Source organism: Actinomycetospora sp. CA-101289 (genome assembly GCF_050955895.1).
Classification (GTDB): domain Bacteria; phylum Actinomycetota; class Actinomycetes; order Mycobacteriales; family Pseudonocardiaceae; genus Actinomycetospora.
In genome coordinates, this window is sequence record NZ_CP192093.1 from 618,686 (window position 1) to 729,303 (window position 110,618).

At 74.6% G+C, this 110,618-nt stretch carries 106 protein-coding genes and 1 pseudogene (2 of these 107 running past the window's edge); 45 read left to right on the plus strand and 62 right to left on the minus strand.

Annotated features, from left to right (window positions below):
• A protein-coding gene (locus ACQPX6_RS03055; protein WP_433785338.1) for a hypothetical protein crosses the window boundary here: on the plus strand, window positions 1–189 show its final stretch. Its footprint begins 210 nt before the window's first position; only the last 189 of its 399 coding nucleotides appear in the window; the start codon falls outside the window, past its left edge; the stop codon is at window positions 187–189.
• 327 nt (window positions 190–516) lie between these two features.
• Here ACQPX6_RS03055 and ACQPX6_RS03060 read toward each other — a convergent pair whose 3' ends face one another.
• From ACQPX6_RS03060 to ACQPX6_RS03090, 7 genes are read right to left on the minus strand one after another with little or no spacing between them, the layout of a single operon-like run.
• Window positions 517–1,953, minus strand: coding sequence for a M20/M25/M40 family metallo-hydrolase (locus ACQPX6_RS03060; protein ID WP_433785340.1), 1,437 nt, complete (start codon window positions 1,951–1,953; stop codon window positions 517–519).
• A 1-nt stretch (window position 1,954) separates the two neighbouring features.
• Window positions 1,955–3,187 carry a hypothetical protein gene (locus ACQPX6_RS03065; protein WP_433785342.1) on the minus strand — a complete coding sequence of 411 codons (1,233 nt, stop codon included), beginning with the start codon at window positions 3,185–3,187 and terminating at the stop codon, window positions 1,955–1,957.
• Complete coding sequence (locus ACQPX6_RS03070; protein ID WP_433785343.1) at window positions 3,184–5,133, minus strand: hypothetical protein; 1,950 nt, start codon at window positions 5,131–5,133, stop codon at window positions 3,184–3,186. The genes ACQPX6_RS03065 and ACQPX6_RS03070 overlap by 4 nt, the downstream gene beginning before the upstream one ends.
• A gap of 8 nt (window positions 5,134–5,141) precedes the next feature.
• Entirely contained in the window at window positions 5,142–5,603 is a 462-nt protein-coding gene (locus ACQPX6_RS03075; protein ID WP_433785344.1) for a hypothetical protein, read from the minus strand.
• Between the two features lie 4 nt (window positions 5,604–5,607).
• Window positions 5,608–6,837, minus strand: a complete 1,230-nt coding sequence (locus tag ACQPX6_RS03080; RefSeq protein WP_433785346.1) for a hypothetical protein — start codon at window positions 6,835–6,837, stop codon at window positions 5,608–5,610.
• A 31-nt stretch (window positions 6,838–6,868) separates the two neighbouring features.
• Window positions 6,869–7,762 carry a hypothetical protein gene (locus ACQPX6_RS03085; protein WP_433785347.1) on the minus strand — a complete coding sequence of 298 codons (894 nt, stop codon included), beginning with the start codon at window positions 7,760–7,762 and terminating at the stop codon, window positions 6,869–6,871.
• 15 nt (window positions 7,763–7,777) lie between these two features.
• Entirely contained in the window at window positions 7,778–8,950 is a 1,173-nt protein-coding gene (locus tag ACQPX6_RS03090; RefSeq protein WP_433785348.1) for a hypothetical protein, read from the minus strand.
• Window positions 8,951–9,467: 517 nt separating this feature from the next.
• Here ACQPX6_RS03090 and ACQPX6_RS03095 point away from each other — a divergent pair.
• A complete protein-coding gene (locus tag ACQPX6_RS03095; RefSeq protein WP_433785349.1) occupies window positions 9,468–9,788 on the plus strand; it encodes a helix-turn-helix domain-containing protein in 321 nt (106 codons plus the stop codon).
• Here ACQPX6_RS03095 and ACQPX6_RS03100 read toward each other — a convergent pair.
• The gene (locus ACQPX6_RS03100; protein WP_433785350.1) at window positions 9,770–10,534 is read right to left on the minus strand and encodes a LamB/YcsF family protein; all 765 of its coding nucleotides are present in this window, start codon (window positions 10,532–10,534) and stop codon (window positions 9,770–9,772) included. The two genes, ACQPX6_RS03095 and ACQPX6_RS03100, sit on opposite strands and share 19 nt — an antisense overlap.
• Before the next feature lie 89 nt (window positions 10,535–10,623).
• Between ACQPX6_RS03100 and ACQPX6_RS03105 the strand changes: the two genes are divergently transcribed.
• Complete coding sequence (locus ACQPX6_RS03105; RefSeq protein ID WP_433785352.1) at window positions 10,624–11,094, plus strand: SCP2 sterol-binding domain-containing protein; 471 nt, start codon at window positions 10,624–10,626, stop codon at window positions 11,092–11,094.
• Here ACQPX6_RS03105 and ACQPX6_RS03110 read toward each other — a convergent pair.
• From ACQPX6_RS03110 to ACQPX6_RS03120, 3 genes are all read right to left on the minus strand, one after another.
• Window positions 11,076–11,900, minus strand: a complete 825-nt coding sequence (locus tag ACQPX6_RS03110) for an SDR family oxidoreductase (protein WP_433785353.1) — start codon at window positions 11,898–11,900, stop codon at window positions 11,076–11,078. The two genes, ACQPX6_RS03105 and ACQPX6_RS03110, sit on opposite strands and share 19 nt — an antisense overlap.
• Before the next feature lie 84 nt (window positions 11,901–11,984).
• Window positions 11,985–12,236 (minus strand): winged helix-turn-helix transcriptional regulator, encoded by a 252-nt coding sequence (locus tag ACQPX6_RS03115; protein WP_433785355.1) that lies wholly within the window; start codon window positions 12,234–12,236, stop codon window positions 11,985–11,987.
• The gene (locus ACQPX6_RS03120; RefSeq protein WP_433785356.1) at window positions 12,237–13,520 is read right to left on the minus strand and encodes an aspartate aminotransferase family protein; all 1,284 of its coding nucleotides are present in this window, start codon (window positions 13,518–13,520) and stop codon (window positions 12,237–12,239) included.
• A 95-nt stretch (window positions 13,521–13,615) separates the two neighbouring features.
• Here ACQPX6_RS03120 and ACQPX6_RS03125 point away from each other — a divergent pair, with 95 nt between their 5' ends.
• A complete protein-coding gene (locus ACQPX6_RS03125; RefSeq protein ID WP_433785358.1) occupies window positions 13,616–13,891 on the plus strand; it encodes a DUF6247 family protein in 276 nt (91 codons plus the stop codon).
• Between the two features lie 98 nt (window positions 13,892–13,989).
• On the opposite strand, the gene ACQPX6_RS03130 is transcribed toward ACQPX6_RS03125, so the two are convergent.
• On the minus strand, window positions 13,990–14,733 hold the full coding sequence (locus ACQPX6_RS03130) for an SDR family oxidoreductase (RefSeq protein WP_433785360.1): 744 nt from the start codon (window positions 14,731–14,733) through the stop codon (window positions 13,990–13,992).
• 51 nt (window positions 14,734–14,784) lie between these two features.
• On the opposite strand from ACQPX6_RS03130, the gene ACQPX6_RS03135 reads away from it, so the two are divergent.
• Window positions 14,785–16,437, plus strand: a complete 1,653-nt coding sequence (locus ACQPX6_RS03135) for a phytoene desaturase family protein (RefSeq protein ID WP_433785361.1) — start codon at window positions 14,785–14,787, stop codon at window positions 16,435–16,437.
• Here the strand turns inward: ACQPX6_RS03135 and ACQPX6_RS03140 are convergent.
• Together ACQPX6_RS03140 and ACQPX6_RS03145 are read right to left on the minus strand one after the other, a co-directional pair.
• The gene (locus ACQPX6_RS03140) at window positions 16,392–17,834 is read right to left on the minus strand and encodes a lipase maturation factor family protein (RefSeq protein WP_433785363.1); all 1,443 of its coding nucleotides are present in this window, start codon (window positions 17,832–17,834) and stop codon (window positions 16,392–16,394) included. The genes ACQPX6_RS03135 and ACQPX6_RS03140 overlap by 46 nt on opposite strands.
• A gap of 141 nt (window positions 17,835–17,975) precedes the next feature.
• On the minus strand, window positions 17,976–20,312 hold the full coding sequence (locus ACQPX6_RS03145; protein ID WP_433785365.1) for a transketolase-like TK C-terminal-containing protein: 2,337 nt from the start codon (window positions 20,310–20,312) through the stop codon (window positions 17,976–17,978).
• Between the two features lie 128 nt (window positions 20,313–20,440).
• Between ACQPX6_RS03145 and ACQPX6_RS03150 the strand changes: the two genes are divergently transcribed.
• Window positions 20,441–20,914 (plus strand): Lrp/AsnC family transcriptional regulator, encoded by a 474-nt coding sequence (locus ACQPX6_RS03150; RefSeq protein ID WP_433785366.1) that lies wholly within the window; start codon window positions 20,441–20,443, stop codon window positions 20,912–20,914.
• A 58-nt stretch (window positions 20,915–20,972) separates the two neighbouring features.
• Here the strand turns inward: ACQPX6_RS03150 and ACQPX6_RS03155 are convergent, their stop codons facing one another.
• Window positions 20,973–21,857 carry a hydroxymethylglutaryl-CoA lyase gene (locus tag ACQPX6_RS03155; RefSeq protein ID WP_433785368.1) on the minus strand — a complete coding sequence of 295 codons (885 nt, stop codon included), beginning with the start codon at window positions 21,855–21,857 and terminating at the stop codon, window positions 20,973–20,975.
• A gap of 173 nt (window positions 21,858–22,030) precedes the next feature.
• Between ACQPX6_RS03155 and ACQPX6_RS03160 the strand changes: the two genes are divergently transcribed.
• Window positions 22,031–23,182, plus strand: a complete 1,152-nt coding sequence (locus ACQPX6_RS03160; RefSeq protein WP_433785369.1) for a lysylphosphatidylglycerol synthase transmembrane domain-containing protein — start codon at window positions 22,031–22,033, stop codon at window positions 23,180–23,182.
• A 14-nt stretch (window positions 23,183–23,196) separates the two neighbouring features.
• Here the strand turns inward: ACQPX6_RS03160 and ACQPX6_RS03165 are convergent, their stop codons facing one another.
• The 6 genes from ACQPX6_RS03165 to ACQPX6_RS03190 all read right to left on the minus strand — a co-directional run bounded on the left by ACQPX6_RS03165 (window position 23,197) and on the right by ACQPX6_RS03190 (window position 37,688).
• Complete coding sequence (locus tag ACQPX6_RS03165) at window positions 23,197–25,023, minus strand: Hsp70 family protein (protein ID WP_433785371.1); 1,827 nt, start codon at window positions 25,021–25,023, stop codon at window positions 23,197–23,199.
• Window positions 25,024–25,049: 26 nt separating this feature from the next.
• Window positions 25,050–26,852, minus strand: coding sequence for a hypothetical protein (locus ACQPX6_RS03170; protein ID WP_433785372.1), 1,803 nt, complete (start codon window positions 26,850–26,852; stop codon window positions 25,050–25,052).
• Between the two features lie 31 nt (window positions 26,853–26,883).
• Window positions 26,884–28,530 carry a dynamin family protein gene (locus tag ACQPX6_RS03175; RefSeq protein ID WP_433785373.1) on the minus strand — a complete coding sequence of 549 codons (1,647 nt, stop codon included), beginning with the start codon at window positions 28,528–28,530 and terminating at the stop codon, window positions 26,884–26,886.
• Window positions 28,530–30,437, minus strand: a complete 1,908-nt coding sequence (locus tag ACQPX6_RS03180) for a dynamin family protein (RefSeq protein WP_433785374.1) — start codon at window positions 30,435–30,437, stop codon at window positions 28,530–28,532. Before ACQPX6_RS03180 ends, ACQPX6_RS03175 begins: the two co-directional genes overlap by 1 nt.
• Before the next feature lie 38 nt (window positions 30,438–30,475).
• On the minus strand, window positions 30,476–34,762 hold the full coding sequence (locus tag ACQPX6_RS03185; protein WP_433785376.1) for a beta strand repeat-containing protein: 4,287 nt from the start codon (window positions 34,760–34,762) through the stop codon (window positions 30,476–30,478).
• A 211-nt stretch (window positions 34,763–34,973) separates the two neighbouring features.
• Entirely contained in the window at window positions 34,974–37,688 is a 2,715-nt protein-coding gene (locus ACQPX6_RS03190) for a helix-turn-helix transcriptional regulator (RefSeq protein ID WP_433785377.1), read from the minus strand.
• 328 nt (window positions 37,689–38,016) lie between these two features.
• Between ACQPX6_RS03190 and ACQPX6_RS03195 the strand changes: the two genes are divergently transcribed.
• From ACQPX6_RS03195 to ACQPX6_RS03205, 3 genes are read left to right on the plus strand one after another with little or no spacing between them, the layout of a single operon-like run.
• Window positions 38,017–38,817 carry a (Fe-S)-binding protein gene (locus tag ACQPX6_RS03195; RefSeq protein WP_433785378.1) on the plus strand — a complete coding sequence of 267 codons (801 nt, stop codon included), beginning with the start codon at window positions 38,017–38,019 and terminating at the stop codon, window positions 38,815–38,817.
• 14 nt (window positions 38,818–38,831) lie between these two features.
• A complete protein-coding gene (locus ACQPX6_RS03200; RefSeq protein ID WP_433788178.1) occupies window positions 38,832–40,277 on the plus strand; it encodes a LutB/LldF family L-lactate oxidation iron-sulfur protein in 1,446 nt (481 codons plus the stop codon).
• The gene (locus ACQPX6_RS03205) at window positions 40,274–40,921 is read left to right on the plus strand and encodes a LutC/YkgG family protein (protein ID WP_433785379.1); all 648 of its coding nucleotides are present in this window, start codon (window positions 40,274–40,276) and stop codon (window positions 40,919–40,921) included. Before ACQPX6_RS03200 ends, ACQPX6_RS03205 begins: the two co-directional genes overlap by 4 nt.
• A 43-nt stretch (window positions 40,922–40,964) precedes the next feature.
• On the opposite strand, the gene ACQPX6_RS03210 is transcribed toward ACQPX6_RS03205, so the two are convergent.
• The gene (locus tag ACQPX6_RS03210) at window positions 40,965–42,491 is read right to left on the minus strand and encodes a class I adenylate-forming enzyme family protein (protein ID WP_433785380.1); all 1,527 of its coding nucleotides are present in this window, start codon (window positions 42,489–42,491) and stop codon (window positions 40,965–40,967) included.
• 5 nt (window positions 42,492–42,496) lie between these two features.
• Window positions 42,497–43,477 (minus strand): phosphotriesterase family protein, encoded by a 981-nt coding sequence (locus ACQPX6_RS03215; protein ID WP_433785381.1) that lies wholly within the window; start codon window positions 43,475–43,477, stop codon window positions 42,497–42,499.
• A 108-nt stretch (window positions 43,478–43,585) separates the two neighbouring features.
• Between ACQPX6_RS03215 and ACQPX6_RS03220 the strand changes: the two genes are divergently transcribed.
• On the plus strand, window positions 43,586–44,122 hold the full coding sequence (locus tag ACQPX6_RS03220; RefSeq protein ID WP_433785382.1) for a class I SAM-dependent methyltransferase: 537 nt from the start codon (window positions 43,586–43,588) through the stop codon (window positions 44,120–44,122).
• A gap of 106 nt (window positions 44,123–44,228) precedes the next feature.
• A complete protein-coding gene (locus ACQPX6_RS03225) occupies window positions 44,229–45,338 on the plus strand; it encodes an SPL family radical SAM protein (protein ID WP_433785383.1) in 1,110 nt (369 codons plus the stop codon).
• Between the two features lie 3 nt (window positions 45,339–45,341).
• Here ACQPX6_RS03225 and ACQPX6_RS03230 read toward each other — a convergent pair whose 3' ends face one another.
• The gene (locus tag ACQPX6_RS03230; RefSeq protein ID WP_433785384.1) at window positions 45,342–45,788 is read right to left on the minus strand and encodes a winged helix-turn-helix transcriptional regulator; all 447 of its coding nucleotides are present in this window, start codon (window positions 45,786–45,788) and stop codon (window positions 45,342–45,344) included.
• Window positions 45,789–45,861: 73 nt separating this feature from the next.
• Here ACQPX6_RS03230 and ACQPX6_RS03235 point away from each other — a divergent pair, with 73 nt between their 5' ends.
• Complete coding sequence (locus ACQPX6_RS03235; protein WP_433785385.1) at window positions 45,862–46,251, plus strand: tautomerase family protein; 390 nt, start codon at window positions 45,862–45,864, stop codon at window positions 46,249–46,251.
• 9 nt (window positions 46,252–46,260) lie between these two features.
• On the opposite strand, the gene ACQPX6_RS03240 is transcribed toward ACQPX6_RS03235, so the two are convergent.
• Window positions 46,261–47,064 carry a thioesterase family protein gene (locus ACQPX6_RS03240; RefSeq protein ID WP_433785387.1) on the minus strand — a complete coding sequence of 268 codons (804 nt, stop codon included), beginning with the start codon at window positions 47,062–47,064 and terminating at the stop codon, window positions 46,261–46,263.
• A 61-nt stretch (window positions 47,065–47,125) separates the two neighbouring features.
• Window positions 47,126–47,608: an Lrp/AsnC family transcriptional regulator gene (locus ACQPX6_RS03245; protein ID WP_433785388.1), complete on the minus strand. Its 483-nt coding sequence runs from the start codon at window positions 47,606–47,608 to the stop codon at window positions 47,126–47,128.
• Window positions 47,609–47,795: 187 nt separating this feature from the next.
• Here ACQPX6_RS03245 and ACQPX6_RS03250 point away from each other — a divergent pair, with 187 nt between their 5' ends.
• Window positions 47,796–51,344, plus strand: coding sequence for an indolepyruvate ferredoxin oxidoreductase family protein (locus ACQPX6_RS03250; protein ID WP_433785389.1), 3,549 nt, complete (start codon window positions 47,796–47,798; stop codon window positions 51,342–51,344).
• Between the two features lie 32 nt (window positions 51,345–51,376).
• Here ACQPX6_RS03250 and ACQPX6_RS03255 read toward each other — a convergent pair whose 3' ends face one another.
• From ACQPX6_RS03255 to ACQPX6_RS03295, 9 genes are all read right to left on the minus strand, one after another.
• Window positions 51,377–51,859: an OsmC family protein gene (locus ACQPX6_RS03255; RefSeq protein WP_433785391.1), complete on the minus strand. Its 483-nt coding sequence runs from the start codon at window positions 51,857–51,859 to the stop codon at window positions 51,377–51,379.
• Window positions 51,860–51,870: 11 nt separating this feature from the next.
• Window positions 51,871–52,266, minus strand: a complete 396-nt coding sequence (locus ACQPX6_RS03260) for a DUF3224 domain-containing protein (RefSeq protein WP_433785392.1) — start codon at window positions 52,264–52,266, stop codon at window positions 51,871–51,873.
• A 36-nt stretch (window positions 52,267–52,302) separates the two neighbouring features.
• Window positions 52,303–53,124, minus strand: coding sequence for an SDR family NAD(P)-dependent oxidoreductase (locus ACQPX6_RS03265; RefSeq protein ID WP_433785393.1), 822 nt, complete (start codon window positions 53,122–53,124; stop codon window positions 52,303–52,305).
• A 181-nt stretch (window positions 53,125–53,305) separates the two neighbouring features.
• Window positions 53,306–53,587 (minus strand): antitoxin, encoded by a 282-nt coding sequence (locus tag ACQPX6_RS03270; RefSeq protein WP_433785394.1) that lies wholly within the window; start codon window positions 53,585–53,587, stop codon window positions 53,306–53,308.
• Between the two features lie 25 nt (window positions 53,588–53,612).
• Window positions 53,613–55,019, minus strand: coding sequence for a carboxylesterase/lipase family protein (locus ACQPX6_RS03275; RefSeq protein ID WP_433785396.1), 1,407 nt, complete (start codon window positions 55,017–55,019; stop codon window positions 53,613–53,615).
• Window positions 55,016–56,158 (minus strand): DUF3500 domain-containing protein, encoded by a 1,143-nt coding sequence (locus tag ACQPX6_RS03280; RefSeq protein ID WP_433785398.1) that lies wholly within the window; start codon window positions 56,156–56,158, stop codon window positions 55,016–55,018. Before ACQPX6_RS03280 ends, ACQPX6_RS03275 begins: the two co-directional genes overlap by 4 nt.
• On the minus strand, window positions 56,155–56,481 hold the full coding sequence (locus tag ACQPX6_RS03285; RefSeq protein WP_433785399.1) for a putative quinol monooxygenase: 327 nt from the start codon (window positions 56,479–56,481) through the stop codon (window positions 56,155–56,157). The genes ACQPX6_RS03280 and ACQPX6_RS03285 overlap by 4 nt, the downstream gene beginning before the upstream one ends.
• A 73-nt stretch (window positions 56,482–56,554) precedes the next feature.
• The gene (locus ACQPX6_RS03290) at window positions 56,555–57,013 is read right to left on the minus strand and encodes a hypothetical protein (protein WP_433785400.1); all 459 of its coding nucleotides are present in this window, start codon (window positions 57,011–57,013) and stop codon (window positions 56,555–56,557) included.
• Between the two features lie 25 nt (window positions 57,014–57,038).
• Window positions 57,039–57,533 (minus strand): inorganic diphosphatase, encoded by a 495-nt coding sequence (locus tag ACQPX6_RS03295; RefSeq protein WP_433785402.1) that lies wholly within the window; start codon window positions 57,531–57,533, stop codon window positions 57,039–57,041.
• Window positions 57,534–57,676: 143 nt separating this feature from the next.
• Here ACQPX6_RS03295 and ACQPX6_RS03300 point away from each other — a divergent pair, with 143 nt between their 5' ends.
• Complete coding sequence (locus ACQPX6_RS03300) at window positions 57,677–58,681, plus strand: YihY/virulence factor BrkB family protein (protein WP_433785403.1); 1,005 nt, start codon at window positions 57,677–57,679, stop codon at window positions 58,679–58,681.
• On the opposite strand, the gene ACQPX6_RS03305 is transcribed toward ACQPX6_RS03300, so the two are convergent.
• Complete coding sequence (locus ACQPX6_RS03305; protein WP_433785404.1) at window positions 58,635–59,294, minus strand: hypothetical protein; 660 nt, start codon at window positions 59,292–59,294, stop codon at window positions 58,635–58,637. The two genes, ACQPX6_RS03300 and ACQPX6_RS03305, sit on opposite strands and share 47 nt — an antisense overlap.
• A gap of 215 nt (window positions 59,295–59,509) precedes the next feature.
• Between ACQPX6_RS03305 and ACQPX6_RS03310 the strand changes: the two genes are divergently transcribed.
• On the plus strand, window positions 59,510–60,880 hold the full coding sequence (locus ACQPX6_RS03310) for a hypothetical protein (protein WP_433785405.1): 1,371 nt from the start codon (window positions 59,510–59,512) through the stop codon (window positions 60,878–60,880).
• Window positions 60,881–60,950: 70 nt separating this feature from the next.
• Here ACQPX6_RS03310 and ACQPX6_RS03315 read toward each other — a convergent pair whose 3' ends face one another.
• Window positions 60,951–61,508: a YceI family protein gene (locus tag ACQPX6_RS03315; RefSeq protein WP_433785406.1), complete on the minus strand. Its 558-nt coding sequence runs from the start codon at window positions 61,506–61,508 to the stop codon at window positions 60,951–60,953.
• 115 nt (window positions 61,509–61,623) lie between these two features.
• Complete coding sequence (locus ACQPX6_RS03320; protein ID WP_433785407.1) at window positions 61,624–62,058, minus strand: hypothetical protein; 435 nt, start codon at window positions 62,056–62,058, stop codon at window positions 61,624–61,626.
• A 216-nt stretch (window positions 62,059–62,274) separates the two neighbouring features.
• Between ACQPX6_RS03320 and ilvD the strand changes: the two genes are divergently transcribed.
• From ilvD to ACQPX6_RS03335, 3 genes are read left to right on the plus strand one after another with little or no spacing between them, the layout of a single operon-like run.
• A complete protein-coding gene (ilvD, locus tag ACQPX6_RS03325; protein ID WP_433785408.1) occupies window positions 62,275–63,969 on the plus strand; it encodes a dihydroxy-acid dehydratase in 1,695 nt (564 codons plus the stop codon).
• A gap of 25 nt (window positions 63,970–63,994) precedes the next feature.
• Window positions 63,995–64,426 carry a GNAT family N-acetyltransferase gene (locus ACQPX6_RS03330; RefSeq protein ID WP_433785409.1) on the plus strand — a complete coding sequence of 144 codons (432 nt, stop codon included), beginning with the start codon at window positions 63,995–63,997 and terminating at the stop codon, window positions 64,424–64,426.
• 48 nt (window positions 64,427–64,474) lie between these two features.
• Window positions 64,475–65,182 carry a hypothetical protein gene (locus ACQPX6_RS03335; protein WP_433785410.1) on the plus strand — a complete coding sequence of 236 codons (708 nt, stop codon included), beginning with the start codon at window positions 64,475–64,477 and terminating at the stop codon, window positions 65,180–65,182.
• A 37-nt stretch (window positions 65,183–65,219) separates the two neighbouring features.
• On the opposite strand, the gene ACQPX6_RS03340 is transcribed toward ACQPX6_RS03335, so the two are convergent.
• Together ACQPX6_RS03340 and ACQPX6_RS03345 are read right to left on the minus strand one after the other, a co-directional pair.
• Window positions 65,220–65,522 (minus strand): protealysin inhibitor emfourin, encoded by a 303-nt coding sequence (locus tag ACQPX6_RS03340; protein ID WP_433785411.1) that lies wholly within the window; start codon window positions 65,520–65,522, stop codon window positions 65,220–65,222.
• On the minus strand, window positions 65,519–66,619 hold the full coding sequence (locus ACQPX6_RS03345) for a M4 family metallopeptidase (protein WP_433785412.1): 1,101 nt from the start codon (window positions 66,617–66,619) through the stop codon (window positions 65,519–65,521). Before ACQPX6_RS03345 ends, ACQPX6_RS03340 begins: the two co-directional genes overlap by 4 nt.
• A gap of 209 nt (window positions 66,620–66,828) precedes the next feature.
• Between ACQPX6_RS03345 and ACQPX6_RS03350 the strand changes: the two genes are divergently transcribed.
• From ACQPX6_RS03350 to ACQPX6_RS03365, 4 genes are all read left to right on the plus strand, one after another.
• Window positions 66,829–68,355 carry a DEAD/DEAH box helicase gene (locus ACQPX6_RS03350; protein ID WP_433785413.1) on the plus strand — a complete coding sequence of 509 codons (1,527 nt, stop codon included), beginning with the start codon at window positions 66,829–66,831 and terminating at the stop codon, window positions 68,353–68,355.
• Between the two features lie 128 nt (window positions 68,356–68,483).
• On the plus strand, window positions 68,484–69,380 hold the full coding sequence (locus tag ACQPX6_RS03355; protein ID WP_433785415.1) for a TIGR04222 domain-containing membrane protein: 897 nt from the start codon (window positions 68,484–68,486) through the stop codon (window positions 69,378–69,380).
• Window positions 69,377–70,201, plus strand: coding sequence for a DUF692 domain-containing protein (locus ACQPX6_RS03360; RefSeq protein ID WP_433785416.1), 825 nt, complete (start codon window positions 69,377–69,379; stop codon window positions 70,199–70,201). Before ACQPX6_RS03355 ends, ACQPX6_RS03360 begins: the two co-directional genes overlap by 4 nt.
• A complete protein-coding gene (locus tag ACQPX6_RS03365) occupies window positions 70,198–70,554 on the plus strand; it encodes a hypothetical protein (RefSeq protein WP_433785417.1) in 357 nt (118 codons plus the stop codon). The genes ACQPX6_RS03360 and ACQPX6_RS03365 overlap by 4 nt, the downstream gene beginning before the upstream one ends.
• A 214-nt stretch (window positions 70,555–70,768) precedes the next feature.
• Here ACQPX6_RS03365 and xylB read toward each other — a convergent pair whose 3' ends face one another.
• Window positions 70,769–72,166 carry a xylulokinase gene (xylB, locus tag ACQPX6_RS03370; RefSeq protein ID WP_433785418.1) on the minus strand — a complete coding sequence of 466 codons (1,398 nt, stop codon included), beginning with the start codon at window positions 72,164–72,166 and terminating at the stop codon, window positions 70,769–70,771.
• A gap of 34 nt (window positions 72,167–72,200) precedes the next feature.
• Here xylB and ACQPX6_RS03375 point away from each other — a divergent pair, with 34 nt between their 5' ends.
• Both ACQPX6_RS03375 and ACQPX6_RS03380 read left to right on the plus strand, forming a co-directional pair.
• Window positions 72,201–73,877, plus strand: a complete 1,677-nt coding sequence (locus ACQPX6_RS03375; RefSeq protein ID WP_433785419.1) for an NAD-binding protein — start codon at window positions 72,201–72,203, stop codon at window positions 73,875–73,877.
• A gap of 65 nt (window positions 73,878–73,942) precedes the next feature.
• Complete coding sequence (locus ACQPX6_RS03380) at window positions 73,943–74,431, plus strand: SRPBCC family protein (RefSeq protein WP_433785420.1); 489 nt, start codon at window positions 73,943–73,945, stop codon at window positions 74,429–74,431.
• Here ACQPX6_RS03380 and ACQPX6_RS03385 read toward each other — a convergent pair.
• Window positions 74,428–75,420 carry a LacI family DNA-binding transcriptional regulator gene (locus ACQPX6_RS03385; protein WP_433785421.1) on the minus strand — a complete coding sequence of 331 codons (993 nt, stop codon included), beginning with the start codon at window positions 75,418–75,420 and terminating at the stop codon, window positions 74,428–74,430. The genes ACQPX6_RS03380 and ACQPX6_RS03385 overlap by 4 nt on opposite strands.
• A 197-nt stretch (window positions 75,421–75,617) precedes the next feature.
• On the opposite strand from ACQPX6_RS03385, the gene ACQPX6_RS03390 reads away from it, so the two are divergent.
• From ACQPX6_RS03390 to ACQPX6_RS03405, 4 genes are read left to right on the plus strand one after another with little or no spacing between them, the layout of a single operon-like run.
• Entirely contained in the window at window positions 75,618–76,991 is a 1,374-nt protein-coding gene (locus tag ACQPX6_RS03390; protein WP_433785422.1) for an ABC transporter substrate-binding protein, read from the plus strand.
• A complete protein-coding gene (locus ACQPX6_RS03395; protein WP_433785424.1) occupies window positions 76,988–77,932 on the plus strand; it encodes a carbohydrate ABC transporter permease in 945 nt (314 codons plus the stop codon). The genes ACQPX6_RS03390 and ACQPX6_RS03395 overlap by 4 nt, the downstream gene beginning before the upstream one ends.
• Window positions 77,932–78,819: a carbohydrate ABC transporter permease gene (locus tag ACQPX6_RS03400; RefSeq protein WP_433785426.1), complete on the plus strand. Its 888-nt coding sequence runs from the start codon at window positions 77,932–77,934 to the stop codon at window positions 78,817–78,819. The genes ACQPX6_RS03395 and ACQPX6_RS03400 overlap by 1 nt, the downstream gene beginning before the upstream one ends.
• 13 nt (window positions 78,820–78,832) lie before the next feature.
• Window positions 78,833–79,924, plus strand: coding sequence for an ABC transporter ATP-binding protein (locus tag ACQPX6_RS03405; protein ID WP_433785427.1), 1,092 nt, complete (start codon window positions 78,833–78,835; stop codon window positions 79,922–79,924).
• A 52-nt stretch (window positions 79,925–79,976) separates the two neighbouring features.
• Here the strand turns inward: ACQPX6_RS03405 and ACQPX6_RS03410 are convergent, their stop codons facing one another.
• A complete protein-coding gene (locus ACQPX6_RS03410; protein ID WP_433785429.1) occupies window positions 79,977–81,128 on the minus strand; it encodes an FAD-dependent monooxygenase in 1,152 nt (383 codons plus the stop codon).
• Window positions 81,129–81,227: 99 nt separating this feature from the next.
• On the opposite strand from ACQPX6_RS03410, the gene ACQPX6_RS03415 reads away from it, so the two are divergent.
• Both ACQPX6_RS03415 and ACQPX6_RS03420 read left to right on the plus strand, forming a co-directional pair.
• Window positions 81,228–82,112: a GntR family transcriptional regulator gene (locus ACQPX6_RS03415; RefSeq protein WP_433785430.1), complete on the plus strand. Its 885-nt coding sequence runs from the start codon at window positions 81,228–81,230 to the stop codon at window positions 82,110–82,112.
• Between the two features lie 182 nt (window positions 82,113–82,294).
• Entirely contained in the window at window positions 82,295–83,494 is a 1,200-nt protein-coding gene (locus ACQPX6_RS03420; RefSeq protein ID WP_433785431.1) for a macrolide family glycosyltransferase, read from the plus strand.
• A 32-nt stretch (window positions 83,495–83,526) separates the two neighbouring features.
• On the opposite strand, the gene ACQPX6_RS03425 is transcribed toward ACQPX6_RS03420, so the two are convergent.
• A complete protein-coding gene (locus tag ACQPX6_RS03425; protein WP_433785432.1) occupies window positions 83,527–84,495 on the minus strand; it encodes an aldo/keto reductase in 969 nt (322 codons plus the stop codon).
• Between the two features lie 51 nt (window positions 84,496–84,546).
• Between ACQPX6_RS03425 and ACQPX6_RS03430 the strand changes: the two genes are divergently transcribed.
• On the plus strand, window positions 84,547–85,746 hold the full coding sequence (locus ACQPX6_RS03430) for a glycosyltransferase (RefSeq protein WP_433785433.1): 1,200 nt from the start codon (window positions 84,547–84,549) through the stop codon (window positions 85,744–85,746).
• Here ACQPX6_RS03430 and ACQPX6_RS03435 read toward each other — a convergent pair.
• Complete coding sequence (locus ACQPX6_RS03435; protein ID WP_433785435.1) at window positions 85,731–86,159, minus strand: CBS domain-containing protein; 429 nt, start codon at window positions 86,157–86,159, stop codon at window positions 85,731–85,733. The genes ACQPX6_RS03430 and ACQPX6_RS03435 overlap by 16 nt on opposite strands.
• A gap of 79 nt (window positions 86,160–86,238) precedes the next feature.
• On the minus strand, window positions 86,239–87,354 hold the full coding sequence (locus ACQPX6_RS03440) for an MFS transporter (RefSeq protein WP_433785437.1): 1,116 nt from the start codon (window positions 87,352–87,354) through the stop codon (window positions 86,239–86,241).
• A 176-nt stretch (window positions 87,355–87,530) separates the two neighbouring features.
• On the opposite strand from ACQPX6_RS03440, the gene ACQPX6_RS03445 reads away from it, so the two are divergent.
• From ACQPX6_RS03445 to ACQPX6_RS03455, 3 genes are read left to right on the plus strand one after another with little or no spacing between them, the layout of a single operon-like run.
• A complete protein-coding gene (locus ACQPX6_RS03445; protein WP_433785439.1) occupies window positions 87,531–88,175 on the plus strand; it encodes a class I SAM-dependent DNA methyltransferase in 645 nt (214 codons plus the stop codon).
• A gap of 16 nt (window positions 88,176–88,191) precedes the next feature.
• Complete coding sequence (locus tag ACQPX6_RS03450; RefSeq protein WP_433785441.1) at window positions 88,192–90,183, plus strand: acetoacetate--CoA ligase; 1,992 nt, start codon at window positions 88,192–88,194, stop codon at window positions 90,181–90,183.
• 11 nt (window positions 90,184–90,194) lie between these two features.
• Window positions 90,195–90,389: a hypothetical protein gene (locus ACQPX6_RS03455; RefSeq protein WP_433785443.1), complete on the plus strand. Its 195-nt coding sequence runs from the start codon at window positions 90,195–90,197 to the stop codon at window positions 90,387–90,389.
• Here ACQPX6_RS03455 and ACQPX6_RS03460 read toward each other — a convergent pair.
• The 9 genes from ACQPX6_RS03460 to ACQPX6_RS03500 all read right to left on the minus strand — a co-directional run bounded on the left by ACQPX6_RS03460 (window position 90,364) and on the right by ACQPX6_RS03500 (window position 97,703).
• Window positions 90,364–90,849, minus strand: coding sequence for a PAS domain-containing protein (locus tag ACQPX6_RS03460; RefSeq protein ID WP_433785444.1), 486 nt, complete (start codon window positions 90,847–90,849; stop codon window positions 90,364–90,366). The genes ACQPX6_RS03455 and ACQPX6_RS03460 overlap by 26 nt on opposite strands.
• Window positions 90,850–91,017: 168 nt before the next feature.
• Entirely contained in the window at window positions 91,018–91,659 is a 642-nt protein-coding gene (locus ACQPX6_RS03465) for a 3-oxoacid CoA-transferase subunit B (RefSeq protein WP_433788179.1), read from the minus strand.
• Between the two features lie 17 nt (window positions 91,660–91,676).
• Complete coding sequence (locus tag ACQPX6_RS03470; protein WP_433788180.1) at window positions 91,677–92,450, minus strand: CoA transferase subunit A; 774 nt, start codon at window positions 92,448–92,450, stop codon at window positions 91,677–91,679.
• Between the two features lie 2 nt (window positions 92,451–92,452).
• Window positions 92,453–93,217, minus strand: a complete 765-nt coding sequence (pcaD, locus tag ACQPX6_RS03475) for a 3-oxoadipate enol-lactonase (protein ID WP_433785445.1) — start codon at window positions 93,215–93,217, stop codon at window positions 92,453–92,455.
• A gap of 49 nt (window positions 93,218–93,266) precedes the next feature.
• On the minus strand, window positions 93,267–93,551 hold the full coding sequence (gene catC / locus ACQPX6_RS03480) for a muconolactone Delta-isomerase (RefSeq protein WP_433785446.1): 285 nt from the start codon (window positions 93,549–93,551) through the stop codon (window positions 93,267–93,269).
• Window positions 93,552–93,560: 9 nt separating this feature from the next.
• Entirely contained in the window at window positions 93,561–94,661 is a 1,101-nt protein-coding gene (locus ACQPX6_RS03485) for a mandelate racemase/muconate lactonizing enzyme family protein (protein ID WP_433785447.1), read from the minus strand.
• On the minus strand, window positions 94,658–95,608 hold the full coding sequence (locus ACQPX6_RS03490) for a LysR substrate-binding domain-containing protein (protein WP_433785448.1): 951 nt from the start codon (window positions 95,606–95,608) through the stop codon (window positions 94,658–94,660). The genes ACQPX6_RS03485 and ACQPX6_RS03490 overlap by 4 nt, the downstream gene beginning before the upstream one ends.
• Window positions 95,608–96,519: a dioxygenase gene (locus tag ACQPX6_RS03495; protein WP_433785450.1), complete on the minus strand. Its 912-nt coding sequence runs from the start codon at window positions 96,517–96,519 to the stop codon at window positions 95,608–95,610. The genes ACQPX6_RS03490 and ACQPX6_RS03495 overlap by 1 nt, the downstream gene beginning before the upstream one ends.
• Entirely contained in the window at window positions 96,516–97,703 is a 1,188-nt protein-coding gene (locus ACQPX6_RS03500; RefSeq protein WP_433785451.1) for an FAD-dependent monooxygenase, read from the minus strand. Before ACQPX6_RS03500 ends, ACQPX6_RS03495 begins: the two co-directional genes overlap by 4 nt.
• Before the next feature lie 211 nt (window positions 97,704–97,914).
• Between ACQPX6_RS03500 and ACQPX6_RS03505 the strand changes: the two genes are divergently transcribed.
• Both ACQPX6_RS03505 and ACQPX6_RS03510 read left to right on the plus strand, forming a co-directional pair.
• Window positions 97,915–98,403 (plus strand): flavin reductase family protein, encoded by a 489-nt coding sequence (locus tag ACQPX6_RS03505; protein WP_433785452.1) that lies wholly within the window; start codon window positions 97,915–97,917, stop codon window positions 98,401–98,403.
• Entirely contained in the window at window positions 98,400–99,596 is a 1,197-nt protein-coding gene (locus ACQPX6_RS03510) for a CaiB/BaiF CoA transferase family protein (protein WP_433785453.1), read from the plus strand. The genes ACQPX6_RS03505 and ACQPX6_RS03510 overlap by 4 nt, the downstream gene beginning before the upstream one ends.
• Here ACQPX6_RS03510 and ACQPX6_RS03515 read toward each other — a convergent pair.
• The gene (locus ACQPX6_RS03515) at window positions 99,589–100,065 is read right to left on the minus strand and encodes a MarR family winged helix-turn-helix transcriptional regulator (protein ID WP_433785454.1); all 477 of its coding nucleotides are present in this window, start codon (window positions 100,063–100,065) and stop codon (window positions 99,589–99,591) included. The two genes, ACQPX6_RS03510 and ACQPX6_RS03515, sit on opposite strands and share 8 nt — an antisense overlap.
• A 29-nt stretch (window positions 100,066–100,094) precedes the next feature.
• Here ACQPX6_RS03515 and ACQPX6_RS03520 point away from each other — a divergent pair, with 29 nt between their 5' ends.
• From ACQPX6_RS03520 to ACQPX6_RS03530, 3 genes and pseudogenes are all read left to right on the plus strand, one after another.
• Complete coding sequence (locus ACQPX6_RS03520; RefSeq protein WP_433785455.1) at window positions 100,095–100,580, plus strand: cupin domain-containing protein; 486 nt, start codon at window positions 100,095–100,097, stop codon at window positions 100,578–100,580.
• Between the two features lie 75 nt (window positions 100,581–100,655).
• The gene (locus ACQPX6_RS03525; protein WP_433785457.1) at window positions 100,656–100,856 is read left to right on the plus strand and encodes a hypothetical protein; all 201 of its coding nucleotides are present in this window, start codon (window positions 100,656–100,658) and stop codon (window positions 100,854–100,856) included.
• Between the two features lie 30 nt (window positions 100,857–100,886).
• Window positions 100,887–101,180 (plus strand): annotated as a pseudogene (locus ACQPX6_RS03530) (nitroreductase/quinone reductase family protein); the annotation flags it as partial.
• Here the strand turns inward: ACQPX6_RS03530 and ACQPX6_RS03535 are convergent.
• Window positions 101,177–101,608, minus strand: coding sequence for an SRPBCC family protein (locus ACQPX6_RS03535; RefSeq protein WP_433785459.1), 432 nt, complete (start codon window positions 101,606–101,608; stop codon window positions 101,177–101,179). The pseudogene ACQPX6_RS03530 and the gene ACQPX6_RS03535 overlap by 4 nt on opposite strands.
• Before the next feature lie 64 nt (window positions 101,609–101,672).
• Here ACQPX6_RS03535 and ACQPX6_RS03540 point away from each other — a divergent pair, with 64 nt between their 5' ends.
• Complete coding sequence (locus ACQPX6_RS03540; protein WP_433785461.1) at window positions 101,673–101,927, plus strand: DUF3253 domain-containing protein; 255 nt, start codon at window positions 101,673–101,675, stop codon at window positions 101,925–101,927.
• A 39-nt stretch (window positions 101,928–101,966) separates the two neighbouring features.
• Window positions 101,967–103,034 carry an alpha/beta hydrolase gene (locus tag ACQPX6_RS03545; protein ID WP_433785463.1) on the plus strand — a complete coding sequence of 356 codons (1,068 nt, stop codon included), beginning with the start codon at window positions 101,967–101,969 and terminating at the stop codon, window positions 103,032–103,034.
• Window positions 103,035–103,074: 40 nt separating this feature from the next.
• On the opposite strand, the gene ACQPX6_RS03550 is transcribed toward ACQPX6_RS03545, so the two are convergent.
• Window positions 103,075–104,067 (minus strand): aldo/keto reductase, encoded by a 993-nt coding sequence (locus ACQPX6_RS03550; protein ID WP_433785465.1) that lies wholly within the window; start codon window positions 104,065–104,067, stop codon window positions 103,075–103,077.
• A gap of 88 nt (window positions 104,068–104,155) precedes the next feature.
• On the opposite strand from ACQPX6_RS03550, the gene ACQPX6_RS03555 reads away from it, so the two are divergent.
• Window positions 104,156–104,596: a hypothetical protein gene (locus ACQPX6_RS03555; RefSeq protein WP_433785467.1), complete on the plus strand. Its 441-nt coding sequence runs from the start codon at window positions 104,156–104,158 to the stop codon at window positions 104,594–104,596.
• Window positions 104,597–104,710: 114 nt separating this feature from the next.
• Here the strand turns inward: ACQPX6_RS03555 and ACQPX6_RS03560 are convergent, their stop codons facing one another.
• From ACQPX6_RS03560 to ACQPX6_RS03575, 4 genes are all read right to left on the minus strand, one after another.
• The gene (locus ACQPX6_RS03560; RefSeq protein WP_433785469.1) at window positions 104,711–105,502 is read right to left on the minus strand and encodes a DUF559 domain-containing protein; all 792 of its coding nucleotides are present in this window, start codon (window positions 105,500–105,502) and stop codon (window positions 104,711–104,713) included.
• A 96-nt stretch (window positions 105,503–105,598) separates the two neighbouring features.
• Window positions 105,599–107,242 carry an FAD-binding dehydrogenase gene (locus tag ACQPX6_RS03565; protein WP_433785471.1) on the minus strand — a complete coding sequence of 548 codons (1,644 nt, stop codon included), beginning with the start codon at window positions 107,240–107,242 and terminating at the stop codon, window positions 105,599–105,601.
• A 75-nt stretch (window positions 107,243–107,317) separates the two neighbouring features.
• Window positions 107,318–107,692, minus strand: a complete 375-nt coding sequence (locus tag ACQPX6_RS03570) for a transglycosylase family protein (RefSeq protein WP_433785473.1) — start codon at window positions 107,690–107,692, stop codon at window positions 107,318–107,320.
• Between the two features lie 250 nt (window positions 107,693–107,942).
• Window positions 107,943–108,785 carry an SAM-dependent methyltransferase gene (locus tag ACQPX6_RS03575; RefSeq protein ID WP_433785475.1) on the minus strand — a complete coding sequence of 281 codons (843 nt, stop codon included), beginning with the start codon at window positions 108,783–108,785 and terminating at the stop codon, window positions 107,943–107,945.
• 327 nt (window positions 108,786–109,112) lie between these two features.
• On the opposite strand from ACQPX6_RS03575, the gene ACQPX6_RS03580 reads away from it, so the two are divergent.
• Both ACQPX6_RS03580 and ACQPX6_RS03585 read left to right on the plus strand, forming a co-directional pair.
• A complete protein-coding gene (locus ACQPX6_RS03580) occupies window positions 109,113–110,255 on the plus strand; it encodes a glycosyltransferase family 4 protein (protein ID WP_433785476.1) in 1,143 nt (380 codons plus the stop codon).
• A 73-nt stretch (window positions 110,256–110,328) separates the two neighbouring features.
• Window positions 110,329–110,618: the 5' end (the start) of a GNAT family N-acetyltransferase gene (locus ACQPX6_RS03585; protein ID WP_433785478.1), read on the plus strand. It continues 586 nt past the right edge of the window; the window shows 290 of its 876 coding nt (coding positions 1–290); it begins with the start codon at window positions 110,329–110,331; the stop codon falls past the right edge of the window.

Consider the following 110,618-nt stretch of genomic DNA (forward strand, 5'->3'; position numbering starts at 1 on the left):
CCGGCAGCGGGCCGTCTCCCGATGTCCCGCGCCGTGGACGTCACCGGAGTAGTTCGAGGGCACCGGGCGAGATCCGAGGTCACCGTCACCCTCGTCGCAGTTCCCTACTCCGACGTGGTGACCCCCGAGCAGGCGGGGCTCGCGCTCGCAATCAGCAGGGCCTACCTGGCGAACGATCCTCCGTCCTGATGCGTGAGTTCGGGACGCTTGTTCCCGAGATCGAATGCGGGTGCATCTCCGCTGGTGCGAGCCTGGCCGATCGCGCTGCGGTGTGCCAAGTATCGTCACCTGGTCAGCGCAGCAATTGTCTATCGACGACCACTCTAGGTGTCCCGAGCGCTACGCGACGATTCCGAGCCAGGAGATCAGGATGATCACGTCGGGGCGTGCCTCGGGTCGTCGAGTGAGGGACGTGCTCGCCTCCATTCGTGCTTCACATCTCGTTGGGTTGCGCGTGGGCCCGACGGCGGACGTCACCGACGCCGCCAGCGGGCGTGGGTGGTGCTGCCGTCGTCTTCATCGCGCGTCTGCTCCGACGGGATCATGCGATCGATTGGGGGTTCCGGCGCCCGGTTTCACCCCCGTCGATTTGCCGGTCCAGCGACGCGCGATCTCCGCGTGCAGGGCGACGACGGCGGTGGCGCTCCGCCGCAGGACGTCGAGGTCGACGCGCTCGTCGGCGGCGTGCATGCGGTCGTCCGGGAGGCCGAAGCCCATGAGGACGACGGGAGCGCCGAGCTCGGTGAGTCGGCTGACGGCCGGGATGCTCCCCCCGGACCGCGAGAGGACGGGCCGGCGTCCGAACCCCGCCAGGTAGGCGTCGGAGGCCGCGTCCACGAGGGGGCCTCGTTGCGGGAGCTCGACCGGGAGAGCGCGCGAGAGCTCCCGGAGACGCCAGGACGTACCCGCCCGGTACAGCTCGTTCAGCCGGGTGGTGAGTCCGCCGAGCGCCACGTCGGGGTCGTGGCCGGGCGGCAGGCGGATCGTGAGCTCGGCGGAGGCGGAGCGAGGAACGATCGCCGCGGCCCGCCCGCGCCCACCCGCGGACCCCGCCCGCAGCCGGGAGACGACGAGGGCCGGGCGCACGGTGGACCGCTCGTAGGCGGTCCACCCGGCCTCGACGGCCCCGGTCGCAGGACGACGAGCGCCCGCCGCCGTGAGGAGCTCCTGGTCGTCGGGGCCGCCGTGGATGCGGCGCTCCGTGGTCCGCTCGTCGGTCGCGAAGGTCAGCCGGCCCTCGTCGTCGTGCAGTGTCGCGAGGACGCGGACCAGTTCGCGGGCCGGGTCGGCCACGGCGCCCCCGTAGGCACCCGAGTGGAGGTCGCTGCTCGCCCCGAGCACGTCGAGGCGCAGGTGGAGCGCGCCGCGCAGGGAGACGGTGAGTGCTGGCCGTCGAGGACCCCACATGCGGGTGTCGCTGACGACCACCGCGTCCGGTCGGCGGCGCCGGACCACGGCGTCGAGGACGGGGCCGAGGTGTGGGCTCCCGACCTCCTCCTCGCCATCGGCGACGAGGACGACGTCGACGGAACGACGCCCGGCCGCGGCCCACGCGCGCACCGCCGCGAGATGCGCGATCAGGGGGCCCTTGTCGTCGGACACCCCACGACCGACGAGGTGGGCCCCCCGCCGCGTGGGTCGGAACGGCGGGGATGTCCAGCTCGCCGCGAGGCCTGCAGGCTGCACGTCGTAGTGCCCGTACACCAGCACCAGCGGTCGGCCGGTCGGCCGCGTCCACGCGACGACGGCCGGGTGGCCAGGCGTCCGGTGCACCCGCACCTCGGCGAACCCCGACGCCCGCGCGTGCTGGGCCAGCCAGGCCGCAGCCCGTCGGACGTCGCCGGCCCGGGCCGCGTCCGCGCTGACGCTCGGGATCGATGCGAACCGCGCCAGGTCGCGGACCATCCGCGGGTAATCGACGCGGACCTCCGGGCGCGCGTGGTGCGTGGTCACCTTATCTCGGGATCAGCGGTGTGCCGTTGGTCCGCGCCGGTGCCCGGCCGGAGCCGCGGTACGTGTTGGTGCCGCCGCGGCGGGAGAAGGCGGGCCCCGCGTTGCGGGGAGCCCCTTGCTCGCGCCGTGGGGCCGCCACGCCGACCTGGGAGCTGCGCACCCAGGGCATGACGCGCTCGGTCTCGCTGCGCTGCGCCAGGTTCAGCGACTGCGCCGAAGTGATCCACTCCTCGGCCGGCTCGGCGATCTCGAGGAGCAGGGTCTCGAACTCCGCGCGGGTCTTCTCCATGATGTGGTCGGACCCGAGCCAGCGGAGCACCTGCCGGCCGGTGACGCCCATGCGCTGGCGTGGTGACGTCACGAGGCGTTCGTCGAAGTAGCGGATCAGGACTTCGTCGACCACGTCCCAGGCGTTGGCCGCTCCGAACAGCTCCTTCACGTCCGGTGAGTCGAGGATGCGGTAGCCCTCGTCGAGGAGCTGCATCAGCTCCACCCGCAGGACGTTGAGGTGGCCGTACGAGGTGAACTTCAGGTTGTTGCGCAGGTCGAGTCCCGCGCGACGGACCACGGCGATGCTGCCGAAGCTCGGGTCGTAGGCGCGGAGCCGCACGACGTCGGAGATGCGCTTGTCGCGCCAGAACAGGGCGACCTGGTTGCTGAAGTGCACCAGCAGCCGGTGGAAGTCCGTGTTCGGTCGGGCGCCCATCGCGCCTCGCCCCTTGCCGTAGCCGAGGATGCGGCGGTAGGCGGCGATGCGGTCCTGTTTCGTGTAGCGCAGGACGTCGCGGCGGTCGAACTTGTAGAGCCCGAAGGCGCCCGGCCCGTCCGAAAGGCGCACCGCGCCCTGCTGGAAGAGCTCCTGCAGCTTCTGCAGCACGCGGAAGACACCGATCTTCTCGTGCTGGTACACGTAGTACAGGTCGCCGACCGCGAGGACGCGTTGGGACGCGACACTCTCGTCGTAGTCCTTGATGCCGCGCGGCATCCGCGTCTCGCCGAGGAGCGTCGCCGCCTCCGGCCCGACGCCGGCGAGCTGCCCGAGGCCCCCGTCGGGTGGGGGCGGAGCCGCCATGTCGGCCGCGTCGAGCGCGCCCATCATGTCGTCGATCTGCTTGTTGATCAGATCGGCGAGCTGGGGATCGACGGCGAGCTTGGAGCTCAGGTTCTCGGCGACCTGCGTCCGCAGCTTGCCGAGCTTGTCGTAGAGCTGGTCGTAATCCTTCTCGGTGGTCATGACGTGCTCCCGTCCCCAGGGCCCTCGTCCCGCGGAATGTCCCCGGGCCGCGATCTCGTGTCAGCAGTGAAATCGGGGTCCGTCGGGGCCGCCGTGTCGTCGGTCTGCGCACCCTGCGCGAGCGGGTCGGCCGATTGCTCCTCGTCGTCGTGTCGGACCGGGAAGGGATCCGGCTCGAGGTCGGCGGTCAACGTCTCGATCTCTTCGGGCTCGTCGTCCCATCGGACATCGGCTGATGCACCGCCACTGCTCTCGTCGAGCTCAGGGTCCTCCGTGGACGGTCCGTCGCCGCGCCGCAACCCGCCCGATCGATCGTGGTCCATCCCCGTCCGGATCTGGTGGATCAGCTGCAGGACGGGCCCGACAAGGGCATCGGCAACATCAGGACCCGAATCCCTGATGAGTTCGATGATCCGTTGCACCTCCGCGGCGTCGCCGGCTTCCGGCGTAAGCGGCCTGGAAGACCCCGGACGGCTCGGCCCGTAGCCCCCGCTCGATCCCGCCCCGTTTCCGCCTCCGGGTGGTCCTCCGCTGCCGCCTCCGGGCGGCGGGGGGAGGAGATCGACGGGCGTCTCGTCGAGTGTCCGGCCGTCCCGCTTGAGCCGGAGCCGGAGCATGCCGGAGCTGTGCCCGGTCTGGATGGCGGCGATGATGTCGCCGGGGTTGAAGGTGATTTCCCAGCGGCCCGAGCCCAGGTCCGCCGACGCGAGCGGCTTGAGAGGCGCACCCTGGATCTTGAGGCGGAACGAGTGGACCGGCTTCTCGAATCCGACGACGACCACGACCAGCTTGCCCGTCGTCGCGAGAGCGTTGGATTCGACGCAGGCGATCCACACGCCGGCCCGTCGGATCCCGAGGGCGAGCTTCACCACTAGGTCCAACTGGTCCCGCAACGAGAGGACCGCCTGGTGGACCCGCGGTGCTTGGAGGATCTCCTTGTTCGTCGGCGTCGACGCCAGGAGCTTGCTCTCGACCAGATCCCGCAACGCGGTGGCCGTCGCGGCGAAGGCGCTCTCCACCGCGTCCTTTCCGCCCAGATCGACGATCTTCTTGCCCTCGTCGGCGGCGAAGCTCCGAATCCACGTGAGGAGGCCGTCGATGGTGAGGGACGACCCGGGGAGCCTCCGGACCTGACGCTCGGCGCGGTCCACGAGGACGGTCTCGAACATCTTCTCGAGCTCCTCGGCCTGTCGCCAGACCGACTCGAGCTGCGCACTGAGGAGGATCAGCGTCGCGCCGAGGAATCCTCCGGGGTGGTTCAGCGGATCGAACTTGTCGCGCTGCGCGATCCACGAGTCGCGGAGGCCGAGGAGGTAGTCCTGGATCGTGATCACCGAGGTCAGGATCCGCTCGTCCTCGATGCTGTTCGTGTTCCCGCCCGAGATGCCGAAAGAGTCCGCCATCCGGCCGAGGTGCCCGCCGACCTTCCCGCTGCGCCCGCCCTGGGTGCTGTCGCCGACGACGACTTCGAACAAGATGTCGATTCGCTCCGGACGGAGCACCGGCGACTCCAATTCGGCCAGGAGCTCGTCGAGCGCATACCGCAACAGCCCGCGGAACGCCTCCGCGTCCTGCAGGTTGGCCGCTGGGTCGAGTGCCCGGAGGGAGTCGATGAGGGGCCTCACCTGCTGGACCGTGTTGCGTGCCCGGGCCGCCAACGAGGCCTGGCCCCCTGTGACGGCGCCCAGATCGGCCTGCACGGCGAAGCCCCGCGGGTGGTACTCGACCTCGTTGTGCCCCTCGACCGCCTTCACGGTGAAGGAGCCGTCGAGCGCGGCGAGGAAGGACTTGGTGTCCTTCGGTCGCCACCGCCAGCCGAGGACGTCACCGATGGTGCGGTCGACGTCGCGGCCCGGGTCGCCATCGCCTTGCGTCGATGAGCCTGGGCCGGTGTCGAGCAGGCTGACGAGCTGCGGGAACGCGTCATCTCCGTTGGGCTGCGTCATCTCGGGCCTCATCTCTCCTCGTGCACGACACGCAGGGCGGCGATGGTCGGGGTGAGGGACCCGGCCACTTCGCGCCAGCACCGCAGGAGCGCGGTGTCGACATCGGTCAGGGGTTGTTCGCAGTGGCGCACACCGGTCCGGAGAGCCGTGTGCCAGGCCCGCCACTCGGGGCCGTGGGGCGCCAAGGCGCGGCGCAGGGCGGCGTCGGCATCGAACGAGCGCAGCCGTCGGTGGTACGACCGGGCGGCCCGCTGCACCGCCTCGGCGGTGTCCGCGAGCGACCCGATCTCGAGGGCCGACATGGCCCCCTCGAGGTCGCCCGCCGCCTCCGACACGTCGTCGGCGACCCGTTGGGCGGCCGACAGCTCGGCCGGGGCGTCCTCCTGGGCGGTCACGAGGACCTCACGCCAGCAGGCGCACAGCCGGTCCAGCGCGGCGCGGAGGCCGGCGACCTCGGCAGCGAGTGTCATCGGGTCACCTCCGGGCCAGCTCGAGGAAGAAGTTGTCCATCAGCGTCTGCGGATCAGCGCGACCCTCGTCGACGGCGACCCGGACGGCCCCGATGAGGAACCGCTCCGGCACGACGCCCGGGTCGACGCCGCGAGCGAGCCGGTCGGCGGCCTCGCGGACCATCGACTGCTCCTTCGGCGCGAAGGCCAGGACGTGGCGCAGCGTCTGCCCGCCGAGGGACGGGAAGCACGTCTCCGTGATCGCGTCCACCACGGTCGGGATGGCGCGATCCGCGGTCCGCACCAGGTCGGCCGGCAGAGAACGGCCCGGCGAGGGGTAGAGCCGCCGCCACATCTCGGCGTAGGCGTCGGCCTCGGCGGCGAAACCGAGGCGCCCCAGCAGCTCGGTGGACAGGAACGCCCGCAGGTAGGGCGTGGGGTGCGGTCCGTCCGGTACGTAGTGCAGCGACATCGCCGGGTCCCGTCCGATGACGTCGAGCAGTGATCCGGTGAACGCCGGCCCGCCCAGCAGCAGCCCCGCCATGTCCGCGAAGCTCTCCCGGTTCCACCGGGTCCACACGGCCGCGACTCCACGCGGGAGGCCGGCGGACAACAGGCGCCGGGCGATCGTGCGGGGGACGGCCGTCGCGAGCCCGAGATCGTTCTGCAGGTTGTGGCTGATCTCGTGCAGCACCGCACCGAGCGTCCAGGGGTTGACGAGCCGGTGGTACGGCAGCTGGACGAGCGGGAACGGGTTGAGCTGCCGTCCGAGGCGGCGCAACGGGATCCCCCGACGGTAGGTGGCGGGGGAGAAGCCGGTGCGCATGTACGAGAACGGCGCTGGCGCCGGGATCGACCGGGCGTTCCCCAGGCGCAGGTACGCGTACTGGTAGCAGTCCAGGGCGATGCGGTCGCACGCCAGGAGCCAGGGCCCGTACTGGCTCTGTCGCTGCCCGAAGAGCTCGAAGTAGAAGTCCCACACCTTCTCGGTGGCCCGCACGAAATCGTGCGCACGGCTCTTCGTGCGCAGGAGCTCCGTCAGGTGCGCCTCGGTCGGCTGCCCCAGGGCCCGCTGGGCGGCGGTGTGGACCGCGGCCGTCGCGGAGTGCAGCGGGGCGCGGAGCAGGTCGAGCAGCGCGTTCACGGCCCGGACGTGTCCCTCCGACGGTGCCGCCGCAGTGGTCCCGAACTCGGCGCGCGTGAAGGGACGCAGCGCCTGCAGGTGCCGGTCCACGTTGACCGCCTGGGCGGTCACCCACGGACCGAGCACCCCGGTCCGCGGCGCCTCAGCGGCGGCGTTGGCGCGGCCGGACCCGCGCCCGGCGGTAGCCGTTGCTCCCGCGGCCGGTGGTCCCGCGGTACCCGCCGGCCGGGGACGACGGGCGGCGGCGCCGGCCGGGGCCCCCTGCCGACGTGCGGCGTTGCGACGCGTGCCAGCGGCGGTCGAAGGTCGCGACGGCGTTGGTGGCGCGGCGTGCTCGACGACGGTCACCGAGTACCTCCGAAGTGATCCGGGCGATGGTGCGCACGACGACGTCCGTCGTCAGGCGGCGTCCGTTGGCGGCTTGGTCGGTGAGGCTCTGCATCGAGCGGGTGATGATGATCGGGATCGCGCGGATCAGGCGGCGGGTCCCCGGGTCGCGCATCAGTCGACGAGCGAGCTGGCTCACGCCGCGGACGAGGGGCGACCCGATCTTCCGGATCAACGGCACGGCCTTCGGGAGCAGCTTCGCGGCCAGGGGGACGAGGGCCCCGATGAAGGCCTCGGCCTCGGCCTCCGACTCGGTCTGCGACGCCGAGGTGGCGAGGTGGGCCATGAGCTCCGCGTCCGGGTAGAGCCGGCGCATCGGGTTGGCGAAGGCTTCGGCCTCGCCCTCCTCCTCCAGCTCGGCCTCGACCTCGAAGTCGAACTCCCGGCCCTCCGCCTCGTCCTCCCCCTCGCTCTCGAACTCGTCCTCGAGCTCGGCTTCGCCCTCGTAGAGCGCCTCGTCCTCGAACTCGGACTCCTCCTCGTCCTCGTCCTCGTCCTCGGACTCGTCCTCGAGCTCGTAGAGGTCCTCGAGCTCCCGGGCGCCCTCGCCCTCGCCCTCGAACTCGCCCTCTCCCTCGAGCTCGTCCTCGAACTCGCCCTCGTAGAGGGCCTCGTCCTCGCCCTCGATGGCGGGGTAGGTCGTCCTCATGGCTCCTCCTGGAGGTCAGCGGCTGCGCCGCGGGGTGGCCCGGCTGACGGTGGCGGTCCTCGACGTCGGCACGGCGCCGCGCGGTACGGGGACCCGGGTGACGACCCGGACGACACGCGACGGCTGGCCGCCCCGCGCCGGGATGCGCACGGGCGTCGCGATGCGGATGGTGGTCGGGCTCCGGCGCCCGGTTCGGCCCCCGGACGAGCGGTACGCGGGGTACGAACCACGAACCCCGCGGCGCCCTTGGCTGCCGGTCGACAGGGTGCGATAGCGCCGCAGGCCCCGGGCGTTGCGCACAAGGGCATGCCGGCACCGGCGGTGACTGCCGAGGACGCGGGACGTGTGCGCAGCCATGACGCGGCCGACGGTCGCCGGGTCCGTGTCGCCGCCGTCCTGCTGGTGTCGGAGCAGGGACGTCGCGGTGTCGGCCATGATCGTCGGTACGGCCCGGACCGCGGGCCGGGTGGCGCGAGTCGCGTAGAGGAGGCGGGTGATCGCGGCGCCGCCGCGGGCCATCGCGGGGACGAGCCGCCGCAGCGCCCGACGGTCGGCGCGGCTCAGGACCCGTGCGGCGGCGGCGCCGATGAGCGCCTCCGCCTCCGACTCCGTGGCGGCGCCGGCGGCCATCGCGGCGAGGGCCTCGCCCTCGCACTCGGCCTCGGTCAACGGCCGGGACGCCACCTCGCGGTGCGCCGCCTCGAGCTCCTCCTCGCCCTCGGCCTCACCCTCCAGCTGGCTCGTCACGGCGCGGGCGAGCATCCCCGCCGCCGGCCCTCCGACCGCGGTCGCGACGAGGGGTGCGGCCACCTTCGCGATGCGCCCCAGCACAGGGCCGACGCGCCGGAAGAAGCGGCCGATGTTCTTGAAGAACTCCTCGCCCTCGTCCTCACCCTCTTCCTCGTACTCGGACGCGAGGCGGGACTCGAGCTCGTCCTCGTACTCGTCCTCGTACTCCCCCTCGAGCTCCTCCTCCATCTCGAGCTCGAACTCCCCGTCACCGCCGCCGAGGAGTCCCCGGGCGACGTTGAGGATCGGTCCGAGGAACTCCTCGCCCTCCTCCTCGCGATGGGACTCGTCCTCGAGCTCGTCCTCGCCCTCGCCGAAGAGGCCGCGCAGGCCGGAGACGACGTTCGACAGGAACTCCTCGCTCTCCCGCGGGATGGTCGCGTCCTGGTGCTGGGCCATGCTCGGCTCCTCTTCCCCGGCGGTGTCGGCCTCCGAGGACACCGCCGAGTGGCTCCATCCACCAGTCGCTCATCGCTGTGACGCTCGGACGAGCACGGCTCGGATGAGCTACGACGTCCAGGTGAGGATCTCTGGGTCGTCTGGTGATGTTGAGCGACGCGCTGCTACTACAAGAGGTGAACGCGCTGAGCTGACAGCGCGGACCGCTCACACGGGGGGAGGCGGTGACCCGATGGCGGGCCGTCCTCTCCACACCGCGGACATCCCAGCGCCGCGCCGATCCGACGTCTCACCGGTACGACATCCGCGGCCGGCTCCCCGCCCTCCCCCCGAACCGGGTCGCGCCGCGGTGCCGGGGTCGAGACGGAACCGCCTCCCGATACGACCGGCCTGGTTCCCGCCGGATGCGGAGCCCCCACCGGCCTTGGCTGCGACGGTCAGTCGTCTCGTCGCGGTCCTCGTGCAGGCCTCCGGTGCCCCGATCTCGGGGATGCTGCTCGATTGCACGGTGGGCGGCGTGAGGCTGCAGGTCACGCGGGAGACCGCGCCGCCCGGGCGCCCGGCCGCGGGCCTCAGCCCGCGCGAACTGGAGATCGCGCGCATGGTCGGTTTGGGGCACACGAACAAGCGCATCGCCGCGGTCCTGGAGATCAGCGGGTGGACGGTCTCGGCCCACGTCCGGCGCATCTTCGACAAGCTCGGCGTGTCCTCCCGCGCCGCGATGATCGCGACGCTGTCCGGCGACCCCGCGCTCTCCTGGACCACCGACCGCGAGCGTCCCCTCCCGGCCGAGGACTCGGGCTTGCCCGAGGCCCGCCCTCAGCCCCGCAGCAGCTGAGCCGCCGGCACGCGCTCCACGCCTAGGTCGTCAAGCCGCCGCACGAGCGCCTCGCCGATCTCCACGGCGTTGGGGCGGTCGCCGTGCAGGCAGATCGTGTCGACCTCGACGTCCAGGTGCTTGCCCGACGTCGAGGTCACGTGCCCCTCGAGCAGGTCGACGGCCTGCTGCGCGACGGCGTCCGGGTCCTTCGCCTTCGGCTCGGGCTCGACGATGATCCGGCCCTCGTCGTCGTACTCCAGGTCGGCGAAGCCCTCGCGCGCCACGGTCGCGCCCAGCGAGCGGGCGAGCTCGGCGGTCGGCCCGGCGAGCCAGAAGATCATGAGCTCCGGGTCGAGGCGCAGGACGGCCTGGGTGATCGCCGTGGTGATCGCGTCGTCGGTGAGCGCCATCCCATAGAGCGCGCCGTGCGGCTTGACGTGCACGACCTCCGCGCCCTCCGCGCGGGCCGTCGCCTGCAGCGCGCCCGTCTGGTAGAGCACGAGCTGGGCCGCTTCGTCGGGGCGCAGCGCCATCCGCCGCCGGCCGAAGCCGACGAGGTCGGGCAGGCCGGGGTGCGCGCCGATCGCGGTGCCCGTCGCGACGGCCGTGCGCACCGACTCGCGCATGGTCACCGGGTCGCTCGCGTGGAAGCCGCAGGCCACGTTCACCGAGGTCACGTGGGCCATGAGCTCGGTGTCGTGGCCGAGCTTCCAGCGCCCGAGGCTCTCGCCGGCGTCGGCGTTGAGATCGACGCGTGTCTGCATGGGCCCATCGCACCAGACCACCTCGCGCCGGGACAGCACCAGATCGCTGGACTCAATCAAGTTGTCTGCGATGCGATCCCTCCACGGCCGTGCCGGGCGCGGGCGACGCGCGCACCCGGACCTACCGGCTGACCGACGCCGGCGCGGAGCTGCGGCCGGTGGTGGAGGCGCTCGCCCGGTTCGGGATCGCGCGGCTTCCCGACGAGACCGCCGGCCTGGCGTTCCGCCCGCAGTGGCTCACGCTCGCCCTGGAGATCCTCCTGGTGTCCGGCGCCCTGGACCGCGAGCTCGTCGTCCGGTTCGACCTGTGCGCCGCCGACGAGGGCACGTCGCCGGTGTGGCTGCGACTCGACGGGGCCGGCGTGCACGCCGTGGACGAGGTGCCCGCGCCGGACGTCGTCGTCACCGGCGACGCGGCGGCGCTGGTCACGGCCGTGCGCGACCCGGCGCGCGCCCGCGAGCTCGCCGCGGCCGGACGGCTCGGCGTCAGCGGCGAGGCGGACGCCCGCCGACGGCTGGCGGCGGCCCTCGGCGGGGCGGCTCAGAACGCGTCGAGGTGATCCCGCGCCCACTGCCCGAACGTCCGGGCCGGGCGGCCGAGGAGATCGGGCACCACGGACGTCACCCGGCTGTCGTCGTACTCCCCGCCGCGGAAGAAGCGGAAGAACGCGTCGACGTACGCCGGTGGCATCGCCGCGTCCATCCGGCGGCGCGCCGCGTCGTCGGGCTCGGGCTCCAGGTGCAGGTCGCGCCCGAGGAGGTCGGCGAGCACGGCCAGTCGATCCGCGGGCAGCGTCGCCGCGGGCCCGGTGAGCCGCAGGCTCCGCCCGGCGAGACCGTCGCCGGTGAGGGCGAGGGCGGCGACGGCGCCGATGTCGGCGGGGTCGATCACGGCGACCGGGACGTCGGCGAAGGGCTCGCGCACGACGTCGCCGGCGGCCAGCTGCGGCACCCACTGCAGGGCGTTCGAAGCGAAGCCGCTCGGACGCAGGACCGTCCACTCCAGCCCGGCGTCGCGCACCGCGGCCTCGGACACGACGTTGAAGCGGGTGACGGCGTTGTCGAGGTCGCCGCCGACCACCGCGCCGGTGGACAGCAGCACCACCCGCCGCACACCCCCGGCCCGCATGTCGGCCAGCAGCCCCGCGACGTCCGGCTGACCGGCGGGCAGGAACACGGCGTCGACGCCCGTCCAGACGTCGGCGAGGGCGGCGCGGTCGGCGAGGTCGCCGACCACGGGCACGGCCCCGCCGACCGCTCCACCGCGCCGCGACAACGCGCGGACCTCGCCCACTCCCTGCCCGACGAGCGCCCGCACCACCTCGGCGCCCACGTTGCCCGTCGCGCCGGCCACCAAGAAGGTCATGCCGTCGATGCTGCGCGACGCGAGGGAACCTCCGGGTGCCCTCGCGTCAGGCGAGCTCCGCCGCGTGCTCCTCGGCCCACGCCGTCAGCGCGGTGAGCGGCCCGAGCGGCGAGACGCCCAGGTCGTGAGCGCGTAGTCCCCGCCGCGCACCTCCGGGCGGGCGACGAGCCCGGCGTCGGCGAGGCGCCGCAGGGTCTGGGTCAACATCTTCTTGCCCGCCGCGGCCCGTGCGCCAGCCCGTTCGAGCACGACCACCGACCACGTGTCGGCGATCAGCTCGAGCGCCGACCGGGCCGGACAGTCGGCGAGGAAGACGTCCGGCGCGGGCCGCGTCACTCAGGCGCCCGGGGCGGCCGGCACCGGGGCGTCGACGGGCAGCGAGTCCAGCCCCGCGCGGATGGCCTCGGCGAGCAGGCCGATCTCCTCCTCGGTGATGATGAGCGGCGGGGACACCGCGACGCCCTTGCCCAGCCCGCGCACGAGCACGCCCGCCTTGCGGGCGCCGCGCAGCAGCGCGTTGGGGGCATCGGGGACGCTGCTGAGGACCTCGGGCTCGAGCTCCACCGCGGCGAGCAGCCCGAGGCCCGCCCGGACCTCGTGGACGTAGGAGTGCTGCACCAGCGGGGCGAGGGCCTCGAACAGCGTGTTCTCGAGCTCCTGGCCACGCGGGATGAGGTTCTCGCGCTCGTAGACGTCGAGCGTCGCGAGGCCCGCGGCGCAGCACGTCGGGTGCCCCGAGTACGTCGGGCCGTGGCGCAGGGTCCGCTCGCCGGGCGTGGTCCACCAGGGCGCGGCGACCTCGCCGGAGACGACGACGCCGCCGAGCGGCAGGTAGCCGCTGGTGACGCCCTTGGCGAAGGTGATCATGTCGGGCCGCACGCCGAAGCGCTCGATGCCGAACCACGTGCCCAGCCGGCCGAAGCCCGCGATCACCGCGTCGATGATCAGGAGCACGCCGTGGCGGCGGCACAGCTCAGCGACGCCCTCGATGTAGCCCTCGACCGGCAGGTGCACCCCGCCGGCCCCGGTGACGGGCTCGATGACGAACGCCGCGATCCGCTCGGGGCCGACCTCGGCGAAGACCTTCTCGACGCCGTCGAGGTCGTGCAGCGGCGCCACCGTGTTCTCGCCGGGCAGCACGCCCCAGCCCTCCCGGTTGGGCGGGATGCCGGTGATCGAGGTCCCGAAGCCGTGCGTGCCGTGGTACCCGGTCTCGCGCGAGACGACGTGGACGCGGTGGTGCTCGCCGCGCGCCTGCCAGTAGGCGCGCGCGAGCTTGACGGCCGTGTCGATGGCATCGGCGCCGCCCGAGCCGAAGAAGATCTTCGCGTCGTCGACGGGCGCGAGCGCGGCGAGGCGTTCGGCCAGCTCCAGCGCGGGGCGGTTGGCGATGTCGGCGAAGCACGAGTACGCCTCGAGCTTGCCCATCTGCGCCATCGCGGCCTGGACGATCTCCTGGCGGCCGTGCCCCGCGTTGGCGTACCAGAGGCTCGCGCAGCCGTCGAGGTAACGCCGCCCGTCCTCGTCGTAGACCCAGACGCCCTCGGCCCGGTCGACGACGAACTCGTTCCCGTCCACCGCCGCCATGTCGGAGAACGGATGCCACAGCCGGGTACTCATGGTCGCGATTCTCCGGGTCTACCCGGCCGTACGGGAGGGGTTGCGGAGATCGGAGTGCGGGTCGCCCGGAGCACGCTCGGTCGTACGGTGCGGTGGTGACCGCGTCGTCCGCCGAGATCCGCGCCGCCCTGCTGCCGGAGGACCGGGAGAGGTTCGACGCCGCTCTCGACACGGCTCTGCGCGAGGTCCGGAGCAGCCTCGACCTCACCGATCTGTTCACCATGCTCGAGCGCTGGCGGCGGCTCGCCGTCGTGCAGAGCGACCCGGCCGCCTTCGCCCGCCTCGCCCGGCGCGCCGCGGAGAAGCTGACCGGGTCGGTGCCGCCGGAGGACGAGCCGCTGGCGGTCACGCGCGCGAGGACGGGTATGTGATCACGGCCCCGGCGTCGTCCGAGGCATGATCGCTCCCGCTGCTCCTCCCGGCCCGCTCAGCGGGCTCGCCGGAGCACCCGGAGCGATCACGAACCTCGTCAGCCCTGCTCCACCGGCCGCACGAGGATCTCGTTCACCGCCACCCGCGCCGGGCGGCTCACCATGTAGACCACGGCGTCGGCGATGTCCGCGGCCTCGAGCAGGCCCTGCTCGCCGAGGGCGTCGAGGTCGAACGAGTCCCCGGCCCCCTTCTCCGGCAGCTCGGTGCGCGTGATGCCGGGCTCGATGACGCCGACCCGGACGTGGGCCCCGGCGAGCTCCTGGCGCAACGACTCGGAGAACGCGCCGACCGCGTGCTTCGTCGCGCTGTAGACCGCGCCGACCGGGAGCACCCGCCGGCCGGCGTCGGAGCTGATGCTGACGAGGTCGGCGACCCCGCGCGGGCCGGCCGCCGCGGCGACGAGGGGTTCGAGCGCGGTGTGGGTGACCGCGAGCAGGCCGTCGAGGTTCACGCTCGTCGTCGCGAGCCAGTCGTCGAGCTCCGCCTCGCGCGCCGGGGTGAGCGAGCCGAAGCCGGCGTTGTTGACCAGGACGTCCAGGCGGCCGTGGTGCGCCACGACCTCCTGCACCGCGGCGACGGCGGCGGCCGTGTCGGCGAGGTCGACCGCGTGCACGCTGGTGGACCCGCCCAGCTCGTCGGCGAGGGTCCGGAGTCGTTCGGTCCGGCGCGCGAGCAGGGCCACCGTGGCGCCCTCGGCCGCGAGGGCACGGGCGGTGGCCTCGCCGATCCCGCTCGACGCGCCGGTGACCGCCGCGACGACGCCGTCCAGGGAGGTGCTCATGGTCGTCGGGTACACGCGGTTCCCGGCGGCCACACCGGGAAGACTGCGCCCATGACACGTGCCGCCGCGCTGACCGCGAGCACCGAGACCGCCGACGCCGTCGTCGTCGGGGCGGGGCACAACGGGCTGGTCGCGGCCAACCTGCTGGCCGACCAGGGCTGGTCGGTGACGGTGCTCGAGGCGGCGGACGCGCCGGGCGGGGCCACGCGCACCGAGGAGATCACCGCGCCCGGCTACCTCAACGACCTCGGCAGCGCGTTCCACCCCATGGGCTACGTGTCGCCGGTGCTGCGCGGGCTCGACCTCGAGGCGTACGGGCTCGAGTGGCGCCACGCGCCCGCCCCGCTGGCCCACGTCCTGTCCGACGACCGGGGCGTGCTGCTCTCGCGCGACGTCGACGTCACCGCCGCCTCGGTCGACCGCTTCGCCCCCGGCGACGGCGACGCCTGGCGCCGCCTCGCCGACGAGTGGCAGCGGCTGCGCGACCCGCTGATCGCCGCGTTCCTCGGGCCGTTCCCGCCGGTCAAGGAGGCCGCGCGGGTGCTGCGGACGCTCGGCGGGCCGGACGCCCTGCGCCTCGCGCGGCGGATGCTCCTGCCCGCGATCCGGTTCGGCCAGGAGGAGTTCGACGGCGAGGGCGCGCGGGTGCTGATCGCCGGCAACGCGCTGCACACCGACCTCGGCGTCACCCAGACCGCGAGCACGGCGTTCGGCTGGCTGCTCACGATGCTGGCCCAGGACGTCGGCTTCCCGGTGCCGGCGGGCGGGTCGGGGAAGATCGCCGAGGCGCTCGTCGCCCGCCTGCGCGCCCGCGGCGGCACCGTCGAGTGCTCGCGTCCCGTCACGAAGGTGCTGGTCGAGGGCGGCCGGGCCGTCGGGGTGGCGGACGCGGGCGGGTCTGTGGTCCGCGCCCGGCGCGCCGTCCTCGCCGACGTGCCCGCCCCGCTGCTGCTGCGCGACCTCGTCGGCGTCGAGCACCTCCCCGCACGGCTGGTCGACGACCTCGCGCGCTTCCAGTGGGACGACGCCATCCTCAAGATCGACTGGGCGCTGTCCGGCCCCGTCCCGTGGACCGCGCCCGAAGCCCGCGAGGCCGGCACGATCCACCTCGGCGGCGACACCGAGGGGCTCGTCGACTTCGGCGCCGACCTCGACGCGGGTCGCATGCCGGCGACGCCGTTCATGCTGTTCGGCCAGATGACGCTGGCGGACCCCTCGCGGTCGCCGGCGGGCACCGAGTCGGTGTGGGCCTACACGCACCTGCCGCACTCCCGCGAGCACACCGAGGCCGAGCTCGACGAGCAGGTGCGCCGGATGACCGCGGTGATCGAGCGGCACGCGCCCGGGTTCGGCGACCGGGTCGTCGCGCGGCGCGTCTCCCGCCCGTCCGACCTGCAGGCGCAGGACCCGTCGCTGGTGGGCGGGGCGCTGATGCAGGGCACCGCACAGATCCACCAGATGCTCGTGTTCCGCCCGACGCCCGGGCTCGGCCGGCCCGACACCGCCGTCGACGGCCTGTTCCTCGCCGGCGCGACGGCCCACCCGGCGGGCGCGGTGCACGGAGCGCCGGGCGCGAACGCGGCGCGGGCGGCGCTCGCGCGGGCCGGGCGCCTCGGTCGCGTCTACGCCGCCGGCATCCGCGCCGGGCACCGCCTCGTCTACGGCGCGGCCGACGAGCGGGACAGGGTCCTCGCGGGCAGGTAGTCGCCGAGGAGCTCGCGGTGCCACCAGGCCCCGGTCGCGCGGCGTTCTGCGCGCGTCGTGAAGCGGTAGCGGTAGAGCCGGGCGCGCACCCACGCCGGGCGCTCGCCGTCGAACGGGTCGTGGCGCAGCAGGCGCAGCGTGGGGCGGTCGGCCTCGAGCAGGCGGTCGAGCAGGGTCGGCAGCCAGCTGCGTGCCATGCGGGGCGCCAGCGGGGCGAACCACATCAACCAGTCGAGCCGCCGGTGATACGGCGCGGTCTGGGGCGGGCGGCGGTAGGGGTCGCCGGGCTTGGAGCGGAACCCGTACTCGCGCCACGTCGCGTCGTCGCCGCCGTCGGGGTCGTCGGTGCCCTCGAGCACGACCTCGTCGCGGTGCCGGGTGATCGAGCCGAACGCGCCGTAGCTGTTGCCGAGGTGCACGGGCGTGATGCCGGCGTTCATCAGCTGGCGGCCGCTCGCCATGTTCAGCACGGGCCAGATCGAGAGCCCGATCATCAGCGCGGCCACGGCGAGGACGACGACGGCGAACCACAGCGGGATCGGCGCCTGGTCGGGGAGCGGGATCGGCAGCAGCCAGCGGAGGCGGGCGTCGTCGATCGCGGCGAAGGCCAGCGTGATCGTCAGGAGATTGAGCCAGGCGAAGTTGCCGCTCCCGACGAGCCAGCCCTGCGTGACGATCACGACCGCGGCGGCGACCGACGCGACCGGCTGGGGGAGGAACAGCAGGAACGGGACGACGAGCTGGGTGACGTGGTTGGCGAGCACCTCGACGCGGTGCAGCGGGCGGGGCAGGCGGTGGAACCACCAGCTCGTCGGGCTGGGCAGCGGCTGGGTCTCGTGGTGGTACTCGAGGCAGGTGAGGTCGCGCCAGCACGGGTCGCCGCGCATCTTGATCAGTCCGGCGCCGAACTCCACGCGGAAGAGCAGCCAGACCAGCAGCCAGAGGATCGGCGCGGGCGGGGCGACGTCGGCCGGCCCGAGGAACGTCACGAGGAAGCCGGCCTCGAGCAGCAGCGACTCCCAGCCGAAGCCGTACCAGACCTGACCGACGGTGACGATCGACAGGTAGAGCACCCAGAGCAGGGCCCAGAGCGCGATCCCGCCGCCGAGCGGGAGCACGTCGGTGGCGCCGGCGAGGGCGGCGAGGCTCAGGGCGAGGCCGGTGCCGGCGACGACGCGGAAGACGGTGTCGGAGTAGCGCAGGTGGAACAGGCTCGGGTGGCGGCGGAACGTCGTGCGCGCGAGGAAGCGGGGGATCGGGGTCAGGCCGCGCTCGCCGAGCAGCGGGCGGAACTGCGCGAGCGCGACGGTGAAGCCGATGACGTAGACGAGCGCGACGAGGTGCTGGACGACCCAGCGGGCGGTCGCGTAGTCGGGCGCGGCGAGCCAGTCGAGCACGGGGGCCTCCCTCCCGATCCCGTGCCGGGCGACTACCCGCTGAGCCTGTCGGGGGATGCGCGCCACCTCAGGTGCTCGTGATCGAGGTGGATTTCCTGGCGTTGAACGCCAGCGTGGCCCCCACGCTGGCACGGGGTCAGGTCAGGACAGGGCGGCGGCGACGATCGCGTCGGTGTCGAGGTGGTGGTGCGCCCAGGCGTCGGCGAGGTCGGAGGAGCGGCCGAAGTCGGTGACGCCCAGGTGCGCCGCGCGGACCGAGTGGACGCCCGCGAGGAACGCGAGAGTGTGCGGCTGGCCGTCGAGCACCGTCACCAGGCGAGCGGCCCGGTCGGCGGGGAAGGCGGCGTCGAGGATCCAGGTCGGGTCCCCGCCGTGGGCCCCGGTCGCCCCGGAGCGGGCGCGCAGGGCGCGGAAGAGCCGGTCGGGGCTGGTCACGACGACGACGTCGGCGGCCACGCCCTGGGCGTCCAGGCGGTCGGCGGCCGCGAGGGCCTGGCCGACGAGCGGGCCCATGGCCGCGATCGTCACCTGCGGGGTGCCCGTGGCCCGGCGCAGCAGATACGCGCCGGCGACGACCTCGCGGCGGCGCTTGGCCCGCGCGGCGGGGTCCGACGGGACGGCGGCGAGGCTCTGGTCGACGGGCACGGTCGACAGGCGCAGGTAGGTCGAGGAACCGCCCGGACGCCCCAGCCGCGCGAGCCCGTCGAGCAGGCACCAGCCGACCTCGACGCCGAACGCCGGCTCGAACGCCACGCAACCGGGCTGCTCGAGCCCGATCGAGGGCGTGGTGATCGATTGGTGCGCACCGCCCTCCGGCGCCAGCGAGACCCCCGACGGCGTGCCGACGAGGATCGACTGCCCGCCGGCGTACATCCCGAACGCCCACGGCTCGAGCGCGCGGGCGACGAACGGGTCGTAGAGCACGCCGATGGGCAGCAGCGGCTCGCCCCACCGCGACCAGGTGGCCCCGAGCTCCCCGAGCAGGCCGACGAGGTTGGTCTCGGCGATGCCCAGCTCGATGTGCTGGCCGCTGGGCAGCTCGTGCCAGTGCAGGATCGTCTCGGCGTCGTCGGCGAACCAGTCGCGGCGCTCGTGCGGCGACCACGAGCCGACCTTGTTCAGCCAGCCGCCGAGGTTCGTCGACGACGTGACGTCCGGGCTGACCGTCACCACGCGGCGCGCGGCCTCGGGCGCGGAGCGGGTGAGGTCGAGCAGCGCGCGGCCCAGCGCCTGCTGCGTGTGCCCGGTGCCGTGCGGCGTGCGGTCGAGGTCGTCGGGGATCGCCGGCGGCTCGGCCGGCGCGGCGGGGGAGCGGCGCAGGCGCGCGGCAGTGTCGCGGCACAGCGCGGCGGCCGCGGAGTCGTCGGGCAGCGGGGCCCACGGGTCGTCGAGGTCGGTGCCCAGGCCCGTGGCCAGCGCCCGCATCTGGGTCTCGGTGAGCAGGTTCGAGTGGTTCTGCGGGTGGCCCTGGCTCGCGAGCCCGTAGCCCTTGACGGTGTAGGCGAAGATCACCGTCGGCCGGGTGTCGTCGATCGCGTCGTAGGCGTCGGCCAGCGCGCCGAGGTCGTGCCCGCCGAGGTTGCGGATCGCGGCGTGCACGACGCCGTCGTCGACCTCGCGCAGCAGCCGGGCGATCGCGTCGGCGTCGTCACCGTCGCCGGGCAGGCGTTCGCGCAGCTGCAGCGGGGTGCAGCGCAGCAGCCGCTGGTACTCGGGGTTGGTCATCTCGTCGATGCGCCGGCGCAGCGCGTCCCCGCCCGGCTTCGCGTACAGCTCGGAGAGCAGCCGGCCGTACTTGACCGTGATCACCTGCCAGCCCGCGGCGGTGAACAGCCCGTGCAGTCGGGTGGCGGAGATGTCGGGGACGACGCGGTCGAGGCTCTGGCGGTTGAAGTCGACGATCCAGCAGACCTCGCCGAGCTCCCGGACCATCGGGTCGAGCACGGCCTCCCAGACTGCGCCCTCGTCGAGCTCCGCGTCGCCGACCAGCGAGAACTGCCGTCCCGTCCCCGCCCGCTGCCCCAGGCCCTCGGCGTAGCGGCGCGCGATCGTCCCCCAGATCGGCGCCGTCGCCCCGATGCCGACCGAGCCGGTGGAGTAGTCGACGGGGTCGGGGTCCTTCGACCGCGACGGGTAGGACTGCAGGCCGCCGGCCGCGCGCAGCGTCTCCAGGTACGGCGCGTCGAGCTCGCCGAGCAGGTGGTTGATCGCGTGCAGCACCGGCGAGGCGTGCGGCTTGACCGAGACGCGGTCCTCGGGGCGCAGCGTGCGGAACCACAGCGCCGTCATGATCGAGACGATCGACGCCGACGACGCCTGGTGCCCGCCGACCTTGAGCCCGCCGGGGTTCGGGCGCACGCGGTTGGCGTGGTCGACGATGGCCGTCGCGAGCCACAGCACCCGGTCCTCCACGGCGCGCAGCGCCTCCTGCTCCGCGGCGCGGTCGGGGGGCGACGGGGCGGGACGGGTGGACGTCATCGGTGGCCTCCGGGTCTCACATCGACCCCGGAAGCCTTCGTCACGGCGGCGGACTGCGCAAGCGGTGCGGGGCTCGGTGAGCACTATGCTCGCCGCCGCGGCGCCGACCGCGGTGGGGAGTGAGCACAATGGAACCCGTCGACGCGATCGACGCCCGCCTGCTCGAGGCCCTCGGTGAGGAGCCGCGCGCCACCGTCGTCGCGCTCGCCGAGCGCCTGGGCCTCGCGCGCAACACGGTCCAGGCGCGGCTCACCCGGCTCGAGGGCCGCGGGGTGCTCGGTGACCACGGCCGCCGGATCGACCCGGCCGCGCTCGGCCACCCGCTGCGCGCCTACGTGACGACCCGCGTCGACCAGCGCCGGCTCGAGGAGGTCACCGCGGCGCTGGCGCGCATCCCGGAGGTCGTCGAGGTCGTGGGGCTCGCGGGCGACGACGACCTGCTGGTCCAGGTGGTGGCCCGCGACGCCGACGCGCTCTACACGATCGCGGGCAGCCTGCTCGCCGTCCCGGGCGTCGAGCGGACCTCCACCGCGCTCGTCATGCGCCAGCTCGTCCCGTTCCGCCTGGCACCGCTGCTCGCCCTGTGCGCTGCGCGCCCGTGAGTGCTTCCCCGTGCTGGAGCACGGGGAAGCACTCGATCAAGGGAGCACGCCGATAGGGTCAGCCAAAGGAGCCCGCCCGCGGGAGCAGCGCGGGGACCCGGTAGCCCAGGGCGTCGGAGAGGAAGGCCGCGATCGGCAGCAGGGCCTCGAGGTCCAGGCCCGTCGGGTGGCCCATGCGGTGCAGCAGGTAGACGAGGTCCTCGGTGGCGATGTTGCCCGTCGCCGCCGGGGCGAAGGGGCAGCCGCCGATCCCGCCGTTCGACGAGTCCAGCCAGTCGACGCCCCACTCGAGGGCGGCGACGGCGTTGGCGAAGCCGGTGTTGCGGGTGTTGTGGAAATGCGCGCGCATCAGCGCGTCCGGGGCCACCGCGCGCACGCCGTCGAGCAGGGTCCGGACCTGCGTGGGCACGCCGACCCCGATCGTGTCGGCGATCGCGATCTCCCGCGCGCCCGCGGCCGCCCCGCGGCGCGCCACCTCGACCACGCGCTCGGGGTCGACCTCGCCGTCGAAGGGGCAGCCGAAGGAGGTCGCGATCGTCAGCGACGCGAACAGGCCGCGCGCCGCGGCCTCGGCCAGCACCTCCTCGGCCACCTCCGTGAGCGCGGCGGTGGTGGAGTTCTGGTTCGCCTTCGCGAAGCCGTCCGAGGCGGGCACGACGACGTTGACCTCGTCGACGCCGGCGGCCACGGCACGGTCGTAGCCGCGGCGGTTGAGCACCAGCCCGATGTAGGACACGCCGTCCGCGCGGGTCAGCCCCTCCATCACCGCCTCGGCGTCGGCCATCGCCGGCACGAGCTTCGGGTGCACGAACGACGCGGCCTCGATGCGGCGCGCGCCGGCCGCGGTGGCCCGCTCGATCAGCTCGATCTTCGCGCCCGTCTCCAGCAGCGCCCGCTCGTTCTGCAGCCCGTCGCGCGGGCTGACCTCCACGATCCCGACCACGTCACCGATCCTGCCCGCACCGGCGCGCCGGGGGCCACCCGCCGTCGACGCCCGGGCTCCGTCGGGCAGCATGTCCAGCGACCGGACGGGTGTTGCCTGCGCCGCACCATGCGTGCTGTGACGCCGGACCGGTCACCCGGAGGTGATCTGCCGGGCAGGAGGACAATGAGGGGATGGGTGCGATCGTGACGTCGACGGGCACGGCACGCGCCACCCCGCGCACCCGGCGTCTGCTGCGGATCGCCACCGGCGTCCTCGTGGCCGCGGCCGTCACCATCGGCGTCGTCGTCGTGCTGCCCACGGTCCAGGCCGCCGGCGCCGCACTGCTCGGCGCCGACCTGCTGTGGATCGCCGTCGCGGTCGCCTGCGAGGCCGGCGCGCTGGTCGCGTTCTCCGTGCTGCACCACCGCCTGCTCGTCGCGGCCTCGGTGCAGGTCTCGCTGCACGAGGTCACGCTGGCGACGCTGGCGGCCAACGCCCTGCACCTCACCGTGCCCGGTGGCGCCGCGCTGTCGACGGCCTACACCTACAAGCGCCGCCGCGCCTGGGGCGCCACCGCCCCCGCCACCACCTGGACGATGGTCGCCGGCGGGGTCGCGGCGAGCCTCGCGCTGGCCGCCATCGCGTTCGGCTCCGCGCTCGTCGTCGGCGGGCGGCCCACGTCGCTGCCCTGGATGATCCTGCAGATCGCGGGCGTCGCGGCGCTCGGGGCGGGCGTCGTGCTGGTCGCGCGCCGCCCCGGCCTGCTCGTGACCGCGGGCACCTGGGGTCTGCGGCTGCTCAACCGGATCCGCTCGCGGCCCCTCGACACCGGCGTCGCCCAGCTCGCCGAGCAGATCGCCGCCCTGCAGCTCATCGAGCTCCGCGGGCGCGGTCGGGCCGTCGTGGGTTCCGCCGCGCTGGCCAACTGGGTCCTCGACATCGCCTGCCTCGCCGCCTGCTGCGCGGCGGTGGGCGCCGAGGGCATGACGCTCGCGCTGGTGCTCGTCGCCTACGCCGCGGCCACCGCGGCCTCCAGCGCCGCGTTCCTGCCCGGGGGTCTGGGCCTCGTCGACGGTGCGCTGCTCGCCGCGCTCGTCGCCGGCGGCGTGCCCTCGCACCCCGCGCTCGCCGCCGTGCTGCTCTACCGCCTCGTCAGCTTCGTCGGCGTCGCCGCGGCGGGCTGGGTCGCGTGGTTCGTCGTGCACGCCCGCGAGACGCCGTCGGCCGCCCTCATCGACGCCGACGAGCCCACCCCGGTGGACGCCGCCTTCCCGGCACCCGGGGACGGCGCGGACGAGGTCACCGAGCAGCCCGCCCCGCGCAGCCGGGGCCCGCGCGGCTGAACCCCGTCAGGGGTTCAGCCTCCCTCGGTCCCGCCCGCGGTCCCACCGTCGGTCCCGCCACCACCGTCGGTGCCCCCACCGTCGGTGCCCCCGCCGCCCTCGGTGTCGCAGCATCCGCCGCTGTCGTGATGCGTGGTGGTCGTGGTCGTGTGGCGCCCGCCGCCGCCACCACCGCCCCCACCGCCGCCACCGCCCGCGCCACCGCCGCCGCCGCGGGGTGCCTGTGTCGTGGCCACGGGCGCGGCCGGCTCCTCGACGGGTGCGGGCTCGGTCGTGGTCGTGGGCACGGGAGCCACCACCGCGGCCGGCGGAGCAGTCGGCGGAGCGGGCGTCGCGTTGGACACCTGCTGGTAGACCAGCGCCCCGCCCCCGACGAGGAGCAGCAGCGCGACCGCGGCGATGACGAGGGGCACACGCCCACGCAGGCCACCAGCGACCCCGGTCTTCTTGCCCGACCCGCCCGGGCCGTGACCCGACCCGCCGAGGGCCGGCGCGGGCATCCCGGCGGCCGGGGTGCCCGACGCCGCGAGTGCGGGGGGCGGCACCTTCGTGCCCGGACCCGCCGGCCGCATCGGCGGACCCATGGGGCGGACCGCCGCGGTCTGGCCGGTGGGGAGGGGGCCGGTCGGCGGGCGGACCGCGCCGTGCGGCCCGGCGGGGAAGCCGCCGGTGCGCGGCGCCCTTCCGTTCCCGCCGGTGCGGGGGCCGCCCTGGGCCACGGCGGTGGTCACGGGCGCCGCGCCGCTGGGCGGCCCGGTGAACTGCCCGCGGTCGTTGACGAAGCCGCGCCCTGACATCGCCGCGGCGCCGAGCACGATCGCGTGCTTCGGGTGCGCGTCGACCGCGGTCGGTCGGCCGAGCTCGGCGGACACCATCTGCGAGACCAGCGGGATCCGCGACGAGCCGCCCACCAGCAGCACGGTGGTCAGGTGGTCGGGGGTGACACCCGCGGACAGGAGCGCCCGGCTCAGCGCCTCGATGGTGGCGCTGATCGAAGGACGGATCATGTCCTCGAACTCGCCGCGCGTGAGGCGCACCTCGGTCTGCAGCTTCGGCAGCATCACCGGGATCGTCGCCTCGGTGTCGGCCGAGAGCGCCTCCTTCGCCCGCACGCAGTCCTGGCGCAGGCGGATCGCGGCAGTGGTGTCGTGCGGGTCCGAGGGGTCGAGCCCGGACAGCGGGCCCCCGAGGCTCCGGTCGACGTGGTTGAACACGGCCTCGTCGAAGTCGATGCCGCCGAGGCCCTCGATGCCCTCCGGCGTGCCGAGGATCTCGAAGCCCTTGCCCGCCGTGCGCAGCACGGTGGCGTCGAACGTCCCACCGCCGAGGTCGTAGACCGCGACGAGCGCGCCTTCGTTCAGGCGCTCGTTCGATGCGTAGTGCGCGGCCGCCGCCTCCGGCTCGGTGAGCATGCGGACGTCGCGCAGACCCGCGGTGCGCGGGATCTGGCTGAACAGCTCCTTCTTGTACGGACCCCAGTTGGCGGGGTGCGTGAGCGTGACCGCGTTCGGAGGGCGACCCTCGCGCTCGGTGACGAGCCTCACCACGTCGCGCAGCTGCAGGCCCATCAGCTGGGCGGCCGCGTACGGGGTCCCGCCCAACACCAGAGGCATCGGGTCGCCGAGCCGGCGCTTCACTTCACGGGCGACACGGTCGGGGTCGGTCGCGGCACGACGGTCGGCGGCGTCTCCGGTGAGGACCTGGCCGTCGTCACGGACGAGCACCACCGATGGCACCGCCGCCGACCGGTCGCCGAGCGTGACCATCTCCACCCGCCCGTCGCGCTCGACAGCGGCGGCGGTGAACGTGGTGCCCAGGTCGACGCCGAGTCCGTATCCCACCGGTATTCCTCTCTGGTCCGTACCGTCTACTGGAGGTGCGCGAGGTGCTCGGAACCGTCCGAACCGCCACCGTCGTGACCACCCGATCCGGCGTGACCCGACCCGGCGGCCTCGTGGCCGCCGCCGTCGCGGCCGGACGTCTCGTGACCCGAGCTCTCGTGGCTCGGGCTCTCGTGGACGGCTTCGCCCGCGCCGCCGTCGTCGTTACCGCTGGTGGCCCCCGAACCATGGCCCGAGCCGCCCGCGTCGTCCAGCCCCTGGCCGCTTCCCGAGACGTGCGGGGCCGTCGACGTCGGTCCGTGGGCGCCGGTCGCGGCGGGGTCCGGGGCCGCCGGTGTCGTCCCTTGGAAAGGCCCGCCGTCCGTGACGGGTGCGGGCCCGTGGTCGAACACCGGCGCTGCGTGTTCGCCGGCGGGCCCGGTGCTGCCGGAGCCGCCGATGCCGTTGATCGCGCCGGGCGGCGGCCCGTCCAGGTCGTGGACGACACCACCGGACGAGGGGCCGGAGAACGCCACGGCGGTCGTGGGTGTCGAGGTCAGTGTGCTCCCGAGCGGGACCGCGCCGACCGCCCCGACGGCCCCGACCGCCCCGACCGCGCCGGTCGCGCCGAGGACCCCGGCGGGCATCGTGGCGGCGACCGCCGGACCTGCGGCCGCGGTCCCGGCGGGGACCTCCGTCCCCGCGGCGGGGGCGGAGCTCCCACCGGTCGTCGTCGGAGGCGCCGCGGGGCTCGAGGTCCCCGCGCCGGTAGCGGTTCCGGTCTGACCCGACCCTGACGGGGTCCCGGTGGTCGGGGTCGGGCTGCCGGAGCCGGTCGACCCGTCGGTGCCCGTCGTCGGGGAACCGCTCGGGTGCCCGGCCTGCCCCCCGGTCTGGTTCACGCTGTTGCCGTGCCCAGTCTGGGTGGTCTGGTCGATCTCGCTGAAGGCCTCGTCGCCCGTGTCGTGGCTGTCGGTCGTGGCGTGCTCGCCGAGGACGACCGTCGTGTCGTGGGGGTCGGGACGGCCGTGCTCGGTGACCTGCACCGACTCGTCCTGCCGGATGCCGATCTCGTCGCGGCCGTCGCCGTCGGAGCCGACCGTGACCGAGATGCCGTGGTCGACCGAGACGGGGGTGAAGCTGCCGTCGGCGTTCTCGACGACCTGCACGTGGCCCGTCTCGTGGATCATCAGGTCGGTCTCCTGGCCCGGCGGATCCGGGACGGTGACCTGGTAGTGCTCGACGAAGGTGTACTCGTGGCCCTGGCTGTCGCGGATCACGATGTACTGGAAGGCGTCGACCTGGAAGAAGCCGTCCGCGGTCTCGACGACGCTGACGTCCTGGAAGATCGACACCGTGAGCGTGTGCTCCGGGCCGGGCGCGTCCGGTTGGTGGACCTGGAAACTCGACCCCAGGCCCGAGGACACGGGGCCGTCGCCGAGCGAGCCGTGGGTCTCGTGCGAGGCCCCGAAGCTGCCGCCCTGCTCGCCACCCGCGCCACCGCCACCCCCGGGCGCGCCGCCGGCTCCCCCCTGCTGATCAAAGCCGTCGAGGTCGGCGAGGCCCGGACCGGGCGGCGGGACCGCGCCGTCGAAGCCGGCGAGCTCGACGCCGGGGTCGGCGGTCGCGCTGCCCGCCCCCAGCGCGACCGCGGCCGCGGCCACCCCCAACGTGGCGCTCGCGGTCGCGGCGCGGCGGGCGATCGCGCGGATCCCCGCTGGGGCGCTCTCGCTGTCGTCGCCCGCCTGACGCACCCGCTCGGGCACCGCGCCGCGGGCGTCGCGCTTGGCGAGCTCCCACAGGTGCGGCGGCATACCGGCCGGCGGCCGGTTCGCGGTCGATGCGGTCATGGCGTCACTCTGACCTGCCGCGGGTCGCGGGTCATGAGCAGCCGACTACTCGGTCGGGCCAGCCGCCGGGGCCGCGATTGCTCATGGGCCCGCCGCCGGGGCTACTCACGGGAGGGCCGGGCGGGCGTCCCGGAGGCGCTCCGCCCGGTGCTCCACCCGGGCCAGCGGAGGGTGGCAACGCGCTCAGCAACAGCCCCTCGCCGGTACGGACGAGCACCCGGGCGGCCTCGCGGACGTCGCGCGCGGAGGCGGGGTGCTCGGCCCGGCGTTGCCACTGGGACAGCGCCGCCTGGGCGGCCCGGAGCACCTCGGTCTGCGCGCTGCCGGCCGGGAGGGCCAGGCGGGTGAGCGGATCGACCCCCTCGACCCCGAGCAGGCGCTCGGCGTCGGAGCGCTCCTGCGGGGTCAGCATGAGGCCCCCGCCGCGCAGTGTGTCGAGCAGCCGCACTTCGGCGAACTCGTGCGCGCTCGAGGTGATGACCTCGAGCTCGTGGCGCAGCCCGTTCGCCGCAGGGAAGGGGAACCGCCGCAGCACCGCCTCGGTGGCGAGGAGGGCCGAGCGGGCCTTCAGGACGTCGGCACGCGCCGCGAAACGGCTGATGAGCGCCTCGCGCAGGGGCACGAGACCGCTGCGGGCGAGCAGCTCCCGGGACAGGGCGCCCGCCGTCGTCGCCACCCCGCTGTGCACCAGCCGCAGCGAGAGACGGAGGCCGAACATGCCGTAGCGGTCGAGCAGCGCCGCCCGGAGCCCCGGCGCGAGCGCGATCTCCGTCTCGGCCGACGCGAACCGGTCCGCGCTGAGCAGCAGGCGTTCGACGTCGGCCTCGGGGGCCTCGGCAAGGACATTGATCGCGCGGAACTCGTCCTCGCGCAGCGTCGCGGCGGTGACGGCGAGGAGGCCGGCCACGGGCATCACGGTCTGGCACAGCGCACGCACTCGGGGGTCGTCGCGGTAGCGGCCCGCGATCTTGGCGGCACTGTCGAGCGCGTCGGGACGTCCGTGCCCGACCTCGTCGGCGCGGGCGAGCACGCCGAGGGTGTTGATCGGCCGCCGTTCGGTCGGGTCGTCCCGGAACGCCTCGAGGAACCGGACATCCCCGGCGTGCACGTGACGCATGAGGTAGACGACGGCGTCCGCCTCGGAGGCCCGCGGCTCGGTCTCGTCGTCGTCCTTGGCGTCGGCGTGCGCACCGAGGAGCGCCTCGGACTTGCGGGAGAGCTCGGTGCTCAGCGAGCCCATGCCCGGGGTGTCGATGAGGGTCATGGTCCGCAGCGCGGGGGACGGCCAGTCGACGACGAGGCGGTCCACGTCCTCGGCACGCATCCCCGCGAGATCGATGTCGAGCAGGCCGCCGGTCGGGCCCGGGGGGAGCTGGCGGGGTGGTCCCTGGCGCGGGTGGGCCATGACGCGATAGGTGTGGCCGTCGCGGAACCAGGTGACGATGCGCGTGCACTCGCCGGCGTCGGTCGCCGCGAGCTCCTGACCGACCAGCGCGTTCAGCAGTGTCGACTTCCCGGCCTTGATCCGTCCGGCGAGCGCGACGCGCAGGGGCTCGTCCAGGCGGGCGGCCGCGAGCTGGAGGTCGGGGAGCGCCGGCCCGCCGCCGTAGATCTGGCAGGCGCGGTGGACGAGGCCCCGCACGCGGTCGATCAGCGGCGGACCGGCGGGCCCGGTCATCAGGCGACCCCGGACGGGTTGGCGGCCGCGTCGGTCAGCTCACGCGCCCGTTGCTCGGCCTGCGCCTTCTCGACCGCGGCCTGCGCACGGTCGAGGTGGGACTGCAGGTCCGCGACACGGGCCCGCAGCATCGCCATCGACTTGCGGTCGTTCTCGAGGCGCTCGCGGGCACTCGCGTCGGTCTCCGTGCTCTGGGCCGCCTGCTGGGCGGCGGCGAGGCCGTCGGCGGTGGAGCGCTGGAGCTCGCTCACGCGGTCCGACCAGGCGTTCCGCAGCTCGCGCTGAACGTGGCGGATGGCGTCGCGGGAGTCCTTGCCGATCTGCATGTTGAACTCGTCGACGAACCGGCGGACGGTGTTCTTGGCCTCGTTGCGACGGCGTTCGAGCTGCTGCTTGCGCTGCTCCTTCAAGCCGAAGCCCCCCATGAGGACGCCGGCGGCGAGACCGATCGGCAGGGGTACCGCGAGTCCGAGCATGGCGGGCAGCATCGTGAACATCAGGACGCCGCCGTAACCCTTCTGCATCGCGGCCAGCCCGGCGCCCTTGGCCTTCTTCTCGACGAAGGCGGAGTCGACGGTGAAGTCGCGCAGCTTCTCGATCGGCGCGGAGACGTCGCGTGCGGTGACGATCTGGGACTCCGCGAGCTCGAAGTGCTGGCCGACCTGCGCCGCGACCTCCTTGGCCCGGCGGACGAACATCCCGTAGTTCTCGAGGGCCTCCCCGGCGAGGCGCTGGCGCAGCCACTCCTCGAACTCGGTCCAGTTCTTGGCGGGGTCGCCGTCGTCGATGGCGGCCTCGGCCTCGTGGAGGACGGTGCGCGAGCGCTGTCGGAGGTCGAACTCGACGTCGGAGTTGATGTCGGCGAACCCGTCCTGCAGGACCAGCTGCCACTTCGAGGAGCGCTCGCGCAGGGCGTCCGCGCGCTGCTTGGTCCGCTCGAGGGTGGCGATGATCCGAGCCGCGTTCTGCGGCGCCACCAGGGTGTCGTTCTGGGCGGCGAGGGCGATCTCCAGCTGGTCGAGGGCCCGGGTGATGTGGCTGACCGTGGAGTCCAGCGCGACGCGCTCGGCGTTGGCGATGACCTGGTGGAGGTGGTTGACGAGGACCGGGAAGCCCGACTCGTTGTTGAGCGCCTGGTCCGCGGAGCGGGCGGCGACCTGCCGGATCTCCGAAGAGACCGGGATGATCTCGAGCTCGACCCCGGCACGTCGCAGGTGGTTGGCGTTGAGGTCCCGGATGCGTGCCCAGTGCGGGTAGAGATCGGTCTTGGTCATGATCATGACGATGTTCGGGCACAGGTCCTGCACCGTGCGCAGGAACCGCAGCTCCGCATAGGTGAGCTCCTGTGAGGCGTCGCTGACGAACAGCACCGCGTGGGACTGGGGGAGCGAGCCGATCGTCGTGGCGTTGTGGACCGATCCCAGGCCGCCGACGCCCGGGGTGTCGATGAGGACGAGGCCGCTGGAGAGCAGCGGCCGGTCGATCCCGATCGTGACCGCCCTGAGCCGGCGCGTGTTACCGGGATTCCCGGCCTCCGAGGCGTAGGACGCGATCTCCGACGGCGAGATGGGCTCGGTCCAGCCTGGGCCACCGGAACCGGGCGCCGAGTCGAAGCTGGCGCTCGCGGCGACCTGGCCGGCGTAGCGCACCTCGGTCGGCACGGACGTCGCGATGTCGTCGTCGACGGGGCAGATGGGTGCGGTCAGGAGTGCGTTGATCAGTGAGCTCTTGCCCTGCTTGAACTCCCCCACCACGTGCACGGTGATGGTGGAGTCGGTCAGCAGGCGCCGAGCGCGGGTCAGTCGGTCAGCGAGATCTTCTCGCTCGTAGGCCTTGGCTCCCTTGACGGTCATGTCGAGGGTCTCCAGGGCGTGGCCGACCGCTGCGCTCGGCGCCTGCTGAGCCATCGTTCTCCTCTCGGTCTCAGATCACGGGGACGTGGTCATCAGTGGTGGCCGACCGCGTCGTGGCCTCCGCCGGAGTCGCCCCCGCCGTGGTCCGAGCCGCCGCCACTGTCGCTGCTGCTCTCGTGGCTGCCACCGCCGCTCTCGTGACCGCCGCCCGACTCGAAGCCGCTGTCGCTGCTGCTCTCGTGACCGCCGCTGCTGCCGGAGTCACCATCGAAGCCGCCGCTGTGGCCGGACGAGCCGCTGTCGTCGGTCCGGAAGAGCGAGTGGGCGTCGCTGCCCGAGCTGTCGTGCCCGGAGCTGCTGCCACCGTCCTCCGACCCGCCGGTAGACGTGGGCGCGAAGACGCCGCCGTCGTCGTGACCCCCGCCGGCTTGCGAGCCGAACGGCTCGCTCCCGGACCCGGCCCCGCCCGTGGGCGCCGGCGTGGTCCCGCCGCTGAAGATCGAGCCCGAGTCCGGGATCAGGTCTCCGCCGACGTGGCCCGGCTGGGTGGCCTCCGTACCGGCCAGGCCCGTCGGCGTCGGGCCGACGTTGGGCTGGTTGAGCCCCTCAGTGCCGAAGGGGCCCGACGGCTGCGCCGTCGGCTGCCCGGCGCCCTCACCGAACGGGTCCGACTGCCCGAAGGACACCTCGTCGCCGCGTGTCGTGGGCGCGACGCCCAGGTCGGGACGGCCACCGTCGGGGTTGGCCCCCAGGTTGCCGACCGCCGGGTTGCTCGAGCTGGGGTCGAAGCGCAGAGCCGCCTCGGTCCCGGCCGCACCCCCGGCCGCACCCCCGGCCGCTCCGACACCGGCCACGCCCGCGAGGTGCACCGGAGCCGCTGCCCCCGGGTCCACCGCCGCGGCCTGGTTGGCCTGGTTGCCGGCGCCGCCGCCCTGGTTGGCCTGGTTACCCGTGCCGCCCTGGTTGGCCTGGTTGCCAGCACCGCCGGCCTGGTTGGCCTGGTTGCCGCCGAGTCCACCCTGGTTGAGCTGGTTGCCATCGCCACCGGCCTGGTTGGCCTGGTTGCCGGCGCCGCCGGCCTGGTTGGCCTGGTTGCCGGCGCCGCCGGCCTGGTTGGCCTGGTTCCCGCCGAGCCCGCCCTGGTTGGCCTGGTTACCGCCGAGCCCACCCTGGTTGGCCTGGTTGCCGGCGCCGCCGCCCTGGTTGGCCTGGTTACCGCCGAGCCCACCCTGGTTGGCCTGGTTACCGCCGAGCCCACCCTGGTTGGCCTGGTTACCGGCGCCGCCGGCCTGGTTGGCCTGGTTGCCGGCGCCGCCGCCCTGGTTGGCCTGGTTGCCGCCGAGCCCACCCTGGTTGGCCTGGTTACCGCCGAGCCCACCCTGGTTGAGCTGGTTGCCGGCGCCGCCGGCCTGGTTGGCCTGGTTGCCGCCGAGTCCACCCTGGTTGAGCTGGTTGCCATCGCCACCGGCCTGGTTGGCCTGGTTGCCGGCACCGCCGCCCTGGTTGGCCTGGTTACCGCCGAGCCCGCCCTGGTTGGCCTGGTTGCCGCCGAGCCCGCCCTGGTTGGCCTGGTTGCCGCCGAGCCCACCCTGGTTGGCCTGGTTACCGCCACCGCCGCCCTGGTTCAGCTGGTTGCCGGCACCGCCGCCCTGGTTGGCCTGGTTGCCGCCGCCGCCGCCCTGGTTGGCCTGGTTGCCGCCGAGCCCACCCTGGTTGGCCTGGTTACCCGTGCCGCCCTGGTTGGCCTGGTTGCCGCCGCCGCCGCCCTGGTTGGCCTGGTTGCCGCCGAGCCCACCCTGGTTGGCCTGGTTACCGCCACCGCCGCCCTGGTTCAGCTGGTTGCCATCGCCGCCGCCCTGGTTGGCCTGGTTGCCGGCGCCGCCGCCCTGGTTGGCCTGGTTACCCGTGCCGCCCTGGTTGGCCTGGTTGCCGCCGAGTCCACCCTGGTTGAGCTGGTTGCCATCGCCACCGGCCTGGTTGGCCTGGTTGCCGGCGCCGCCGGCCTGGTTGGCCTGGTTGCCGGCGCCGCCGGCCTGGTTGGCCTGGTTACCCGTGCCGCCCTGGTTGGCCTGGTTACCGCCGCCGCCCTGGTTGAGCTGGTTGCCGGCACCGCCGCCCTGGTTGGCCTGGTTACCGCCACCGCCGCCCTGGTTCAGCTGGTTGCCATCGCCACCGCCCTGGTTGGCCTGGTTACCGCCGAGCCCGCCCTGGTTGGCCTGGTTACCGCCGAGCCCGCCCTGGTTGGCCTGGTTGCCGCCGCCGCCCTGGTTGGCCTGGTTGCCGCCGAGCCCACCCTGGTTGGCCTGGTTACCCGTGCCGCCCTGGTTGGCTTGGTTGCCGGCACCGCCGCCCTGGTTGGCCTGGTTGCCGGCGCCGCCGGCCTGGTTGGCCTGGTTACCCGTGCCGCCCTGGTTGAGCTGGTTGCCATCGCCACCGGCCTGGTTGGCCTGGTTGCCGGCACCGCCGCCCTGGTTGGCCTGGTTGCCGCCGAGCCCACCCTGGTTGGCCTGGTCACCGCCACCGCCGCCCTGGTTGAGCTGGTTGCCGGCACCGCCGCCCTGGTTGGCCTGGTTACCCGTGCCGCCCTGGTTGAGCTGGTTGCCATCGCCACCGCCCTGGTTGGCCTGGTTGCCGGCACCGCCGCCCTGGTTGGCCTGGTTGCCGGCACCGCCGCCCTGGTTGGCCTGGTTACCCGTGCCGCCCTGGTTGAGCTGGTTGCCATCGCCGCCGCCCTGGTTGGCCTGGTTGCCGGCACCGCCGCCCTGGTTGGCCTGGTTACCGCCGCCGCCCTGGTTCAGCTGGTTGCCGGCACCGCCGCCCTGGTTGGCCTGGTTACCGCCACCGCCGCCCTGGTTCAGCTGGTTGCCATCGCCACCGCCCTGGTTGGCCTGGTTGCCGGCACCGCCGCCCTGGTTGGCCTGGTTACCGCCGAGCCCACCCTGGTTGGCCTGGTTGCCGCCGAGTCCACCCTGGTTGAGCTGGTTGCCATCGCCGCCGCCCTGGTTGGCCTGGTTGCCGGCACCGCCGCCCTGGTTGGCCTGGTTGCCGGCACCGCCGCCCTGGTTGGCCTGGTTGCCGGCACCGCCGCCCTGGTTGGCCTGGTTGCCGCCGCCGCCCTGGTTGGCCTGGTTACCCGTGCCGCCCTGGTTGAGCTGGTTGCCATCGCCACCGGCCTGGTTGGCCTGGTTGCCGGCGCCGCCGGCCTGGTTGGCCTGGTTGCCGGCGCCGCCGGCCTGGTTGAGCTGGTTGCCATCGCCACCGGCCTGGTTGGCCTGGTTGCCGGCGCCGCCGGCCTGGTTGGCCTGGTTGCCGCCGAGCCCGCCCTGGTTGGCCTGGTTACCGCCGAGCCCGCCCTGGTTGGCCTGGTTGCCGCCGCCGCCCTGGTTGAGCTGGTTGCCATCGCCACCGGCCTGGTTGGCCTGGTTACCGGCACCGCCGGCCTGGTTGGCCTGGTTGCCGGCACCGCCGGCCTGGTTGGCCTGGTTGCCGGCACCGCCGCCCTGGTTGGCCTGGTTGCCGGCACCGCCGCCCTGGTTGGCCTGGTTACCGCCACCGCCGCCCTGGTTGGCCTGGTTTCCACCACCAGCACCGGCCTGGTTGAGCTGGTTGCCCGTGCCGCTCTGGTTGGCCTGGTTGACGGTGCCGTCGCCGCCGATGGTGGCGTTCTGGTTGACCTGGTTGCCGCCGCCGCCCTGGTTGGCCTGGTTGCCGGCACCGCCGCCCTGGTTGGCCTGGTTGCCGGCACCGCCGCCCTGGTTGGCCTGGTTGCCGCCGCCGCCCTGGTTGGCCTGGTTGCCGGCACCGCCGCCCTGGTTGGCCTGGTTACCGCCACCGCCGCCCTGGTTGGCCTGGTTTCCACCACCAGCACCGGCCTGGTTGGCCTGGTTGCCGGTGCCGCTCTGGTTGGCCTGGTTGACGGTGCCGTCGCCGCCGATGGTGGCGTTCTGGTTGGCCTGGTTGCCGGCGCCGCCCTGGTTGGCCTGGTTGCCGCCGCCGCCCCCCTGGTTCAGCTGGTTGCCCGCGTCGCCGGCCTGGTTGGCCTGGTTGCCGCCGCCGCCCTGGTTGGCCTGGTTGCCAGCGCCGCCCTGGTTGGCCTGATTGCCCACGACGTCGCCGTCGTGCTGAGCGTCGAACGCCTGACGGTTGTCGCAGGTGCCGGGGCAGAACGCGTAGGCGCCGTGGATGGGACAGGTGTAGCCCGCCTGGTTGGCGATGTCGGCGAGCGTGAGCCCGCCGCTCTGGTTGAGCTGGTTTCCGACACCCCCCGCCTGGTTGGCCTGATTCCCACCGAGGCCGCCCTGGTTGAGTTGGTTGCCGGCGCCGCCCTGATTGGCCTGGTTGCCGCCCGTCGTCGGAGGCGGCTCGACCGTTTCGGTCATTTCGTGTCCTCTCATCTGGTCGGGCCGCAGACCGGGCGCGGCGCATCCCGCGCCGGCTGTTGGCTCACACGACTCCATGGACGGGAGCCGGTCCTGGCCGTCATCTTCAGGTGAGAGCTTGGCCATCATGTCGCTGACGGTCATGAGTACCGCGGTACTCAACTCGTGCTCCGCGGCACCGGGTCACCTACTCGGCGGCACTCGGGGCGAGTCAAGAAATCGACGGCGAGTCAGCGCGTGGTGTCGTGCGGATGCCGCTGACGTGCGCCAGGTCCCCGCGACCGGAGACGCCGAGCTTGGCGTAGACCATCCGCAGGATGTTGTCGACGGTGCGCACGCTGACCCCGAGCTGGTTCGCGATGGCCTTGCTCGTGAGCCCGGAGGCGGCGAGCGAGGCGATCTCCATCTCACGGCGGGTCAGGTCGGTGACACCGTCGAGCTGTTCCAGGGCAGGGGTCGAGGCGTCCTCGCACGACTCCGCCCACGCGCGTGCCCGCGACGCCGAGCCGCCGCCCGACCCTGTCGCCCCGCGCGTGCGGTGGACGACGGCCGCCTGGGCGGCGGTCTCGGCCGCGTCGAGGAGGAGCCCGGCTGCTGCGTACCGATCGGCCACCTCGTCGAGTGCTTCGCCGTCGTGGTCCGCGAGTGCGCGCCCCTGAGCGGCGTGGAGCATGAGTAGTTCGCTCGTCGACCGTTGAGCGAGGTCGTCGAGCAGGTCCGTGACGGGACCGGTGATACCGAGTCGGACCGCCGTGTGGAGAGCCCGGATGCGCGGACCGAGCGCGCCTGTGTCCTCGGCGACGGCGAGCGCGATCCGCTCGGCCTCCGTCGCCTGGCCGACCAACCCCGCCAGCCACACCTGTGCGGCCCCGCCCCAACCCGGGAACGGCCCGTCGACCCGGAGATCGCCCGCCTCGTCGAAGAGCGACCGGGCCCGCGGAATGTTCCCCAAGGACGACACCGCGAGCGCGAGCTCGGTCACCAGCGGGACCGTGAACAGGAAGCTCTCCGCGGGCACCCCGGCGGCGGCCTCCAGGAGCCAGCGGATGGCGGTTCTCAGGCGACCCCGCCGGGCGGCGACGATGCCGACCCACGTCGCGCCGAGGGCGGCGGTCGTGCGCTGTCCATCCTCGACGGCCCGTCCGTGCGCGGTCATGGCCGTCGTCTCGGCCTCGTCCAGCCGGCCGGCCTCGAGGTCGGCGTACCAGCGTGCCGCGGTCAGCTCCACCACCATCCAGCCGCCGGTCGGGTCCTGACCCTTCGCCTCCAGCCCGCGGTCGGCGAAGCCGCGGGCCTCGTCGGCTCGACCCGCCCGTGCGGCCGCTGTCGCGGCGATCGCGAGGGCCGCGAGCGGCGCCTCGTCGCTGCTCGGTTCGCCCACCGCAGCGGCGACGGCCTGCCCCGCACCCTCGTGGTCGCCGTCGAGCAGCAGCTCGAAGGCGTGCAGGGCCGAGGCGTCCCCGGTGTCGGGGAGATCGTCGACCGAACCCGCCCGGGCGATCGCACGCCGGGCTCCGGCGGCGTCGCGTAGGCCCCAGAACAGGTTGTACGACCGCGTCAACGCGACGGCGACCCGCAGGTCGGGGGAGAGATCCGCGTCGTCCGCCAGGGGAGCGAGAGCCTGCTCGGCGTCCAGCGAGCGACCGAGCTTCACCAGCACGCGGGCGTGCTCGAGCTGGGCGGTGCCGTCGCCGACGGTGGCGGCCTCGCGCAGGAGACGTTCCGCGAGGGCGGGGTCGGTGTCGAGCGCGCCTGCCGCGGCGGCGACGAGGTCCGTGGGGTCGGACCACACCCCCTGCCCGACGCGCCACGCCAGCAGCCGGCGGTGGTCCTCCTCCCGACGGACCCCGCGGGCCTCGAGCGCGTCCGCCAGCCGCTGGTAGGTCTGACGCTCCTGGTAGGGCGTCGCGGCGCGGCGGAGGACCTCCGTGTGCAACGGGTGCGCCAGTGAGATCTCCACGCGCCGACCGGTCCGCCGCGAGGTGATGATCCCCCGCTCCTCGAGCGCCGCGACCGTCGAGGGGGACGTGAGTTCCCCGGCGAGGTCGCTCCCCAGGGGCTGGCCGAAGGCGAGCAGCCGCATGAGGCTCTGCTCGTGGGGCGCCGATCCCTCCGTGCGCTGGTGCATGATCTCCGCCAGCCGGGCGGAGATCGGGATCGCTCCGTCCGTGTGCCATACCCGGCCCGTGGCCACGAGCGCCCCGCTGGCCCGGGCCCCGCGCACCAGCTCACGCAGGAACAGCGGGTTCCCCAGCGACAACGACCAGAGCCGGTGCAGTGTGGCCGCGTCCACGTGGCCGCCGAGCACCTTCACCACCAGGGCATCGCTCTCCTCCCGCGTGAGCTCGGGCAGGTCGATCCGCTCGACCAGCGAGTCCTTCCACAGCGCGAAGACCGGTTCCGGCACGGACACCCCGGTGGGAGCGGTCAGCACCAGGAACGCGTCGCCGGCGGAAGCGAGCTGGTGCAGCAGGACCGCCGAGGTCTCGTCGAGCAGGTGCACGTCGTCGACGCCGAGCAACAGCCGCGCCGGTCCCTTGGTGCGCAGCAGGACCTGCCGGGCCTCGTGCAGGAGCCAGCCCGGGCTGCCGTCACCGGGGTCGTGGTCGGGCAGCAGGTGGCTCAGCGCACCCAGCGGGATGCCGGCCGTCCCGCGCGAGGCCATCACCCAGATGGGGTGCCACGACGGCCCATCAGGATGGTCGTCGCCCGGGCCCGTGGAGCCGACGCCGACGAGCGCCGCCCGGGCGAAGCGTGTACGCCCGACACCCGGAGGGCCGACCGCGATGACACCGGCGCGCTCGTTGCGCACGGCGATCCGGTTGACCGTCCGGAGCGCGGAGCGACGTCCCCCGAGGGGCCATTCCTGCTCGTCGGGGTTCACCGGCCCGCGACCCCGTGCACCCGCGGGGAGGGGCGTGGTCATGTCGCCTCCCCTGCCGATTGGACCACACAGTGTGCGCCCTGCGCTCCTGTTCTCCGGAACGGCCCGGCGCCTCTTTTCCGTCGTAGCGCAGATGTCCCGGCCGTTTCCTCTGGTCTTGATCGTCCGACCGACCAGTGTCCTCACCTCGCCGCTCCCACGGGAAGCACCCTCGGTGGCTTTGCGTACTCGTGGGCGACCGATTCAGGTAACCCGGGGTTACAGGTAATTCGTCTGGCCTGGTCGCGCCCCCCGATCACGGCGCTGCACATCACGACCGGGTCGGGGGAGACTGGCCGGACACCACCACCGTCCGGGGAGGACACCGCCCGTGAGGATCGCCGTCATCGCCACGTGCCTCGGGGACGCGATGTTCCCGCAGGCCGTGAAGGCCACGGTGGAGATTCTCGACCGGCTGGGCCACGAGGTCGTCTTCCCCGAGGCGCAGACCTGCTGCGGGCAGATGCACGTCAACACCGGCTACCTCGACATGGCGCTGCCGCTGGTGCGCCACCACGTCGAGGTGTTCACCGACGCCGCCGACGTGTCCGTCGCCCCGTCCGGGTCCTGCGTGGGGTGCGTGCGGCACCAGCACGCCATGGTCGCGCGCCGCGGCGGCGACGAGGGCCTGGCGCGGGCGGCCGAGGAGCTCGCCGGGCGCACCCACGAGCTCTCCGAGCTGCTCGTCGACGTCCTGGGCGTCACCGACGTCGGCGCCTACTACCCGCACCGCGTCACCTACCACCCGACGTGCCACTCGCTGCGGATGCTGCGGGTCGGCGACAAGCCCCTGCGCCTGTTGCGTGCGGTCCGCGGCCTGCAGCTCACCGAGCTCGCCGACGCCGAGGTGTGCTGCGGCTTCGGCGGCACGTTCGCGGTGAAGAACGCCGAGGTCTCCACGGCGATGCTCGCGGACAAGATGGCCAACGTCCTGACCTCGGGCGCCGAGGTGTGCACGGCCGGCGACTCCTCGTGCCTCATGCACATCGGCGGCGGGCTGTCGCGGCTGCGCTCGGGCATCCGCACGGTGCACCTCGCCGAGATCCTCGCCTCGACCGAGCAGGGCACCCCCGCCCGCGACGTCGTCTTCGACACCGCCGAGGTGGGGGAGAGCAAGGGAGTGCATCCGTGACCACCGACCTGGGCATGCCCACCACCGCACCCGACGGCGTGGGCTTCCTGCGCGGGACGGAGTCGTTCCCGGTCGCCGCGCACCGCGCGCTGGCCGACACCCAGCTGCGCCGCAACCTCGGGCACGCCACGCGCACCATCCGCGCGAAGCGTGCCGGGGTCGTCGCCGAGGTGCCCGACTGGGAGGAGCTGCGCCGCGCCGGCGAAGCGATCAAGGCGGACACGATGGCGCGGCTGCCCGAGCTGCTCGAGCAGCTCGAGGAGGCGGTGACCGCGCGCGGCGGCGTCGTGCACTGGGCCCGCGACGCCACCGAGGCCAACGCGGTCGTGGCGTCCCTGGTGCGCGGCGCGGGCGCCGACGAGGTCGTCAAGGTCAAGTCGATCGCGACGCAGGAGATCGGGCTCAACGAGGCGCTCGCCGCGCAGGGCATCACCGCGACCGAGACCGACCTGGCCGAGCTGATCGTCCAGCTCTCCGACGACCGGCCGTCGCACTTCCTCGTCCCGGCCATCCACCGCAACCGCTCGGAGATCCGCGACATCTTCCTGCGCGCGCTGCCGGGGGTGGACCCGGACCTCACCGACGAGCCCCGCCGCCTCGCGATGGCGGCGCGGGCGCACCTGCGGCGCAAGTTCCTGTCGGCGCGCGTGGGCATCTCGGGCGCCAACTTCGCCGCCGCCGACACCGGGACGATCTCGGTGGTCGAGTCCGAGGGCAACGGGCGGATGTGCCTGACGCTGCCGGACACGCTGATCACCGTGATGGGCGTGGAGAAGGTCGTGCCGCGGTGGTCGGACATGGAGGTGTTCCTCCAGCTGCTGCCGCGCTCGTCCACCGCGGAGCGGATGAACCCGTACACCTCGACGTGGAGCGGCGTGACGCCCGGCGACGGGCCGCAGGCCTTCCACCTGGTGCTGCTGGACAACGGCCGGTCGAACGTCCTGGCCTCCCCGGACGGCCGGGCGGCGCTGCACTGCATCCGCTGCTCGGCGTGCGTGAACGTCTGCCCGGTCTACGAGCGCGCGGGCGGGCACGCGTACGGCTCGGTGTACCCCGGCCCGATCGGGGCGGTGCTCTCGCCGCAGCTCACGGGCATCTCGGGCCCCGACGACCCCAACGCCTCGCTGCCCTACGCGTCGTCGCTGTGCGGGGCGTGCTTCGACGCGTGCCCGGTGCGCATCGACATCCCCAACCTGCTCGTGCAGCAGCGCGCGGCGTCGATCGCGTCGCACCGCACCCCGACCGCCCAGGACGTCGCGATGCGCACGGTGGCGGCGGCGATGGTGTCGCCGGCGCGGTTCCGGGCGGCCGAGCGGGTGCTGGGGCTCGGGCGCTTCGCGGGCCGCTCGGGGCGCATCCGGTTCCTGCCCTACCCGGGCTCGCAGTGGACCTCGGCGCGCGACCTGCCGGCGCCGCCGGCGGAGACGTTCCGGCAGTGGTGGAAGCGGACGCGATCGTGAACGCTCGCGAGGAGGTCCTGGCCCGGCTGCGGTCCGCCCGGGACGCGGGCGCGCCGCGCGGCGGGGTGCCGCCGACCCCGCGGGACTACCGGCGCACCGGGACGCTCGCGCCGGGGAGCGCCGAGGTCCTGGAGCGGCTCACCGAGACCCTCACCGACTACAAGGCGACGGTGCACCGCGTCGCCGACGAGGACGGCGTCTCCGCGGTGATCGCGCAGGTGCTCGAGGACGCCGGGGTGACGACGTTCGTCGCCCCGCCGGGGCTGCCGGCGCGCTGGCTGGGCGAGGTCACCGCCCGCGTGCGCCCCGACGAGCCGCCGTTGTCGGTGGAGCGGCTCGACGGGGTCGACGCGGTGGTCACCGGGGCCGCGGTCGCGATCGCGGACACCGGCACCTTCGTGCTCGACGCCTCGGCGCCCGACCAGGGGCGGCGCGCGATCACGCTCGTGCCCGACCACCACGTGTGCGTGGTCCGGGCCGCCGACGTCGTTTCCTCGGTGCCCGAGGGCATCGCGCGCCTCGACCCCGCGCATCCGCTGACCTTCGTCTCGGGGCCCTCGGCCACGAGCGACATCGAGCTCGACCGCGTCGAGGGCGTCCACGGCCCCCGCCGCCTGGACGTGGTGCTGGTCGGCCCCATGTGAGCGATCTTTGGGGCTATAGGCCCGAAGATCGCTCACGTAGGGGTCAGCGGCCGCGAATCGGCGCGCCCCAGTCGGTGGCGTCGCGCAGGGTGCGCTTGAGCAGCTTGCCGCCCGGGTTGCGCGGCAGCGGGTCGCGGCTGACCACCACGTACTGCGGCACCTTGAAGTCCGCGAGCTGGGTGTCGAGGTACTCGAGGACCGCGCCCACGTCGATGTCCGTGCCTGCTGTGCCCACCAGCACCGCGCCGACCTTCTCGCCCATGACGTCGTCCGGCACCCCGACGACGGCCGCGTCGGCGACGCCCGGCGCACCGGCGAGCGCGTTCTCCACCTCCACCGAGTACACGTTCTCGCCGCCCCGGTTGATGAGGTCCTTGGCCCGGTCGACGATCCGCACGATGCCGTCGTCGACCCGCGCGAGGTCGCCGCTGTGCAGCCAGCCGTCGATGAACGTGCTCGCCGTCGCCTCCGGCGCCCGCCAGTAGCCGTCGACGACGTTCGGGCCGCGGATCAGCAGCTCGCCGACCCCGGCCTCGTCCGCGTCGGCCAGCGCGAGATCGACGACGGGCGCGGCGAAGCCCACCGAGTCCGCGTGCTCCGCGGCCCACTCGTGCGGCAGGAACGTGGCGATCGACGACGTCTCCGTGAGCCCGAAGCCGTTGCCCAGCCGGGCCTGCGGGAGCCGCTCCTGCAGGCGTCGGACCAGGGCGGGCGCGATCGGCGCGCCCCCGTAGGAGAGCCGCCGGACGTGGGACAGGTCGACGTCGAGGTCGTCGCGCGCCAGCGTCAGCCCATAGATCGCCGGCACGCTGACCAGGGTGTCGATGCGCTCGGCGACGATCGTGCGGACGAACGCGGCGCCGTCGAACGTCGGCAGCACCACCGTCGTGCCGCCGAGGCCGAGCTGCACGAGCAGCTGCGAGTTGCACCCGGTGACGTGGAACAGCGGCACCGAGACGAGGTTGCGCAGCGCCGGGCCCTGCGACCGGTCGATGCCGATCACGCGGATCGCGGTCTCGACGTTGGCCAGGAAGTTGCCGTGGGTGGTGCGCGCGCCCTTGGGCCGCCCGGTCGTGCCGCTCGTGTAGAAGATCGCGGCCAGGTCGCCGGGCACGAGGTCGTCGAGGGCCTCCGGGTGGCCCGACGGCAGCGGCGACCCGGGGCGCAGCACGGCCGTCGCCCCGCTGTCGGCGAGCACGTGCTCGACCTCGGGCGGCGCGAAGCGCGTGTTCACGGGCACGGCCACCGCGCCGGCCAGCAACGTGCCGAGGAAGCCGACCACCCAGTCCAGTCCGGCCGGCAGCAGCGAGGCCACGCGGTCGCCGCGCGTCACCCCGTCGCCGACGAGCCCGCCCGCGACCGCCGCCGCCCGGTCCCACAGCTCGGCGTACGTGACGCGCTCGCCGCCGACCTCGACGAGCGCCTCGACGTCGGGGTGGCGTTCCACCGAGGCCCGCACCATGGCCACCACCGACGGCGCGAGGTGGTCGTAGCGCGCGATCCCGTCGTCGCCGCGGGTGATGCCGGACGTGTCGAAGGGCGCGTCGCCGCGGGCCAGGGGTTCGGGCACGGTGCTCACCCCGCCGTGAAGTAGCGCCGCGGGTTCTCCACCAGCATCGTCGTGAGCTGGTCCTCGGTGACGCCCTGCTCGCGCAGCGCGGGCAGCACGTCGGCGTGGATGTGCTCGTAGTGCCAGTTCGGCGCCGCCTGCGCCAGCGCGGCCTGGGCGGCCTCGCCGGAGAAGAAGTCCATGTAGCAGGCCGCGTCGTGGGCCAGCACGATCCGGTCGGCGTACCCCTGCGCGCAGAGCGCGGCGATGGTCGCGACCCGCTGCTCGGTGGGGTTGAACAGGTCGAGCCCGAAGCGGTCGCAGCCGATCGTCGCGCCGCGGTCCATCAGCTCGCGCAGGTAGTCGAGGTCGTTGGTGTCGCCGGCGTGCCCGACGACGACCTTGGTGAGGTCGACGCCGTCGCCCTCGTAGAGGTCGAGGGCGAGCCGGCCGGTCTGGTGCGCCGAGTTCGTGTGCACGGTGATGGGGACGCCGGTCTCGACGTGGGTGGCCGCGATCGCGTGCTGGACCCGGGTCTGGTCGGGCGTCAGGCCCTTCTCCTCGACGACGCCCTTGAGGAACGCCGCCTTGATCCCGGTGCCCGCGATGCCCTCGCGGATGTCCTTGACGAACATCTCGACCATCGGCTCGTCCCCGCCGAGCAGGGTGTCCGGGCCGCGGTAGTGCAGGAAGTGCGGGATCTCGTCGAACGTGTAGAGGCCGGTGGCGACGACGATGTTGAGGTCGACCTCGGCGTTGATCCGCGCCACGCGCGGGATGTAGCGGCCGAGCCCGACGACGGTGGGGTCGACGATCGTCGTCACGCCGAGATCGCGGAGCCGGCGCAGCTTCTCGATCGCGTCGGCGACCCGGACCTCCTCGTCCCAGTACTCGTGGCCGTAGTTCGCCATGATGTCCGGGGTCAGCACGAACACGTGCTCGTGCATGAACGTCGTGCCGAGGTCCCCGACGTCCACCGGACCGCGCACCGTCTCCACCGAGGGCATCGCCGTACCTCCGCCGCGTCGCCGTGTGATTCGGGCCACCCTACGTCGCGCCGACGGCACGTCCAGGACACTCGCGGTCCCCCTCGGCGACTCCCCGGAAGGACCCACGTGACGATCACCGGCAGCGTGCCGCCGCGCCTGGTCGCGGCCGTCGCGCTCGTCGATCCGGCCCCCGACGCCCGGGTGCTCGAGGTCGGCTGCGGGCGCGGGGCGGCCGCCGCGCTGCTGCTCGAGCGCCTGCCCGGCGGGCACTACACGGGCATCGACCGCTCGGCCACGGCCACCGCGGCCACCGCGGCGCGCATCGCGGACGCGGTCGCCCGCGGGCGGGCCGAGGTGCACACGACGACGCTGGCCGAGCACCGCGCGCAGCCCGCCGACGTCGCGCTCGCGGTCAACGTCAACGCGTTCTGGACCGGCCCCGCGTCCCGCGAGCTGGCGGTGCTGGCCGCGGCACTGCGGCCCGCGGGCGTCCTGCACCTCGTCTGGGGCTCCGACGGCGGCGCGGCCCCGCGCACGGACGTCGTCGACCGGCTGACCGTGCACCTCGACGCCGCCGGCTTCGTCCCGGAGGTGGCGCTGCCGGCGCGCGACGGCGTGCGCCTGCTGCACGTCCGGGCGAGGCTCGCTCAGGCCGGGCGGTAGGCCAGCAGCCGGACGCCGAGCGCGGCCGCGAGTATCCCGCGTCCGGAGGGGGCAATCACCCCGTTCGGACGGAAGTCGGTGAACGTGCGGTGTTGACGTGGGTGCGATGACGACAGCTCTCACGGCGCCTCCCGCCGACCCGGTCCGCACCCGCCTCTGGACGCCGCAGCGCGTTCTGGTCACCCGCTCCGCGCAGGAGCACCCGCACACCGCCGAGATCCTCCGCCGCTGCGAGGCGGCCGGCGTCGACGACGTCGAGCTGCTGCGCGGCGACCGCATCACCGGGGTGCGCGGCGAGAGCGAGCGCGAGACCTACGCGCGCGCCAAGTCGACGCTGGCCGTGGTCACGAGCCCGGCGTCGGCGCGCAAGCTCGACCCGATCCCGCCGAGCGCGGACTGGCGCGTCGATCTCGCGCGCGGCTGCCCCGCCCACTGCCAGTACTGCTACCTCGCGGGCTCGCTGTCCGGCCCGCCGATGACGCGGGTCTACGGCGACCTCGAGGAGATCCTCGCGGGGCTCGACGCCTACGTCGGCCACGGCACGATCACTTCGACCAACGTCGACCGCGCCGCCGAGGGCACGACGTTCGAGGCGTCCTGCTACACCGACCCGCTCGGCATCGAGCACGTCACCGGCAGCCTGTCCGCCGCGATACGCCACGTCGGCACGCACGACTTCGGCGGGCCGGTGCAGCTGCGCGCGACGACGAAGTTCGCCGACGTCGCGGGCCTGCTCGACCTGCCGCACCACGGGCGCACGCGGATGCGGTTCTCGGTGGGCCCGGAGGCCGTGGTCGGGCGCTTCGAGGGCGGCACCGATCCCGTCGAGAAGCGCATCGGCGCCCTGGCCACGCTCGCCCGTGCGGGCTGGCCCGTGGGCCTGACGATCGCGCCGATCATGCCCGTCGGCGACTGGCGTGCGGCCTACAGCGACCTGCTCGCCCGGGTGGCCACCGCGCTCGAGGGGATCGACGACCTCGACCTCACCGCCGAGTGCATCACCCACCGCTTCACGCCGGGCAGCAAGGAGACCCTCGAGGGCTGGTACCCGCGGACGCGCCTCGAGATGGACCCCGAGCAGCGGCGCACCAAGCGCGGCAAGTTCGGCGCGGTGAAGCACGTCTACACCGACGACGTCATGGCCGAGCTGCGTGCGCACGTCACCGACGAGCTCGCCGAGCGCCTGCCGGCGGCGCGGGTCCTGTACTGGACCTGACGGCTACCAGGCGTCGGGCTCGAACTCGGCGGTGACGTCCCGCCACCCGAGCGGCTCGGCGCAGTGGGCGCAGGTCATCCGCGGCGAGGCCGCGTGCCCGCAGCTCCGGTGCACCAGCCGCACCGGGGGCACGTCGTTCTCGTACCGGTCCCCCCACGCCATGAGGGACAGGAGGACGGGGTAGAGGTCCGCGCCCTTGGTGGTGAGGCGGTACTCGTGGCGCGGCGGGTGGTCCTGGTAGCGGACCGGCTCGAGGACGCCCTCGGCCACGAGCACCTGCAGCCGGTCGTTGAGCACGTTGCTGCCCAGCCCGAGCTTGCTGCGGAAGTGGTCGTAGCGGCGCTCCCCGCGGAAGCACTCGCGCAGGATCATCATCGTCCAGCGTTCCCCGATGACCGACCAGGTGCGGGCGACCGAGCAGTAGACGTCCTGCAGTTCGTCGTGCTTCACGGCGGCCAGGGTAGGACGCTTTTCGAGTCTTAGGTGGTTGTGGGCCCGCGATACGCCTGGCTACCGTCGGCGCATGCCCTACTACCAGTTCACCGCGCCCACCGGCAGCGCCACGCTCGCGCACAAGGCCGAGATCGCCGCGGCCTTCACGAAGGTCCACGGTGAGGTCACCGGGGCGCCGAGCGCGTACGTGCAGTGCTCCTTCACCGAGGTCGCGCAGGACGGCATCTACAACGCGGGCGAACCCGCGATTGCGCCGCGCATGGTCGGTCTGATCCGCGAGGGCCGCTCGAGGGAGACCCGGGGCCGGCTCATCCACGGCCTCGCGGACGCCTGGTGCGGGATCACCGGAGACGCGAAGGACGAGATCGCGCTGTTCATCGTCGAGATCCCGGGCGCGAACGTCATGGAGGGCGGGGAGATCCTGCGCGAGGCCAGCGAGGACCCCGACGCCATCGCCTGACTCCTTCGCTCATAGCAGTAGCGCCAGCTGACGCGACTGGGCCACCAGCGCGCCGGCGGAATCCCACACCTCGACGTCCTCCTCGTGCAGGCCGTGCGCGAGGTGCTGGGTGACCGTGCGGCAGCGCAAGGGCCCGGGCGCCGGGCGCTCGCGCAGGTGCACGGTGAGCTGGACGGTGCTCGAGCCGCGGCCGAGGTCGAGCACGACGGGCGCGGCGCCGTCGACGACGAACGCGAGGTCGAGCAGCGTCGCGTCGGAGCCGTCGGCGAACGCGAACCAGAACTCCGCGCGCGGGTCGCCCGACGGCGCCCCGCGCGCCCAGCCCGGCAGCTCCGGCGCCGCGAACCGCACCCGCCGGGAGACCGGCGCCGCGGTCGCCGGGGCGTCGTCGCCGCCGAACACCCGGCACGCGTCGAAGGGTGGCAGGTCCGGCGGGCTCGTGAGGTCGTGCGGGTCGGCGGGGCTCGCGGCGAGGTCGGCGAACGTCGCCTCCAGGCGCAGGACGTCGCGCTCGGCGCCGTCCGCCCCGTACTGCACGAGGCGCGCCGTGCCCGTCGCCAGCCGGCGCCCGGCCCGCACGACCTCGGTGCGCACCCGCGCGGGGCCGGGCATCGCCGGGCGCAGGAACGTCGCCGACGCGACGACCGGGTCGGGCATCGGCACCTCGGCGGCGAGGGCCCGCAGCGCCACGGCCAGCTGGTAGCCGCCGTTGAGGCGCCCGTCGTCGAGGCCCCAGCGCGGCGACAACGACAGCGCGTGCACCCCCTCGCCGACCCGTTCCGTGCTGCTGTCGATCTCCAGCTCGCCGATCACGCCCGCAAGTGTGCGCTCCGCGCACGTGAGCAGAAGCAAGTGCCGGAGCACCGATTTCTGCTCACGTGCGCGGACGCGCACCCCGCGGCAGCGCGCGGACCAGCGGCAGGACGCGGTGGGCGACGCGCTCGCTCAGCGCGATCTCGGTGCGCGTGCGCTCGACCCCTGGCGAACCGATGATCCCCTGGACCACGTGCTCCAGGTGCGCGTTGGTCCGCGCAACCACGCGGGCCCAGAGGTCGCCGTCGCCGGTGATGGTGTGCGCCTCGACCACCTCGGGGATCGTCGCGAGGTGGCCGGCGACGTCGTCGAGGCGGCCCTGCGTGATGTGCAGCGTGACGAAGGCGTGCACGTCGTAGCCCAGTGCCTCGGGGTCGACCTGCGGCGCGAACCCGACGATCACCCCCCACTCCTGCAGCCGCAGGAAGCGGGCCTGCGCGGTGCCGCGGGCGATGCCCAGCGCCCGCGCGTGCTCCCGCAGGCCGGCCCGCGGGCGTTCGAGCAGCGCGAGCAGCAGCGCGCGGTCGAGGTCGTCGAGGTCCACGGCGAGGGTCCAATGGCCGATGCGGATCAGTCAGCGTGCGGTTCCACTGGACCATTGGCCCAGTCCGCGAGGAGAACCATAGACCACTGGCGAGTAACGCCCTAGCTTCGGCGACACCGAGACAGCAGGCACGCGCCGGTCGGCCGACACCACCCCCGTACCGACCCGCCCGCCGAGGAGGTCCGCCATGACCGTCGACGTCCGCCCGCCGGCGCTCGACCGCCCGCAGCCCGACGACGGCGCCCCGCGCCGGCCGACGACGCTGCGCGACCGCTACGCGCTCACGACGGGACGCGTGCACCTCACCGGCGTCCAGGCCCTCGTCCGCCTGCCCCTCGACCAGCACCGCGCCGACCTCGCCGCGGGCCTGCGCACCGGTGGCTACATCTCGGGCTACGAGGGCTCGCCGCTGGCCGGCTACGACCTCGAACTCGCCCGCCACGGCGACCTGCTCGCCGCGCACGACGTGGTGTTCGCCCCCGGGCTCAACGAGGAGCTCGCGCTGACCGCCGTCGAGGGCACGCAGCTCGCGGCGGCCACCGGCGGGCTGACCCGCGACGGGGTCGTCGGCTACTGGTACGGCAAGGCGCCCGGTCTCGACCGCGCCACCGATGCGCTGCGCCACGCCAACCTCACCGGCACGCACCCCCGCGGCGGCGCCGTCGCGTTCGTCGGCGACGACCCGGCGGCCAAGTCGTCGAGCGTCCCCAGCGCCTCGGAGGCCGCGCTCGCCGACATGGCGGTCCCGGTGCTCGCGCCCGCCGACCCCCAGGACGTCCTCGACCTCGGGCGCCACGCCGTCGCGCTGTCGCGGGTCAGCGGGCTGTGGACCGCGCTCAAGCTCGTCACCGCGGTGGCCGACGGCTCGGGCACCGTCGACGTCCACCCCGACCGGCTGCTCCCCGTCGTCCCGGACACCGTGATCGACGGCCGCCCGTACGTCCACACGCCGTCGGCGACGCTGCTGCACCCCTACCTCGCATCGATCGAGCGCGACCTGTTCGGTTCCCGGCTTGAGCTCGCCCGCCGCTACGCCGCCGCTAACGGCCTCGACCGGATCGTCGGGAGCGGCCCCGCGCGGCTCGGGATCGTGGCCGCGGGCAAGAGCTGGCTGGACCTGCGCCAGGCCCTGGAGACCCTGGGCCTCGACGACGCCGAGCTCCGGCGGCGCGGGGTGCGGCTGCTGCGGGTGGGCATGCCCTGGCCGCTCGAGCCCGGCGTCGTCGACCGCTTCGCCGACGGCCTCGACGAGATCGTGGTCGTCGAGGAGAAGCGGGCGTTCCTCGAGACCCAGATCAAGGAGCGGCTCTACGGCCGCCCGGGCGCGCCCGCCGTGCACGGCAAGCGCGGCCCCGACGGCGCGACGCTCTTCGCCGAGCACGGCGACCTCGACCCCGACGTCGTCGCACGCCGCCTGGCGACGCGGCTGCTGGCGCACGGGTCGTTCCCGTCGGTGGTGGCGTGGCGCGACGAGAAGGCCCGCCGCAGCCGGATCGACCTGTCGCTGACGCCGGTCGAGGGCGCGCACCGCACGCCGTTCTACTGCTCGGGCTGCCCGCACAACACCTCGACCACGGCGATCCCCGAGGGCTCTCTGGTCGGCGCGGGCATCGGCTGCCACACGATGGTGCTGCTGATGCCCGAGGAGCAGGTCGGCGAGGTCACGGGGCTGTCCCAGATGGGCGGCGAGGGCGCGCACTGGCTGGGGATGGCGCCGTTCGTCGAGGCCGACCACTTCGTCCAGAACATGGGCGACGGGACGTTCCACCACTCCGGCTCGCTGGCGATCCGCGCGGCCGTCGCCGCCGGCGCCCACATGACCTTCCGGCTGCTGCACAACGGCGCGGCGGCGATGACCGGCGGCCAGGACGCCGTCGGGGCCCTGCCGATGCCGGCGCTGACGCGCTCGCTGGCCGCCGAGGGCGTCGCGAAGATCATCGTCACGACCGAGAACCGGTCGCGGTACAAGCGGGTGAAGCTCGCGGACGGCGTGGTCGTGTGGGACCGCTCGCGCTACGAGGAGGCCCAGCGGGTGCTGGCGGCGACGCCGGGCGTCAGCGTGCTGATCCACGACCAGGAGTGCGCCGCCCAGAAGCGCCGCAAGCGCAAGCGCGGCACCCTGGCCGACCCGAGCACGCGCGTGATGATCAACGAGCGCGTCTGCGAGGGCTGCGGCGACTGCGGGCAGACGTCGAACTGCCTGTCGGTGACGCCGGTGGAGACGGAGTTCGGCCGCAAGACCCGCATCCACCAGGCGTCGTGCAACAAGGACTACTCCTGCCTCGACGGCGACTGCCCGGCGTTCCTGACGGTGGAGCCGGGCGCCGTTGCGAGCGAAGGGCACCGTCGCTCGGAACGGCTGACCCCGCTCGGCGCCGACGACCTGCCCGCGCCGCCGGCGGTGGTCGACACCGACGAGTTCACGGTCCGGCTCGCCGGCATCGGGGGCACGGGCGTGACGACGGTGTCGCAGGTGCTGGCCACCGCCGGGCTGGTGGCCGGGCGCCACGTGCGCGGGCTCGACCAGACCGGGCTGGCCCAGAAGGGCGGCGCGGTGGTGTCGGACGTCAAGATCAGCCGGGCGCGGCACGAGGCCGCGGGCCGGGCGGCCGAGGGCGAGTGCGACCTCTACCTCGGCGCCGACCTGCTCGTCGCCGCGGAGTCGGCGAACCTCGCGACGACGTCGCCGTGGCGCACGGTGGCGGCGGTGTCGACGACGAAGGTGCCGACCGGGGAGATGGTCGTCGACCCGTCGGTCTCCTTCCCGGACGCTGACGCGGTGCTGGCGCGGATCACCGAGCGGGTGCGTCGTGACGCGGGCGTGGTGCTCGACGCCCGCGCGCTGGCCGACGCGCTGTTCGGCGACGACCAGTTCGCGCTGACCCTGCTCCTCGGCGCGGCGTTCCAGACCGGGGCACTGCCGCTGCCCGCGGCCGCGATCGAGGAGGCGTTCGCGCTCAACGGCGCGGCCGTGGAGAAGAACCTGCAGGCGTTCCGGCGCGGGCGCCAGGCCGTCGCCGACCCCGAGGCGTTCGCGGACGTCGTCGCCGCGGCGACGGGGACGGGGCCCGACACCGGGGTGCCGGGGCTCTCGGCGCAGGGCGCGGCCGAGGCGGCGGAGATCGTCGCGTCGATCGGTGCGCCCGCGGGCAGCGAGCTCGAGCGGCTGGTCGGCATCCGGGTGCCCGAGCTGGTGGCCTACCAGGACGCGGCGTACGCGCGCCGGTACGCGGCGGTCGTCGCCGGCACCGTCGAGGCGGACCCGCGGCTGGCCGAGGCGATCGCGACCGGCCTGTACAAGCTGATGGCGTACAAGGACGAGTACGAGGTCGCGCGCCTGTCGCTCGACCCGGCGCTCGAGGCGTCGGTGCGCGCGCAGTTCGGCGACGGCGCCCGGTACGCGTGGAAGCTGCACCCGCCGGTGTTCCGGGCGATGGGGATGCAGCGCAAGATCACGCTGGGGCCGTGGTTCCGGCCGGGGTACCGCACGCTGCGCGCGATGCGCCGGCTGCGCGGGACGCGCCTCGACCCGTTCGGGCTCGCCGAGGTCCGCCGCGTCGAGCGGGAGCTGGTGGCCGAGTACGTCGCCCTCGTCCCGACGCTCCTCGGGCTCGACGACGTCGAGCGGGCGGTCGAGATCGCGGCCCTGCCGGACGTCGTTCGGGGCTACGAGCAGATCAAGCTCGACAACGTCGCCCGCTACCGCGCTGCTCTGGCTGAGCTCCTGCCTACGTGAGCGATCTTTGGGCCTATGGGCCCAAAGATCGCTCACGTACGGAAGGTGACCACCGGCTCCACGGACACCGGGGTGGCCAGGCTGTTCGCGACGTAGCACTCGCGGTGGGCGAGGTCCACGAGCCGCTCGACGCGGTGCACGCTCGGGCCCGGCGCCACGGTGATCCGCGGGCGGAGCACGATCGTCGCGATCCGCGCCGGGCCCTCGTCGTGCGACATCACCGCCTCGGCGTCGTCGCGGTAGTCGGTGACGTCGATCCGCGCGCGGGCCGCGATCGCGAGGAACGACAGCAGCTGGCACGACGACGCCGCCGCGAGGACGAGCTGCTCGGGGTCGAGCAGGCTCGCGTCGCCGCCGAGCGACGGGTCGTTGGACAGCGCGAGCGCGGCCGACGCCGGCGGCGCCTCCACGCGGTGGGTCCGCGCGTAGGCGTCGTAGCCGGCGCCGGTCGAGCCGGACCAGGTGCAGGTCGCGCGGTAGCGGTGGGTGCCGTCGGGGTCGGGGGTGAACGCCACGGCACCGGACGCTAGCCGGGCAGCTCCCAGTCCAGGGTGATCAGCTCGTGGGCGAGCGTCCCACTGCCGCGCAGGCCCGCGAGCTCGCCGGCGCCCGAGCCCGGCACCACGAACGCCCACTGCTGCGGGTCCGCGCCCGAGCCCCCGGACGCACCGTGCTGCAGGACGAACGAGCCGCGGCGCCCGGCGAGCTCGCCCACCACGCGCTCCTGGGCGAGGTACGCCGCGCCGTCGTCGCCCTGGCAGGTCAGCAGCTCGGCCACGGACGTCGCGGCGAGCTCGCCGGTGTAGGTCTTGCGGACGGTCGCGCGCCCGGTGGCGGGGCCGGCGCCGTCGGGCTCGGCCAGCGCGTCGGTCTCGGCGGGCTCCCAGGCGTCGATGCGGAACGGGCTCTCGAGGTGGGTCACGCGACCATCCTCCCGAGCCGCACCTGACACCTCCTGTCAGGCTCCGGTCAGCTCCTCGGCGAGCGCCCGCAGCCGCGCCCGGGCCTCGCGGTCGTGCGCCTGGGGGTCGGGCTCGGCCTCGCGGACACCGTTGAAGTAGCGGCCGGTGATCCCGGCCAGCTCCGGGTCGACGGCGAGCCGGGCCGTCGCCGCCACGCCCTCGGCGATCGTGCTGATCGGGGACGGCACGATCTTGGTCGGCATGTACGTCGCCGGGTGGAGCGCAGTCGCGGTGACGACGGCCGGGTCGAGCTCCTCGGCCAGGTCGAACGCGTCGAGGATCTGGGCGAGCTTGCTCTGGCAGTACGCCCGCCAGCCCGAGTAGCCGTGGTGGAGCATCGGGTCGTCGAAGTCGATCGCGGCCTGTCCCGCCGACGAGACCATGGCGATCCGCGCCGGCCCGTGCTCGCCGCCGGCGCCGGCCGCCTGCAGCGCGGGCAGCAGACGCCGGGCGAGCACGTGGCCCGCGAGGTAGTTCACGGCGAAGCGCAGCTCAAGGCCGTCGGCGCTCTCCTGGCGCTCAGGCCCACCGGGCACCTCGGCGCCGATGCCGGCGTTGTTGACCAGCACGTCCAGGCGCGGGTGGTCGGCGGCGACGCGGTCGGCGAGGTCGCGCACCTGGGCCAGCTCGGCGAGGTCGGCGCGGTACGAGGCGACGTCGCGCCGGATGGCCGCGCGGACCTCGTCGACGGTGGAGGCGAGACGGTCCGGGTCACGGCCGTGGACGAGCACCTCGCAGCCGCGGTCGGCGAGGTCGAGGGCCAGCGCGCGGCCGAGGCCATCGGTGGCGCCGGTGACGAGGACGACGGGAGGCGCCATCGGCTCAGGCCGTCGTTGACGACCGGTGGCGCCACACCGGCAGCGGGCCCGGCCTGCAACGACTGCGGTGGTTCAGTCCCATGGCCGTCCTGTGCCCGCTGCCGGCGCGGGAATCACCTCGCGGTGATCGAAGTGGAGATACGGACACTCAACGTCTGCGACGCCACTCCGCTGACACTCGTCAGGGCCGGTCGGTGCGCTGGCTGGGGTAGCGGGTGGCCGACTGGGGCCCGTAGTACTGCGGCTCCGGGAACGGCGTGGTGCGCCCGGGCACGCTCGTCTGCTTGCGCACCTGGCGCATCGCCGTGTCGATGTGCTTGCGGTAGCGCCCGCCGGTCTTGCCGTCGACGAAGGCGGCGGCCTGGTCGGCGTACTTGTTGACCTTCTCGGGGTTCTGGCGCGCGTAGCGCTGCGCGGCCATGAGGGCGGCGCCGAGCGCCGCGACCCTGCGCATCAGGGGCATCGGTTTCCTCCTCGGATGGGGGACGTCATCGAGTGTGCCCGTTCCCGGCGGTCGAGGCGTCGAGCACGACCGTCGGCCCGCGGCCGGGGGAGTGCGGCGGCCAGGGCAGGGCGTCCGTCCAGGGGTTCCCCGTCCGCGCGAACCGCAGCCACGCCCCGCGGACCGCGGCGCCCAGCGGTGCCACGTCGGCGTCCCAGTCGGCGCCGGCGAGCATCGGCGCGCCCTCCCACGCCTCGCGGGCGCCGAAGACGAACGGCAGCTCGATGCAGTGGCACGCCCCGAGCCGCGACGCGGGTGCGCGCCAGGCGAAGCGGTAGCTGTACGTCCGTGCACCGGCCCGCGCGGAGTCATCGGCGAACCGCTCGGCGGGCGCGCCGAACACCCGCCGCGTCACCAGCGCCCCGCCGCCCGCGGTCAGCGCGCCGAGCACGGGCGTGCGGCGCATCCGCCAGAGCGCCGGGCTGATGCGCAGGAACGTCTCGATCTCGTCGGCGGTCGAGCCGACCAGCACGTCGTGACCGGACGCGGCGGCCTCGCTCCAGGTCAGGCCGGGGGCCAGGGGCGCCACGCCGTCGACCGGCGCGAACGCGGGCGACGAGTCGAGCCCGCCCGGCCCCGCCGCCCGGATCATCGCGTGGCGCTGGGCCGCGAGCAGCGCGTCGACGCTCGCCGTGCGCGGGTCCGCGCCGTCGAGGCCCTCGGTGACGTAGCCCGCGACCCGCGCCGCGCGCTCCGGCGAGGACAGGCCGAGCCCGAGCTGGCCGCTCTGCAGGATCGCGCGCCGGAACAGCGGCCGCGCCTCGGGCACCGTCATGAGGCAGGCGATCGCGTGCGCGCCCGCCGACTGGCCCATCACCGTGACCTGGTCCGGGTCGCCCCCGAAGGCGCCGACGTGGTCGCGCACCCAGCGCAGCGCGGCGAGCTGGTCGAGCAGCCCGAGGTTGCCGTCGGACACCCCGAGCGCGGCCAGCCAGCCGAGCACCCCGAGGCGGTAGCCGACGTTGACCGTGACGACGTCGCCCTCGGCCACCAGGCGCGACGTGTCGTACCAGGACGTCGCCGCCGAGCCGATGACGTACGCTCCGCCGTGCAGCCACACGAGCACCGGGCGCGGCACGCCGTCGGTCAGCGCGGCGGCCGGGGCGCGGACGTCGACGCGCAGGCAGTCCTCGTCCTGGGTCGCGTCGTCGTCGGGCGACGGTCCGGTGACCGCGGCGACGCGCGCCGGGAGCTGGGGGCTCATCGGCCCGCGCTCGACCGCGTCGCGCACCCCGGTCCACGCCGGCGCGGGCTGCGGCGCGGCGAAGCGATCGGCCGTGGCGTAGCGGACGCCGAGGAACTCGACGAGGTCGCCGTCCGGGCGCGGGAGACGGCGTCCGCGCAGCGTCCCGCCGGGCAGCGTGACGGTCGGGTCGGTGGTCGAGGTCGTCACGCGTGGTGCTCGCTCAGGTGGTCGCCCAGCAGGTCCAGGCCGAAGTCGTGGCCGGGGTCGCGCCACACCGAGTGGGCGTGGTTGACGTTGCGCTGGGTGTTGTCCCACTCGGCGAGCAGGCGCGGACCCTGGAGGCGGTAGTAGTGCGGCTCGCCGCGCTCGGCGCCGCCGGCCCACGCGAACCCCACCCCGTCGAGCGCGTCACCGTCGAAGCGGGCCCGCTCGCGCTCGACGAGACCGGGCGGCATCCGGCCGATGTAGGTCTCGAGCACCTCGCGCAGCTGGGCGCGCTGGCGCTCGTCCATGTCCGCGGCGAGGAGCCCGCGGGGGGCCGCAGTCAGCTCGGTGGCCTCGCGGTCGGCGTCGTCGACGCCGAGCTGGTGCTCCAGCCCGTCGTGCATCGCCCACATGCGGTCCTCGAGCTCCTGGGCGAAGTGCCCGCGCCACAGGTCGGCCAGGGGGATCACCCGGTCGCCCGGGCGGGGGCGCACGCGGTTGCCGCCGACGATGTCCGGGGCCGCGCGGGGCGTGAGCACCGCGCGAGCGCGCTGGTCGGCGTCGAGGAGGTGCAGCAGGTCGCGGGCGCTGTCCTCCACGCCGCCGAGCGGGCGCAGCTCCCGCCCGCCGAGCAGCGGCGAGGCCATCGGGTCGGCGCCGAGGAAGCACGGGCTGCCGGCCACGGCCTCGCCGCCGACGACCAGGTGGTGCACCGAGACGTGGTGCCCGCCGAAGCGCCACGACCACGGCGCGTCGCCGGCCGGGTCGCCGAAGACGCGCAGGTAGTACATGCCGGGGTCGCGCCCGCGGTCGCGCTCGAAGCCGGCGGTGAAGCCCTCGGTGCGGTCGAGGACGTTCTCCAGTCCCATGATCATGGCCGCCGAGACGTACCCGGGCTCGGAGAGCCCCGTCGCCAGCAGGCGCATCGCCGCCCGCTGCTGGTGGGGCAGCTGCTCGTGCAGCGTGAGGCCCCCGTGGTCGGTGGGCGTGTAGTACCAGCGCACCCGCTCGACGTCGGCGGCCCGCGAGCCGGGCCAGCGCCAGACGCCCTCGGCGCGCTGCTCGTCGTCGAGGGTCTCGCGCCACGCGACCGCCGCCTCCGCCATGGCGGAGGCGACGGTCGCCGGGGACGCGGTGGTCACTTGATGCGCTTGACCCGGGTGATCACCAGGCCGCCGGCGCCACCCTCGAGGAACTCGTCGAGCCGCCCCAGCGCGCCCTGCAGGTGCGGGGCGCCCAGGTGCGCGTCCAGCTTGTCGCCGCCGGTCCAGTTCTCGTAGAAGAAGAACCGGCCCGGGTCGTCCTCGGCCACGTGCAGGTCGTAGTTGACGTTGCCGTCCTCGGCCAGCGTCGGGTCGACGAGCGACTCCAGCAGCTCGCGCAGGTCCTGCTCCTTGCCGGGCAGGGCCTTCATGTGGGCGATGACGGTCACCAGGCTGCGATCGTCGTCGGTGGGGGTGGCCACGGTGCCTCCAGAGTTGTCGACGGCACTTCTGGTCGTGCACTACCCGTCACTCCGGGAGGGCACGCCTCGGGTCTCACACGCGCTGGTCGTCCTCGTCGTCGTCCTCGGGCGCGTCGTCCTCGGGGTCGTCCCGCTGGTCCTGCGAACTCTCGCCCGGCGACCCCACGTCGGCCTCCGCGTCGCCGCCGCCCACGGTGCGCGACCCCTCGGACGGGTCCGAGGCCGACGGCGGCCCCGGGGTCGGGCCGCCCGAGACCCACCGGGGCGGGCCGGGCGTCGTCGTCGGCGGGTCACCGGGCGGCGCCGGCGCGTTGGTCAGCGTGCGCGAGGACCGGACCGCCGACTTCGCCCGCAGGTTCTGCAGCGCGACGATCGCGGCCCCGAGCACGGCGGCCAGCGCCCCGAAGATCACCACGGCGGCGACCGTCGCGACGATCCCCCCGATGATCGCCAGCACGCCGACCACCACCCAGACCAGGCCGATCGAGCGCATGGTCGCGATGGTGGGCGGCGGGTCCGGCGGCTCGGTCACGTCGGCGACCCCGGAGCGCGGGCCGTCACGTGGTGTAGCCCTCCTTCTCGGCGCGCTCGATGGACGCGCGGACCTCCTTCTCGGCGTCCGCGCGGCCCACCCAGGAGTGGCCCTCGACCTTCTTGTCGGGCTCCAGCGCCTTGTAGACCTCGAAGAAGTGCTGGATCTCCATGCGGTGGTACTCGTCGAGGTGGTGGATGTCGCGCAGGTGCTCGAGGCGCGGGTCGTCGCTGGGGACGCACAGCACCTTGTCGTCGCCACCGGCCTCGTCGGTCATCCGGAACATGCCGATCGCCCGGCTGCGCACGAGGCACCCCGGGAACGTCGGTTGCTGGACGAGCACGAGCGCGTCGAGGGGGTCACCGTCGTTGCCGAGGGTGTTCTCGATGTAGCCGTAGTCGGCCGGGTAGCGCGTCGCCGTGAACAGGGTCCGGTCCAGGCGCAGCCGCCCGGACTCGTGATCCATCTCGTACTTGTTGCGGCTGCCTTGCGGCACCTCGACCAGCACGTCGAACTCCACCCGCTGCTCCTCCCGCTGACCGCCCGTTGTCGGGGCGCCAGTGTGGCGGTCCCCGTCGACCCGGGCCAGACCGACCCCGCCCGGATGGTCCGGGTCCGATGCGGGGTACCCGTTCCACACGCGATCCGGTGGAAGGTGGCGCGGTGAGCTTCTCGGGGCGTCTGGACGCGTTCCAGCGCCGCCACGCCTGGGCCGCGCTGCCGGTCGCCGTCGTCTACAAGTTCGTCGACGACGAGGGCACCTACCTCGCCGCGCTGCTCGCCTACTACGGCTTCATCTCGCTGTTCCCGCTGCTGCTGCTCGGGGTGACGATCCTCGGCTACGTGCTGGCCGACGACCCGGGCGCCCAGCAGGCCGTCCTCTCCTCGGCGCTGCGCAACGTGCCGGTGATCGGTGACCAGCTCCGCGACAACGTCCACACCATGGGCGGCAGCGTCGCCGGCCTCGTGGTCGGTGTCGTCGTGGCGATCTACGGCGCCCTCGGGGTCACGCACGCCGCGCAGCACGCGCTCGACAAGATCTGGGCGGTGCCGAAGGCGGAGCGGGCGGGCATCGGCGCCGCCTACGGCAAGGGCGCGCTCACCGTGCTCATCGTCGGGATCGGGGTCCTGGTCACGGCGGCGCTCTCCGCGCTGGTGACCACGGCCGGCGCGGTCACGGGGCTCGGCGCCCTGTCCCGCTTCGCCGTGACCGTCGTGGCCACCGCGGTCAACATCGGCCTCTTCCTGCTCGCCTACCACCTGCTCACGGCCCGGCGCACCCGCCTGCGCGAGCGGTGGATCGGCGCCGTCGCGGCCGGCATCAGCTGGCAGGTGCTGCTCTCGATCGGCACCTGGCTGGTGAGCACGCGGCTGGCGGGCGCCAGCGCGGCCTACGGGCTGTTCGGGATCGTGCTCGGCCTGCTCGGCTGGCTCTACCTCGCCGCGTCGATCTTCGTGCTCTGCGCCGAGCTCGACGCCGTCCTGGCCGGGCGCCTGCACCCGCGCAGCCTGCTCAGCATCTACCCCGACGACCGGGACACCACCGCCGCGGACCGCCGCGCCTACGCCTCCTACGCCGAGTCCGAGCGGCAGAAGGACTTCCAGTCGGTGGACGTCAGCTTCACCGACGACGAGCCGACGACGCCGTCGTCGGGACCGGTCGGCTGACCAGGGCGCGGCGGCGCGCGACCGCCACGACGACGAGCACGACCACCTCCGCGAGCGGCGCGGGGAAGCCGAGCGCCACGGTGAGACCCACGTCGACGAGCGGGGCGACGACGCCCGCGGCGGGCAGAGGCCAGGGCGCGCGGGGCGGGCGGGCCCGCGACCGGCGCGCCACCGGCGTCGTCCCCCAGGGCTTGGCCACCGAGAGGAAGGCCTGCACCGCGACCGCCCCGGCCATCGCCACCGTCCCCGCCACCAGGGCGGTCGGCGCGGGCCCGGCGCCGTGGCCCAGGTCGTCGAGCACCGGCGACAGGATCGCGATGCCGGCGTAGAGCTGGACGAGCGTGATCGCCGCCTTGGCCGCCACCCACCAGTGGCGCAGGAGGCCCCACGGCGTCGTCCACGCCAGGGCGAAGCCCGTGGTGGCCGAGGCGTTGGCGGCGACGGCGAGCAGGTACAGGTCGAGGTGGTGGGCCACGGCCACCGCCGCCGCCGTCGCGCCCGGGTCGGCCCGCGAGAGCCCGAGCAGGATCGCGAGCGCGGCGGCCGCGGTCATCCACGACACCGAGCTGATCACGTGCAGGAACACCAGGGCGTGTCGGCACCGCGTCGTCATGCCTGCAGCGTCGGGAACGCGGGGGTACCGGGACATCGGGGACGACCCGGACCGTGGCGGGCCGCGCCTACGTCGGGAGTCGTAGACGGTTTCCCGGGACGCGTGTGTCACCCGTCCGTGGGTGGTACACGGCGCTGTCGCAACCCCCTCGGGGCCCGCGTCCGCTGCACACCACGCCGGCGTTCCCGTTCCCCTTCGCGTCCCGAGGAGCCCGTGTGGCGCCGCTCCACCCGCCCGTCGTCCCGTCCGTCGTCGCCGACCGCTACCGGATCGACGCGCTCGTCGGGGGCACCGCGAGCCGTGTCCACCGGGCCCACGACCTGCTCCTGCAGCGCGACGTGGCGATCAAGGTCTTCCCCGGCGACGACGGCCCGCAGCGCTGGCGGCGCGACGGCCGCCTGCGGGAGCGGCTCGGCGCCGGGCAGGCCATGGAGGTCCTCGACGGCGACCCCGACGGCGGGGACGGGCCGTTCGTCGTCATGCCGCTGGCCCGCGACGGCAGCCTCGACCGGGCCGGGGCGGCGTGGGAGCCGTGGCCGGCGGCGGTGCTCGTCGCGCGCCTGGCCGTCGGCCTGCGCCGGCTGCACGGGCGCGGCGCCGTCCACGGAGCAGTCGCCGCGGACGCGGTGCTGCTCGACCCCCAGCACGGGCCCCGGTGGACGGGGCACGGCGGCGTCCCGCCCGAGGGCGCGACGGCGGAGGACGACGTCCTCGCGTTCGCCCGCGTCGCCGTGGCCGCGGTCGCCGACCTGTCCGCCGACGACGAGGTGTCTGCCGAGGTCGTCGACGCCGTGCGCGCGCTGGTGCGCCGGCCGGCCGACGTCGCCGGCATCGAGCGGGTGCGCGCGGGGCTGGCGGCCGAGGTCGCGCGGCTCGGGCCGCGCCCGTCGCCGCTGCCGGCCGGGACGCCGGACGGGTCCACGGCGGGGCGTCTGCGGCGCACGCTCCTCGTGGCGTGCACCGTCGCCGCGGTGGCGGGCGGCGTCGTCGGGGTCGGGGCCGGTGTGATCGGGGCGGACGGGGCGACGGCCGCCGCGGCCGACGTGGCCGGGGCGGTCCCGGTCCTCGCGGTGCCGGCGGCCGGCGACGGCGAGGCGCTCTCACCGATGGTGACGGCGAGTCCGGACACGCGGTCGGCGACGTCAGACGGTCGCGAGCCGAGCGGGACGCCGTCCCGCACCGCGGACCGCGACGCCGCGGTGGCGGACCCGCCACCCCCGCGCGGCGACGGGAGCCTCGGCGAGCGGGCCGCGCCGGCCGGGACCGCCGGCGCCGTCGCGGTCGACGATCGCGGTGGGGACCCCGAGGGGCGCGCCGGACGGCCGAGCGTTCCCGCGGGGCGGGGCGAGGACGGGGGCGCCCAGGACGGCCCGGGTGCGCGCCCGGAGGAGGACCCGTCCGGCGGCGACGCGGGCGGCGGGGACGGAGCCGACCGTAACCCGGGCGAGGACGCAGCCGGGTCGGACGACGACGGGCCCGGGTCCAGCGAGGGCTCCGGCGAGGGCTCGGACGCTGGCTCGGACGGCTCGGACGGCTCGGACGGCTCCGACGGCTCCGACGGCTCCGACGGAGCCGCGTCGACCTGATCCGGACGCGCGACGGCCCGCGTCCCCCTCGGGGGCGCGGGCCGTGTCGGGCGCTGGGTCGCTCGGGGCGTCAGGCCTGCTTGATGGCGGAGATGTCGAACTCGAGCCCGACCTTCTCCGAGACGAGTACGCCACCGGTCTCGAGCGCGGCGTTGAAGCTGATGCCCCACTCCTTGCGGTTGATCGTGGTGGAGCCCTCGAAGCCGGCGCGGACGTTGCCGAACGGGTCCTTGGCGAGGCCGCTGAACTCGAAGGGGATGGTCACGGGCTTCGTGGTGTCGCGGATCGTCAGGTCGCCGGTGATCTTGTAGACGTCGCCGTCCTGCTCGACGGACGTCGAGCGGAAGGTGATCTCCGGGTAGACGTTCACGGCGAGGAAGTCGTCGCCCTGGACGTGGCCGTCGCGCTGCTCCTGGCCGGTGGTGAAGCTGTTGGTCGCGATGACGATCTCGGTCGACGACTGCGAGGGGTCGGCGTCGATGTGGGCCGAGCCGCGGAACTCGCCGAACGAGCCGCGGACCTTCGTGACCATGGCGTGGCGCGCGGTGAAGCCGATGCGGGTGTGCGCGGGGTCGATCTGGTAGTCGCCGGCGAGCTCGAGGGCCGGGGCGGTGGTCTCGGTGGTCATGTCGTCGTCCTCCGTGGGACTTGAAGCATCAACTTTCAAGGCAGAGCCTAGCACCGTCACTTGAGACGTCAACTATTTGCCCGGTGACGGACGTCGCCCGTGGTGGGGGAATGCGTCAGACGAGCGCGTGCAGGCCCGCGTCGCCGACGACGACCGTCCCGGCCCCGTGCCGGCCCACGGCGATCGCGAACGCGCCGGCGTCGGGGCCGAACACCTCCAGCACGAGGCGGTCGCCCGCCAGGCCCGCGGCGCTGCGCGCGAAGCGGGCGAGGGCGGCGGGCTCCCACGCGACGGGGTGCACGCCCACGGCGACGCGCACCGAGGTGGTGGCGAGCAGGACGGCCAGCGCCTGGGCGGTGCTGGGCCAGTGGTGGCCGGCGGGGACGTCGCGGGGCCCGGCGGGCACGACGACCAGCGCGGCGCCGTCGGCCTCGGCGGCGCGGGCCCGCTGGAGCATCGTGTCGAGGTCGCGGGAGCCGCCCGTGGGGTCGACCAGGCCGTGGTCGACGGGGTCCAGGTGGACGATGCGGGGCGGGGCGAGGACGGTCATGGCTGGGGCTCCAGGGGGTCGCGGCGTGCGGGGCACGGAGTCCACGCGCGGGCGGTGCTCCCCGGGAGGGGCCTCAGCGGCGCGCGGTGGCGCGACGACAGAGCTCGTCGTAGGCGTCGGGGCGGCGGCTCGGCCAGAACCGCTCGATCGTCTCCCCGGACATGGCGCAGGAGTCTGCCCGGAGCTCCGGGGACGGACAAGCGTTACCTTCGCCTCATGGAGTCCGCCGACCTCAAGCCCCGCAGCCGCGACGTCACCGACGGGTTGGAGCGGGCCGCGGCCCGCGGGATGCTCCGTGCGGTCGGGATGACCGACGACGACTTCGGCAAGCCGCAGATCGGGATCGCCTCGTCCTGGAACGAGATCACCCCGTGCAACCTCTCGCTGGACCGGCTCGCGGCGGCCAGCAAGGAGGGCGTGCACCACGGCGGCGGCTTCCCCATGGAGTTCGGCACGATCTCGGTGTCCGACGGCATCTCGATGGGCCACGTCGGCATGCACTACTCGCTGGTCAGCCGCGAGATCATCGCCGACTCGGTGGAGACGGTGGTGTCCGCCGAGCGCCTCGACGGCACGGTCACGCTCGCCGGCTGCGACAAGTCGCTGCCCGGGATGCTGATGGCCGCCGCGCGCCTCGACCTCGCGTCGGTGTTCCTCTACGCCGGCTCGATCATGCCGGGCACGGTCGACGGCAAGGAGGTGTCGATCATCGACGCCTTCGAGGCCGTCGGCGCCTGCGCGCGCGGCCTGATCTCCCGCGCGGAGGTCGACCGCATCGAGCGCGCGATCTGCCCGGGCGAGGGCGCCTGTGGCGGCATGTACACCGCCAACACCATGGCCTGCGCGGCCGAGGCGATGGGCATGTCGCTGCCCGGCTCGGCGTCGCCGCCCTCGGCCGACCGCCGCCGCGACGGCTTCGCCCGCGCGTCCGGCGACGCCGTCGTCGGGATGCTGCGCCGCGGGCACACCGCGCGCGACATCATGACCCGCGAGGCATTCGAGAACGCGATCGCGATCGTCATGGCCTTCGGCGGGTCGACCAACGCGGTGCTGCACCTGCTGGCGATCGCCCGCGAGGCCGAGGTCGACCTCGAGCTCGACGACTTCAACCGCATCGGCGACCGCGTCCCGCACCTCGCCGACGTCAAGCCGTTCGGCCGGCACATGATGACCACGGTCGACAAGGTCGGTGGGGTCCCGGTGGTCATGCGGGCGCTGCTCGACGCGGGCCTGCTGCACGGCGACGCGCTGACCGTCACCGGGAAGACGGTCGCCGAGAACCTCGACGAGCTGGCCCCCGAGCCGCTGGACGGCGACATCCTGCGGCGCCTCGACAACCCGATCCACCCCACCGGCGGGCTGACGATCCTGCGCGGCTCGCTGGCCCCCGACGGCGCGGTGGTGAAGTCCGCGGGCTTCGACGCGTCGTCGTTCGAGGGCACCGCCCGGGTGTTCGAGGGCGAGCAGGGCGCGATGGACGCGGTGTCGTCGAACAGCCTGAACCCCGGCGACGTCGTCGTCATCCGTGACGAGGGCCCGCGCGGGGGACCGGGGATGCGCGAGATGCTCGCGGTCACCGGGGCGATCAAGGGCGCCGGGCTGGGCAAGGACGTCCTGCTGCTCACCGACGGCCGGTTCTCGGGCGGCACCACCGGGCTCTGCGTCGGGCACGTGGCGCCCGAGGCCGCGCACGGCGGGCCGATCGCCTTCGTGCGCGAGGGTGACCGCATCCGCCTCGACCTCGCCGCGCGCACCCTGGACCTGCTGATCTCCGACGAGGAGCTCGCCGAGCGCTCGCGGGGCTGGACCGCGCCGCCGCTCAAGCACCGCACCGGTGTGCTCGGCAAGTACTCGCGGCTGGTCGGCTCGGCGGCGCAGGGTGCCGTCGTCGGCTTTGGCTCCGCCTCGTGAGCGCTTGCCCGTGGTGGGGCACGGAATGGCGCGCACACCCGTGCGGCGCGTGCGCTTCGCCGACCTGACGCCCGCCGAGCTCTACGAGCTGCTCGCGCTGCGGGTGCGGGTGTTCGTCGTGGAGCAGGACTGCGCGTACCAGGAGCTCGACGGGGTCGACGCGCGCGCCGAGCACGTCTGGACCCGCGGCCCGGGCGGGGAGATGGCGGCGTATCTGCGGGTGGTGGACGAGGGGGCCGGGGTGACGCGGCTCGGGCGCATCGTCACCGCGCCCGAGCACCGCGGCACGGGCGCGGGCACGGCCCTGATGCGCGCGGTGATGGCCGGCATCGACGGTCCGGTCGTGGTCGGCGCGCAGGTGCAGGCACAGGGGTTCTACGAGCGCCTCGGCTTCGCGGTCAGCGGTCCCGGCTACGACGAGGACGGCATCCCGCACGTGCCGATGCGCCGGGACTGAGGGGCCGCCCAGGCAGCTCACAGCGCCTTCTCAGGGCCCGCGCGGAGCATGGCGGACGTGGAGATCCTGATCATCCTGCTCGTCGTCGGCGGCCTGCTCGCGCTCGTGCTCACGCGCGGACGCGGGCGCGGCACCACCGCGGCCGGGCAGCTGTCCGACGCCGAGGCCGAGGCCCGGCGCTGGTATGACCGCCTCGGCGGGCAGGTGCTCAACCTGACCGGGAGCGACGAGCCCAGCAAGCAGGCCCTCGCCGACGCCGCCGAGCGCTACACCGCGGCCGGCGCCCAGCTCGACCAGGCGTCGACCGCGCCGCAGTATCGCCTCGTCGCCGACACCGCGCTCGAGGGCCTCTACTACGTGCGCGCCGCGCGCACCGCGATGGGCATGGACCCCGGCCCCGCGCTGCCCGACTCCGCCGACCGCGCCCGGGCCGGCGAGCTGGCGAGCGCGCGGACCGTCGACGTCGAGGGCCGCAGCGTCAGCGGCTCACCCCACCCCTCGGCGCGGAACGACCACTACTACCCGGGCGGCGTCGTCGGCGGGCGCCCCGTCCCGGCCGGCTGGTACTCCGAGCCCTGGTGGAAGCCGATGCTCCTCGGCGGCGTGGGCGCCGTCGGCGGGATGATGGTGGCGAGCGCGCTGGTGTCCGGCTTCGGCGCGGCGGCGATCGGCGGCGACGCCTTCGCCGGGGACGCGGGGTTCGACGGCGGCGGGTTCGACGGCTTCGGCGGCGGCGATCTCTTCGGCGGCTGGTGACGCCCTCCCTCAGGCCCGGCGCCCCGCACCGCGATCCTCACCGCCCCGCCCTCCGGTGCCCGTGCGGGCCGTCGACCACCCACGCCGCGAGCGCCCCGGCCCCCGGCGGCGCCCCGCCCTGCCGGAAGCGGGACCGGCCGACGGTCCCGTCGTCGCGCTCGACCGCCACCTCGTAGCCGAACCCGTCGGCCACCACGCTCGGCGGACCGTCGCCGAACTCGCAGGCGTCGACCAGTCCGCGCAGCTCCGCCGCGGCGTCGGCGTCGAGCTCGGCGGCGTCGACCTCGACGGTGAGCACCATCCCCGCCACGCCGCCCGACCGCACCACGGTCACCCTCATCGCTTGTCCGCCGGCAGCCGCACCTTGACCGCCTCCCACCCGCCGCGCACCGCGTCCTGCTCGGCGGAGCCCCCGCCGTAGCGCTCACCCGCGACCGTGAGGGTGAGCGCGGCGCAGTCCTCGAAGCCGGCGGTGGGGGCGAGTCGCCCGCCCGTGAGCACCTCGTACCAGACCGGGCCGACCGTCTCCCACGCCTCGCCACCGAGGGTGCGCGCCGCCTCGGCGAAGGCGCGGTTGGGGATGCCGGAGTTGACGTGCACGCCGCCGTTGTCGTTGCGCGGGTCGTCGTCGGCGGGCAGGTCGGCGTAGGCGTCCATGTCGGCGGGCTGGTCGTCGCCCGCGTAGGCCGTGCCCGGCGCGATCATGCTGCGCAGCGCGCGGCCGAGCGACGGCTCGAGCGTGCCCTCGCCGACCAGCCACGACGCCGACGCCGCATCGGTGCCCGCCGCCCGCTGCGCCACGAGCACCCCGAACACATCGGAGAACGACTCGTTGAGCGCCCCGCTCTGGCCCCGGTACTGCAGGCCGGCGCTGAACTGCGTCACGCCGTGGGTCAGCTCGTGGGCGACGACGTCGAGCGCGCGCGTGAGCCCGCCCGCGACGAACACCCCGCCACCGCCGTCGCCGTAGACCATCTGGTCGCCGGTCCAGAACGCGTTGTCGTAGCGCTGCCCGAAGTGCACCGACGAGACGAGGTCGAGCCCGCGGCCGTCGATCGAGTCGCGGGCGAACACCTCGCGGTAGAACGCCGCGGTGGCCGCCGCGCCGTCGAACGCCTCGTCGACGGCGGCGTCGCCCGACGGCGGATCGGTGGTGCCGCGAACGCGGCGTCCGGGCAGCGCGGCCTCCTCGCCGCCGGCGACGTCGTACACAGTGTTCTCCGGCCCGGTGTCGGGCGCCTGCGCCGGGAGGAAGGCGAGATCGGCCGGCGAGAGGCCGAACCGGCGCAGCACCGGACCGAGCGCGGAACGCCGCGAGCGCAGCGCCGCCGAGGTCAGCAGCGTGCGCAGCGCCGCGTCGCGCACCTCGGGATCGCCCTGCTCCGCCACGGCGAGCAGGAGGGTGGGCGGGGCGATCTCGCAGCGGCAGCCGATCACGCACCGAGTGTGCCGCAGCCCACCGACAGGCCCCGTCGCGCACACGGACGCGGGCTTTCTGGGAGACTGATGTTGTACACGGCGCCGTTCCGGCGCCCGGGTCGTCAGCCACCGCGCTCCGCGCGGTCTCCCCACACCCCTCTCGAGGACGGGTCGGCGCTCGCGGCCCCCATTCTCTACGAGAGGCCCCCGACATCCCGACGACCACCGTGTCCCGCTCCGCAGCCACCTTCTCCGACCTCGGCGTCAGCGACGCCGTCGTCGACGTGCTGGCCGCGCGCGAGATCACCGAGCCCACCCCCATCCAGGCCGCCGCGGTCCCCGACGCACTCAGCGGCCGCGACGTCCTCGGCCGCGGCCGCACCGGCAGCGGCAAGACCCTCGCGTTCGGCCTCCCGGTGCTCACCCGCCTCGCCGGCGGGCGCACCGTCTCGAAGCGCCCGCGGGGTCTCGTGCTGCTCCCCACCCGCGAGCTCGCGAGCCAGGTCCGCGACGCGCTCGCCCCGATCACCGAGGCCCTCGGCCTGCGCCAGACCGTCGTGTACGGCGGCGTCGGCCAGGGCCGCCAGGCCGACGAGCTGCGCCGCGGCGTCGACCTCCTCATCGCCTGCCCCGGCCGGCTCGAGGACCTCATCGGTCAGGGCCTGGTCGACCTCGACCGCGTCGAGGTCACCGTGCTCGACGAGGCCGACCACATGGCCGACCTCGGCTTCCTGCCCGCGGTCCGGCGCCTCCTGCGCCGCACGCCGGGCGACGGCCAGCGGCTGCTGTTCTCGGCGACGCTCGACGGCGAGGTCGACCGGCTCGTGCGGGAGTTCCTGCACGACGCCGTGACCCACAGCGTCGACACCGCGTCCGAGCCGGTGCCGGACATGACCCACCACGTCTTCACGGTGGACCCCGGCAACCGCACCGCGGTGATCCAGGAGCTCGCCTCCGGGCGCGAGCGCAGCCTGCTGTTCACGCGCACCAAGCACGCGGCCCGCAAGCTCTCGCGCCAGCTGACGTCGTCGGGCATCCCGGCGACCGAGCTGCACGGCAACCTCAGCCAGCCGCAGCGCGACCGCAACCTCGCCGGCTTCCAGTCCGGTGACGTGCGGGTCCTCGTCGCCACCGACATCGCCGCCCGCGGCATCCACGTGGACGACGTGGCGCTGGTCGTGCACGTCGACCCGCCGACCGAGCACAAGGCCTACACCCACCGTTCGGGGCGCACCGCGCGCGCCGGCGCCTCGGGTGACGTCGTGACGCTCGTGCAGCCGTCGGAGCGGTCCGAGGTCGCGTCGATGACGCGCAAGGCCGGCATCCGCCCCCGCACCGCGACGGTCGTGCCGGGCGCCCGGGAGATCGCCGCGCTGGTCGGCGAGCCCGCGCCGCGCGTCGACCCCGAGGACGGTCCGGCCGCCGCGTCCCGCAAGCCCCCGCCCCAGCCGGCGGCCGGGTCCGGCGGGGGTGGCCGCTCGCGCGGTCCCGGCGCGGGTGCCGGTGGCGGTGCAGGCCGTCGCGGCGGAGGCCGCGGGCAGGGTCGTCGCGGCGGCACGGGCTCGGGCGGCGGTGCCACCGAGACGCGCGGCACCGGCCAGGCGCGCAGCGGCCAGTCGCGAGGCGGCCAGTCGCGAGGCGGCCAGTCGCGCGGCGGGCAGTCGTCGCCGACCACCTACTCGACGTCCACGCACTCGGCTGCGGCCCACTCGTCGCGTGCGGGTGCGGGACGTGGCCGAGGTCGCGCCCGCTGACCGGAATCACCCGCAGTAGCCGAACGCTCGGCCACTCGGGTGAGATCGCTTGCTCTCCGCGGTCGGCGACGGGAAAAGTACGGGCGCGCACTCCCGTGCGTGATCGGATCGCGCTCCCGGAGGTCGTCGTGGGTGACACCTGGGGCATCCCGGGCCCGGTGTTCCTCGGGCTGTTCGTGGTGCTCGTCGTCGTGGCCTGGCTGGTCGGTCCGCTGCAGCGGTGGAACCTCGACCGGCGGGCCGCCCGCGCCGTGCGCGGTGCGCCCGTCACGCCGTCGGTGGAGGAGCTCGCACTGCTCGCCGGCGGGCGCAAGCGGCTGATCGAGACGGCGATCGCCCGGCTCGTCGACGGTGGCGTCCTGCGCATCTCCCACCAGCGGCACCTGAGCTCCACGGGGCGCCCGCCGGTCGGCGACCTCGACGAGGCGGTCGTCGGCGCCGTCGAGTCGCACCCGGCGATGAGCATCAACGGCGTCCTGCTGCGGGTGCACCACGGTCCGGCGGTGCGCGCGATCGAGGACGGCGCGCGGGCTAAGGGTCTGCTGCACGACCCGGACGCCGTGCGCCGCAGCAAGTACCTCGCGGTCGGCGCCCTCGGGCTCGTCGAGCTGCTCGGCGTCCTGCGCCTCGCGGCCGGCATCGCCCGGGGCGCGTCGGTGGCGTTCCTGGTCGTGCTGATCGTCCTCGTCGGCGTGCTCAGCCTCGTGACGCTGGTGGCCGTGCCGCTGCACCGGCCGACGCCGCTGGGCCGCGAGACGCTCGCCCGCTATCGCGACCCCGCGATGGCGCACGCCGGGGGCATGTCCGGGACGGCGATGGCGGGCGCGTTCGGCGTCGCGGGCCTGGTCGCGCTCGGCGGGTTCGCGATGTTCCCCGACCCCGAGGTGGCGGCGCTGCTCGCGGCGCCGTCGTTCGGTGGGGGCGGGAGCGACTCCGGTGGCAGCGACTTCTCCGGGGACTCGGGCTCGTCGTGCGGCTCGTCCTGCGGTGGCGGCGGGTGCGGCGGGGGCGGGTGCGGCGGGTGACGCCGATCGCCGGCGGCCCGCACGGCGTCGGCATCGGGTGGCGCCGCGAGATCGACCTGACCGTCGAGCGGCTGCCCGGCGTCGACTTCGTCGAGGTGGTGGCCGAGGACCTGCGCGCGGACGCGGTCCCTGCGTCGTTGACCGCGCTGCGCGCCCGCGGGGTGCCGGTGCTGCCGCACGCGGTGTCGCTGTCGCTGGGCGGGGCCGAGCCGCTGCGCGTCGACCGCGTGGAGCACCTCGCCGCCGTCGCCGACGCCCTCGACGCGCCGTTCGCGAGCGACCACGTGGCGTTCGTGCGCGCGGGCGGGCTCGAGTCGGGACACCTGCTGCCGGTGCCGCGCACGCGCGAGGGGCTCGACGTCGTGGTCGAGAACGTGCGCGCGGCGCAGGCGGTGCTCGGGGTGCCGCTGGCGCTGGAGAACATCGCCCCGCTGCTGGCGTGGCCGGACGCGGAGATGGGCGAGGGGGCGTTCCTCGCCGAGCTGTGCGCGCGGACCGGGGCGTGGCTGCTGCTCGACGTCGCGAACCTGCACGCGAGCGCGGTGAACCTGGGTCAGGACCCCGCGCGGGTGCTCGACGACCTGCCGCTCGAGCGCGTCGTCTACGTGCACGCGGCGGGCGGGGTGGAGCGCGACGGCGTCTACCACGACACGCACGCGCACGCGCTGACCGCGCCGGTGCTCGACCTGTTCGACGAGCTCTGCGCGCGCCACCGGCCGCCCGCGGTGCTGCTCGAGCGCGACGACCGCTACCCGACCGACGACGAGCTGGCGGGGGAGCTGGCGGCGCTGCGGGCGGTGCACGAGCGGGTACGGGCGTGAGTCGCGAGGAGCTCGCCGCGCGTCAGGCGGAGCTGCTCGCGGCGCTCGTGGCCGCGGGCCCGGCGCCCGAGGGCGTCGACCCGGCGCGCGTCGCGCTCGAGGCGGACGCGCTGCGGGCGAAGCGCCGGCGGGCGCTGGCGCGGCTGGTGCCCGTCGACGTGCACGAGCGCCTGGGCGCGGAGCTGGGCCCGCGCCTCGACGCGTGGATCACCGCGCATCCCCGGCGCGAGGGGACGTCGATGCACGCGGACGCCGACGCCTTCGTCGCCGCACTGCGCGCCGGCGGCGTGCTGCCCCGACCTCGCCGGGGATGGGCACCGCGAGTGCCAGCGTGGCGGCCACGCTGGCGTTGAACGCCAGGAAAGCCACCACGATCACCCGCGCGGACACCGCGCGTGCGGTGATCAACGGGGACTTCGCGCGCATAGAAGCAGCGAGATACCCGTTCGCTGCGACCAGGCGGCGTGGCCCTCCAGCAGCCTCACTCCCGACCAGTGAGCGGGGGGATTTCCTGGCGTTGAACGCCAGCGTGGCCCCCACGCTGGCATGAACCACGCCAACCCCGGGCTACGGCGCCTTGCCCTCGCGCACGTCGGCGTAGCGGGCGCGCACCTGCTCCGCGGCGGCCGGGTCGGACACCTCGCGGGTGGTCTCGCGCGTCACCGTCCAGCCCGGTTCCTCGCCGTGCAGCGCCCACGCGGCCTGGCGGGCGGCGCCCAGGGCCACGTACTCCTGCGCCGCGAGCACCTCGACCGGGACGCCGAGCACGTCGGGCGCCAGCTCGGCCACCGCCCGCGAGCGCGAGCCCCCGCCGATCAGCAGGGCCCGCCGCGCCGGCACCCCCTGCGCGGTCATCGCGTCCACCCCGTCGGCGAGCCCGCAGAGCATGCCCTCGACGGTCGCGCGCGCCAGGTTCTCGCGCGTCCCCGAGGTCGTCGTCAGCCCGACGTAGCGGCCCTGCGCCTGCGGGCGGTCGGGGGTGCGCTCGCCGTCGAGGTAGGGCAGCAGCACCAGCCCGCCCGCCCCGGGCTCGGCCGCCAGGGCCAGCTCGTCGAACCCGTCGGGCTCCACGCCGAGCAGCCGCGCACCGACCCCGAGCACGCGCGCGGCGTTGAGCGTCGCCACCAGCGGCAGGAAGCCGCCGCGCGCGTCCGCGAACCCGGCGACGGCGCCCGAGGCGTCGGTGGTCGGCCGGTCGTGACCCGTGAACACCGTGCCCGAGGTGCCGATCGAGACGACCACCTCGCCCGGTCCGGGCCCGATCGCCAGCGCCGCGCCCGCGTTGTCGCCGGTGCCCGCAGACACCGCGAGCCCGTCGGACGTCCGGCCGACGACCTCCGCCGGCTCGGCCACCCGCGGCACGCGGAGCGTGCGCCCGAACGCCATCTCGAGCAGGTCGGGGCGGTAGTCGCCGCTGACCGTCGACCAGTAGCCGGTGCCCGACGCGTCGCCGCGGTCGGTGGTGGCCTCGTCGGGCGAGCCGCAGAGCCGCCAGGTCAGCCAGTCGTGCGGCAGCATCACCCGGCGCGCGCGCTCGGCGACGTCGGGCTCGGCGCGCGAGGTCCAGCGCAGCTTCGTGGCGGTGATGCTCGCGACGGGCACGGTGCCGACCGCCTCGGCCCACGCCGCGGGCCCGCCCAGCTCCTCGATCAGCGCCTGCGCGTCGGGCGCCGAGCGGGTGTCGTTCCACAGCAGCGCGTCGCGCACCGGCTCCCCGGCGTCGTCGAGCAGCACCATCCCGTGCTGCTGGCCCGCCACCCCGATCGCGGCGACGTCGTCGGTGCCGACCTCGCCGAGCGCCCCGGCCAGCGCGTCCCACCACGCCCGCGGATCGACCTCGGTGCCCTCGGGGTGCGACCGCCGGGCCTCGCGCACCACCCGCCCGTCGGCCGGGTCGACGACGAGGACCTTGGTGGCCTGGGTCGACGAGTCGACCCCGACGACGAACTCCGCTGATCGCGCCATGGCGGCAGTATCCCCGCGGCTAGGGTCACGTCACGTGATCACCGGGGGGCGGGAGCGCTTCGTCGTCTGCGGGGAGGACATGCTCTCCCTCCGGATGGTCGAGGCGCTGCTGCGGCAGTCGCGCCGCGGGGTCGACGTCGTCGTGCTCACGGCGCCGGGCAGCGCGGTCGTCGAGCGGCTGCGGGCGCTGCGCGACGTCGAGGTCATCGAGGTCGCCGAGCCCGACGACGAGGCGTTCACCGCGGCCCGGGTGGACGCGGCGACGTCGGTGGCGCTCGTCCACCGCGACGACGTCGTCAACATCCACCGGGCGCTGCGCGTCCAGGAGCTCGCGCCGTCGGTGCGCCTCGTCGTGCGCCTGCACGCGCCCGCGCTCTCCGGGCGCATCCGGATGCTGCTGCCGACCGCGACCGTGCTCTCGGTGTCCGCGACCGCCGCACCGGCCTTCGTCACCGCCGCGGTCGGCGTGAGCACCCGCCAGGCGGTCGACCTGCCCGGCTACCCGATGGTCGTCGCCGACCGTGACCGCGTGCGCCCCCAGCACGTGGTCCGCGGGCTGGCGCGGCGCCCCGACCTCGGCCCGCCGGTGCTCCTGCCCGACGACGACACCGCCGCCGACCTCGTGCTCGCGAGGGTCCCGGTGCACCGCGAGGGCCGCGTCGTCGGGCACCGCCGCGCGCTCTGGCGCCGGGTACTGACGCGCGGCTGGCGGCGGTTCCGGGCGGGCCTGACCCGCTCGCTGGCCCGCGCGACCCTCGCGCTGGTCGCCCTGCTGGTGCTCGGCACCGTCGCGTTCGCGACGCTCGCCGACCTCTCCTGGGGCGACGCGGTGTACCTGACCGTCCTCGACTCCGCAGGCGCCGCCGACCCCGACACCCACCGGGCCGCCGTCGCCCGCACCGTCCAGGCGCTCGTCACCGTGGTCGGCATCGCGATCATCCCGCTGGTCACCGCGGTCGTCGTCGACGCGGCGGTCAGCGCCCGGTTCGCCGGCACCCCGCAACGCCCGCGCCCGCGCCGCGGCCACGTCGTGGTGGTCGGGCTCGGCAACGTCGGGGTGCGGGTCGTCGAGCAGCTCCACGAGCGCGGGGTCCCCGTCGTCGCCGTCGACGACGAGGAGGGCCCGGGCGTCACGCAGCTGCGGCGGATGGGGCTGCCGGTGATCGTCGGCGACACCACCCGACGCCAGACCCTCACCGAGGCCTCGGTCGGCGACTGCCGCGCGCTGGTCGCGGTGGGCCGCGACGACGTCGCCAACCTCGAGACCGGGCTGGTCGGGCGGTCGCTGCGCGCGCGGCTGCGCGTGGTGCTGCGGCTGCGCGACGACGACCTCGCGCGCCGCGTCGAGCGCACCCTCGAGGTCGCCGTCTCCCGCAGCGTCTCGTTCCTCGCCGCGCCGGCGTTCGCGGCGGCGATGCGCGACCACCAGGTCGTCGCGACCGTCCCCGTCGGCCGCTCGGTGCTGCTGCTCGCGGACGTCTCCGTCGGGCGCAGCGCCCTGCTCGCGGGCCTGCCGCCCACCGCGGCCGAGAGCGACGGCGAGGTCCGCGTCGTCGGGGTCTACCGCGGGGCCGCCCACGACGCGGTGCTCGAGTGCCCGCCGCGCCCGACGCGCCGGCTCAAGGTCGGCGACCGCCTCGTCGTCGCCGCCACCCGCGACGGGCTGACCGAGATCCACGCCCGCTGCGCGTCGCGGACCGCTGTCGACTGACTCCTGTCCTTCGTTCGTACTACCTGATAGCTTCGCCGCACCAAACGACGGAGAGGGGCGCTCCCATGAGCACCGAGACGACGACCGACGAAGTCCTCGTGGTGACGCGCGCGATCGACGCCCCCGCCGAGCGCGTGTTCGGGGTGCTCGCCGACCCCGCGACGCACGCCGCGATCGACGGCACCGGCTGGGTGCGCGAGCCGCTGGAGCCGGGCCGCCGGATCACCGGGGCCGGCGAGATCTTCGGCATGGGCATGTTCCACGCGAACCACCCCGACGGCGACTACCGCATGCACAACCGCGTCGAGGTCTTCGAGGCGCCGCGGGCGATCGCCTGGCAGCCCGGGCAGTACGGGCCGGACGGCGAGATCGGCTACGGCGGCTGGACCTGGGGCTACGAGGTCGAGGCCGACGGGGACGGCACCTGCCGCGTGACGCTGACCTACGACTGGTCGCGCGTCCCCTCGTACCTCCGCGAGCACATCAGCTTCCCGCCCTTCGGCGTGGACCACCTCGAGCGCTCCCTCGACCACCTCGCGGAGCTCACCGGCTAGCAGCCGCACGACTCCCGCACGACCAGGCGCGGAGCGAGCCGGCGCGTCGCGGGCGGGGCCTCGGGGTCGGCGATCCGGCCGAGCAGCATCTCCACCGCGGCGGCCGCGATCTCGTCGAACGGCTGGGCGACGACGGTGAGGCGCGGGGAGAACAGGTCGGCCCAGGCGAAGTCGTCGAACGCGGCCACCGCGACGTCGCGCGGCACGGCCAGCCCGACGTCGCGCAGCGCCTGCATCACGCCGATCGTCATGCTGTTGTTGCCCGCGACGATCGCGGTCGGCGGGTCGTCGAGGGCGAGCAGCCGGTGGACGGCGGCGCGCGCGGGCCCGGTCGCCGAGGCGCCGCTGACCTCGAGCGCGGGGTCGGCGGGCAGCCCCCGCGCGCGCAGGGCGTCGCGGTGCCCGTCGCGCCGCTCCCCGGTGGTCGACAGCCCGTCGAGCCCCGCGACGAGCCCGATGCGCGTGTGCCCGTGGTCGGCGAGGTGCCCGGTCAGCGCCGCGGTGGCCTCGCGGTTCTCGCTGCCGACCTGGTCGTGGCCCGCGTCGATGAGCCGGTCGAGCAGCACCGTCGGCACCTCGTGGCGGGCGAGGTAGGCCAGCGCGGCCTCGGGCCGCGCCGACGGGGCGAGCACGACGCCGTCGACGCGGTGGTGGTGCAGGCGCGTGACGACGGTCAGCTCGTACTCGGGGTCCTCGTGCGGGTCGACGAGCAGCAGCGTGTAGCCCGCCGCGGCGGCCGCGGACTCGGCGGCGTGCAGCAGCTCGCCGAAGTAGGGGTTGGAGATCGCCGAGAGGACCAGGCCCATCGTCGTGGTCTTCGCGGTCGCCAGGGACCGTGCCACGGTGTTCGGCGTGTAGTGGGTGGCGGCCACGGCGGAGAGCACCGTCTCGCGGGTGCTGGCGCGCACCGGCCGGGTGCCGTTGAGGACGTGCGACACGGTCGCGGTGGAGACGCCGGCCATCCGTGCGACATCGGCCATCGTGACCATGCCCGGCTCCGTTCCTCCGGCGGCCCGCCCGCTCTCGCGCAAGTTCTACCCTGTCCGGCCCCCTGCGCACCTCTCTCCGGACCTGACGCGGTTAAGCGCTTGCGTCTCACGCAGCGCAGTTCTACCGTCACCCCACCGCCAGTGGCCCAGGTCACGGTGCAGGGCGGTGGCGGGCGGCCGACGGGGCGGGAGGCGCGATGCGCGGGGCGGCGCGACGGCGGGCACGGGGACGGGCACCAGTGGTCCTCGCGGCGATCCTGGCGAGTCTGGCGCTCGTCGCCGGGTGCTCCGGCGCGGGCGCCCTGGGCAGCGCGGAGGGCGTCGAGACCGTCACGGTCGCGATCGTGTCCAACCCGCAGATGGAGGACGCGATCTCGCTCGCGCCCCGGTTCGAGGCCGCGAACCCCGGCATCCGGCTGCGCTTCGTCTCCCTGTCGGAGAACGAGGCGCGCGCCAAGATCACGGCCTCGGTCGCCACCGGCGGCGGCGAGTTCGACATCGTCATGATCTCGAACTACGAGACGCCGCAGTGGGCGCAGAACGGCTGGCTGACCGACCTCGAGCCCTACATCGCCGGCACCCCCGGCTACGACCAGGCGGACTTCATCCCGACCGTCCGCGACTCCCTGTCCTTCCAGGGCCGGATGTACTCGGTGCCGTTCTACGGCGAGTCGTCGTTCCTCATGTACCGCCGCGACCTCTTCGAGCAGGCCGGCATCCAGATGCCCGCGCAGCCGACGTGGCCGCAGATCGCCGAGTTCGCCGCCCGCCTCGACCAGGGCGAGGGCCAGCGCCGCGGCATCTGCCTGCGCGGCAAGCCGGGCTGGGGCGAGGTCATGGCCCCGCTCGACACCGTGATCAACACCTTCGGCGGGCGCTGGTACGACCCGGAGTGGCGCGCGCAGCTCACCTCGCCCGAGGTGCGCCAGGCCGTGCAGTTCTACGTCGACCTCGTCCGCCAGCACGGGGAGCCCGGCGCCTCGCAGGCCGGCTTCTCCGAGTGCGCGACGCAGTTCGGCCAGGGCCAGGTGGCCATGTGGTACGACGCGACGTCGGCCGCGGGCACCGTCGAGGACTCCGAGGAGTCGACCGTCGCCGGGCGGATCGGCTACGCCCCCGCCCCGGTGGTGGCGACGCCGTCGTCGGGCTGGCTGTACTCCTGGTCGCTGGGCATCCCGCAGACCTCCCCGCGCAAGGACGCGGCGTGGCGCTTCATGTCCTGGATGACGAGCAAGGAGTACATCCAGCTCGCCGGCCGGGAGGTCGGGTGGACCTCGATCCCGCCCGGGTCACGGCAGTCGACCTACGAGATCCCGGAGTACCGGCAGGTCGCGGGGGCCTACGGGCCGCTGATCCTGCAGGGCCTCCAGCGGGCGAACCCGCAGCAGCCGACCGTGCAGCCGGTGCCGTACCAGGGCGTGCAGTTCGTGCGCATCCCCGAGTTCCAGGACCTGGGCACCCGCGTCAGCCAGCAGGTCAGCGCGGCGATCGCCGGCCAGATCACCGTCGACGAGGCCCTCGAGCAGTCGCAGAACTACGCGGAGACGGTGGGGGAGAGCTACCAGCGATGACAGCAACGCTCGAACAACGCCCCGCGCCCGCCGCGAACGTCGGCGGCGCCGCGATGATCGACCGCGCCGAGGGCTGGCGGCGCCGCGCGCCGCTGCTGCCGGCACTGGTCTTCACGATCGTCGTCACCCAGATCCCGTTCCTGCTCACGCTGTTCTACTCGCTGCAGTCGTGGAACCTCGTCCGGCCGGGGTCGCAGGAGTTCGTGTGGTTCTCGAACTACCTCGACGTCTTCACCGACAGCCAGTTCCGCCAGGTCGCGCTCAACACGATCGTCATGACGCTGGGCTCGGTGCTCATCGCCGTGGTGCTCGGGCTCCTGCTGGCGCTGCTGCTCAACCGCCAGTTCGTCGGGCGCGGCGTGGTGCGCACGCTGCTCATCACGCCGTTCCTCATCACGCCGGTGGCCGCGGCGCTGCTGTGGCGCACGGTGCTGCTCGACCCGACGCTCGGCCTGGTCAACTTCGTGCTCTCGCCGTTCGGGGCGTCGGGCACCGAGTGGATCAGCCAGTTCCCGCTGGCCTCGGTGATGGCCGCGCTGGTGTGGCAGTGGACGCCGTTCATGATGCTGCTGCTGCTCGCGGGCCTGCAGAGCCAGCCGACCGACCAGCTCGAGGCGGCCCGCGTCGACGGGGCGAGCGCGTGGTCGGTGTTCCGCGAGCTGACGCTGCCGCACCTGCGCCGGTTCATCGAGCTCGGCGTCGTGCTGGGCACGATCTACCTGGTCAACACCTTCGACACCGTCTACATGATGACCCAGGGCGGGCCGGGCGTCGCCAGCGCCAACCTGCCGTTCTACATCTACCAGCGCGCGTTCCTCGGCTTCGACATCGGCCAGTCCGCGGCGATGGGCGTGGTCGTCGTGATCATCACGCTGATCGCGGCGAGCTTCGCGCTGCGCCTGCTGTTCCGGAGCTTCAGCGGCGAGGAGGAGCTGACCTAATGGCGGTCACGACGGACACCCCCACCGACGATCGGGCGTCGGCGACGGACCAGGTGCAGGCCCCGCGCAAGCAGCGCACGAGCGGGGCGAACGTCGGGTTCGGCGTCATCGCCTGGGTCGTGGCCATCGTGTTCTTCTTCCCGGTCTTCTGGATGGTGCTGACCTCCTTCAAGACGGAGGCCGACGCCTACACGCCCACCCCGAAGCTGTTCTTCGAGCCGACCCTCGAGCAGTACGAGGGCGTCTTCTCCTCGGGGCTCGGGCCCTACGTCGCGAACTCGGTGACGGCCACCGTGGTCTCGACGATCTTCGTGCTGCTGCTCGGCGTCCCGGCCGCGTTCGCGCTGTCGCTGCGCCCGGTGCGCAAGACGTCCGACGTCCTGTTCTTCTTCATCTCGACGAAGATGCTGCCGGTGGTCGCGGCCATCGTGCCGATCTACGTCGTGGTCAACCAGATCGGCATGCTGGACAACATATGGACGCTGATCGTGCTCTACACCGGGATGAACCTGCCCATCGCCGTGTGGATGATGCGCTCGTTCTTCCTCGAGGTGCCCGGCGAGCTGCTCGAGCAGGCCAGCATCGACGGCGCGCCGTTGTGGCGCACGCTGCGCGAGATCGTGCTGCCGATCATCTCGCCCGGCATCTTCGCCACCGCGCTGATCTGCGTGATCTTCGCGTGGAACGAGTTCTTCTTCGCGGTCAACCTGACCGCCGCCAACGCCGGCACCGTGCCGGTCTTCCTGGTCGGGTTCATCACCTCGGAGGGCCTCTACTGGGCCCAGCTCTCCGCGGCGGCGACCATCGCGGCGCTGCCCGTCGTCCTCGCGGGCTGGGTGGCGCAGAACAAGCTGGTGCAGGGCCTGTCGTTCGGCGCCGTGAAGTAAGGGAGACATCGACATGGCCGAAGTGGTGTTCGACCAGGCCTCGCGCATCTACACCCCGGGCGCGAAGCCGGCGGTCGACCGGCTCGACCTGACCGTCGCCGACGGCGACCTCGTCGTCCTCGTGGGCCCGTCGGGCTCGGGGAAGTCGACGGCGCTGCGGATGCTGGCCGGGCTCGAGCCGATCGACGCGGGCTCGGTGCGCATCAACGGGCGCGACGTCGTCGACGTGCCGCCCAAGGACCGCGACATCGCGATGGTGTTCCAGAACTACGCGCTCTACCCGTCGAAGACCGTCGCGGAGAACATGGCCTTCCCGCTGAAGATGCGCGGGATGGACAAGGAGGAGCGGGCTCAGCGCGTGCGCGAGGCCGCGGAGATGCTCGGGCTCACCGAGTACCTCGACCGCAAGCCCAAGGCGCTCTCCGGCGGCCAGCGCCAGCGCGTCGCGATGGGCCGGGCGATCGTGCGGGAACCGCAGGTCTTCCTCATGGACGAGCCGCTGTCCAACCTCGACGCGAAGATGCGCGTGCAGACCCGCGCGCAGATCGCCGAGATGCAGAACCGGCTCGCGGTGTCGACCGTCTACGTCACCCACGACCAGGTCGAGGCGATGACGATGGGCGACAAGGTGGCCGTCCTGGCCGACGGCAGGCTCCAGCAGTACGCGACGCCGCCGGAGCTCTACGACCGACCCGCCAACGCGTTCGTCGCCGGGTTCATCGGGTCGCCGGCGATGAACCTGCTCGAGCTGCCGCGCTCGTCCACCGGGGTCACGCTCGGCGGCATCGAGATCCCGCTGCCGCGCGACATCGCCGACGCGGCCGGCTCCCGGGACCGGCTCACCGTCGGCATCCGCCCGGAGGACTGGGTGCTGGAGAGCAACGACTCCGACGGGGGCTCGGTGATCAAGGCCGTGGTCGACGTCGTCGAGGAGCTCGGCAGCGAGTCCTACCTCTACGCCCACCTCGCCGAGGACACGTCCACCTCGATCGTCGTGCGGGGTCCGGGTCGCGTGAAGGTCCGCTTCGGCGACCCCATCGCCGTGCGCCCGAACGCCGACACCCTGCACGTCTTCGACGTCGAGAGCGGCGAGCGTTTGCCCTGACGGGCTCGTGCGCCCTTGTCCGTGCCCCGGCACGGACAAGGGCGCACACCCCTCAGGCGTACGCGGGCAGGTCGATCGCCGTCGCGGCCGAGGCGACCCAGTGCTCGTCGAACTCCTCGACGGCCTCTTCCGCGCCGGTCATCTGGCGTGTCCGCTCGGCGTTGACGAGGGCGAGCTGCTGGTTGGCCTCGACGAACCCGCACATCCGGGCGCGGTAGGCGGCGAACGCCGCGGCGTGGTCGCCTGCGGCGCGCTCGAGCTCCCCGGCCAGCACGTACGCGCCGACCATCGCGAGGCTCGTGCCCTGCCCCGACACCGCCGTGGCGCAGTACGCGGCGTCGCCAACGAGCGCGACCCGCCCGCGCGACCAGGAATCCATCCGCACCTGGGTCATCGGCGAGAGGTAGAAGTCCGGCGCGTCCGCCATCCCCTCGAGCATCCGCGGGATCCACCAGCCGCCCGCCGCGAACGCCTCGTTCACCAGGCGCCGCTGCTCGGCGAGGTCGCGGTGGTCGTAGGTCACCGTCTCGTCGACCCACCCCATGACGGCCCGGACCTCGGTGTTCTGCCGCGCCGTGTACAGGCCGACCATCGCGTCCGGGCGCTGGAGGAAGACCTGCCAGCGGTCGAGGCCGAAGGTGTTCGGCAGGGTGAACACGGCGATGTGCTGGCCCAGCGGGTAGAGACGTCCGTCGTCGTCGGGCCCGAACGCGACGTGGCGCACACCGGAGAACTGGCCGTCGGCGCCCACCACCAGGTCGACGTCACGGCGGGTGCCGCTCGCGAGCTCGACCCGCACGCGGTCGCCGGTGTCGTCGATCCCCACGACCCGCTCGCCGTAGAGGTGCTCGACGTCCGCGGTCGCGCCGACGAGCACGTCGACGAGGTCGTCGCGCAGGATCTCGACGTCCGGACCGCCGACCGGTCCGCCGGTGAGCGTGACGTCGGTGGTGCTCATCAGCTCGGTGCCGTCCTCGTCGACCACGGACATGCCCCGCATGTCGGTGCGGGCCGCCCGCAGCGCGTCGGCGACGCCCATGCGCTCGGCGACCGTGAGCGCCGGCCCACGGACGTCGACGGCCTGCCCACCGCGGCGCGGCGCCGGGGCGGCCTCCACGACCACGGGGACGAAGCCGTGCCGCCGTAGCCAGTACGCGGTCGTCGCGCCGGCCACGCCGCCGCCGGACACCAGGACCTCGGTCATCGCTGTTCCTCCTCGATACGGTGTACGAGCAGCAACGGTGCCGCTCAGAGCCGGGTCGACGGCGGACTGTGCCGGCACAGACAGCACAGAGGAGGCGCGATGGAGGACCTCCCGTCGGAGCGGGTCGCCGCCGCACTGAGGGCCCGCATCGTCGACGGCGAGCTGGGTCCGGGCGACCGTCTGCCCTCGGCCCGGGCGGTGGCCGCCGAGCACGGCATCGCGCTGTCGACGGCGGCGCGGGCGCTGAGGCTGCTGCGCGACGGGGGCTGGGTGACCACGGTGCCGCGGGTCGGCTCGGTCGTCGTCGAGCGGGCCGACGCCGCCCCGACCCGCCGGCGACCCGTGGGCGCCCCGACCCGCGAGGACGCCGTGGCCGTCGCGATCGAGCTCGCCGACGCCGACGGGCTCGCGACGCTGTCGATGCGGCGGGTCGCGGCGGGCGTCGGGCTGCCGACGATGTCGCTGTACCGGTTGGTGCGCGGCAAGGAGGACCTGGTCGTGGCGATGGTGGACGCCGTGTTCGCGGCCGCGGCGCTGCCGCCGGGGAGCGGGACCTGGCGTGTGCGGCTGGAGGCGCTGGCGCGGCGGCAGTGGCGGCTGCACCGCCGGCACCCCTGGCTCGCGCGCGCCCTGTCGCTGAGCCGTCCGCAGGCGTCGCCCGCGCTGCTGCGGCTCGCCGAGGCCGAGCTCGCGGCGCTCGAGGAGGTCGTCGCCGACCCGGTGACCAGCTTCGACCTGCACCTGGTGCTCACCAGCTTCGTGCGGGGGATGGCCGTCGACCTCGCCGCGGAGGTCGACGCCGAGGCGGACACCGGCATCGACGCCGACACCTGGGTCGACCACGACCCGGCGCTGCGCGAGGCCCTGCGCCGCCACGCCGGACCGGCCCTGCGTCGCGTCGGCGACTACCCCTACGACCTCCAGCGCATCTTCGACACCGGGCTGACCGCGCTGCTCGACGGGTTCGGGACGCTGGCACGGTGATCCGTGTCGTGGCGGCGGCCGGCCGCCGGTCGGAAAGGCGTCGCGCGCGACGCGATCGATCTCCTAGCGTGTCCGGCGTGATCCAGCAGCTGCTCTACGGCTGACGCCACCCGCACCGCACCGCCGGGGACGCCCCGGCGGTGCGGCGTCGCGCCCTCGTCACGCCTGCTCCTGGAGTCCCCATGGCCCACGTCCTCGTGGTCGGCGTCGCCGCCCACGGCCACACCCACCCCCACCTGCCCGTCGTCGCCGAGCTCGTCGAGCGCGGCCACCGGGTCACCTACGCGATCCCCGCGGCGTTCGCGGCGATGGTCGCGGCGACCGGCGCGACGCCGCTCGTGCACACGTCCGTCCTGCCCGACCAGGCGCGCGGCGAGCAGTGGCCGAGCGACCCGGTCGCCGGCACCGCGCTGTTCCTCGACGAGGCGGTGCAGGCGCTGCCGCAGATCGCCGCGGCGTTGGAGGACGACGTCCCCGACGTCGCGCTCTACGACATCGGCGGCTACCCGGCGATCGTGCTCGCACGGCGCTGGGGCATCCCGGCCGTGCAGCTCTCGCCGGCGATGGTGGCGTGGGAGGGCTTCGAGTCGGACTTCGCCGACGACCTCGCGTTCCGACAGTCACCGGTGTACTCGGCGTACCTCGCGCGGTTCTCCGCGTGGCTCGCCGAGCAGGGGATCGACGACGACCCCGAGCAGTTCGTCGGCCGGCCGGCGCGCTCGATCGTGGAGATCCCGCGGGCGTTGCAGCCGCACGCGGAGAAGGTCGACCCGGACGTCTACACGTTCGCCGGGCCCGACATGGCGCGGCGGGCGCGCGAGGAGCGGTGGCCCGCGCCGCCGCGCCCGCTCGTGCTCGTGTCCTTCGGGTCGGCGTACCACGACGAGCCCGACCTGTTCCGGGCGTGCGCGGAGGCGTTCGGACCGCTGGCGTGGGACGTGGTGCTCGCCGTCGGCCCGCACCTCGACCTGGACGCGCTGGGCGAGCTGCCGCCGAACGTCGCCGTGCACCGGTGGGTGCCCCAGCTCGGGGTGCTCGGGCGCGCGAGCGCGTTCGTCACCCACGCCGGGATGGGCGGCTGCGCCGAGGGGCTCTGGTGCGGGGTGCCGATGATCGCGATCCCGCGGGCGGTCGACCAGTTCGGCAACGCCGCGATGCTCGAGGCGCTGGGCGTGGCGCGGACGGTGCCGGCCGAGGAGGCGACGCCGGAGACGCTGCGCGCGGCGCTGCGGGAACTCACGTCCTCGCCCGACGTGGCGGCCCACCTGGCGGCGCAGCGCGCCGAGCTCCGCGCGGCGGGCGGGGCGGCGGCCGCCGCGGATGTGGTGGAGGGGCTGCTGGCGACCGAGGGGATGTCAGCGGAGCGGCGCTGCAGACACTGAGCGTCTGCGGAGCCGCTCCGCTGACACTGGGCTCAGGACACGCCCTCCGGGGCCGCGCCGGTGACCTGGACGCCGTCGGCGGTGATGCGCTCGATCTCGGCGAGGTCGTCGGCCGAGAGCGTCACGTCCACTGCGGCCAGCGAGCGCTCGATGTTCTTGTCCGACCGGGCGCCGACGATGGCCACGTCGATGCCGTCCTGCGCGAGCACCCACGCGATCGCGAGCTGCGAGACCTCGCAGCCCTTGTCCGCCGCGAACGAGCGCAGCCGTTCGACGACCTCGAGGTTCTGGCGGAACTTCTCGCCCTGGAACGCCGAGGCCTGCGAGCGCCAGTCGGAGTCCTCGAACGTCGTCGAGGAGTCCATCGTCCCGGTCAGCAGCCCCGAGCCGAGCGGGCTGTACACCAGCGTGCCGATGTCGTGCTCGCGCGCGTAGGGCAGCACGCCGTCCTCGATGTGGCGGCGGAACAGGTGGTACGGCGGCTGCAGGGTCTCGACGGGACGCCGCCGGTCGAACGCGGCCATCTGGTCCTGGTCGAAGTTGGACACGCCGACGTGTCGGATCTTGCCCTCGTCGACGAGCTCCTGGAGGTGGCCCGCGGCGTCCTCGAACGGGGTCTGCTCGTCGGGCCAGTGCACCTGGTACAGGTCGATGTGATCGATCTTCATCGCCTTCAGCGACGACTCGACGCCCGAGCGCAGGTATTCGCGCGATGAGTCCCGCGGCCGGTCGGTGCCGGGGTTGATGCCGCCCTTCGTCGCGATGACCACCGAGTCCCGGTGGCGGTCGAGCTCGCCGCGCAGCGCGTTGGCGAGCACCTCCTCGGACTGGCCGAACCCGTACGCCTGGGCGGTGTCGAAGAAGTTCACCCCGAGGTCGAGCGCGTGGCGGATCGCCCGCTGCGCCTGGTCGGCGTCGTACGAGCCCCACTCGCCCGAGACCTGCCAGGTACCGAACGCGATCCGCGACACCTGCAGCTCGGTCTTGCCCAGTCTCGTCATCTCCATCCCGTCGCGTACCCGCTCCCGGAGAGGTTGAACGACGGACGAATCGTGGGTCACCTGACGCCGGGCCCGCGATCCGGCACGCTCGGCGCCGTGCGCATCCTCGTCACCGCGCTCGGCGCGCCGGGCCACGCCTTCCCGCTCGTCCCGCTGGCCACGGCCCTGCGCGACGCCGGACACGACGTCACGTTCGCGGCCGGCCCGGACGTGCTCGGCGGCGTCGCCACCACCGGGCTCGCGGTCCTGCCCTCGGGCGGAGGTCTGGCCGAGGGGTTCGTCGTCGCGCGGGAACGCCTCGGGGTCGCGACGTGGCCGCCGGACCGCGCGACGGAGTGGACGCTCGCGACGGAGGTCTTCGGCGACATCCTGCCGCGCCGGGTCGTGGCCGACCTCGCGCCGTGGCTCGCGACGCACCGGCCGGACCTCGTGGTGGCCGAGATCGGCGACCAGGGCGCGGCCCTCGCGGCGGCGGCGGCGGGCGTCCCCTGCGTCCTGCACGGCGTCGGCCGGCGTCCGCCCCTGCAGGCGCCGATGTACCACCGCGCCCGCGGCTCCGTGCTCGCCCTCGCCACGGAGCTCGGGCTCGACCTGGTGGAGGGGGCGCCCCTCGGCCACGCGTCCCTCGACCCCTGCCCGCCCTCGCTGCAGGCGCCGCCCGAGGGGGACGAGCTGGCCGAGCTCCCGCTGCGCCCGACCGCCTGGAACCCGCCCGTCCCGGGGTCGTCGCCGCCCGCGTCCGGCCGGCCGTGGGCCTACCTCACGCTCGGCACCGCCATGGGGACGTCCGGGGTCCTGCGGACGGCCGCCGCCGCGCTCGCCGGCCTCGACCTCGACGTGCTCGTGGCCGCCGGCTCGATCGCGATCGGCGAGCTCGACGGGCTCGCGACCGACCGGGTGCGCGTCGAGCCGTTCGTCGCCCAGGCCGACGTCCTGGCCTCGGACCACCCGCCGGTGCTCGTCGTCCACCACGGCGGGAGCGGGACGACGCTCGGGGCCGCGGCGGCCGGGATCCCGCAGCTGTTCCTCCCCCAGGGCGCCGACCAGTTCTTCAACGCCGCGGCCGTCTCCGCGATCGGCGCAGGCGCCACCGTCGCGTCGCCGGACGGGGTCGCCGCGGCGGCGGGTCCGCTGATCGCCGAGGGCCCCGCTCGCGCCGCGGCCCGGGCGCTCGCGTCCGAGATCGCCGCGATGCCGTCGCCGTCCGACGTCGCGGCGGCCGTCGGGGCGTGGGGTCAGCCCGAGATGTAGGCCTCGAGCTGGCTGCGGTGCTCCTCGAGCTGGTCGATGCGGCTCTTGACGACGTCGCCGATGCTGACGATCCCCGTCAGCTTCCCCGCGTCGTCGACGACGGGGACGTGGCGGATGCGCTTGTCGGTCATCGTCCGGCTCAGCGTCTGGAGGTCGTCGGTCGCGCGGCAGGTGGCGACGACCGCGGTCATGATCTCGGAGATCGGCGCGTCCAGCAGCGACGCGCCGCGGCGGTGCAGGTGCCGCACGACGTCGCGCTCGGAGACGATCCCGGCGAGCCGGTCGTCCTCGCACACGACCGCGGCGCCGACGTTGCGCTCGGCGAGCACCGCGAGCAGCGACGCCACGGGGTCGGCGGGGGACACGGTGAGCACCGCGTTCCCCTTCTGGGCGAGCAGGTCCGCGATCCGCATGGCCGTCCCCTTCGTCGGGTGTGCGACACGCAGAGGATGGCAGGGACCCTCCGTGTTCGGCCAGACCTTGACAGTGAGCTCACGAGTGCGCATCGGTCCTGGTCAGCAGCACGGCCACGCCCAGCAGCGGTCCCGCGAGGGCGGCCACCACCACCGGCAGCGCCACCCAGACCGTGCCGACGCCGACCGCCACGAGCACGGCGATCGCCACCGCCTCCGACCCGAACCCCGCCACCGACGTCACCGTCGCCCGGGCCTCGCCGGTGACGGCATCCTGCACCCGGGTCTCGACGACGACGAGCAGCATCTGCAGCACGCCGTAGCCCGCGGCGATCGCCACGAACCCGGGCCCGACCGGCAGCAGCGCGCCGGCCGCGACGGCCAGCGCCGCCCCGGCCAGCAGCGCCCCGAGCGCCCGGGGCGCGAGCCGCGCGCAGCGCCCGGCCAGCGCCGCGCAGCCCGCCTCGGCGACGCCCACGACGGCCAGCAGCACCGCGACCAGCGCCGGGGACGCGCCGCCCTCGGACGCCACGAGCGGCAGGTACTCGTCGAAGGCGATCAGGCCGGTGAGCAGGGCGGTGACGACGACCGCGCGCCGCAGCAGCGCCGTCCGCGACACCTCGGCGAGCCCGTCGCGCAGCGTCGCCCACCACTCGGCGGCGACGCCGGCGAGTCGCGGGCCCGACGACCGCTCCCGCGGCGCCTCGGGAAGCGTCAGCGCGAGCGCGCCGCCGGCGAGGCACGCGGCGCTGCCGACGAGCCCCGGCAGGACGTACCCGCCGACCTGGACCAGCGGCGCGGCCAGCAGCGTGGCGACGAGGATCGCGACGAGGAAGCCCGAGCGGGCGCGGCCCATCAACGTCGCGTAGCCGTCGGTGGCGTCCCAGCCGTCGAGGGCGTCGTAGACCAGGGCCTCGAGCGTGCCCGAGCCCAGCGCGGTCGCGGCACCCCAGAGCACGAAGCCGGCCGCGAAGGACGCCGTCAACGGGACGAGGACCCAGAGGGCGAACGCGACGGCGGTCAGCGCGCCGGAGGCGGCGAGCATGCGGCGGCGCGAGGTGACGTCGGCCCAGGCGCCCGACGGCACCTCGAGGACGAGCGAGGTCAGCGACCACAGCCCGAACAGCACCGAGATCGCCGCGTCGGAGAGCCCGTGGTCGGCGAAGAGCAGCGCATAGAGCGGGTAGAGCGGCACGAACTGGCCGAGCGCCTCGACGGCGACGACCCGCGCTCCGAACCCGCGCGGGACCCGGGGGTCACCCGGGCGGGGCGATCAATGTCGACGGAAGAGGTTCTGCACGTCGACCAGCCTATGTGCGCGATCTTCACGGGTACAGCCGCGAATTCCGCTCACGTAGAAGGATGCGCGCCATGACCGACGAGCCCACGACCCCGACCGGCGGCAACCCGAACATGACGCGGGCGTACGGGCTGCGCGGACCGGACGACGCGCGGGCGCTCTACGACGAGTGGGCCGAGAGCTACGACGCCGACCTCGCCGACGCGAGCCAGGACTACGTCGCGCCGCGCCTCGCCGCCGACACCGTCGTGCGGTTCGCGGGCTTCGCCGGCACCGTGCTCGACGCCGGCTGCGGCACCGGGCTCGTCGGGGCGGCGCTGGCCGAGCGGGGCGTCGCGGTGATCGACGGGGTGGACGTCTCGCCGGGCATGCTCGAGCGCGCGCGGGCCACCGGCGCCTACCGCTCCCTCGAGCCCGCCGACCTCACCCGACCGCTGCCGACGGCGGACGACGCCTACGACGTCGTCGTGTGCGTCGGCACGCTGACCCACGGCCACGTCGGCCCCGAGGCGCTCGGGGAGTTCCTGCGCGTGACCCGCCCGGGCGGCACCGTCGTGGCCACGGTCCTCGACGACGTGTGGGAGTCCGGCGGCTACCGCGCCGAGGTCGACGGTCTCGTGTCCGCCGGACGGGCGGATCTCGTGTCCGCCGACCTGTCGCCCTACCGCGCGGGCGTCGGTGTCGAGGCCCGGATGCTGGTGCTGACCGCGCGCTGAGGATAGAACGGGGGCCATGACCGCCCCGCCCGACAGCACGGAACCCGAGATCCTCTGGCAGCCGGACGACGAGACCGTGCGCGCCGCCCGCATCACCGCGTTCGCGCAGCGGGCGGCCCGCGAGCACGGCGTGACGGTGGACACGTACTCCGAGCTGTGGCGCTGGTCGACCACCGATCTCCCCGCCTTCTGGGGCACGGTCGTCGACCACCTCGGCGTGCGCTTCCACGAGCAGCCGAGCGAGGTCCTCGGCAGCGAGGACATGCCCGGCGCGCGCTGGTTCCCGGGCGCCACGCTGAACTACGCCGAGCACGCGCTGCACCCCGCCGAGGGCGGCGCCGACGGCGACCTCGCGATCGTCGCCCTGCGCGAGGACGGCCGCCGGGAGCAGCGCACCTACGGCGAGCTGCGCGACGACGTCGCCCGCGCCCGCGCCGGGCTGGTCGAGCTCGGGGTGGGCCGCGGCGACCGGGTCGTCGCGCTCGCGCCGAACAGCGTCGAGACGCTCGTCGCGTTCCTCGCGGCAGCCTCGCTGGGCGCGACGTGGTCGTCGTGCTCCCCGGACTTCGGCGCCCGCGCCGTCGTCGACCGCTTCGCCCAGATCGAGCCGTCGGTGCTCGTCGTCGTCGACGGCTACCTCTACAACGGCAAGTCCTACGACATCCGCGCCACGGTCGGCGAGCTGCGCGAGCAGCTGCCGACCCTGCGCGCGACGGTCGGCATCGACTACGTCACCGACGGCGCCTGGGCCGACCACGACGACGTCCTGGGCTGGGCGGCGTTCACCGACCACGCCGGCGCCGAGCTGACCGTCGACCCGGTGCCGTTCGACCACCCGCTGTGGATCCTCTACTCGTCGGGCACCACGGGCCTGCCCAAGGGCATCGTGCACTCGCACGGCGGCATCGTCGTCCAGCACCTCGCGTCGCTGGCCCTCCAGCACGACCTCGGGCCCGGTGACCGGTTCTTCTGGTTCACCACCACCGGCTGGATGATGTGGAACCTGCTGATCTCGGGGCTGCTCGTCGGCGCCACCGTGATCGCGTTCGACGGCAGCCCGGGCCACCCCGACCTCGACGTGCTGTGGCGGATGGCCGCCGACGAGGGCGTCACGCTGTTCGGGACGTCGGCGTCGTTCGTGCAGTCGTGCCTCAAGGCCGGCCTGCGCCCGCGCGACGCGTTCGACCTCTCCGCGATCCGCTCGGTGGGCTCCACGGGCTCGCCGCTCTCGCCGGAGGGCTTCGACTGGCTCCGCGACGCGGTGGGGGAGAAGCTCCAGATCGCGTCGGTCTCCGGCGGCACCGACGTCTGCGCGGCCTTCGTCGGCGTCGCCCCGACCGTCCCCGTGTGGCGTGGAGAGATCTCCTGCCGGGCGCTCGGGGCCGCCGTGGAGTCGTTCGACCCGCAGGGCAACCCGGTGATCGACGACGTCGGCGAGCTCGTCATCACCCGCCCGATGCCCTCGATGCCGGTGATGCTGTGGAACGACCCCGACGGCTCGCGGCTGCACGAGTCGTACTTCGAGGACTTCCCCGGCGTCTGGCGCCACGGGGACTGGGTGCAGATCACGCCGCGGGGCTCGCTGGTCATCCGCGGGCGCAGCGACTCCACGCTCAACCGCGGCGGCGTGCGCATGGGCACCGCCGAGTTCTACGAGGTCGTCGAGTCGTTCGACGAGGTGCTCGACTCGCTGGTCATCGACACCTCGGGGCTCGAGGGCGCCCGCGACGGCGGCGAGCTGCTGTGCTTCCTCGTGCTCGGCGAGGGCGTGGCGTTCGACGACGTCGCGCCGCAGCTCAAGAAGGCGCTGCGCAGCCAGCTCTCGCCGCGCCACGTGCCCGACCGCTTCCTCGTCGTCGACGACATCCCGCGCACGCTCAACGGCAAGAAGTCCGAGGTGCCGGTCAAGCGGATCCTCGCCGGCACCCCGGCCGAGAAGGCGGTCAGCAAGGACGCGCTGCGCAACCCCGAGGCGCTGGAGACGGTCGTCGCGCGGGCGCGGGACTGAGGGGCCCGGACATGCAGCCCACGGCCCGCCAGGGCCGCACGCGGGCCGTCCGCATCCCGCCCGACGAGGAGGAAGTGGCTCGGCAACGGGCGGAGGACGAGAGGAAGCGCCGGGCCGTGACGATCGACCTGCACACCGGCAGCGCCGTGACGGCCATCGTCGCGGCCCACGTCGTCGCCGTCAGGTTCCGCGCGTCCCGGGACTGACCACCGGGCGGGCCTCGGGGACGACCTCCGACAGGGTGACCGTGGCGCCGAGGACGGCGCCGCGGTCGTCCCGGCGCGAGGAGATCAGCACGTCGAAGTGGCGCGGTCGTTCCGGCGCGTGGCAGGGGACCTCGACGCGGGCCGGGGCGGGCAGGTCGCCGCGCAGCGCGGCCCGGATCGCGGCGGCGACCGTGCCGCTGTGTCGGTCGGTGGAGGCGGCGGCGTCGCAGAGCGCCAGGTACGAGACCCCGATCCCGGCGCGCGCGGGGTCGCCGCCGTTGTCCCGGCAGAACGCGCGCCAGGCCTCGTCGACCCACACGATCACCCCGTCGGGACCGAGCAGCGCGGTCTCGACGGGCGGGTCGTCGCGGGCGGGCGGCGCGGCCTGTCTCCGCGCGGCGACGAGCACGGAGCGGGCGGCGCCCTCCGAGATCACCGACAGATCGCGACCGGTGATCATCGTGGCTCGGGAGGTCGGGACGGTGGTGGCGTCATCGGCTGCCTCGCGGATCGGCACGCGCGCGTACGCAGGTCGTGGCGGGGGTCCGGGCCACGCGGTGGACGCGACCCTGCCCGCGCGCGAGATCGACAGCAACTGTGGAACGGCGAACGACCCGCGGCCCGCAGCTCAGGCCGGGGCGGCGATCTCCGCGAGGTCGTCGGCGTCGGTCAGCGGCGCGTCGGTCTGGTCGCGCACCTCGTCGCCGGTGACGCCGGGGGCGAGCTCGCGCAGCACGAAGCCGCCGGGGGTGATGTCGACGACGGCGAGGTCGGTGATGACGCGCGAGACGACGCCGCGCCCGGTCAGGGGCAGCGAGCACGACTCGACGAGCTTGGCGTCGCCCTTCTTCGTCACGTGCTCCATGACCACGAGCACGCGGCGGGCGCCGTGGACGAGGTCCATCGCCCCGCCCATGCCCTTGACCATCGCGCCGGGCACCGCCCAGTTGGCGATGTCGCCGTTGACCGCGACCTGCATCGCCCCGAGCACCGCGATGTCGACCTTGCCGCCGCGGATCATCCCGAACGACAGCGCGGAGTCGAAGAACGAGCCGCCGTCGCGGACGGTCACGGTCTCCTTGCCGGCGTTGATGAGGTCGGGGTCGACCTCGTCCTCGCTCGGGTAGGGACCGACCCCGAGCAGCCCGTTCTCCGAGTGCAGGAAGACGTCGACGCCGTCGGGCTTGTGGTTCGGGATCAGCGTGGGCAGCCCGATGCCGAGGTTGACGTACGCGCCGTGGGTGAGCTCGCGGGCGGCGCGGGCGGCCATCTGCTCGCGGGACAGGGTCACGTGTTCTCCTGGGTCGTGCGCTTCTCGATGTGCTTGCGCGCGGCCTGATCGGCGGTCAGCTCGACGACGCGGTGGACGTAGATGCCGGGCACGTGGACGTCGTCGGGGTCGATCTCGCCGGGCTCGACGAGCTGCTCGACCTCGGCGATCGTCGTGCGCCCGGCCATCGCCGCGAGCGGGTTGAAGTTCCGCGCCGAGCGGTGGAAGACGAGGTTGCCGTGCCGGTCGCCCTTCGCGGCGCGCACGAGCCCGAAGTCGCAGACCAGCGAGTGCTCCAGGACGAAGGGGATCCGCCGACCGTCGAACTCGAACTCGCGGACCTCCTTCGGCGGTGACGACACCGCCACCGACCCGTCGGGGGCGTAGCGCCACGGCATCGCCCCGTCGGCGACCCAGGTGCCGACACCGGCCGGGGTGTAGAAGGCGGGCACGCCCGAACCGGCGGCGCGCAGCCGCTCGGCCAGCGTGCCCTGTGGGGTCAGCTCGACCTCGAGCTCGCCGGCGAGGTACTGCCGGCCGAACTCCTTGTTCTCGCCGATGTAGGACGCGACGACGCGGGCGATGCGGTGCTGCTCGAGCAGGATGCCCAGGCCCCAGCCGTCGGTGCCGCAGTTGTTCGACGCGACGTGCAGGTCGGTCACCGACGTCCGCGACAGCGCGTCGATGAGCACGATCGGCACACCCGAGAGGCCGAACCCGCCGACGGCCAGCGAGGCGCCGTCGGGGATGTCGGCCACGGCGTCGTCGGCCGAGGCGACGGTCTTGTCGATGCTCACGACGCGCCCTTCGCGTGCTCGCGCAGCAGCGGCGTCACGATCTCGGGCCGCTGGAAGGGGGCCAGGTGCGCGGCGTCGGCGACCGACTCGAGCCGGGCGCCGGGGATGCCGTCGGCGAGCACCTGCTGGACCTCGGGCGGCGTCGCCGGGTCCTCGACGCCGCTGACCACGAGGGTCGGCACGTCGATGCCGCCGAGCTCGTCGACGACGTCCCACGCCGCGACCGCCTCGCAGCAGCCGGCGTAGCCCTCGGCGGGCGTCGACGCGATCATGTCGCGCATCCGGCGGACCGTGTCGGGCTCGGCGTCGGCGAAGTCGTCGGTGAACCAGCGCGCGACGACCGCGTCGGCGAGGGACGCGACGCCGTCGGCGCGCGCCGTCTGCGCCCGCTGGCGGAAGGTGTCGCCGTTCGGGAAGAGCGCCGCGGTGCAGAGCAGGGCCAGCGTGCTCGCGCGCTCGGGGGCGTGCAGGCCGATCCACTGGGCGACCGCGCCGCCGAGCGAGACGCCGGCGAACGAGGCGCGGGGGACGTCGAGGTCGTCGAGGGTCTCGAGGACGTCGCGGGCCAGGTCCTCGACGGCGTAGGGCCCGTCGGGCACCGGCGAGCCGCCGTGGCCGCGGTGGTCGAGGGTGATCACGCGGAACTCGTCGGCGAGCTCGCGGCGTTGCGGCGCCCACATGTCGACGGTGCTGCCGAGCGAGCAGAGCAGGACCAGCGGGGGCGCGTCGTCGGGACCCTCGATGACGTGGTGCAGCTTCACGTCCCCCACCGTGCCCGGTCGGTCCCGTGGGTGAACCGCGGGCTTCCGTTCACCAGGACTCCAGCTTCGACGGGTGCACGGTCAGCGCGGTGACCTCGACGTCCATGTAGGGGAAGAGCGGCAGGCTCGAGAGCAGCTGGTGGAGCTCGTCGCCCGAGTCGACGTCGAAGCGGCTGACGTTGGCGTAGCGCCCGACCACGCGCCAGAGCTCGGGCCACTTGCCGGCGCGCTGGATCTCGTGGGCGCGCTCGCGCTCCCGCGCGCGGAGGTCGTCGGCGACGTCGGCGGGCATGTCGTGGGGGAGGCGGACCTCCATGCGGACGAGGAACTGCACGCGGTGCTCCTAGCGGTCGGCGCGGTGGTGGGCGAGCTTGTCGGGGTCGATCGCCACGCCCAGCCCCGGGCCCTGGCGGGCGGCGGCGCGGCCGTCGGCGATCACCGGGGGGTCGGTGAGCACGTCGTCGGTCATCAGCAGGAAGTTGGTGACCTCGACGGGGTGGCGGGCGAGCGACCGCAGGCCACAGGCCAGCGCGGTCGAGGCCACGGTGCCGAGCATCCCGTCGATCTGGTTGCCGACGACGGTGGTGACGCCGAGGCCCTCGCACAGCCCGACGATCTTCGCGGAGTCGGTGAAGCCGGTGCGCGCGACCTTCACACTGATCGCCTGGGACTCGGCGTCGAGCAGCGAGCGCGCCACCCCGCCGAGCGTGATCGTCGACTCGTCGCCGACCACGGGGATGGGGCTGGCCGCGACGATCCGGCGCCGGCCGAGGACGTCGTCGGCGGGGTTGGGCTCCTCGAGCATCGTCACGTGGAAGTCGGTGAGCCGGCGCGCGGCGACGATCGCGGTGTCGGCGTCCCAGCCGCGGTTGGCGTCGGCGTAGAGCTCCGCGGAGTCGCCCAGCTCGCGGCGCAGCTCGCGGACCGCGGCGAGGTCGTGCGCGAGATCCCGGCCCACCTTCACCTTGAACGCCTCGACGCCGTACTGCTCGCTCATCTCCACGGCGTCGGCGACCATCTCCGCCGGCGTCCCGAGCCCGATCATGTGGGCGACGCGGACGTCGTCGGCGGCGTGCCCGAGCAGCGCGTGCACCGGCTGCCCACAGGCCTGCCCGACGAGGTCCCACAGGGCGACGTCGATCGCCCCGCGGGCGGCGTTGTTGGCGACGGTGCGGGCGAGGTCGGCGCGGATCCGCTCGCGGGCGAACGGGTCGGCGCCGACGAGCACCGGGGCGAACAGGTCGCGGACCGCGGCCACGATCGACGCCGCGGTCTCGCCGTAGGTGTAGGGACGGGGCGGGGCCTCGCCGTGCCCGACCAGGCCGTCGTCGGTGGTGACCCGCACGAGGACGTGGTCGGCGGCGGTGGCCGTGCCGCTGGCGAACGCGAACGGCCGCCGGTACGGGATCGCGAGCGGGATCGCCTCGACGGAACGGATCTTCATGCGGGCGCGGTCTCCCTCGGGGGGTCGGCGGTCTCCGGTCGGCACAGCACCTCGAGCGCGCGCGCCAGGGCCGGGCGGGGGTCGTCGCGGCGCCAGGCGAGCGCGACGTCGGTGGTGACGGGGTCGTGGTCCTCGAGCTCGACGTAGTGCACGCCCGCGACGGCCACCGCGAGCACCGACGACGGCAGCAGCGCCACGCCGGCGCCCGCGGCGACGAGCGCGAGCACGATCGAGGTCTGGTCGGCCTCGTGGGTGTGCCGGGGCGTGAACCCCGCCGCTCGGCACGCCCGCGCGGCCGCGTCGCCGACCACGGACCCCGGTGCGGAGTAGACGACGAAGTCCTCGTCGGCGAGGTCGGCGAGGCGCACGGGCGTGGGGTGTGCGTGCTTCTCCGTGCCCTGGCACGGGCAAGCGCGCACGAGGCCGGAGGCCCGAGGCACCGCCAGGACCAGGCGCTCGCGGGCGAGGACGTGGTGGGCGAGCGCGGGGTCGGCGACGGGCAGGCGCAGCACCGCGAGGTCGATCGTGTGCTCGCCCAGCGCGGCCTCGAGGGCGGGCGTGAGCATCTCGGTCGCGAAGCTCAGCGCCAGCCCCGGCAGCTCCTCGTCCAGCCGCCGGACCAGGGCCGGGAGGTGGCCGTACGTCGCCAGGCCCGTCGCCCCGACGCGCAGCCGCCCGAGCGCGCCCGCCGCGACGCGGCCCACCTGGTCGCGGGCCGCGTCGAGCGAGGCGAGGATGCGCACGGCCTCGGGCAGCAGCGCCTCCCCGGCGGCGGTCAGGTCGACCCGCCGCGTGGTGCGCTCGAAGAGCGGCGCGCCGAGCTGCGACTCCAGCTGCCGGATCGCCTGGGACAGCGGCGACTGGGCGATGTGCAGCCGCTCGGCGGCCCGCCCGAAGTGCCGCGTCTCGGCGACGGCGACGAAGTAGCGCAGCTGGCGGGTCTCCACTAGTCCCGACCGATGGTCGAGCTCCGCTCCGCTGCGTCTCCCGACTCCGGCTCCAGCACGAAGTCCCGGTCGGACCGGACCTCGTCCCCGTTGCCGGTGGGCTGCGGGTCCAGCGTCAGCTCGGGCTTGTCGGCCGAGGCGACGTCGTGGCCCAGGTAGGGGTCGCCGGTGAAGAACAGCTGCGAGGTCAGCGTGCGGTGCCCCGGCGCGGCGACGAGCAGGTGGAGGTGGGCGGGGCGCCACGGGCTCCAGCCGGCGGCCTGGGTCATCTGCCCGGTCGGCCCGTCGAGCGGGATCGTGTACGGCGCGGGCTTGCGGGTGTGGATCTCGAAGCGGCCCTCGTCGTCGCAGCGGACCACGCCGCGCAGGTTGCCGGCCGGCGGGGCCGCGGCGAACCCGGAGTACCAGCCGTCGGCGTCGGTGTGCCAGATGTCGACGGTCGCCCCCGCGAGCGGCGTCCCGTCGGTCGCGGTGACCTGGCCGGCGAGGATCATCGGCGTGCCCGGCTCGTCGTCGCGCATCGGCAGCGTGGCCGGCGAGTCGAGCCGGACCTGCCCGTCGAGCCAGAACGGGCCGAGGATCGTGCCGACCGAGCCCTGCTGCGTCGCGGCGGCCACCTTCTCGACCTCGAACTCGAGGTAGACGTCCAGGAACAGCGGCCACTCGCCGGTGTCCGAGACCGCGATCAGCCACTGCTTGAACGCGTCGAACTCCTCGTAGGTCACCTGGTGGTCGCGGATCGCGGACCGGATGCCCTCCAGCGCGGCGCCGACCACGGTGGCCACGCGCTGCGGGTCGGCGCCGCCGGCGGCCGGGCCGCGGAGGTTCGACGCGCCGGAGCGGGCGATCTCGGTGGCGTGGGCGCCGGCGGTCACCGCGTCGGAGACGGACTGGTCCTGGGTGCTGGTCATGCAGGGCTCCTGGTGGTGGTGGTGAGGTCCGCGGCGTCGTGCTCGTGGACCCAGTCGTTGGCGGGCAGGTAGCCGGCGAAGCGCCGGTCCCGCTCGACGAGGCGGGGGTGGTCGTCGGCGAGGTGCAGCAAGGTGCCGGTGTCCCAGGCGCTGGCGGCGATCGCGCGGGTGCGGGCCCGGCGCCGCCGCGGGTACGCGGCCAGCGCGGTCGCGGGATCGTGCTCGACGATCAGGTGGGCGAGCACCACGGCGTCCTCGATCGACTGGTTCGCCCCCTGCCCGTGGTGGGGCAGCATCGCGTGGCAGGCATCGCCGATCAGCGCCGCGCGGCCCCGCGTCCAGCGCGTCAGCGCGGGCTGGGACAGCAGCGGCCAGCGCGGGCTCTGCGGCACCGCGGCGAGCATCTCGCGCACCGCGGGGTGCCAGCCGGCGAACGCGTCGAGCAGCTCGCCGTCGCGGGCCTCGCGGGTGCCGCCCTCCCAGGTCGCCGGGCCGCAGAGGACGGCGAAGAAGTTGACGGTGTCGTCGTCGCGGCCCAGCGCGTAGTGCAGCAGGTGCGCGTCCGGCCCGGCCCAGAACTGGATCGCGAGCGGGTCGGGCAGGCTCGGCAGCGCGTCGACCGGGACGAGGCCGCGGAACGCGCTGGTGCCCGAGTAGCGGGGGCCGGTGCCCGGGCCGGTGACCGCGTCGCGCACCGTCGAGTGCACGCCGTCCGCGCCGACGACGACGTCCCCGCCGACCTCGGAGCCGTCGTCGAGCGTGAGCGTCCCGCCGTCGGTGTCGACGGCGGTGACCGCGTGCCCGAGGTGCAGGTGTTCCGCGCCCGCAGCGTCGACGAAGGCGGCGGCCAGCGCCTGCTGCAGGTCGACGCGGTGCACGCCCCAGTAGGGCGCGCCGAAGCGCGCGCGGTAGGCGGCGCCGCCCGGGTGGGCCGCGATCCGCGCGCCGGTGCGCCCGTCGCGGTGGATCAGCTCGGTGGGCTGGGTGGAGACGGCGTCGAGGGCCTCGCCGACGCCGAGCCGGTAGAGCAGCCGCGTGCCGTTGGCCGACAGCGCGACGGCGGCGCCGACCTCGCGCAGTTCGGTGGCGCGCTCGTGGAGGTCGACGGTGACGCCGGCCCGCGCCAGGGCGATGCCCAGCGTCAGCCCGCCGATGCCCGCGCCGGCGACGACCACCCGTGTCATCTCGTCGTCCCCCTCCCGGCGTCGCTGCCCCGTCCCGTCGTGAACCATGACACGACGAATGTGCCGACAGAAGGACCCATTGGCGACCGATCCAGACGCTGGACGTCTCGGTCGGCGGCGGGGGTGACCCTCGCCCGGCCGCGTGGCCCGCGCGCGGGAGCGGGCACTACCGTCGAGGTGGAGCGGTCAGCGGGACCCGGAGAGGCGGACCATGACGGAGCGCACGGACCCGTCGACGATGCGGCAGGTCCTGGGGCACTTCCCCTCGGGCGTCACCATCGTCACCGGCACCACCGACGAGGGGCCGGCCGGCTTCACCTGTCAGTCGTTCTCGTCGCTCTCGCTCGACCCGCCGCTGGTGCTCGTGCTGCCGGGGCGCTCGTCGTCGAGCTGGCCGCGCATCGAGGCCACCGGCCGCTTCTGCGTCAACGTGCTCGCCGAGGGGCAGCAGCAGCTCTCGACGCGGTTCGCGATGTCGGGCGGCGACAAGTTCGCCGGGGTGTCCTGGGCGCCGTCGGGGCTGGGCTCGCCGGTGCTCGAGGGCGCCACCGCCTGGATCGACTGCACGCTGCACGACGTTCACGACGGCGGCGACCACCTCATCGTCGTCGGCGCGGTGCACGACCTGGGCGCGACGGGCGACATCCCGCCGCTGCTGTTCCACCGCGGCGGCTACGCCCGCACGGCGGTCGACGAGTGAGCGGACCGCTCGCCGACGTCCGGGTCCTCGAGCTGGGCACGATCGTCGCGGGCCCGTTCGCGGGGCGGCTGCTGGCCGACTACGGCGCCGACGTCGTCAAGATCGAGCCGCCCGGCGGCAAGGACCCCATGCGCGACTGGGGCCAGGAGTCCTACAAGGGCCACCGGCTCTGGTGGACCGTCCACGCCCGCAACAAGCGCTGCATCACCCTCGACCTGCGCGGACAGCGGGGCCAGGAGCTGTTCCTGCGCCTCGTCGAGGGCGCCGACGTGGTCGTCGAGAACTTCCGCCCGGGCACCCTCGAGCGCTGGAACCTGGGCTGGGACCGGCTGTCGGCGGCCAACCCGGGGCTCGTGCTGGCGCGGGTGTCGGGCTACGGGCAGACCGGGCCGTACGCCGACAAGGCGGGCTACGCGTCGGTGGCCGAGGCCCTGTCGGGGCTGCGCTACATCAACGGTTATCCGGGGCAGGCGCCGCCGCGGATGGCGATCTCGCTGGGCGACTCGCTGGCGGGCATGGTCGCCGTGCAGGGGGTGCTCGCCGCGCTGCACCACCGCGAGCGCACCGGCGAGGGCCAGGTCGTCGACGTCGCGCTGACCGAGGCGTGCCTGTCGGTGCTCGAGTCGGTGATCCCCGAGTACGACAAGCTCGGGCGGGTGCGCCAGCCCGGCGGCACGCGCCTCGACGGGATCGCGCCGTCGAACGTCTACCGGACCGGCGACGGTCTGTGGCTGGTCGTCGCGGCCAACCAGGACACGGTGTTCCGGCGGTTGTGCGCCGCGATGGGCCGTCCCGAGCTGGCCGACGACCCGCGCTACGCCGATCACCGCGCCCGCGGCGTGCACCAGGACGAGCTCGACGAGCTGGTCGGCGCGTGGGTGGGGGCGCGGCCCGCGGACGAGGTCCGGCGCGTGCTCGACGAGGCCGGCGTGATCTGCGGGCCGATCAACACCGCGGCCGAGGTCGTCGCCGACCCCCAGCTGCGGGCGCGCGACATGTTCGTGGCGCACCACGACGAGCGCTTCGACGAGGACGTGCTGGGGCCGGGCGTGGTGCCGGGGTTCTCGGCGACGCCGGGTGAGGTGCGCTGGGCGGGTCCGCCGGTGCCCGGGCACCACAACGCCGAGGTCTACGCGGAGCTGGGGCTCTCGGGGGACGAGATCGACGCCCTGGCCGGCGCCGACGTCATCTGAGCCCGTCGGGACCCGGCGCGAAGGCGTCCCGGACCGCCTGCAGATCGGCGCGCAGGGCCTCGGCCCGGTCCGCGCCCAGCACCTGCGCGACGCGGTGCTCGATCTCCGGGACCAGGCCCTGCGCCAGGGCGACGACGTCGCGGCCCCGCTCCGTCGGCACCACGAGCTTGGCGCGCCGGTCGCCGGGATCGGGCACGCGGACCACGTAGTCGTGGTCCTCCAGGTGACGCACGAGCTCGGCCATCGCCTGCTTGGTCATCTGGGCGCGCTCGGCGAGCAGGCTGACGGTGGTCCCCGTGTCGTCGAGGTACTGGAACACCGCCGCGTGCGCGGAGCGGACCGCGTCGTGGCCCCCCTCGGCCAGGCGCGCGAGGACGACGTCGTTGAGCGCCACGAACGACTCGCGCATCAGGACGGCGAGGTTGGCCGGCCGCTCGCGACCGGCCAGGGTCGGTATGCGGTTTGACATCGACAGGACTCCTGTCTACCTTGGCGGACATGGACAAGATACCTGTCGAAAATACGGCCGGCGTCGAGACCCTCCGCGTGGGTCGTGACGAGATCGCCGTGCTCGCCGGCATCGCGGACACCGGCGGTGACCTGTTCGCCGTCGAGCTCCGGATGGCGCCGGGCGGCGGCCCGCCGGTGATGCACCGGCACGCGCCCAGCGAGGTCTACCGGGTGCTCGCCGGGGAGATGACCTTCTACACCACGGACGCCGACGGGCGGACGAGGCGCCGGGTGGCCGGCGTGGGGGAGACGGTGACGATGGCCGGCGGCACCCCGCACACGATCCGCAACGAGTCCGCCCAGGAGGCCGTGGCGTTCGGCGTGCACGCGCCCGGCGGCGTGATGGAGGGGTTCTCGCGGGCGGCGGCGGCGCTGGCGGCTGAGGGTCCGCCGGCGATGGAGGACGTGCTGGCGGTCGCGGAGCGCCACGGGATCGAGATGCTCGGTCCGGTACCGACCACCGATGCGCGATGAGCCTTCCCGTGTCGACCCCGATCCGCGCCGGCCCGGCCGTGCCCGACCTGCTCGACTACCGGGTGGTCCAGCGCGATGACCCGCGACCTCGCCCGACTCGCCACCGTCGCCGACGAGCTCGTCCGGTCCCCGGACCGGCGGCGCCTGCGGCTGTTGCGCCGCTACCTACGCGGGGTGACCGCCGAGATCGTCAACCACCACCGCGTCGAGGACGACGACGTCTGGCCTGGCCGCTGGGGCACGGGTGGTTCGGCGAGAGCGTGGCGGTGGCGCTGACCGTCACGGGCGACGCTCCGGCGGCCTCACACGGTGATGCTGATGGCCCTGCACGACGGGGACGACTTCGTCGTCGCGGCGTCGCAGGGCGGGGTGGACCGCGAGCCGCACTGGTGGCTGAATCTGCAGGCCGAGCCGCGCGCCGCGGTCGACTTCCGCGGTCGGCGCATCCCGGTGCACGCCGAGGAGATCGAGGGCGAGGCCCGCGACGCCGCGTGGCGCCGCGTCGTCGACGCCCTCCCGCGCGGCCAGGCCGAGGGCTACCAGGCCAAGGTCCGCCGCCGCATCGCGCTCGTCCGCCTGAGCCCCACGGCGGCCACCTAGCGCTCGGCGTCCCTCTTGATCGACGCGAGGTTCTTCTCCGCGCTGGAGCCCATCGCGCGCTGGAGGCCCCACTGCGGCACGGGGACGTTGACCTCCATCGTCGAGGACATGTCGACGCGCGAACGCCCGTCGCCCTCGTCGTGGATCGTGTAGGCGATCGTGCTCTCCTCGATGAGCTTGCCGGCGACGAAGGTCAGGGTGACCGAGGCGTCGCCGTAGCTCACCGCGTAGGTGGACGTCGTGGTGAACCCGATGGCGCCGAGGGTCACGTCGATCTTCGACGGCCGGCCCTGCGCGTCGTGCTCGGTGACCTTGGCCGACTTGGCCTCGTTGGCCCACCGCTCGGTGTTCTCGAGGTCCGAGATCACCTCCATGACCCGGGGCACGGGTGCGGCGATCTCGATCGACCTGGTCACCGGCTTGCTCACGGGTCTCCCTCCGACGGCTGACTGCTGCCCTCTACCCCGTGCCGCCTGCGGGTATCCGGTGGCCGTGGACACCACGGACCGGGCGCTCGAGGACGCGATCGGCGAGCTGCTCGACCGGCGGGCGGACGGGGCGACGATCTGCCCCTCCGAGGCGGCGCGTCGCGTCGACCCCGACGGCTGGCGCGACCTCATGCCCGATGCCCGCCGCGTCGCCGGACGGCTGGTCGCCGACGGGCGGGTGGAGATGACCCAGCGCGGCGAGGTCGTCGACCCGGCCACCGCCCGCGGGCCGGTGCGGCTGCGTCGTCCGTCGGGGTGACGTGGCCGGCGGGGCGCGTGCTCCTAGGCTGCCCGGGTGATGTTCGGTGCCCTCCGGCGCCTCCTGCGCGCCCTCATCGCCCTGCCCACCCCCGCACGGCGCGCCCTCGCCGGGCCCGCGGTCACCCGCGACCGGCAGACCCTCGACCTCGACGTGCAGCTCGTCCTGCGCCTGCTCGGACTGCTCGCGCCCGGCGAGGAGCCCTCGCTGGTCGACCAGCGCCGCGCGACGGACCGGGCCGCGGGGCTGGCCGAGTCGCTGACACCCGGGGTGACCGCCCGCGCGCTGACCGTGCCGGTGCCCGCGGGCCCCGGGCGGGACGTGCCGGGGACGCTGCCCGCCTGCCTCTACGAGCCCGCCGAGGTGGGCGACGGCCCGGCCGGGCTGCTCGTGCACTTCCACGGCGGCGGGTTCGCGCTGGGCAGCATCGCCTCGAGCGCGCCGCTGTGCCGGGTGCTCGCGCACCAGGCGGGGGTGCGGGTGCTGTCGGTGGAGTACCGCCTGGCGCCCGAGAACCCGTTCCCGGCGGGGCTGGCGGACGCGGCGTCGGCGCTGCACCACGTGCTCACCCACCGCGACGACTTCCGGGCGACGACGGTCGCGGTGGGCGGCGACTCCGCGGGCGCGAACCTCGCGCTCACCGCGGCGCACCAGCTCGCCCGCCGCGATCTCGAGACGGCGTCGTTCGTGCTCGCGCTCTACCCGGTGGCCGACGCCGGGCGCACCGGTGGTTCGCGGGACCTGTTCGCCGAGGGGTTCGGGCTGCGGACCGCCGACATCGAGGTGTTCGAGCGCTACTACCTGCCCGACGGGCTCGACGTCATCCGGCCGACCGGGCTGCTCGAGGTCGAGGACCTCGCGGTCATGCCGCCCTGCTACGTCTCGACGGCCGGCTTCGACCCGCTGCGCGACGAGGGCGAGGAGCTCGCCGACGCGCTGCGCCGGGCCGGGGTGCCCGTGGTCGCCCGCCGCTTCCGGGGGCTCGTGCACGGCTACGCGGGCTTCGCCGGCCTGGTGCCGGCAGCCCGGGACGCGGTGCTCGACGCCGCCTCGGCCCTCCGGACCGGTCTGGCTCTGGGCGCGCCGGCACGCTCGCTACGTGCGTGATCTTCTGAGCTATAGCTCAGAAGATCACGCACGTACGGGGTCAGTGGTTCAGCGTCTGCATGGCGGCGGCGGGGTAGCGCTCACCGGTCGCGACGCCGACCGGGGCCACGTCCTCGATCGCCTGCAGCTCCTCGGCGGACAGCGTCACGTCGGCCGCGCCCACGTTCTCCTCGAGGTAGCGGCGGCGCTTGGTGCCCGGGATCGGCACGACGTCGTCCCCCTGCGCCAGCACCCACGCCAGCGCGAGCTGGGTCGGCGTCACGCCCTTGCGCTCCGCCAGCGCGTTGACCTCGTCGAGCACCCGCAGGTTGGCCTGCAGCGCCTCGCCCTGGAAGCGCGGCGAGTTCCGGCGCCAGTCGCCCTCGGGCAGGTCGTCGGTGGCGCGGATCGTGCCGGCGAGGAAGCCGCGCCCGATCGGGCTGTAGGGCACGAAGCCGATGCCCAGCTCGCGGCAGGTGGCGAGCACCCCGTTGTCCTCGACGTCGCGGGTGAACAGCGAGTACTCGGTCTGCACCGCGCTGACCGGCGCGGTCGCGTGCGCGCGGCGGATCGTCTCGGGCGCGGCCTCGGAGATGCCGAGGAACCGCACCTTGCCGGCGTCGACGAGCTCGCCGAGGGCGCCCCAGGTCTCCTCGATCGGGACCTCGGGGTCGACGCGGTGCTGGTAGTAGAGGTCGACGTGGTCGGTGCCGAGGCGCCGCAGCGAGCCGTCGATCTGCCCGCGCAGGTAGTCCGGGTGCCCGTTGACGCGGCCCGTGCCCTTGCCGTCGGCGCCGATCTCGTTGCCGAACTTCGTGGCGAGCACGACCTCGTCCCGGCGCCGGGAGAGCACCGAGCCGAGCAGCTCCTCGTTGGTGTGCGGTCCGTACATGTCCGCGGTGTCGAAGAAGGTGACGCCCAGCTCCAGCGCGCGCTCGAGCGTCGCGCGCGACTCGGTGTCGTCCTGGCCGCCGTAGGCGAAGGTCATGCCCATGCAGCCCAGGCCCAGCGCGGACACGCGCAAGCCCTGGCTGCCGAGAGTGCGTTGCTCCATGCCGCGTGGCTGCCCCGGGTCACCGTGCCCTGAACGTGTGTCGTCGCGGTGACCCGCCCGGCCCCGCCGGGCTGGCACGGTGAGCCGGGTGCGCGTCGTGCTGGCCATGGTCGTGGTCCTCGTCTTCTCCCTGACCGGCGGGCCGGGCGCGGTCGCCGACCCGGGCCTGGTCGTCGGCGACGGCGCCGCGGTCGCGCCCGGCGCCACCGTCGGCGCCCAGATGGGCTGCGAGGAGCCGACGACCGCGCCCGCCACCGGCCCGGGCATCACCGGGAGCCCGTGGCAGCGCGACCCCGAGGGTCACCAGCCGTGGTCGGTGACCTCGACGCTCACCGTCGCCCCCGACGCGGCGCCCGGCCCGGTCACCGTCACCGCGACCTGCGGCGACCGCCCGCTGACCGCGACGCTGACCGTCGCCGACGCGGGGTCCGGGACGACCGTGCGCCTGCTCGTGGGCGGGGCGATCCTGCTCGTCGTCGTCGCGGCGATGGTGCTGCTGCAGCGGCGGCGCCGGGCGGCCGCCGGCTGAGCGGAGGCCGGGCGATCAGACCCGGGGCGCGAGGCGCGCCAGGGTGCGGCGGAGCTCGTCGACCAGGCGCTCGGGAGCCTCGACGAGGTCGTGCCACGTCACCTCGACCACGACCTACCCGTCGGCCACGAGCGCGCGCTTTCGGGCGCGCCCGTCGACGAACCGGTCGACGTCCTCGTGGTGGGCCCACCCGTCGACCTCGATCGCGAGCCGGACGTCCGCGAACGCGATGTCGAGCAGGGCGCGGCGTCCGCCGGTGAGGACCACCTCGAGATTGACCCGCCAGCCCGTGAAGCCGGCACGGCGCAGCAGGGCGAGCATCCGGCGCTCGGCCTCGGACGCCGCCCGGTCCGCGGCACGCGCGAGCAGGCGTCCCGCGGCGCGGGAACCACGGCGGCCCAGGGTGCGGGACTGGGCGCGCCGCAGGTCGTCGAGGTCGACGTGGCGTTGCAGGGCGCGGTCGAGGAAGCGGCCCCCGTCCGCGCCGAGGGCGACCGCGGCGTCGAGGACCGTCAGCGGCGCCCGCGTCACCCACAGCTCGCGGTGGCGGGTGCGGTCGTCGCGGACCTCGCGCTGGACGACGCGGACCCCCGGCGGCGCCGTCCGCGAGCAGCCCGGCGGCAGGGCCACCGTGACGGGGCGCGGGTCAACGACGCCGAGCCCCAGCCACCAGGCGGCGGTGATCGCGACCAGCGTGCCCTGGTCACCGGCCCAGGCCGCGGCGGCGCGCACGCGGGCCGCCACGGTCCAGGCCCAGGCGATGTCCAGGAAGGTCCGGGGCGCGCGCCGCACCCACCGTCCGGTGGCGAGGCGCCAGGCGATGGCGTCGTCGGTCAGCCCGCACGCGCGGGCCTGGTCCCGGCTGACGACCCCGTCGTGGGAGGCGAGGAAGCGGTCGATGTCCACGCCGGGTTCGACGCAGCAGGGCGCCGTCCGGCTCCGTGATCGTCGATCCGAGGAGGTCCGGGGCGGTGGAGGCCCGGCAGGTCCTCGGATCGGCGATCAGGCCAGCGCGCGCCCCACCTGCCGGCCCGAGAACAGGCAGCCGCCGAGGAACGTCCCCTCCAGCGATCGGTAGCCGTGCACCCCGCCGCCGCCGAAGCCCGCCGCCTCGCCCGCCGCGTACAGCCCGGGGAGCGGCGTCCCGTCGGCGCGCAGCACGCGGCCGTCGAGATCGGTCCACAGCCCGCCGAGGGTCTTGCGGGTGAGCAGGTGCAGCTTGACGGCCACGAGCGGGCCGGCGGCCGGGTCGAGGATCCGGTGGGGCGGGGCGACGCGCACGACGCGGTCGCCGAGGTAGGCGCGCGCCCCGCGGACCGCCGCCAGCTGGCCGTCCTTGCCGTAGGCGTTGGCCAGCTCGGCGTCGCGGGCCAGGACCTCGCGCTCGATCCCCGCATGGTCGAGCAGCGGCGTCGGCGTCAGGGCGTCCATGCGCGCGAGGAGGGTGCGCATGTCGTCGGCCTGCACGAAGTCCTCGCCGTCGCGCTGGAACGCCGCGACCGGCCCCGTCGGCCCCGGCCGGACCCGCTGCAGGGTCTGGCGGAGGTCCCGGCCGGTGAAGTCGGGGTTCTGCTCGGAGCCCGAGAGCGCGAACTCCTTCTCGAGGATGCGCTGGGTCAGCACGAACCAGGTGTGGTCGTGGCCCGTGCGCCGGATGTGCTCGAGCGTCGCGAGCGTGTCGTACCCAGGCCACAGCGGCGGCGGCAGGCGGCGGCCCTCGGCGTCGAACCACAGCGACGACGGCCCGGGCAGGATCCGGATGCCGTGCAGCGGCCAGACGGGCGAGTGGTTGACGATGCCCTCGGTGTAGTGCCACATGCGGTCGCGGTTGACGACGCGCGCGCCGGCGTCCTCGCTGATCCCGATCATGCGGCCGTCGACGTGGGCGGGCACCCCCGAGATCATGTGCCGCGGGGGCGGGCCGAGGCGCTCGGGCCAGTGGCGGCGCACGGCGTCGTGGTCGCCGCCGATGCCCCCGGAGGTGACGACCACGCTCGGGGCGCTCAGCTCGAAGGAGCCGACCGCGGTCCGCGATCTCGACGCGCCGCGAGCCACGGCGGAGGGCTCGAGCACGGTGCCCGACACCCCGGTCACCGCGCCGGCCGTGACCTCGAGGGCGTCGACGCGGTGGCGGTACCGGATGTCCACGCGGCCGTCGTCGACGGCGGCCTGCACGCGGCGCACGAACGGCTCGAGGATGCCGGGGCCGGTGCCCCAGACGATGTGGAAGCGGGGGACGGAGTTGCCGTGCCCGGTCGCCGATGCCCCGCCCCGCTCGGCCCAGCCGACGACGGGGATGAAGCGGACGCCCATCGCGTGGAGCCACGGGCGCTTCTCGCCCGCCGCCCACTCGACGTAGGCGCGGGCCCACTCACGGCCCCAGCGGTCCTCGTCGGGGCGGTCGAAGCCGGCGCTGGAGGTCCAGTCGGACCAGGCGAGGTCGAAGGAGTCGCGGACGCGCAGGCGGCGCTGCTCGGGGCTGTCGACGAGGAAGAGCCCGCCGAACGACCACCACGCCTGCCCGCCGAGCGACGCCTCGGGCTCCTGGTCGAGCAGGAGCACCCGGCGTCCGGCATCGGCGAGCTCGGCGGTGGCCACGAGGCCGGCGAGACCGGCCCCGACCACGATGACGTCGGCGTCGGGCATGGCGACATCGTGGCAGTCGAGCAGGGGTATTTCCTGGCGTTCAACGCCAGCGTGGCCCCCACGCTGGCACGGGGGTTACTGGAGGCCCAGCTCGTCCGAGCAGGTCGGCCAGGCGTTCCAGCCCTGCTCCTCCTGCACCTTGCGCGCGACGGCGATCTGCTCGGAGCGCGAGGCCTCGTCGGGGGACGCCGCGTACTGGTCGCCGCCGAACTCCTCCCACGTCGAGTCGGTGAACTGCAGGCCGCCCTTGAACCCGTTGCCGGTGTCGGCCTCCCAGTTCTGGGTGCTCTCGCACATCGCGAGGCGGTCCCAGGTGCCCGACGACGCCGCCGGCGCGGCCACCGCCGTCCCGGCGATCGCCAGCGGGCCGGTGACGGCCACCGCGGCGACGACGCCCGCGCGCAGCACGGGGCGGGACGGGGAGGCGGGCAGGCAGTGGCGTCCAGACATTCGGGACTCCGATCCGTTCGGGGTTCGTCTCGGCGGGCGTCGTCCCGGGGAGTGGCGCTGGGGAGCGGGCGACGTGGCAGGGACCGTAACCGAACCGAGACCTTTAGTGACAAGCCGTGACGAACCGACCCGCGGGGTGTCGCGGTGAGTGGTCGACGGCCCGCGTCGGGCGGCGAACGGAGCAGCGATGCGTCCTCCGCGCTGCTCCGAACGGTGCGTCGGGGCGCGCGGGGACCGAGGTGGGCGGGGCTTACTCCGCGGGCACGAAGCCGACCGCGGCGCGGTGCCCGCAGCAGGGCTCGCCGGCCAGGTCCCCCGTGCGCCGCGGCTCGGGGCGCCACTGCGCCGCGAACACGAGTCCCGGTGCGACGAGGTCGACGCCCGCGACGATCCCGGCCAGCTCGCCCGCCGACCGGGGCGTGATCGCGCCGCGCGGGTAGGCGGTGCTGAGGCGGCGCAGCGCGCCGATGTCGACGCGCGGGTCGTCCCCCGACAGGTGCGAGACGGCGAGCGCGCTGCCCGGCACGAGGAGGGAGAGGTACGAGGCGACGACCGCCCGGGCCTCCTCGTCGTCGGGGACGTGCTGGAGCACCGAGAACATCAGCAGGCCGACGGGGCGGTCGAGGTCGAGCACGTCGCGGACGGCGGGCGTGTCGAGCACCTCGTCGGGCCGGCGGAGGTCGCCGCGCGACACGGTGACGCCGGTGGTGCGCCCGAGCAGCAGCTCGCCGTGCGCCACCGCGACGGGGTCGACGTCGACGTAGGCGACGCGGGCGTCCGGGACGACGCGGCGGGCGACCTCGTGGGTGTTGCCCATGGTCGGGATGCCGGAGCCGAGGTCGAGGAACTGGTCGATCCCCGCGTGTGCGAGGAAGGTGACGGCGCGGCGCAGGAACGAGCGGTTCTCGCGCACGATGGGCACGACGAGGGGCTCGGCGTCGACGAGCTCGCGGCCGAGGTGGCGGTCGACCGCGCCGTGCGAGGTGCCGCCGAGCAGGAAGTCGTAGACCCGGGCGGACGACGGCCGCTCGAGGTCGTCCTCCGCGAGGCGCAGCGGGAGGCCCGCCGCGGGAGTGCGCGGGTCGTCGACCACGGTCCTCCCTCTCGCCGGGTCGCCGAGGGTGCCCGGGCGACGTGTCCAGTAGCCGACAGTTCCGGGCCGGTGTCAACACAGGGGGGTCGCCCGTCCATCCCAGCGGAGGACACGAGTTCGACCGTCCGTGGTCGACACGCCGCATCAGGTTCGCACGACACGCCGGACGGCGGCGAGAGAGCCCGTCCTCGCGTGACCCACCGTGAACCTGGCGAAGATCTCGGACGTGCAGAACCTGCCGCACCGGGCCCAGTGTTGGGTCGGTGTTGGGTCCCGCGACACGTCGTCGTCGGCCGGAGGGGCGTTGCGACGGCCACGGTCGGAGGTGTGCGCGTCGCCGTCGTCACCGAGTCCTTCCTCCCCGCCGTCAACGGCGTCACCAACTCCGTGCTCCAGGTCGTCGCCCACCTCCGGCGCCGCGGGCACCAGGCGATGGTCATCGCCCCCGGCGCGGGGCCCGACGAGGTGCCCGGCGCCCCGGACGTGCCGGTCGTGCGCGTCCCGGCCGTCGACCTGCCGGTGGTGGACTCGCTGCCCGTCGGGGTGCCGACGCCGGCGGTGCGGGCCGCGCTCGCGGAGTTCCGTCCCGACGTCGTGCACCTGGCGTCGCCGTTCGTGCTCGGGGCGCGGGCGCTGACCGTCGCACGCCGGATGCACGTGCCGGCGGTGGCCGTCTACCAGACCGACGTCGCCGGCTTCGCCGCGTCGTACGGCATCGGCCTGACCGCCCGCGCCGCGTGGCGCTGGATCCGCCGCGTGCACTCCGGGGCCGCCCGCACGCTGGCGCCGTCGCGGTGGGCGGTGGACGCCCTGCGCGCCCACGGCGTGCCCCGCGTGCACCGGTGGGGCCGCGGCGTCGACACCGCGCGCTTCGACCCGGCCCGCCGCGACGACGACCTGCGCGCCGCGCTGGCGCCCCACGGCGAGCTGCTCGTCGGCTATGTCGGGCGCCTCGCCCCGGAGAAGCGGGTCGAGCGGCTCGCCGCGCTCGAGGGGCTGCCCGGGGTGCGCGTCGTCGTGGTCGGCGACGGGCCGTCGCGGGCGCGCCTGGGCGAGGTGCTCCCGTCGGCGCACTTCCTCGGCTTCCGCGGCGGCACCGAGCTCGCCCGGGCCTACGCGTCCTTCGACGCCTTCGTGCACACCGGGCCCCACGAGACGTTCTGCCAGGCGGTGCAGGAGGCCCAGGCCTCGGGCCTGCCGGTGCTCGCCCCGGACGCGGGCGGGGTGGCCGACCTCGTCGCCCCGGGCCGCACCGGCTGGCTCTACGACCCGGCCGGCCCCGACGCCGGGCTCACCGGCCCGGTCGTCGCGTGGCGCGACGACCCCGACGCCCGCCGGGCCATGGGCGCCGCGGGCCGGCGGGCGGTGCTCGGCCGGACCTGGCCCTCGGTCTGCGAGGAGCTGCTCGGGCACTACGCCGCGGTCCTGCCCGGGCACGAGGGCGACGCGGCCGGTGGGGTCGCGGCTTGAGTTCACCGGGACCACACCCGTCGGCCACGCCGGGGTGGGCCGCCGGGCGATCTCGGTCCGTAGACACCGGGCCATGGCCACATCCCAGGTGCTGGCGCGGTCCCCCGGACCCGCCCCCGCCCGCCCGGACGACCGGCTCACCCCGCTGACCGAGCCCGCGCCGACGGTCCCCGCGCGCGCCGCCGGGCGCTACAGCCTGCTGCTGACCCGCGAGCCCGCCCACGTCGCCGCGGCGCAGCGGCTGCGCCACGCGGTGTTCGCCGGCGAGCAGGGCGCGCGCCCGTCCCCGCACGACGCCGTCGCCCTGGCGGCCGCCGCCGACGGGCGCGACGCCGACGCCTTCGACGCGCACTGCGACCACCT

Excerpts from the sequence above, each read along its gene's own strand:
- ACQPX6_RS03065 (WP_433785342.1), bottom strand. The coding sequence starts at position 3,187 with ATGACCACCGAGAAGGATTACGACCAGCTCTACGACAAGCTCGGCAAG.
- ACQPX6_RS03070 (WP_433785343.1), bottom strand. The coding sequence starts at position 5,133 with ATGACGCAGCCCAACGGAGATGACGCGTTCCCGCAGCTCGTCAGCCTG.
- ACQPX6_RS03075 (WP_433785344.1), bottom strand. The coding sequence starts at position 5,603 with ATGACACTCGCTGCCGAGGTCGCCGGCCTCCGCGCCGCGCTGGACCGG.
- ACQPX6_RS03085 (WP_433785347.1), bottom strand. The coding sequence starts at position 7,762 with ATGAGGACGACCTACCCCGCCATCGAGGGCGAGGACGAGGCCCTCTAC.
- ACQPX6_RS03090 (WP_433785348.1), bottom strand. The coding sequence starts at position 8,950 with ATGGCCCAGCACCAGGACGCGACCATCCCGCGGGAGAGCGAGGAGTTC.
- ACQPX6_RS03100 (WP_433785350.1), bottom strand. The coding sequence starts at position 10,534 with ATGCAGACACGCGTCGATCTCAACGCCGACGCCGGCGAGAGCCTCGGG.
- ACQPX6_RS03110 (WP_433785353.1), bottom strand. The coding sequence starts at position 11,900 with ATGACCTTCTTGGTGGCCGGCGCGACGGGCAACGTGGGCGCCGAGGTG.
- ACQPX6_RS03120 (WP_433785356.1), bottom strand. The coding sequence starts at position 13,520 with ATGAGTACCCGGCTGTGGCATCCGTTCTCCGACATGGCGGCGGTGGAC.
- ACQPX6_RS03130 (WP_433785360.1), bottom strand. The coding sequence starts at position 14,733 with ATGAGCACCTCCCTGGACGGCGTCGTCGCGGCGGTCACCGGCGCGTCG.
- ACQPX6_RS03135 (WP_433785361.1), top strand. The coding sequence starts at position 14,785 with ATGACACGTGCCGCCGCGCTGACCGCGAGCACCGAGACCGCCGACGCC.
- ACQPX6_RS03145 (WP_433785365.1), bottom strand. The coding sequence starts at position 20,312 with ATGACGTCCACCCGTCCCGCCCCGTCGCCCCCCGACCGCGCCGCGGAG.
- ACQPX6_RS03150 (WP_433785366.1), top strand. The coding sequence starts at position 20,441 with ATGGAACCCGTCGACGCGATCGACGCCCGCCTGCTCGAGGCCCTCGGT.
- ACQPX6_RS03160 (WP_433785369.1), top strand. The coding sequence starts at position 22,031 with ATGGGTGCGATCGTGACGTCGACGGGCACGGCACGCGCCACCCCGCGC.
- ACQPX6_RS03170 (WP_433785372.1), bottom strand. The coding sequence starts at position 26,852 with ATGACCGCATCGACCGCGAACCGGCCGCCGGCCGGTATGCCGCCGCAC.
- ACQPX6_RS03175 (WP_433785373.1), bottom strand. The coding sequence starts at position 28,530 with ATGACCGGGCCCGCCGGTCCGCCGCTGATCGACCGCGTGCGGGGCCTC.
- ACQPX6_RS03180 (WP_433785374.1), bottom strand. The coding sequence starts at position 30,437 with ATGGCTCAGCAGGCGCCGAGCGCAGCGGTCGGCCACGCCCTGGAGACC.
- ACQPX6_RS03185 (WP_433785376.1), bottom strand. The coding sequence starts at position 34,762 with ATGACCGAAACGGTCGAGCCGCCTCCGACGACGGGCGGCAACCAGGCC.
- ACQPX6_RS03190 (WP_433785377.1), bottom strand. The coding sequence starts at position 37,688 with ATGACCACGCCCCTCCCCGCGGGTGCACGGGGTCGCGGGCCGGTGAAC.
- ACQPX6_RS03200 (WP_433788178.1), top strand. The coding sequence starts at position 38,832 with ATGCCCACCACCGCACCCGACGGCGTGGGCTTCCTGCGCGGGACGGAG.
- ACQPX6_RS03215 (WP_433785381.1), bottom strand. The coding sequence starts at position 43,477 with ATGCCCTCGGTGGAGACGGTGCGCGGTCCGGTGGACGTCGGGGACCTC.
- ACQPX6_RS03225 (WP_433785383.1), top strand. The coding sequence starts at position 44,229 with ATGACGACAGCTCTCACGGCGCCTCCCGCCGACCCGGTCCGCACCCGC.
- ACQPX6_RS03235 (WP_433785385.1), top strand. The coding sequence starts at position 45,862 with ATGCCCTACTACCAGTTCACCGCGCCCACCGGCAGCGCCACGCTCGCG.
- ACQPX6_RS03250 (WP_433785389.1), top strand. The coding sequence starts at position 47,796 with ATGACCGTCGACGTCCGCCCGCCGGCGCTCGACCGCCCGCAGCCCGAC.
- ACQPX6_RS03265 (WP_433785393.1), bottom strand. The coding sequence starts at position 53,124 with ATGGCGCCTCCCGTCGTCCTCGTCACCGGCGCCACCGATGGCCTCGGC.
- ACQPX6_RS03270 (WP_433785394.1), bottom strand. The coding sequence starts at position 53,587 with ATGCCCCTGATGCGCAGGGTCGCGGCGCTCGGCGCCGCCCTCATGGCC.
- ACQPX6_RS03305 (WP_433785404.1), bottom strand. The coding sequence starts at position 59,294 with ATGACGACGCGGTGCCGACACGCCCTGGTGTTCCTGCACGTGATCAGC.
- ACQPX6_RS03315 (WP_433785406.1), bottom strand. The coding sequence starts at position 61,508 with ATGACCACCGAGACCACCGCCCCGGCCCTCGAGCTCGCCGGCGACTAC.
- ACQPX6_RS03320 (WP_433785407.1), bottom strand. The coding sequence starts at position 62,058 with ATGACCGTCCTCGCCCCGCCCCGCATCGTCCACCTGGACCCCGTCGAC.
- ilvD (WP_433785408.1), top strand. The coding sequence starts at position 62,275 with ATGGAGTCCGCCGACCTCAAGCCCCGCAGCCGCGACGTCACCGACGGG.
- ACQPX6_RS03330 (WP_433785409.1), top strand. The coding sequence starts at position 63,995 with ATGGCGCGCACACCCGTGCGGCGCGTGCGCTTCGCCGACCTGACGCCC.
- ACQPX6_RS03335 (WP_433785410.1), top strand. The coding sequence starts at position 64,475 with ATGGCGGACGTGGAGATCCTGATCATCCTGCTCGTCGTCGGCGGCCTG.
- ACQPX6_RS03340 (WP_433785411.1), bottom strand. The coding sequence starts at position 65,522 with ATGAGGGTGACCGTGGTGCGGTCGGGCGGCGTGGCGGGGATGGTGCTC.
- xylB (WP_433785418.1), bottom strand. The coding sequence starts at position 72,166 with ATGGCGCGATCAGCGGAGTTCGTCGTCGGGGTCGACTCGTCGACCCAG.
- ACQPX6_RS03380 (WP_433785420.1), top strand. The coding sequence starts at position 73,943 with ATGAGCACCGAGACGACGACCGACGAAGTCCTCGTGGTGACGCGCGCG.
- ACQPX6_RS03385 (WP_433785421.1), bottom strand. The coding sequence starts at position 75,420 with ATGGTCACGATGGCCGATGTCGCACGGATGGCCGGCGTCTCCACCGCG.
- ACQPX6_RS03390 (WP_433785422.1), top strand. The coding sequence starts at position 75,618 with ATGCGCGGGGCGGCGCGACGGCGGGCACGGGGACGGGCACCAGTGGTC.
- ACQPX6_RS03395 (WP_433785424.1), top strand. The coding sequence starts at position 76,988 with ATGACAGCAACGCTCGAACAACGCCCCGCGCCCGCCGCGAACGTCGGC.
- ACQPX6_RS03400 (WP_433785426.1), top strand. The coding sequence starts at position 77,932 with ATGGCGGTCACGACGGACACCCCCACCGACGATCGGGCGTCGGCGACG.
- ACQPX6_RS03405 (WP_433785427.1), top strand. The coding sequence starts at position 78,833 with ATGGCCGAAGTGGTGTTCGACCAGGCCTCGCGCATCTACACCCCGGGC.
- ACQPX6_RS03410 (WP_433785429.1), bottom strand. The coding sequence starts at position 81,128 with ATGACCGAGGTCCTGGTGTCCGGCGGCGGCGTGGCCGGCGCGACGACC.
- ACQPX6_RS03415 (WP_433785430.1), top strand. The coding sequence starts at position 81,228 with ATGGAGGACCTCCCGTCGGAGCGGGTCGCCGCCGCACTGAGGGCCCGC.
- ACQPX6_RS03420 (WP_433785431.1), top strand. The coding sequence starts at position 82,295 with ATGGCCCACGTCCTCGTGGTCGGCGTCGCCGCCCACGGCCACACCCAC.
- ACQPX6_RS03425 (WP_433785432.1), bottom strand. The coding sequence starts at position 84,495 with ATGACGAGACTGGGCAAGACCGAGCTGCAGGTGTCGCGGATCGCGTTC.
- ACQPX6_RS03435 (WP_433785435.1), bottom strand. The coding sequence starts at position 86,159 with ATGCGGATCGCGGACCTGCTCGCCCAGAAGGGGAACGCGGTGCTCACC.
- ACQPX6_RS03445 (WP_433785439.1), top strand. The coding sequence starts at position 87,531 with ATGACCGACGAGCCCACGACCCCGACCGGCGGCAACCCGAACATGACG.
- ACQPX6_RS03450 (WP_433785441.1), top strand. The coding sequence starts at position 88,192 with ATGACCGCCCCGCCCGACAGCACGGAACCCGAGATCCTCTGGCAGCCG.
- ACQPX6_RS03455 (WP_433785443.1), top strand. The coding sequence starts at position 90,195 with ATGCAGCCCACGGCCCGCCAGGGCCGCACGCGGGCCGTCCGCATCCCG.
- ACQPX6_RS03460 (WP_433785444.1), bottom strand. The coding sequence starts at position 90,849 with ATGATCACCGGTCGCGATCTGTCGGTGATCTCGGAGGGCGCCGCCCGC.
- ACQPX6_RS03465 (WP_433788179.1), bottom strand. The coding sequence starts at position 91,659 with ATGGCCGCCCGCGCCGCCCGCGAGCTCACCCACGGCGCGTACGTCAAC.
- ACQPX6_RS03485 (WP_433785447.1), bottom strand. The coding sequence starts at position 94,661 with ATGAAGATCCGTTCCGTCGAGGCGATCCCGCTCGCGATCCCGTACCGG.
- ACQPX6_RS03495 (WP_433785450.1), bottom strand. The coding sequence starts at position 96,519 with ATGACCAGCACCCAGGACCAGTCCGTCTCCGACGCGGTGACCGCCGGC.
- ACQPX6_RS03500 (WP_433785451.1), bottom strand. The coding sequence starts at position 97,703 with ATGACACGGGTGGTCGTCGCCGGCGCGGGCATCGGCGGGCTGACGCTG.
- ACQPX6_RS03505 (WP_433785452.1), top strand. The coding sequence starts at position 97,915 with ATGACGGAGCGCACGGACCCGTCGACGATGCGGCAGGTCCTGGGGCAC.
- ACQPX6_RS03515 (WP_433785454.1), bottom strand. The coding sequence starts at position 100,065 with ATGTCAAACCGCATACCGACCCTGGCCGGTCGCGAGCGGCCGGCCAAC.
- ACQPX6_RS03520 (WP_433785455.1), top strand. The coding sequence starts at position 100,095 with ATGGACAAGATACCTGTCGAAAATACGGCCGGCGTCGAGACCCTCCGC.
- ACQPX6_RS03525 (WP_433785457.1), top strand. The coding sequence starts at position 100,656 with ATGACCCGCGACCTCGCCCGACTCGCCACCGTCGCCGACGAGCTCGTC.
- ACQPX6_RS03545 (WP_433785463.1), top strand. The coding sequence starts at position 101,967 with ATGTTCGGTGCCCTCCGGCGCCTCCTGCGCGCCCTCATCGCCCTGCCC.
- ACQPX6_RS03550 (WP_433785465.1), bottom strand. The coding sequence starts at position 104,067 with ATGGAGCAACGCACTCTCGGCAGCCAGGGCTTGCGCGTGTCCGCGCTG.
- ACQPX6_RS03565 (WP_433785471.1), bottom strand. The coding sequence starts at position 107,242 with ATGCCCGACGCCGACGTCATCGTGGTCGGGGCCGGTCTCGCCGGCCTC.
- ACQPX6_RS03570 (WP_433785473.1), bottom strand. The coding sequence starts at position 107,692 with ATGTCTGGACGCCACTGCCTGCCCGCCTCCCCGTCCCGCCCCGTGCTG.